Origin of the sequence: Rhizobium sp. L1K21 (assembly GCF_024055895.1) — a bacterium.
Classification (GTDB): Bacteria; Pseudomonadota; Alphaproteobacteria; order Rhizobiales; family Rhizobiaceae; genus Ensifer_A.
The window spans coordinates 288,358-402,870 of the sequence record NZ_JAMXLE010000001.1 but is presented as its reverse complement, the minus strand read 5'-3'; the positions used below and the strand labels follow the sequence as shown (position 1 = coordinate 402,870).

Below are 114,513 nucleotides of genomic sequence, written 5' to 3'. Positions count from 1 at the left end.
TCTTCGAAGGCTGCAGCCGTAATGGCCAGGCCAAAGCCGATATAGGCCTGACGGGCCGCATGTTCGTAATTGGTCTGCGCATCGCGTGGCGGATAAAGACCGAGCAGCATCTTGCGATAATTTTCCCAGCCTTCATTGGTAAAGCCACGCTCTTCGTTCACCAGATCGAACATGGAGTTGATCCGCTCGGGCGTATAATTGTCCCAGGCGGCGAAGACGAGAAGATGAGACCCTTCGGTGATCTGTGCCTGACCATTGGCAGCTTCTTGAATGCGTGCACGGATATCGGGATTCGTCACGACGATGATTTCATAGGGCTGAAGACCGCTCGAGGTCGGCGCCAGTCGGGCTGCTTCCAGAATGCGTTCCACCTTGTCTTCAGGAACGGTTTTTGAAGAATCCATCTTCTTGGTAGCATAGCGCCAGTTGAGTTTGTCGATCAGCATTGGTTTTGTCCTCTATATGCCTTGTTCAATGAAAACCCTCGCCCTTGCCGGTGATTGAACAGCCAGTGAAAGGGTGGTAACAATTCGTAACCATGCTTAAATAGGGAACTTGAAAAATCGTGCAAGAAGGCACATTTTTGTAACCAGGTTCAAAGAAGGTAACTTCCAATGTGCAGCGCCTATGATCACAACAAGTGTACAACCGTCAGCGAAATTCTGGCGCGCCTGGGTGACAAGTGGACAATCCTCATCATCATGCAGCTGGGGGAAAGCCCGCTGCGCTTCAGTGAGTTGAAACGCGCCGTCGTGGGCATATCGCAACGCATGTTGACCCTTACATTGCGCGCGCTGGAACGGGACGGCATTGTCAAACGCACCGTTTACCCGACAGTACCTCCGCGGGTGGAGTATTCGTTGACCGAGCTCGGCATTTCGTTTTCCCAACCGGTGAAGGGCATTGGCAGCTGGGTTTTCCAGAACCACGCAGAAATTCACGCCGCCCGCGCGGACTTCGATCTGCGCAACGGCGAAGTTGAAGATTCCAAACTGATCAGAATTAGCTAAGCGTCACCACCCATTGCCGCAACGCCTCGAGGGCCGTTCTGATAGACCGGCGAACCGCCGGTTCCGAAAGAATATCTTTGGTTTCCTCAGGCGATCTCCCGACCAGGGGCACACTGAACGGACTATTGGGCGCAATCTGCAAGGAAGCCGTTTTCAAAACCTCCTCCAGCGCCGCAAGCCCGTAGTGTCCGCGCCCATGAGAATAGGCATGCGCAAGCAGCACCGGCTTGCCGATCAATTCAGGACGCGACACCAGCCAATCAAGGGCATTTTTCAATCCACCGGGAATGCCATGCGCATATTCGGGCGCCGCGACAATGAGCGCGTCGGCTTTGCCGACCTCATGCGCAAATTCAAGGACGCTTTGAGGCGTGGCCTCCCCTTCACGGTCCGGATTGAAAATCGGCAGGGACTCGAGGAGATCACAAAGGACGACTTCGCAGGCATCAGGCGCATTGTCGCGAAAGGCGCGCAGCATCGCTGAATGAACCGAAACCGCACGCACACTTCCGCTGATCGCATAAAAGCGCATAGGGCCGATCAAGCCTTTGACGCGTGGTTGCCCTTCGGAAACTCTTCCGCCAGCGCCTTGTACCAATGCCCGCTTTTCTTGACCGTGCGCTTTTGCGTTTCATAATCGACATAGGTCAGACCAAACCGCATGCGGTAGCCCTCCGCCCATTCGAAATTGTCCATCAGCGACCATGCGAAATAACCGCGAAGCGGAAGGCCCTCCGCGATCATATCGGCGCAGACGGAGAGATGCGCGGCGTAATAATCAAGCCGCGGCTGATCGTCGATTTCACCGTCCGGTCCCGGCCCCATATTGTAGCACGCACCGTTTTCCGTGATGTAGAATTCCGGCAGATCGTAAGCCCCGTAAAGTTCGCGAACGACATGCATGAAGCCGGACGGATCGATTTCCCAGCCGATATCGGTCTTTTCCGGATGCAGATGCGGACCCTGGATGGTGGCCGGATATACGGCCTCTGGATCAGGATCGGCAGCCACGCGTGCGGTTGTGTAATAATTCAGCCCCCACCAGTCGAGCTTTTCTGAGATGATCGCCATGTCGCCGTCTTCGATCTTCGGCATCATGTGGCCAAGCTTCTCCACCAGCTCTTCAGGGTATGCGCCCTTGAAGACCGGACCGAAGAACATTCCATTGTGGAAATCGTTGGCGCGTTTGGCTGCAGCAACATCCTCTGCACTGCCGGTTGAAGGAATGATCGACTGCGCGTTGAAAACAATCCCGACCGGCAATTTCGGATCAATCGCGCGGATCGCCTGAACACCGAGACCATGGGCTAGATTGGTGTAATGGGCTGCATGCAGCGTCGCTTCCATGCTCTGTTCGCCGGGTGCATGGACACCGTAAAGATGGGACAGGATGACCGAACACCAGGGCTCATTGAAGGTCGCAACCGCATCCATACGGTCGCCCAGACGACGCACAACCGTTTCGACGTAACGCTGATAGGCGTAAGCCGTGGAACGCCCGGTCCATCCACCATCACCCATCAGGGTCAGCGGAAGGTCCCAATGATAGAGCGTCGCATAGGCCTTGATGCCGCGCGCCTTCAGCCCATCGAGCAGCCGATCATAAAAGTCGAGACCCTTTTCGTTGATCGGCCCCGTACCGTCGGGAATGATCCGTGGCCAGGCAATGGAAAAACGATAGGCCCCGACACCGAATTCCTTGATGAGATCGAGATCCTCTTCCCACCGGTGATAGTGGTCGCAGGCAATATCGCCGTTATGGCGCTGATAAACCCGGCCGGGCATGTTGCAGAATGCATCCCAGATCGAGGCCTTGCGTCCGTCTTCCTTTGTCGCGCCCTCGATTTGAAACGAGGCCGTTGCCACGCCAAACAGGAAGTCGCCGGGAAAACGCCCGGCCAGTTCTTTCGCATCCATCATCTTAGATCTCTTTCTGGTACTCTAACCGCCTCGACCGGGAATAAAGATGTCCTGACCGAAACACGCAAGGGTTTTATGACAATCTCTCACATAACATGCGAGAGAGTCTCCGATTCTTCTTTCTGAGCACCATTGCGTGTCACAATTTGGATTTCAACACGGTCAGACTTTGACCCATGCACCATTGCGCTTGGACGAGTTGACGCAGGCACTGACAAATTCAACACCCTTCAGCCCGTCATGAACGGTTGGATAGAGAACAGCCGAGTCGAGCGCCGTGCCGGATTGCCGCGCACGGATGGCCCGCGCCGCCTCGGTGTAAATTGTCGCAAAGCCCTCAAGATAGCCCTCCGGATGACCGCCGGGAATGCGGCTCACGCGCGCTGCTGCATCAATTGCACCGGCACCGGCGCGCGTGATCAGCTGCTTGCAGCCACCAAGCGGGGTGAACCAGAGATAGTTCGGATCGGCCTGAACCCATTCCAGCCCGCCCTTGGTGCCATAAACGCGAACCTTAAGGCCATTCTCGTTTCCAACCGCCACCTGGCTGCACCAAAGCATGCCCTTGGCACCCCCTTTAAACCGCATCATCACATGCGCATTGTCGTCCACCTGACGGCCGTCAACGAAGGAGTCGATATCGGCGGCGAGCTCATCGAGTTCCAGCCCGGAGATAAAGCACCCGAGATGATAGGCATGCGTTCCAATATCGCCTGTGGAACCGCCCACCCCGCTTTTGGTGGGATCGGTGCGCCAGGCGGCCTGCTTGTTTTCACCGCTCTGCTCAACAGGTTCGGCAAGCCAATCCTGCGGATACTCCATCTGCACCAGTCGAATGTCGCCCAGATCGCCGCGCGCCACCATCTCGCGCGCCTGACGCACCATCGGATAACCGGAATAATTGTGGGTCAGAATAAAAAGCGCATCGGATTTTTCAGCTGCGGCCACCAGCTTCTTGGCATCGGCAAGCGTTGAGGTCAGCGGCTTGTCGCAGATCACGTGAATGCCGCGCTTCAAGAATTCCACCGCTGCAGGATAGTGCATGTGGTTCGGCGTCACGATGGCCACCGCATCGATCCCGTCTTTCAACCGGGCCTCACGGATCGCCATCGACTTGAAATCATCATAGACGCGCGATGGATCAAGACCGAGTTCCGCACCGGATTGGCGCGCCTTTTCAGGCGTTGAAGACAAGGCACCGGCCACCAGTTCATATTCATCGTCAAGACGCGCGGCAATGCGGTGTACCGCGCCGATAAACGCGCCGGAACCACCGCCGACCATGCCAAGCCTGATGCGCCGCTCGCGTTTTTCTGTCTTACCCTCGATAGCCATATCCATACCTCCGCTTGTGTTTTGGGCTTTCATTCTCCAGCCCGCCTGTTATTCTTCCTCTGCAGCAAGGAGACCCTGCCAATGAACAGGTAAGACCAGCCCTTGAAGGGGCCATTCCGGAAACGCCGCGCCAGTCGCGTGTTTGTATCGTTCACCCGATTCCGAGAGGTCTGACCATGCATTTGCTCAACCCCGATGCCGTTCATCCCATCATGCTGCCGGATGGCAGCGTCTTCACCGAAACCGTCCAGCTGAAAAACGCCATTGACCATCCCTGCATGGAAATCGGTGCCTTCAGCTATTTCACCCATTCGGGAAAGGTGGAGGAAACGGCCTCCATCCTTGCGCCCTATCTTTACCCATTCAGTCGCGACACGATCAAAATCGGCAAATTCGTCCAGATCGCCCGCGGCAGCTTCTTCATCACCAGTTCCGCCAATCATCCGATGGCGGGATTTTCCACCTATCCGTTCCGCAGTTTCAACCTGGCCGAAACCGGCGGCTATCCTGACCTGCCCTTCAAGGACACCATCATCGGCAACGACGTCTGGCTCGGCCACAATGTGACCGTCATGCCGGGCGTCACCATCGGCGATGGCGCCATCATTGCCGCCGGGTCGGTCGTCACCCGCGACATTGCCCCCTATGCCATTGCCGGTGGCAACCCCGCGGGCGTCATTCGCATGCGCTTCGAACCCAATATCGTCAGCCGGCTCCTTGAAATCGCCTGGTGGAACTGGCCCGCGGAAGAGATCGAACAGCATTTCGAAATCCTCGAACGCGCCGATCTTTCCGAGTTGGAGCAACTGGCTTAGAGCATTTCCAGCCAAAGCGTGTTCGCTTTGGCGTCGGACAATGCGGCAACAACAAATAGATAGAACGTTTCGGGTGATACAGTTTTCACCCGAAACGTTCTAGATGCCCAGCATGCGGCGGTTTGCGGCTTCGTCCGCACCGCCGCCTGCAAAGTCGTCAAAGGCTTTTTCCGTGACCCGGATAATGTGGTCCTTCACGAATTGTGAGCCTTCGCGCGCGCCATCTTCAGGGTGCTTCAGGCAGCATTCCCATTCCACAACAGCCCAGCCGTCAAAGTCGTAAGCTGTCAGTTTTGAGAAAATCGCGCCGAAATCCACCTGCCCGTCGCCCAGCGAGCGGAACCGTCCGGCCCGGTCAACCCAGGACTGGAACCCACCGTAAACGCCCTGCCGACCCGTCGGGTTGAACTCGGCGTCCTTGACGTGGAACATCTTGATGCGCTCGTGATAGATATCGATGTGATCGATATAATCGAGGCACTGCAGCACATAGTGCGAGGGATCATAGAGCATGTTGGCGCGCGGATGGTTTTTCACCCGCTCAAGGAACATCTCGAATGTCACCCCGTCATGCAGGTCTTCGCCCGGATGGATTTCGTAGCAGACGTCCACACCGCAGGAATCCGCGTGATTGAGAATGGGCGTCCAGCGACGCGCCAACTCGTCGAACGCCGTTTCGGCAAGACCCTGCGGGCGCTGCGGCCACGGATAGAGGAACGGCCAGCAAAGCGCACCGGAAAAGCTCGCCATTTCCGTGAGACCGAGGTTCTTCGATGCCGTCAGCGCCTTTTTGACCTGATCGACCGCCCATTCCTGACGCGCCTTCGGGTTGCCGCGCACCTGTTCGGCGGCAAAGCCGTCAAACGGTTCGTCATAGGCCGGATGCACAGCCACCAGCTGCCCCTGCAAATGGGTGGAAAGCTCAGTAATGACAACACCGTTGGCCTTGGCCACGCCGGCGATCTCATCGCAATAATCTTTCGAGGATGCGGCCTTTTCCAGATCGAACAGGCGACCGTCCCAGGTGGGTATCTGCACGCCTGCATAACCGCAGTCGGCTGCCCATTTGGTGATCGAATCCCACGAATTGAATGGCGCATCATCGCCTGCAAACTGTGCCAGAAAAATGCCCGGCCCTTTAATGGTCCGCATCGTGTTTCCTCCAAAATTTGTTTTTGAAAGTCTGCCCGGCAGGCGGGCAGACTGTTTTTTCAAGAACCTGAATCGGATCAGAACGGAGAATCGGGGAAGTAGTAGTTTTCCGCGTTCTCAGGCGTGACCAGCGTCGCATCGAGCGTATAGGTGCCAGCAACCGGAACCTGCGAGTAGAGTGCAGCAGCCGTCAGCTGCATGGCCGTGCCAACCATTGCCGGTGGATAAAGAACATCAACCGGGATCATCTTGTCGCCGTCCATGACGCGCTTGATCATGTCCTTCGAACCGGCACCGCCGATGACATATTTGATATCCGTGCGGCCAGATTGTTCAATCGCCTGCAGCACTCCAACAGCCATGTCGTCATCCTGGCACCAGACAACATCGATCTGGTTATACTTCGTCAGGAAGTCCTGCATGACCTTGAAAGCGTCGTCGCGGTTCCAGTTGCCATACTGGCGGTCCAGCACTTCGATGTTGGAGCCTTCAATACCCTTGTCAAAACCGTCCTGGCGCTGCTGGTCGATCGGGATCGGCAGACCGCGGATCACGACAACCTTGGCATCGGGCGTATTGGCCTTGATATATTCGCCTGCCACTTCGCCAAGCGCCGGATTGTTGCCGGCCACATAGAGATCGCGCACGGAATCGTCGTTCACGCTCGGCGCGCGGTCAACGATGGTCACGAACGTTCCCTTGTCCTTCACCTGCTTGATGGCGTTGACCAGCGGATCCGGATCGGTCGGCAAAATCACCAGCGCATCGAGCCCCTGCACGGCCAGATCCTGAATGGCATTGGCCTGGCTTGCCGGATCCGGTGAAGTTTTCACAATCACATTGGCGTCCGGATATTCAGCCTTGATGAGGCCTGCCACGCGCTCGGCGTGATAGACGACACCGGCAGTCCAGCCATGGTCGGCAGCCGGAATGGAGACGCCGATGGTCTTGGCCTCCTGGGCATAAGCGCCGCCCGCGACACCGACAGCAACCACGGCCGTCGTCAAGAGTTTCTTGATCATAGTTCACTCCCTGAATTTAAGAGGCTTCCTCCAGTAACCGGGGCCCCTTTTACCCGGCATTCGCTCACGATTTGCGCGTCAGCGTCCGCTGTACGAGCATCGCAATGATGATGATCGACCCCTGAATGGTGGCGATCAGATATTCGCTGATGAAGTTGGAAAGCAGCATGATATTGCCGACGAGCTCGAGGATGAACGCGCCGCAGATCGTACCCCACACCCGGCCAGCACCGCCTTTCAGCGCCGTGCCACCAACAACCACGGCGGTAATCGCCTGCAGCTCCCAGAGAATACCGGTCGTGGCCGATGTGGAACCGAGACGCGGCACGTAAAGCAGCACCGCAATCGCCACACACAGGCCCTGCGCCATGAAGGCAATGGTGCGCACCTTGTCGACGTTAATGCCCGAATAGCGCGCCACATCGCGGTTCGAGCCAACCGCCACCACATGCCGACCATAGCGCGTGCGATAGAGAACAAAGGCGGCAACCAGCGTAACGGCCAGGATGCAGACGATTGGAACCGGCACGCCGAGAATGCTGCCGAAATAGACCGGCCCGTAAATCTCCTGGATATCCGGAGACCGCAGCGTAATGGCGCCACCTTCGGCCAGCCAGATCGTCAGGCCGCGATAAATTCCCATCGTGCCGAGCGTTGCAATGAACGGCTCAATCTTGCCGACAGTCGTAATAAGCCCGTTGAACAATCCGCAAAGCGTGCCCGCCACCGTCGCAAACAGAACCGCTGCCAGAAGCATCAAAAGCGGATCGGCAATCACCCCGGAATTCATGAACAGGATCATGAGACTTGCAACAAAGGCGAGCATGGAGCCCACCGAAAGATCGAGATCACCCGATGAGATGACAAAGGTCGCGCCCACCGCGATGATCGCAATGAAAGCGCTGCGTGTCGCCACGTTCGAAAGGTTGGTGATGCTGATGAAGTTCGGATTTGCGAGCGCTCCGACAATCAAAAGCAAAAGAAGCGCAATGAACGGCGCAACCGCGCGCATATCGATGTCGCTCCAGAACGAGCGGGACGCTGTCGTCTCCTGTTCCATTTTTTCTGAACCCATGTCCAAGGCCAATCCCCCTATTGATCTCCAGCCCGCGTTTCTTCAAGGAACGCGTGGCCGGTCAGCTCGCCATCTGTTTCAGGCCCGCCGAATAACGCATGATTTCCTGTTCGTTGATCTCTTCGCCCTCGAGCCAGCCCACGATGCGGCCCTCGCGCATCACGCCAACGCGCGAGCAGAGACCGATCACTTCGGGAAGCTCCGACGAGACCACGATGATGGACTTGCCGCCGCGGGCAAGTGCCGAAATGAAATGATAAATCTGCTGCTTGGTGCCGACATCGATGCCGCGCGTCGGCTCATCGATGATGATGATCTGCGGTTCGGTTTCCATCACCTTGGCCAGCAGCAGCTTCTGCTGGTTTCCGCCCGACATGCGACCCGCCACCACGCGGCGATCACGCACACGAATATCGAACCGCTTGCGTGCCCGCTCCAGAGCACGCTCTTCGCTGGCCACACTGAGATAGCCATAACGGCCATGCTGGTCGAGCGACTGCAAGGTCAGGTTCGTCATCATTTTGGAGTTCAAAAGCAGACCCTTGGACTTGCGATCTTTGGTCATATAGGCAAGTCCTGCCGCATTGGTCGCCTGCACATCGCCTGCGGGCATCTGCGTGCCGTGAATGCGAACCTCGCCGGAAAGCCGTGGCCGCAAGCCCGCAACGGCCTCCATCAGCTCGGTTCGCCCTGAACCCACAAGCCCCGAAAACCCGATAATCTCGCCGCGCCGCACCTCAAAGCTCGCATCGCGCACAAAGCCGGTGGTAATGCCTGCTGCAGACAGAACGACCTCTTCGTCCACATCCGGCTCCGTTTTTGCCGGATAGAGGCTGGACAGTTCACGGCCAACCATGAGCTGGGCAATGGACTCGCCGTCCAGCATGGAGGTCGGTGCGGTTTTCACCCACTGCCCGTCTCTCAAGACAGTCACGCGGTCGGTCAGTTCCAGCACTTCGTTCAGCTTGTGCGACACGAAAACAAAGCTCGTTCCCTTGTCGCGCAACCGGCGCACCTGCTCGAAGAGAACAGCCGTTTCCTCGGTCGAAAGCACCGCCGTCGGCTCGTCCATGAAGATAACGCGGGCATCCTTGGAAATCGCCTTGGCAATTTCGACCATCTGACGGTCAGCCACAGACAGTGAACTGATCGGCGCGTTTTCGTCGATTCTGGCGCCGAGCGAATCGAGCACCCGCCGCGTCTCAGACCGCATTGTCCTGCGGTCCAGAACGCCGAACCGTGTCAGCTCGCGACCGAGGAAAAGGCTTTCGGTGACGGTGAGATGTTCGGCGAGATTGAATTCCTGATGGATGATGACAATGCCGAGCGCTTCGGCTGCACCATTGGGTGGCAGTTTCACAGGCTTGCCATCCAGAAGAATTTCACCGGAGCTTGGCTGTTCAAAGCCGGACATGATCTTGACGAAGGTCGACTTGCCCGCACCGTTTTCGCCGACAAGCGCATGAATTTCGCCCGCCCGCAAATCGAAGTTCACGCTGAAAAGAACCTGCACGCCATTGAAGAACTTGCTCACCCGATTGGCAGCAAGAACCACCGGAGCCGTCCCGGCGTCGTCGAATTCCATCATTTCCTCCCTGCGGTCACCGCCGCTTATTGAGCTATGTAAACCTTTACATGAGCGATGTAAAGGTTTACATAGTCGGTTATTCAAGGATTTCACGCGCTCGACATTTGACCTGCACGAAAGACTGTGTAACGTCCTGCGAGCATGAGACCTGAGGCCCAAGAAACGTGTCGAATCCTACGCCCGCAACCATTGAAGATGTCGCACGCATTGCCGAGGTTTCCATTGCGACAGTCTCTCGGGCCATCCACACGCCGGAAAAGGTCGCCAGTTCCACACGGCTGAAAGTCAATCAGGCGATTGCGATTACCGGCTATACGACCAACGCCATGGCGCGCAGCCTGCGGCTGGGCCGGTCGAACATGATCCTCGTGGTCGCGCCCGATATCGGCGACCCGAATTTCTCCAACATCCTTGTCGGCCTTGAAAATGAGGCGCGTGCACGCGGCTACGGCATTCTGATCGGCCACACGCAAAATGATGCGCAGCGCGGTCTGGAATATTTGAAATTCCTGAATTCCAATCAGGCGGCGGGGCTGATCCTCTTCACCGGCGTGTTGCCCTTCGGTCATCAGACCATGACGGCACGCCTGCCGCCGAGCGTCGGGGTGTTCGAGCCGGTTCACAATGGCGGCATTCCCTATGTGGGTGTCGATGATATCGCAGGCGCTCGAAAAGTGGTGGACCTTCTGCTGGCGGAAGGCCACGAAAAGATCGCCTTCATCGGCGATTCCCGCACCCGCCTTGCCTATAGCCGCCGACGGGAAGGCTTCGAAGCGGGTATGAATGCGGCTGGCATACGCTCTGAAAATCGCATTGTGATGCCCGGCGACGGCACCGTGGAAAGCGGGCGTCTTGCACTCGAACAGCTCTTTATGGAAGACCGGGTTCCAACCGCCTTCATGTGCGTCAACGACCAGACGGCGATCGGCGTTTTGCTCGGGCTGAACGCGCGCGGCTACAACATTCCGCGCGATTATTCGGTCACTGGTTTTGACGATGTTCCGCTGGCGGGCTTCATGTCGCCGCCCCTGACGACCATACGCCAGCCGCGAACGGCTATCGGCAAGCGCGCCATGGCGCTGCTGTTCGACCTGCTTGCGGACGGAGAGCCGCCCGAAAGCGAAATATTGCTGGTGCCCGATCTCGTGGTGCGCAATTCGGTCGGACCGCCCAAGACATTGCGCTGAGGCGTCTGCCCCAGGGGAGCGTAGGCCGCTTTCACGGCCCACGCATTGATTGCCACCGTCAAACGTAACGGTTGACGATATTTTCCAGAAGCTCCTGCTTGCCGGAGCGCGGCTCGGGGTTGATATCTTCCTTGAGGACACGGGCTTCGATCTCCTCCAGCGTATAACCGCCTTCCAGCATCTTCTTGGCTTCGGGTTCGTCCCAGCCTGCATAGCGGGTTTCGAGTGGTGCCAGCAGCGCTTTGTCCTCCAGCATGGCGGCAGCAGCCTTCAGCCCGCGTGCGCAAACATCCATACCGCCGATATGGGCCATCAGGAGATCCTGCGGATCGAGCGACTGACGACGCAGCTTGGCATCGAAATTGGTGCCGCCGGTCTTGAACCCGCCATCGAGCAGGATCTGATAATAGGCCAGCGCCACTTCCGGCACATTGTTGGGGAACTGGTCTGTGTCCCAACCGGACTGATAGTCGTTGCGGTTCATGTCGATGGAACCGAGAATGCCGAGCGTGCGGGCAAGCGCCAGCTCATGCTCGAAGGAATGTCCGGCCAGGATCGCATGACCCTGCTCGATATTCACCTTCACGTCCTTCTCCAGACCGTATTTCTGCAGGAAGCCATAGACGGTGGCGACATCGTAATCATACTGATGCTTGGAAGGCTCCTGCGGCTTCGGCTCGATCAGCACAGTACCCTTGAAACCGATCTTGTGCTTGTACTCGACCACCATGTTGAGGAAGCGGCCCATCTGGTCCATCTCGCGGCCAAGATCAGTATTGAGCAGCGTTTCATAGCCCTCGCGACCACCCCAGAGAACATAGTTCTCGCCGCCGAGCTTCAGCGTTGCATCCATGCAGCTTTTCACGGTTGCAGCGGCATAGGCAAAAACGTCCGGGTCCGGATTGGTGGCAGCACCGGACATGAAGCGGCGGTTTGAGAACATGTTCGCTGTACCCCACAGAAGCTTGACCTTCGAGGCCGCCTGCTTCTCGGCAAAATAATCGACGATTTCTTCCAGGTTGCGCTTGCTCTCAGCAAAATTCTTGCCTTCCGGGCGCACATCCGCATCGTGGAAGCAATAATAGGGAACGCCCAGCAGATCGAAGAATTCAAAGGCCACATCGGCCTTGCTCTTGGCGGCCTGCATGCTGTCGCCAAACCAGGGGCGCTCGAACGTGTTGCCGCCGAACGGGTCGGTGCCCGGCCAGACGAATGTATGCCAATAGGCAACGGCAAAGCGCAGGTGATCTTCCATCCGCTTGCCCATCACCATTTCGTCGGGGTCATAGTGGCTGTAGGCCAGCGGATTGGTGCTCTCCGGCCCTTCATATTTGATGTTGGAAATATCGCCGAAAAATCCGGTGCTCATAGGGTGTCCTCACAGTTGTTATCAGTTTGATTTCAAGGCGTCGCGCACGGCGGGGTAAAGCGCGCGGTAACGCCGGTAAGCCTCGTCGTAAGCCGCAGTCAAAGCCATGTCGGGCTCGATCGTCTTGTCGGTTGACGGTGGTGTGCACACAGAAAGGGGATCAGCCCCCTCCGCTGCAATCAGCCCCAGCCGGGCAGCCCCGAAGGCCGCACCGAAATCACCATCGGCGGGAAGATCGACCGGCACATTCAGGGCCGTTGCCAGCGATTTCAGCCAGTAAAGCGAGCGCGAACCTCCACCGATAGCGGTCACGCGCGAAACCGTAGTCCCCGCCGCTTTCAGCGCTGCAAGACTGTCGCGAAAGGCAAAGGAAACACCTTCCATCACCGCCTGCGTCAGCACAGCCCGGTTTGACTCATGCCCAAGACCCGCAAACAGGCCGCGAATGGACGCATCATTGTGCGGCGTGCGCTCGCCGGAGAGATAGGGCAGAAACGTAACGCTCGTTGGTGTCTTCAGGCTGTCACCCACCTCGGCAGTCAGCTGCTGTGCACTTTTGCCGGTCACGTTGGAATGCCAGTTCATGGCATCGGTGGCCGAAAGGATCACGCCCATCTGGTGCCAGGTGGCTGGCAAGGCATGGCAAAACGCATGAACCGCGCTTTCCGGGTTCGGCAGATAGCTGGCATTGGCAGCAAACAGCACGCCCGATGTGCCGAGTGATGCAAAGGCCGCCCCTTCCGCCACCGTTCCCATGCCAACAGCGGAGGCCGCATTGTCACCCGCACCACCAGCGATAACAACGCCCTGCCCCATGCCCCATTCGCCAGCCAGTTCCGCCTTCAGGATGCCCGCCTGTTCGGTCCCCTCGACAAGCCCAGGCATCTGGCCCTGATCAAGATCGGTGGCGGCCAAAAGGTCCGAAGACCATTTGCGCGCGCCGGTATCGAGCCAAGCCGTTCCGGCAGAATCCGACATTTCGGAGAGATATTCGCCCGTCAGCCAGAAACGCAGATAGTCCTTTGGCAGCAGAACCTTGGCGACCTTGGCAAAAATCTCCGGTTCGTTGTTCTTCACCCAGGCAAGTTTCGGCGCGGTGAAGCCGGGAAACACGATGTTGCCGGTGATCGCCCTGAAGCGCGGATCAGCATCCAGCGCCGCGGCTTCCGCATGCGAGCGCGTATCATTCCACATGATGCAGGGCCGCAGAACCTCACCTGCAGCATCGAGAAGTGTCGCACCATGCATATGGCCGGAAAGGCCAATGCCTTTGACGCCAGCAAGCTCTTTTGCAAAGCGCGCCTTGATCGCCCCAACCGCCTCTTTCGTGGCCCGGACCCAATCGGCAGGCGCTTGCTCCGACCAGCCGGATTTGGGCCGCGAAACATCAAGCGATGCGTTGCCCGTGGCAATCACATGTTGATTGCCATCGATCAGCATGGCTTTGACACCGGAGGTGCCTAGATCAAGTCCTAAATACATCATGCATCCTCTGGAAGATTATCCTTGAGATAGATTTCAATGCGAATGCGGTCCTGCCCCTCGACGGTTTCAGTGCCGTCGACATGCGCTTTCAAGACGCGGATTGCACTTCGCACTTCGTGGCCGGGGTCTTGATGAAGAACGGCGCTGATTGTGCCGTCCCGCAATGCCGCCCGGGTCGATTGGGTCAGTTCATGCGCAACCACAGGCAGGCGACCCGCAACACCCGCCTTTTCTAGCGCCCGCACCAGCCCGCGATTTCCACCGCCTATGCTGTAGACACCGGCAAGACCGGGTTGCGCGTTCAAGAGCAAAGAAACCGCCGCTTCGGATTGCTCCGCATCGTCCTGTCCCTCGACAACGGGCAGAATTTCAATCTGTGGAAACGTCTCGCCGATGACGGCACGAAAGCCATCAAGACGGCGGCGGTGGTCGTTTGCAAGCATGGAACCCATCAGCACGCCCACTTTGCCGACATCTGGGGTCACAAAGCGCCCCAGCAGGCTGGCCGCCGTGCGACCGGCGGCAAAATTGTTGATCCCGCAAAACTGGATACGCGCTGCATTCTGCACATCCGAAACAAGCGTCACCACCGGCACGCCATCTCCGTTCAACGCGTCAATCGCCGCGGCAACATCGCTCGAATCCACCCCCACGATAGCGACACCCGCGCTACCCGTCGCGGCGGTATTTTCCATAGCCGCAATCAGAGCCTTGGCATCAAAGGCGGGAACCTCATGCAGGCGAATGCGCACCCGCTCCCGCGCGAAGGCCGATGCAGCATCCGCCACCGCAGCCCGCAGCAACTTCATGAAGGAGTTGTCGTTGTCCGGCACCAGAAAATCGAAATCGTAAAGGCGTCCCTTGGCCAGGTTGGCCGCCGCCACATCGCGCACATAGCCGATGCGGGCGATGGCCTCCTCCACCTTGGCGCGCGTCTTTTCACTCACGCCCGGCCGATTGTTCAAAACCCGGTCGACGGTCGCAAGGCCAACACCTGCATTGGCGGCGATATCATGAACGGTGGGTCGCATGGTTCCTCCGGGAGCCACCCCTAAAGGAAAATTTGAGGTACGTAAATCAAAATCTGACGGAAACGCAATTTCGGTCTTCCATCACCGCCCCGTGCAAGGTCTGTCCGAAGACCTGCAGAGGTGTCTTGCTTCCCAGCCTACCCGCTTCCAGTGACATTTTGAATTCGGAGCCGATTGCCTTTGCCAAAGCGATGGAGCGCAAATTATCGGGATGAATAATGTGAACGGCCTCGCGCCATCCCAAGCTTTGCCAGGCCCAGGCCATGCTCGCTTGCGCTGCTTCCTTGGCAAATCCGCGCCCCCAGACCTCGCGCAGAAAGGCCCAGCCTATCTCTCGTCCCGGCCAACCCGGCGGAGACCATGGCCCTGCCCTGCCGATCCAGCGGCCCGTGGCCTTTTCGATGACCGAGAAATTGCTGAAGCCTTCAATATCCCAGGCACCGCGCATCAGGCAAAGATTGGCCCAGGCGCCGGTGCGGTCCATCGGTCCGCCGATGAAGAGGGAAGCCGCCTCATCGGCCATCAGCCTCGACCAGCCGTCAAGGTCGTCTGCTTGCGGCAGACGGAGGATCAAACGTTCGGTTTCCAGAATAGGTTGAGGCATCGGGAATCATCGCATTTGAAAATTTTCCCGATCATAAGACTTCAGTCCGGTCGATCAATGCCCGCCGCCGGCTCCCGCAGCCTGCGGTTTTGGCTTGCGCAGCGCAAGCGCTGCTACCACGAGCGCAGCAAAAAGCACAGTCAGCAGCAGGAAAACATCGATGAAGGACATCACATAGGCCTGCTGACGCACCAGACCAGAGAGCTGGCTGATCGCCAAGGTCGCACCGTCAAGGCCAAGCGCGCTGAACTTGTTGCTGAGGCTCTGATAAAAGTCCAGAGCCTCCGGGTTGGCCCATTGCACATGCTCGGCCAATTGCTGGTAATGCGCCGTCGTTTGCCGGGTCAACAGCGTATTGATGATGGCCAGCCCCACTGCACCGCCGAGGTTACGGGTGAGGTTATAAAGGCTCGATGCGCCCTTGATACGATCCGGCGGCAGGGTGCCGAGCGCAACGTTGTTGATCGGCACCATGGCTATCATCATCGACATGCCACGCAGGACCTGCGGAATGATCAGCTCGTAATAATCCCAATCGGCCGTCATATGCGTCATCCACCATGTGCCGGTGGCAAATCCGGCAAACCCGATCATCATCATGAAACGCGGGTCCATGAACCGCGACATGACGCCGGAAAGCGGCGCTGAAATGAACATCGCAATACCGGAAATCATCATCGCCTCGCCGATCATGAGCGAATCGTAACCGCGGATCGCCGACAGATAGACGGGATAAATATAGGTCAGGCCGTAAAGTCCGATACCCATCACGAAGGAGAATAACGACCCGAAGGCAAAGTTGCGGTCCTTGAAGGCGGTAAGATCGGCAATGGGAAATTTGGCCGTAAAGGAGCGGTAAAAGAAAACCACCGCACCGCAGACGACAAAAATCGTCCCGATCACAATCTTGTCGTCAGAAAACCAGCCCTTCCCATTTCCCTCCTCCAGAACATATTCGAGTGAGCCGAGGAAAATCGCCATACTGAAGAGGCCCCACCAGTCGAAATTCTTCGCCAGTTCCGGCTCCGGTTTGTCGAAGTCGATGAAATTCCAGGAAACAAGCGTCACAAGAATGCCCGGGATGACATTGACCAGGAACAGCCAATGCCATGAAAATGCGTGTGACAGATACCCGCCGACAGTCGGGCCGATCGTCGGTGCGAGCGTTGCGACCAGGCCGATCGCGGGTGAAACGATATGACGCTTGGAGGGCGGGAAAATGGTGAAGGCGGCGGCAAAGACCGACGGAATGAGCCCGCCGCCGATAAAGCCCTGCAGCGCGCGATAGATGATCATCTCGTCGATATTCGTCGCCGTTGCCGCCAGCACGGATGCCATGGTGAAACCGGCAGCCGAAATCGTAAAGAACACGCGCGTGGAAAGAATGCGCGCGGCACTTGCCGACAGCGGAATCATGATCACTTCGGCAATCAGGTAGGATGTTTGAACCCATGCCGCTTCATCCGTGCTCGCACCCAGCCCGGCGCTGATTTCTGAAAGCGACGCCGACACGATCTGGATATCGATGATGGCCATGAACATGCCAAAGACCATGCCGAAAAAGGCGATGATCCTGCGCAGCGGAATAGGCTCGTCCGCAACGCCCTGTGCCAATGCTGTGTCAGCCATTTTCTGGTCCGCCTTCAGAGCAAAATTCGATCGGCGTGATACGGGGATCGATACGATTAGACTTTAAAATAGGTTTGCAGCGCACCGGCCCGCCCCTGGCAGGCCGGAAGCGGGCTTCAGTTCGCCACGGCAACCTTGCTGACATCGTTGCCCGTGCGGGTGTCGACATCCACCACCACGGAAAGACCGGCCTTCAGGCGGCCCGTGGCCAGAACATCAGCCGGAAGCGCAATACGCACCGGCAGGCGCTGGGTGATCTTGGTGAAGTTGCCAGTGGCATTTTCAGCCGGCAGCAACGAGAAGACAGAGCCGGAGGCCGGGGAAATGGACTCCACCGTACCTTCAAACTCCTGATCAGGCAGCGCATCAACCGAAATATGGACCGTCTCGCCGGCATGAAGTTCGGCAATCTGGGTCTCCTTGAAGTTTGCGTCTATATAGAGGTCGGAGGTCGGAACGACTGCCATAAGGCGCAAGCCAGGAGACACCAGATTGCCTTCTTGAACAGCGAAGTTACCAACGACGCCGTCAAAAGGAGCTTTCAAAACTGTAAATTCGAGATCGCGGGCAGCCTTGTCGCGCGCCAGATGCAGCGACTTCAGGGTGCTTTCCGCCTGAGCACGTTGAGCGTGAATGGCTGAAATGTTGGCCGTGGCCGACTGAATTGCAGCATCGGCGCTGGAGATCTGCGCCTGCGCCTGCTCGAACGCGGTATTGGCGCTGTCGAGCGCCGAGGTGCTGGCAAAATTCTGGTCCTGCAGCTTGTTGGTTCGGTCAAGCGTCAACTGGGCGCTATGCAGGGCAGCCGTCGCCGACTGCTTCTGCGCCTTGGCCTGCGCCAGAGACGCCTCGGCAACCTTTTCCTGCGCGTCGATGGTCTTGACGGCAAATTCCTGCGTGGCCAGTTGGGCTTCGGCCTGCTCCAGAGCAATCTGATAATCGCCCTGATCCAGCGTCACCAGCGTATCGCCAGCCTTGACCTTCTGGTTTGCGGTCACATTGACCTTTTCGACATAGCCGGTCACCTTCGGAGAGACATAGGCAATATCTCCGCCGATATAGGCGTCGTCGGTCGAGACCATGAAGCGGCCATTCGTCCACCACTGATATCCTTCATAACCGCCGGCGCCAATGACCACTGCAGCCAGAGCCAGAAAAATGAACTTGCGTCTGCCGCCACGCTTGGGATTAGTGGTTTGAGAACGGCTTGCAACTTCGGTCACTTCGGCCACGTTATCTCTGGCCTGCGTATCAGCACGAACCTCGCCCGCCCCCTCAAGAAGCTGAACTTTATTGGAATTTTGCTTTTGTGCTGCACTGGACATAATAAATACCTGAAATCTTCATATCGAACTGAACGGTTCGGTCATTTTCTTGACATAGTGCATATTTTCCCGCATAGCAATAGCAATCGAACCAAACGGTTCGATTTAGTTAAGATGCGATGAACAATGATGAACGACCAGGAAACTTTGGAAAACTGTTCAAACCGCCGCAAGGCGGCGGGCGAAAACCCGGCCAAACGCGACCAGATTCTGGACGGGGCCAAGCGGGTTTTCATGGAAAAAGGCTTTGACGGCGCCAGCATAAACGACATCACGCGTGCCGCCGGCGTTTCCAAAGGAACGATCTACGTCTATTTCGAAAGCAAGCACGACCTGTTCGGGGCATTGGTGGAGCGCGAGCGCAGACGCATTTCGGAAAATGTCAGAACCGTGCTGGACGACGCTTTTCCAATCAGGGAAACGCTCTTCAATTTCGGGACTTTGATCGCCGCGCACCTCTCATCACCCTCCAACGTGCGCGGTATGCGCATGGCGCTTGGCGTGGTCGACACAATGCCTGATACCGCACACTGTTTTCTGCGTGAAGGCCTGGGCAGCGGCCCGCAAATCCTGAAAGCCTATCTGGACCGGCAGGTGGCCGCAGGCCTTTTGCAAATCGACGATACCATGCTCGCCGCACGGCAATTTTCCGATCTCTGCGTTTCGGGTCTTTTCAAGCCGGCTCTGTTCGGTGAAATGCGCAAATCGCCGCCCCGCCCGATCATCGAGGGCGTGGTAAAATCAGCCATCGAAATGTTCATGGCCCGCTACGGCAAATAAACCAAAAACCGCCCGCAAAACGCCCTGCTTCTTGACGCAAAGCCTGAGATATGGCCTAAGGCGGCACGAAATCGTATTGACGAAACCAAGCTGCACGATCCTCTGATAAAGACTGGCCTGATCGGCGGCTTCTCATATTTATCCGGATGGGATTTTGATGTCTGAAACTGGTGTTCGCGTCCGTATCGCGCCATCGCCGACCGGCGAGCCTCATGTCGGCACCGCCTATATCGCGCTGTTCAACTACCTCTTTGCCAAGAAGCATAACGGCACCTTCATTCTCAGAATTGAAGACACCGATGCAACGCGCTCCACGCCGGAGTTTGAGCAGAAGGTGCTGGACGCGCTGAAATGGTGCGGCCTTGAATGGGCTGAAGGCCCGGACGTCGGCGGCCCCTATGGTCCCTATCGCCAGTCGGACCGCAAGCATATCTACGGCGAATATGTCGAAAAGATCGTTGCGGCCGGTCATGGCTTCCGTTGCTTCTGCACACCTGAGCGCCTGGAAGAAATGCGCGCCGGCCAGCGCGCCTCCGGCAAACAGCCGAAATATGACGGCAAGTGCCTCAACCTGAAAGCCGAAGAGGTCAAGGCCCGCATGGATGCGGGCGAGCCCTCTGTCGTGCGCATGAAAATCCCCGCAGAAGGGGCATGCGAATTCCATGACGGCGTCTATGGCGATGTTTCCATTCCGTGGGAAAGCGTCGACATGCAGGTTCTGCTGAAAGCTGATGGCATGCCGACCTACCACATGGCCAATGTGGTCGACGACCACCTGATGAAGATCACCCATGTGGCCCGCGGCGAAGAGTGGCTGGCCTCGGTGCCAAAGCACATTCTGCTCTACCAATATCTCGGCCTCGAGCCACCGAAATTCATGCATCTGTCGCTGATGCGCAATGCGGACAAGTCCAAACTGTCCAAACGCCGCAACCCGACCTCCATTTCCTATTATTCCGCGCTCGGCTATCTGCCGGAAGCGCTGATGAACTTCCTCGGCCTCTTCTTCATCCAGATCGCCGAGGGCGAGGAAATGATGTCGATGGAACAGCTGAAGGAAAAATTCGATCCTGAAAGTCTCAACAAGGCGGGCGCCATTTTCGACATCCAGAAGCTTGACTGGCTGAACGGGCGCTGGTTGCGCGAAGGCATTTCCGAAGGCGAGTTCGTCGCCCGCGTTCTCAATTGGGCACAGGAAAACGACCGCTTCATGGAAGGCATGAAACTGGCCCAATCCCGTATCGAGCGTCTGTCAGATCTCCCCGATCTCGCAGGCTTCCTGCTCAAGGGTGACCTCGGCCTGACTGCCGACAATTTCCGCCGGATCAAGAAGACATCGCTCGAAGATGTTCTGGCCGTGCTGCAAACCTCCCACGACGATCTAGAAAAGATCTTCGAATGGAACACGGCAAGCATTGAGGAAGAACTGCGCGCAATCTCCGAACGCATGGAAAAGAAGCTGCGCGACGTTGTTGCTCCGCTCTTTATCGCTGTGTCCGGTTCTTCCCGCTCGCTGCCGCTTTTCGATTCCATGGCAATCCTCGGCCGCTCGGTCGTTCGCCAGCGTCTCAAACAGGCGATCACCGCGGTGAAGCTCGGCCTGGAAGAAGATAAGAAGAACAACGGTTGATCTATGTGGCGAGGGAGCGGCAAGCTCCCGCCTTCTCCCCTGGGGGAGAAGTGCCGAGTAAAACGAGGCGATGAGGGGTTCCCCGCGAGACCTTGAGAACCCCTCATCCGCCCTTCGGGCACCTTCTCCCCAAGGGGAGAAGAACCAAACAACGGATAAGATGATGAACGAGAAAACAGCAGAAACCGGCCTTTCCTCTGACGTGACAGAGGTTCGCGCGCAGAAACTGAAAATGCTGCGCGAGCAGATCGGCGAGGTTTATCCGGCCCATTTCCACCGCACGATCACCAACGCGGAACTGGCCGAGAAATATGCCGGTATCGAACCCGACACCGAAACCGGCGATATCGTCACCATTGCCGGTCGTGTCTATTCATCCCGCAATTCCGGCATGTTCATGGATGTGCGCGATGCTTCCGGCAAGGTGCAGGTTTTCTCCCACAAGGATACCACCCCGGAAGAGGCCCGCGCGCTGCTGCCGATGATCGATCTCGGCGACATTATCGGCGTGACCGGCGAAGTGCGCCGCACCAAGCGCGGCGAGCTGACGGTGAATGCGCATGAAATCACCATGCTCACCAAGGCACTTCTACCGATGCCGGAAAAATGGCATGGCGTTTCCGACGTCGAGACCCGCTATCGCAAGCGCCATCTCGACATCCTGACCAACGAAGATTCCAAGCTCCGCTTCCGCCAGCGTTCAAAAATCATCTCCGGTATTCGCCGTTTCATGGAAGACGAAAACTTCATGGAAGTCGAAACGCCGATGTTGCATTCCGTCTATGGCGGCGCAACGGCTGAGCCTTTCAAGACCCACCACAACACGCTGAAGCTGGACATGTATCTGCGCATCGCGCCGGAACTGTTCCTGAAGCGCACCCTGGTTTCGGGGCTCACCGACAAGGTGTTCGAAATCAACCGCAACTTCCGCAATGAAGGCGTGTCCACCCGGCACAATCCTGAATTCACCATGATGGAATGTTACTGGGCCTATGCCGACTATGAAGACATCATGGGTCTCGTAGAGCGCCTCTTCGCCCACCTTTCCATGAGCATCCATGGTTCAACGGAATTCAAGTTCGGCGACACCGAAATTTCCTTCAAGGGCCCCTTCAAGCGCGTACCCATGCCGGATGCGGTGAAGGACGTGACCGGCATCGATTTCCTCGCCATGAAGACCGATGAAGAAGCCCGCGCGGCTGCCAAGGCTGCCGGGTTCGAGATCGAGGATGACTGGACCTGGGGCGAATGCCTGGCCTTTATCTTTGAGGAAAAGGTGGAAGGGACGCTGATCCAGCCATCACACGTCACCCATTTCCCGAAGGACATTTCGCCCTTCGCCAAGGAAGTGCCGGGCGAGCCGCGTCTGGTGGAACGTTTCGAGACCTATTGCAACGCCTGGGAAATCGGCAACGCCTTCTCTGAGCTCAATGATCCGGAAGAGCAGCGCCGCCGCATGGTGGAACAGCTCGAGCAGGCCCATGCCCGCGGCGAACACGAAAAGCAGCTTGATGAAGAGTTTCTGGATGCAATCGATCAGGGCATGCCGCCTGCAGGCGGTCTTGGCATAGGGGTCGATCGCCTCATCATGCTGTTGACGGACTCACCCTCGATCCGCGACATCATCCTCTTCCCGGCACGCCGCCAGAAGGCGGATTGATCGACAGCATTTCCAGCCGATGCGTGTTCGCTTCGGCCTCGGATAATGTGGTAAAAACAAAGAGATAGCGCATTTGAGGTGACTTGGCTTTCACTGAAGCGCTTCGGTTCTCAGTGAAAGGCAGCGTCCGCATTGCCTTTCACCGCCGAAACCGGGGCCGGATCAATCTCCTGCTCAACGACGCTTTTCACCAGGCCATGCGGTGGTTTCTCAGCCGCAGCCGGGTCGCTTTCAGCGGGCGCATCAAGCGTATCATCTTCCCAGCCCAGCATTAACGCATCGCTCGGGCCGTCCGTGACGACGACTTGACCATCCGGGCTACCCTCCCAAGCGTTGTCCAGCGCACCGTCTTCCACTTCCGTATGGTTCTCAGCCGCATGCGCATTCGGGTTGCTGTCGTCTTCCGCCACGGCCGCATGTTCAACGGCGCTCCCTTCATCGGCATGCGCAGCACTCTCGGCAGGCTTTGCCTCTTCCATCTGAGCGCCATGCCCTTCGCCGACGCCATCAGAGACCGCACCATGCTCTTCTTGATCTGCGGCATGCGTTTTCTGATCCGGGGCCGGTGCGTCAACGCCACCATGACCTGACGCTGCACCATCATTTTGCGAATGCGCTTCCGGCCCGCCAGGCTCCACCTGATGGCCCACATCCTCGGCGTCACCCGCACTGTGTGCACCTGCCTCCGGCGCGCCTGCACCTGCATGCGGCTCCGCCTCTGCATGAGGCGGCTGTTCAGTATCTTCCGATCCCAGGCCAACCATATTTTTCATCTTGTCGAAGAACGACAGCGCACTTTCCGGCTCTCCACCATGCTCGCTTGCCGCTGTCGCGGATTCCGATGCACCTTCGTGCCCTTCAGCGGCCGCACCATGACCGCCATTGTCCGACGTCTCGCCGTCGGCGCCACCATGCGCTTTTTCTGCCGCGCCCCCGTGCTCGCCGGCTGCGCCACCTTCCGGCGCGGCGGCGTGACCTTCTTCGCTCGGCTCTGAGGAACCAAGCCCGACAAAGCTCAACATCTTGCCGAACATGCCCGGCTCTTCAGCCGCCGCATGGCCATCGCTTTCCTCGCCGTGGCCCTCACCGGCTGCAGCGCCATGCCCGCCCTCAGCCGCCGGTTCAGCCGCGCCATGACCACTTGAGGCTTCCGCCTCACCACTGCCACCATGACCGGTCGTCTCGCCGGCAACAGCGGCAGCATCTTCCGGCGGTTTGCAGTCGGTCATATATTCATGATCGGTCATGGCAGACGTCAGGTCTTCCAGCGCATGTGCACTCAAAGCATGTTTGTTGCCATAGAAAATGCCATCATCGGCAGCCGAGCCTTCGTAATAATAGCCCTGATACTCTTCCGTCTCGCCGGGAATTTTCGTCGGGTCGGGAAAGATGAAAACCTCCGCCCCGAAAGCGCGACCGCGCATCTGCGCACGCACCGTCGGACCATCCTCAGCCAGAACCGCAACATGGATCAGCTCGGCAGGCAGCGTCTCCTCCATATGCTTGGCAACGCGCAGCGCCGTCTTCAGCCGTGTTTCAGCATCCCCGCCGGACACCCGGATATATTTGCGCAGCCAGGGAATATCGCGCCCGCGCACATCGGCAATGCGCACCACATCCTGGCATTCAAGCCCGTAGATGCTTTCCTTTGAAGGACCAAGAATGGCATCGCGCCCGAGGTAAAGCGCGGCAGCACCGCTCGCGCCGAACAGCACCGTTGCTGCCGACAGGATAATTACGACCTTCCGTGAAACCCGGATTTTGATCTTCATACCCATTACGCGATACGCGGACCCCAAGAACTAAACACTTGCGGCCAAATTCTTTTTCGACCGCCAAGCACTATTCTCGCAAATCCAGATTGATGAAGGATTAACCTATTGGGCAGCAATCGCCTCCGCCCATTATCACATGGACGCGCCAAAAAAGCAGACAGTCGCCACCAATAAAAAACTTGGCGAAGCATCCACTCTTTTGTATGACTTCCGCTCAGTGGTCCCGTAGCTCAGCAGGATAGAGCATCAGATTCCTAATCTGAGGGTCACGCGTTCGAATCGCGTCGGGATCACCATCATGACGTTGAAATCATTCGCGTTTATTCTAGGTTCTCCGTGGCGTACATTGAAAACAACGGAACGAAAGAGAACAGAAGTGCCGGCTTTGGAGCGGAAAGTGCCGGAAAAATCCGGAATCAGTGAGCGAGAAAAACGAGCTTCGATCTTACGGAATGACTTCGTCCGAAGAATTCTACGGCACGCAGTCCGCCATCGCAGCCACCCCCGTGGCCCGCGATAACCGATAGGCGGAGATCGCGGCGCGCACGACGGGTAATTCAAGGGCGCGACCCCTCTGCGAGCATCTGCGTGCTCACGTCTCTGATCACAAATCCTCTGCAGTGCTCTCCATCCATGCGCGATGGCGCAGCTCATCCTGATGGGCCTTTTCGAAGAATGCTTTCGATTGCGGGACTGCATCCTCATGGCGCGCTGCCCGTTCGTAGGCGATCACGGTGTCATCTTCGTTCGTTTTCATCGCCTTCAGGATTGAGGCATCACCCATGAGGTCGGCCATCGCGACCTTCCCTGTCGTCAGCATCTCCTTCATATCGCCTTCCTTGGGTGCCTCGATGCCGAGTTCACCCGCCATTTCAGTCAAAACTTCAACATGCTGCAAATGGTCCTGCTTGAACTCCGAAATCTTTGCGCTGAACGACTTGTTCTCAAGCCGCTCGATGCAAGAGCCATATGCGGCGATTGCGTCATGCTCGAGATAGAGCAGATTTTCGACCAGTTCTGCGATCTTGTCTTCTTTGCCAACCATAGTGACCATAAGTGCTTCTCCTTTTTGTAATCGGTGGCGCTTAACAACAGGTCACGCAGAAGGTTCCGACATCACCTGCGCGACAAAGAGCACTGCCGGTGGCTGTAGTCTTGCACCGTATCGTCGCCCAAGGCGGCAGATATTGGCCCTGTTCGAGCCGCGATCATGCGCTGAGATTGCCGCTTCCCATCCCCAGAATTAACCATTGGCGCGCGGCCGTGAATGACGGGTTTGTCAGCTTTTGGTAAGCATGATTGATGTATATCAATTCCGATGCAGATACCGGGTGTTACAGGGGGAACACGCCGATCGCGGGACTGAAGCTATGCAATTTGTCGCATATCTTAGTTTTTCAAGATATCGGGGGTTGACGGCATGTGCGCCAGACCTGAAAAGGTTTCGGCAAGTAAGTTGGAGAATACGGAATGGACTTCGAAGCATTTTTCAAGGGACAGCTTGAGGGACTTCACGAAGAAGGCCGCTATCGCGTTTTTGCTGATATCGAGCGGCAGCAGGGCAATTTCCCCAAGGCAACCCGCCACACGGAAAATGGCGTCCAGGACGTGACCGTATGGTGTTCCAACGACTATCTCGGCATGGGCCAGCATCCGAAAGTGATTGCGGCCATGAAGGAAGCCATCGACAAATGCGGGGCGGGTGCCGGCGGCACACGCAACATTTCCGGCACCAACCACTATCACGTTCTTCTGGAGAAGGAACTTGCCGACCTGCATGGCAAGGAAGCCGCACTGTTGTTCAACTCCGGCTACATGTCCAACTGGGCGTCGCTGACGACACTGGCGTCGCGCATTCCGGGCATGATCGTCTTTTCCGATTCGCTGAACCACGCCTCCATGATTGAGGGCATCCGCCATTCCAAGGCCGAGCGTGTTCTGTGGAAGCACAATGACATCGCCGATCTGGAAGCCAAGCTGCAGGCTGCTGATCCGGCAGCACCGAAGATGATTGCGTTCGAATCGGTCTATTCCATGGATGGCGATATCGCGCCGATCAAGGAAATCTGTGATCTCGCCGACAAATACGGCGCCATGACCTATCTCGATGAAGTGCACGCCGTTGGCCTTTACGGCCCGCGTGGTGGCGGCATTGCCGAGCGCGAAGGCCTGATGCACCGGGTGACCGTGATTGAAGGCACACTCGGCAAGGCATTCGGCGTTATGGGCGGTTACATTACCGGCTCTCACGCGCTGATCGACTTTGTGCGCTCCTTTGCTTCGGGCTTTATCTTCACCACCTCGCTGCCGCCGGCGCTGGCCGCTGGTGCGCTGGCGTCGATCCGGCATCTGAAAGAAAGTCAAGTGGAACGGCTCTGTCATCAGGAGCGGGTGCGCACCCTGCGCTCGCTCCTCAACGCAAAGGGCATCCCACACCTCGACAATCCAAGCCATATCGTGCCGGTGATTGTGGGTGACGCTGCCAAGTGCAAGTGGATTTCCGATATCCTTCTCGACAGCTACGGCGTCTATGTGCAGCCGATCAACTATCCGACTGTGCCGAAAAAGACCGAGCGTCTGCGCATCACACCGAGCCCGGTTCACAGCGATGATGACCTGCGCCATCTCGTCGGCGCGCTTCACGGCCTCTGGTCACAATGCGCGCTTGCCCGTGCGGTCGCTTGACCTGACAGGCCAGAAAGTCTTCTTTAGAACGGCGGATCATGACACCATGGTTCGCCGTTTTTGTTTGGGAGAACTGGGATGAAAGAGCGTATTGACGCGGCAATTGACAAGGCGATGGGCGAAAAGCGCATCACCGGCACGGCCATCATCGTCAAAAAAGATGGCGAAACCGTTTTCGAGCGTTTCGATGGCTTCGCCGACCGCGAAAGCGGTAAGCCGGTCGAACCCGACACGATTTTCCGCCTGGCATCCGTCACCAAGCCGCTGGTCGCTGCAACAGCACTCGCCATGATCGACAAAGGCAAGCTCTCGCTCGACACGCTGGTGCGCGAGCCCCTGCCCTATTTCACCCCGAAGGAACGGGACGGCACGCTGCCCGACATCACGGTGCGGCATCTGCTCACCCACACCGCCGGTTTTTCTTATGGGATCAACGCCTATGGCAAACCCGCCAGCGGTCAGGAGGTGGACGAAGGCCTTGTCAACTCAGACCTCAGCTTTGAGGAGAATTTCAGACGCATGGCAGCCATCCCGCTCCTCTACAAGCCGGGTAAACTGTGGCGTTATTCCACCGCAATCGATGTTCTGGGGGCTGTTATCGCAGCCGTTGAAGGAACGAGCCTTGATGAAGCGTTGCGCAAATATGTCACCGGCCCGCTTGGCATGTCCGACACCGGCTTTGTGCTGAGCGACAAGGACCGGCTGGCCACGCCCTATGCCGATGCCAAGCCGGAACCGGTGGTCATGCAGGATCCGCACACCGTCCCCGATCGCGAAGGCAATCCGCTGACCTTCTCGCCCAATCGCATATTCAACCCAAAGGCCTACCAGTCGGGCGGTGCAGGTGCCGTCGGCACGGCGCCGGATATCATCGCATTCCTGGAAGCCATCCGTCAGGGCGGCGCGCCCATTCTCAGCAAGGACATTACCGCTCAGGCCATGGCCAACCAGATTGGCACGACGCCGCGCCCCGACACCGAGGCCGGTATCCGCTTCGGTTTCATCGGTGCGGTGATCGAGGACGAGGCGGTCTCACGCGTGAAGCTGCCGAAGGGAACTGTCAACTGGGGCGGCGTCTACGGCCATTCATGGTTCATAGACCCGGTAAATGGCATTTCGACAATCATCATGACCAACAATGCCGTCGAAGGTTGCATGGGTGCTTACCCAGGCGAAATCATGAAGGCTATCTACGGATAGTCTCAGGCAGCACTCTTGCGATTGATCAGCGCCGTAGCACGGCGGCGCGCTTCGGCATCCACGGCGAAGATGGCGTCTATGTCGGTGGCGTCCTGCCACGCGAGCATGTCCTCCATCACAGCTTCAGCGATCTCTGCCATGTCGAGAAAGCCGATCCGGTCTTCCACGAAGGCCTCGAACGCCGTTTCCTCGGCAGCGTTCATGATCGCGGCCTGACAGCCGCCGCGAGTCAGTGCGGTGCGAGCAAGGCGCAGCGCCGGAAATCTGTCTTCATCCGGGGCCTCGAAATCAAGCCTTGAAAGCTTGGCAAAATCCAGCCGATCGACATTAAGATTGGGCCGTCCCGGATAGCAGATCGCATGGCCAATGGCCGTGCGCATATCGGGCGCGCCAAGCTGGGCCAGCACCGAGCCGTCCGTATAGCCCACCATCGAATGGACGATGGATTGCGGATGCACGATCACTTCAATCTGCTCCGGGCGCACGTCAAAGAGATGCTTGGCCTCGATCATCTCCAGCGCCTTGTTGAACATGGAGGCGCTGCCGACCGAAATCTTCAGACCCATCGACCAGTTCGGGTGAACGCGCGCAACGGATGCTGTAACCCCCGCCATCTTCTCCCTGCTCCAGGTGCGGAACGGACCCCCGGATGCGGTGATGACAATACGCTCCAGCGCATCGCGGTTGTGTGTTTCCAGAACCTGAAAAATGGCGCTGTGTTCGCTGTCCACCGGCAGCAGCTTGCCACCACCTGCGGCGACCGCCTGGACGAACAATTCGCCTGCTGTGACGAGACACTCCTTGTTGGCAAGGGCAATATCAGCCCCGCGCCGCGCCGCGGCAAGCGTTGGCGCAAGGCCCGCGGTCCCGACAATGGCCGCCATCACAATGCCGGCATCCATCTCTGCGGCTTCCATCAGCCCTGCCTTGCCGGCTGCAACGCTGATGCCGGTGCCGGAAAGCGCTGATTTCAGCTCGGAATAATGCTCTTCATTGGCCGTTACCGCCAGTTGCGCGCCCGTGGCAATTGCCTGTTCGGCCAGCAGCGCGATATTACCGTTGCCGGTCAGCGCACCAACCTGGAATGCATCGCGTCCACCCATCTGGGACATCACATCCAACGTGCTCACGCCGATAGAACCGGTCGATCCCAGAACCGAAATTGTACGCATTTCAAGCCTCTTCTTGCCCACGATGCAGGCAGCCCATTTCGCGACGGCTATACCATCCTCCGACGCTCAGGTCACGCCTGCCGAGGAAAAGCTCAACTGTTCAAAGGCTCTTTTCCAGCGAGGTCGTCAAGGATCGGGCAATCGGGACGATGATCGCCGTGACAGCAACGCACCAGATTACCAAGTGTCGTCTTGAGACCGTTCAACTGGGCAATCTTTTCTTCGATCTCGTCAATCTTCTGCTGCGCCAGCGATTTCACATCGCCACTTGCTCGGTGCTTGTCATCATAAAGCGAAAGCAGCATGCGGCATTCCTCGATGGAAAAGCCGAGACTGCGCGACCGCTGCAGAAATTTCAGCCGATGCCCGTCAACATCGGAATAGTCGCGATAGCCGTTTTCGCTTCTGTCCGGCACCACCAGCCCGATTTCCTCATAGTAACGGATTGTCTTGGGTGGAAGCCCGGAAATCTCCGCCGCTTTTCCGATATTCATCGTCTGTCTCCAACAAAAATGGGATACGCCACCGAAGGCGTACCCCTTTTTAAAGCTTCCAGCGTCTGGAAGGTCAAGCCTGCTCAGCCAGCAGCGGCCACGGCCCGCTTGGCCATGACCTTCACCAGATGCGCCCGGTATTCGGATGTTCCGTGCAGATCGGAAAGCATGTCTTCCGCATCCACATGAATCCCGGCCACGGCATCTGCAGACCAGTGAGACGCCAATGCCTGCTCCATGCCGGCATGGCGGAACACACCGTCTGACCCCGCGCCGGTGACGGCAACACGCACATCCCCGCCGTTCTTGGCCACGAAGACACCCGCCATGGCATAACGCGACGCCGGGTTGGCGAATTTGGCATAGGCCGCTTTCTCCGGTGCTTCAAACGAAAAAGCCGTGATGATTTCGTCTTCTTCAAGCGCCGTTTCAAAAAGGCCCTTGAAGAAATCATCGGCGGCGATTTCCCGCTTGTTGGTGATCACCGTCATATTCAGCGCCAGCACGGCTGACGGATAGTCGGCAGCCGGATCGTTATTGGCCACAGAGCCGCCGATCGTGCCCATGTGACGCACATGGGGATCACCGATATGGCTGGCCAGGTCGCAAAGCGCAGGGCAAACGGCCCTGAGCTCCGCTGAGCTTGCCACATCGTAGTGACAGGTTCCCGCACCGATGCGAACGGAACGGCCATTGACCGAAATCCCCTTCATGGCATCGATATGGCGCAGATCCACGAGATCGGACGGTGCGGCAAGGCGCTGCTTCATGGTTGCAATCAGCGTCATGCCCCCGGCCAGAAATTTGCCATCCTCGGCCTTCCCCAGAAGGCTGACGGCTTCATCAACCGAAGATGCGCGATGATAAGTTGTCTCATACATGTCTTCTTCCCTTCGATCAGATGCGGTTGACCGCTTCCCACACCTTCTGCGGGGTCGCGGGCATGGTCAAGTTGTTGTTGCCAATGGCGTCCGTGACGGCATTCATGAAGGCCGGTGGTGAACCGATCGCTCCAGCCTCACCGCAGCCTTTCAGACCCAGCGGATTGCCGGGGCACGGCGTATTCTGATGCGACACTTCAAAGGATGGCAGCACATCGGCGCGCGGCATGGCGTAATCCATGTAGCTTGCAGTGATCAACTGTCCCGTATCCGGGTCATAGTGAACGCCTTCCAGCATGGCCTGGCCAATGCCCTGGGCGATACCGCCATGCACCTGCCCCTCAACAATCATCGGATTGATGATATTGCCGAAGTCGTCGGCAGCCACGAACTGCACGATGTCGGTCACACCGGTTTCGGGATCGACTTCCACTTCACAGATGTAGCAGCCCGCCGGAAAGGTGAAGTTCGACGGATCGTAGAACGCACCTTCCTTCAGGCCGGGCTCCATGCCTTCCGGCAGGTTGTGCGCGGTATAGGCTGCCAGCGTCAGCTCAAACCACTGCAGCGCCTTGTCCGTGCCGGCAACCTTCACCTGGCCGTCCTCGATCACGATATCGCTTTCGTCGGCTTCCAGAAGATGCGCGGCCAGTTTCTTGGCCTTCGCTTCCACCTTGTCGAGCGCCTTCACAATGGCCGACATGCCGACCGCACCGGAACGGGAGCCATAGGTCCCCATGCCCATCTGCACCTTGTCGGTATCGCCATGCACGATGTTGACATTCGAAATCGGCATGCCGAGACGCTCGGAAACCAGCTGTGCGAAGGTGGTTTCATGGCCCTGGCCGTGGCTGTGCGACCCGGTCAGGATTTCCACCGTCCCGACAGCATTGACCCGCACTTCCGCCGATTCCCACAGACCCACACCGGCACCCAGCGAACCCACCGCAGCCGACGGCGCAATCCCACAGGCTTCAATGTAGCAGCTCATGCCGATACCGCGCTTCTTGCCACGCGATGCGGCTTCCGCCCGGCGAGCCTCAAACCCGTTCCAGTCAGCCGCTTCCATCGCCGCATTCAGCGAGGCTTCGTAGTCGCCAGTATCGTAGTTCATGATGACCGGCGTCTGATGCGGAAACTCGCGGATGAAGTTGATCCGGCGAAGCTCCGCCGGCGACATGCCAAGCTCGCGCGCCGCCGTTTCCACCGTGCGCTCCAGAAGGTAGGTTGCTTCCGGGCGTCCAGCCCCGCGATAGGCATCCACCGGCACCGTATTGGTGTAAACCGCCTTCACCTCGGCATGGATGGCCGGAATGTTGTATTGGCCGGAAAGCAGCGTCGCATAGAGATAGGTCGGAACCGCCGAGGAGAACAGCGACATATAGGCGCCGAAATTCGCGGTGGTCTCCACCTTCAGCGCGGTAATGCGGTTGTTGGCGTCAAACGCCATCTTCACCTGGGACACATGATCGCGACCATGCGCATCGGTGAGAAACGCTTCCGTGCGGTCGGAATTCCATTTCACCGGAACGCCGGTTTTGCGCGATGCCCAAAGACAGGTTATTTCTTCCGGGTAGATATAGATCTTCGATCCGAACCCGCCGCCGACATCGGGCGCAATCACCCGCAGCTTGTTTTCCGGTGCCACATTGTAAAACGCGCTCATCACCAGACGCGCCGCATGCGGGTTCTGGCTGGTCGTGTAGCACGTGTAATGATCTTCCGCCGTGTCGTAGATGCCCAGCGCAGCACGCGGTTCCATCGGGTTTGGCGAAAGGCGGTTATTGGTGATCTCGATTTCGGTAATGTGGGCAGCCGTTGCCAGCGCGGCCTCCGTCGCCGCCTGATCACCGATCTCCCAATCATAGATCAGATTGTTTTTCGCCTCGGGGTGGATTTGCGGCTGGCCATCCTGCAGTGCCGTCAAAGCCTCGGTCACATGCGGCAAGGGCTCGTAGTCCACCACGACGGCTTCCGCCGCATCGCGTGCTTCAGCCTGGCTGTCGGCCACAACGATGGCCACCGCATCGCCAACATAGCGAACCGTGTCGTAAGCCAGCGGACGCCACGCACCCATGTTCATCGGCGACCCGTCCTTGGAGTGGATCATCCATCCGCAAATGAGGTTGCCGATGCCGTCTTCCTGCATCGCCTTGCCTTCCAGAACGTCGATGACGCCCGGCATGTCTTTCGCCGCTGAAAGGTCAATGCTCTTGATTTTGGCATGCGCATGCGGGCTGCGGACAAAGGCCGCAAATTTCATTCCCGGCACCACCATGTCATCCACATACCGGCCCTTGCCGGTGAGGAAGCGCTTGTCTTCCTTGCGCGTTACGCGCGCTCCAATACCTTCAACACCCATATCTCTCTCCTCCCGAGAATTCGATTGAGTTCAAATCCAGAAATGAAAATGCCTATTCAGCGGCCTGCTTTGCGCCATACATCTCCGCATTGGCGGCCAGAACGGCTTTGACGATGTTGTGGTAGCCGGTGCAACGACAGAGATTGCCCTCAAGCTCCGCACGCACAGTCTTTTCATCCAGGTTGCCGCCGTGGCGACGGATGATATCGGTCGCTGCCATCACCATGCCCGGCGTACAGAAACCGCATTGCAGCCCGTGATGCTCCTTGAACGCCGCCTGCACCGGATGCAGTTCATCGCCTTTGGACAGACCTTCAATAGTGGTGATTTCCGAGCCATTTGCCTGGGCCGCAAGAATTGTGCAGCTCTTCACGGACTTTCCGTCCATATGCACGACGCAAACGCCGCATTGGGTCGTGTCGCAACCGACATGAGTACCCGTCAGACCAAGATTTTCGCGGATGAACGTGCTGAGAAGTGTGCGGTCTGCACACTCGCCGCTCATCTTGCGGCCATTCACAGTCAATGTCACTTTAGTCATCAATTCCTCCCTCGCACATCTTATGAATATGCGTATCCTATCATTTGACTTTTTTGAGGCGGGATCAATGGGCAACGCGGATCAAAATGAACGATTTTGCCATCACGCGCAAAACCCCGTCCCGCTAACCTTAAAGTTGGATCACATTTGCGACAGTCTTGCGAACTGATTGGCTTTGGAGCATCCTTTATTTCGCGTCGGGAAGAGGAAGGGTCCTTAATTGGAACTTTTTTCGCGCCTAGACATTGAATATCCTAACGTCATTGGACGTTAGGCAAAGGGTTTATGAAAAGCCACGGTCGCGTCGCACCGTCTGCTTAGGGAGACTAGTATGAAGAAGGTAATTGCTCTTGTTTTCGTTGCTCTGACCGCTGTGAGTTGCTCACAGACTGAAAAAGGCGCAGCAACAGGTGCCGCTGCAGGCGCAATCGTAGGCGGCATTGTGGGCGGCAACGTCCAGGGCGCAGCAATCGGTGCAGCCATTGGCGGTGTTGGTGGCGCGCTTTTGGGTGCCGCAAACGAGCCTGGCCGTTGCTACTATCGGGATCGTTATGGGCGCGAGTATGTTGACGCCTGCCCGGCCGGCTATCGCTAGTAGAATTGACTAGCTAGAATTAGCTAGAAGACAGGCTAAAAATGAAACCGGCGCGCAATCGCCGGTTTTTTGCTTTTTGCTCCATTTTGCAACACAATACTTATTACACGAGTTCGATTTCCTTGTTTTCGTAAATATAATCATTAAAATACAACCTAATGTATACGATGGGCAGAATCGCCATCCCTGGCATTATTTTCCGATCAAGTATTTGTTTTATATGATGAAAATAGATATATACAAAAAATTATGTGTCAAAGGCGAGCAGAAGACACCCTCGAGACTTTATTAAATTATTTCTTAATGAATCTAGAGATAGGCTTCCATTATTGTTTGCAGGCGTTTCCATGTGCCCGAGCCGGACACACGGAAAACCCAGTGGGGACCGGGGCAAGGCTGCAAAACATCTAGCGGAAGGAAAAACCAAATGTTCAGCTTTAGCTCTGACGCAAATGCAATAATAGAAGCCCTAAGCAAGTCTCAGGCGATCATTGAATTCGACATGACAGGCAAAATTCTCAAAGCCAATGAGAACTTTTGCAAGGCACTCGGCTACTCGGCGGACGAAATCGTCGGCAAGCATCACTCCATGTTTGTCGACCCCACTTATGCGGCCTCTTCGGACTATCAGGAGTTTTGGGCTCGTTTGAACCGCGGTGAGTTCGACAACCGTCAATACAAGCGCATTGGCAAGGGCGGCCGAGAAGTTTGGATCGAAGCCAGCTATAACCCCGTCTTCAAGGGAAGCAAGCCAGTGAAGGTGGTAAAATTCGCCACTGACATCACCGCCACAAGAATCAAATCGATGGAAGACGCCGGCAAGCTGAGCGCGCTTTCCCGCTCGCAGGCCGTTATCGAATTCACACCGAAGGGCGAAATCATCACCGCCAATGAAAATTTCTGCAACACCCTCGGCTATCAGCTTTCGGAGATACAGGGCAGAGCCCATTCCATGTTCTGCGAGCCGGCTTATGTCAGCTCTGAAGCCTACAGCCGCTTCTGGGCGGACCTGAACCGGGGCGAGTTTCAGTCCGACGAATTCAGACGGATCGGCAAAGGCGGCAAGGAAGTCTGGATTCAGGCAAGCTACAATCCAATTGTGGATGAGCAAGGCCGGGTGTTCAAGGTCGTGAAATTCGCAACCGACATTACCGATCGCGTACATGCTGTTGAAACGCTGGGGACGGCGCTGCAGGATTTGGCTGACGGCGATCTGGAACAGCGCATCACGATTGCCTTCCCGCCAAACATTGCCAAACTGCGCGAAGACTTCAACGAATCGGTCGCGCGTCTTGAGGCTGCCCTTGGCTCCATCGGCAACAATGCCGCTGCCATCGCAGCCGGTGCAGCGGAAGTCCGCACCAGCGCCGACGATCTGGCACGCAGAACAGAGCAGCAAGCCGCTTCCGTTGAAGAGACGGCTGCCGCACTGGAACAGATCACCACAACGGTCAACGACTCGTCACAGCGCGCCAACGAGGCTGGTCAGCTGGTTGCCAAAACCCGCGAAAACGCCGAACATTCCGGACAGGTCGTCCGCCAGGCAGTCACTGCCATGGACGAAATCCAGAGTTCGTCAAACGAGATCAGCAATATTATCGGCGTCATCGATGATATCGCCTTCCAGACCAACCTTCTGGCACTCAACGCCGGGGTGGAAGCCGCCCGCGCCGGCGAAGCCGGCAAGGGGTTTGCAGTTGTCGCCCAGGAAGTGCGCGAGCTGGCTCAGCGCTCTGCCAATGCCGCAAAGGAGATCAAGGATCTGATCACCCGTTCCGGCGACAAGGTCAAACACGGCGTTTCGCTGGTCGACAGAACCGGCAAGGCGCTGGAAGAGATCGTAATTCAAGTACAGCAAATTAACACAAATGTAACGGCTATCGTGGAAGCTTCCCGTGAACAGGCTGTCGGCCTGAAGGAAATCAACACGGCGGTCAACACGATGGACCAGGGTACTCAGCAGAACGCAGCGATGGTGGAGGAATCAAACGCCGCCAGCCATTCGCTTGCCAATGAGGCCCGCTCGCTCAGCGAGATGCTTGCGCAGTTCAAGACTGGCACTGCCGCTGCAGGCCGACCAGCCCAGACAGCACGAGCACCGGCTCCGGCAAAACCTTCGGTCGCGCCTGCCCGCTCCAATGCAAGACCTATTCAATCTCCGGCACGTCAAATGGCGCAAAAAGTGGCCAGCGCATTCTCTGCCGGTGGAGCAGCAACAGCGGCCGCTACGGACAACTGGGAAGAATTTTGAACATGACCCAAGCAACCAACATGACCAAGTTCGCAGGTGAAACCCTCGAAATCATCGCATTCCGCCTGCATGATCAGGAGTTCTGCGTGAAAACGACGACCATCCGCGAAATCCGCGGCTGGGCACCCTGCACACCCATCCCGCACTCTCCGCCGGAAGTCATCGGCGTGATGAACCTGCGCGGCTCGGTGATCCCGATCATCGACCTGTCCTACAAGCTCGGCATGAAGAGCACGGAAGCCAACGAGCGCTCTGCCATCGTGGTTGCGGAAGTCCACAATATGGTCATCGGCATGCTGGTTGACCGCGTTTCTGACATTCTGACCGTTGCCGGCAACGACATTCAGCCGGTTCCGGAAATCTCCTCCTCCTTCGACCGCAGCTTCGCCGAAGGCATTATCGCCAACGAAAACGGCATGATCTGCTTCCTGAACCTCGCCAAGATGTTCAAGGAAAACGAAGTGGACGAACTGGCAGCCGCCTGACCCCCGTCGTCGTTCAATTGAATTTAAAAGGCTGTACTGGCAACGGTGCAGCCTTTTCGTTTGTTCAGCAGATCAATGAATGCCCAGGACATCGAGAAGTCCGATGCTGATCGCGGCAAGCGCCATCAGCGACAGAAGTCCGGCAAACAGCACCCGCCCGCCCGATTGCACGATGGTGCGCAAATCCGCAGACAGGCCAAGTGCCGCCATGGAGATGACTGTCAGAATGTTGGCCCCGCTGGAGATGGGCGATTGAAGCGCCTGTGGAATAAGCTCCAGAGAGCGCAGCCCCATCATCAATGCAAAGCCGACAATGAACCAGGGAACCATGTTCCCGAGCCTGACCACGCCCCTTGCCGCTGCCTCGCCCTTACTGCGGTGGAGTAATCCGACCATGAAGATCACCGGGGCCAGCATGATCACCCGCACAAGCTTGACCAGCGTCCCGGTCTGCATGCTCACCAGACCAATCGGCGCGGTTGCCGCCAGCACCTGCGGAACGGCATAGACCGTCATGCCGGACAGGATACCGTAACGCTGCGCGCTCATGCCACTGAAATGCTGGGCAAGCGGCAGAAGAAGCACCACGAGAATTCCCAAAGCAGCTGTAAAGGCGATGGATGCCGTCACATCGTCGGCCTCCGCATCGATAACCGGTGCAACCGAAACAATGGCGGAATTCCCGCAGATCGAATTCCCGCAGGCAACCAGAAGCGCAAGCCGGTGTTCCAGTTTCAGCATGCGCCCGATGAGGTAGCTGATCATGATCGCGCCCATAACCGATCCGGCAATGCCGACAATCAACGGCAGCCCGGCGCTGCTGATGGCTGAGAGGCTAATGGAGGCGCCAAGCAGCACGATGGCAACTTCCAGCAAGAACTTCGCGGAAAAATGAATCCCGGCATGAAAGCGCGGATGCAGGCCGAATACCGTTCTGATGGCCGCGCCGATGAGAATGGCAAGCACCAGGCTCTCCAGCCACGCATTGCCAAAGAAAGCCTTTTCCCCCAGCTCCGCACCGTAGCCTGCCAAAGCCACTGCGACTGAAAGCGCGACACCTGCCCCAACACCTGCCAGCCTGTTTTGCACCAACATCTCACGAACTCCTTTCCCGAGATGATTGGCACGGAAAAACGTTTTTAAAAATCGAATAATACTATATAAATCATTCGAACAAATCGAATGAATATCATGACCTTTGAACAGCTAGCCATCTTTGTTGCCGTTGCAGAACGCGAACATCTGACCAAGGCCGCCGAAGCCTTACGGCTGACGCCCTCGGCTGTCAGCGCCTCAATCAAGACGCTGGAAGCTTTCTACAATGTTCAGCTGTTCCACCGCGTCGGTCGCCGCATTGAATTGACCGATACCGGCCGCGCGTTTGTGAGCGAAGCCAAGGCGGTTCTGGCAAGAGCCCGTGCAGCAGAATTGATGCTGGCGGAAATGGGCGATCTGAAGCGCGGAACGCTCAACATCTTCGCCAGCCAGACCGTGGCCACCTATTGGCTGCCGGAGCGCCTGATGCAGTTTCATGACCGCTATCCAGGCATCGACCTCTCCCTGACGGTGGGCAACACCAAAGCGGCCTGCGCCGCAGTCATGGAAGGTGCGGCGGAAGTGGGTTTTGTCGAAGGCGAGATCAATGAACCGGCTTTGGCCACGCAGCCCGTCGCCGAAGACGAACTGATAATCGTGGTCGCTCCCGATCATCCATTTGCAGCGCTGGATAAAATCACACCGGAAGAGATCGCCGCAGACACAGTCTGGGTTCTGCGCGAGGAAGGCTCAGGCACACGTTCGGAATTCGAAGCTGCCCTGCGCGCATTCGGTATCAATCCATACTCCCGGGAAATCGCGCTGATCGTCCCCTCAAACGAGGCCATGCTGTCGGCAGTGCAGGGCTCGAAAGCCGCCTGCGCCGTCTCCCGGCTTGCGGCTGCCCCTCTGTTGAACCAGGGCCTCGTGCGCGCTGTGAATTTTCCGCTGCCCAAGCGCACTTTGCGAATGGTCCGCCATAAGGAACGCCACACGAGCGGCGCCAGCAAGGCGCTCCAGCAGCTCTGCATCGGGCAAAGCTGATGTCAGGCCGTTTCGGGCCGGTTAACCAGTTCTGCAGCCTTCACCACCAGCGGGTCGAAGGCCGCACCGGCTTCGAGCTTTTCGAAAAACTGCCGGCGCATGCGTGGCTCCCAGAACTTGTTGATATGCGTGGCCACCCCCTCGGCGCGTTGCGCTTCCGGCTGCGAATTGAAAAACGCGGCGATCTGGTTGGCCATATAAACGATCTTGTCATGCGACATGGACCGCAACTCCTCCATCTGTCCCGGCGGATACCCGCTCGGGATATGTAAACACTTCAAATTCCGTTCCACGCGCAACCGCAATGAGGCAGATGCCAGCCGCTCTTGCTGTTTCAATGGCAAGAGCGGTCGGCGCAGAAACGGCAACAAGATAGCCACAGCCTGCCCGCGCCGCCTTCTGCACGAGTTCCACCGAAACCCGGCTGGTCATAACAATCACGCCCGATGACGCTTTTTCGCCGCTCCGCGCCAAAGCCCCGCAAAGCTTATCCAGCGCATTGTGCCGCCCGACATCCTCACGCACGGCAAGAACGCCCCGCCCCGGCACATAAAAGGCTGCCGCATGCACCGCCCGCGTCAAGCCGAAAAGCGGCTGTTCCTCCGACATCGCCCCAATCGCTGAAGCAATCTCTGAAGCATCAAGCTGGAACGCTGGCGCATCAAGGGCCGTGACCGGCTTCACCGCCTCATCGATGGATTCGACACCGCACAGTCCGCAGCCGACTGGCCCCGCCATGGCGCGGCGGCGCATTTCTACCTGCGAAAGCCGTTCCGCCAGAAGGCTGACCTGCACATCAATGCCCTTCTCGGCCTCAACGATTTCAATACCTTGAATCTCGTCTGCGGAGGAGACAACACCCTCGGCGAGCGAAAAGCCGACGGCAAAATCCTCAAGATCCGCCGGTGTGGCCATCATCACCGCATGGCTGGAGCCACCATAGGAGAAGGCAATCGGCACTTCGGTTGCCACCTGGCGGCTCGCCTCAACGAAGCGACCCGCCCGGAATGCCCACCCACCAGCGCTGATAGAAGAGCGCCGCGCCATATTTACTCCGCCGGCTCCACATGCACGATGCGGCGGGACTGGCGGGCCTGCGCCTCATATTCCTCCTGCCATTCGGATGGACCGTTGGAGGGCGAAACCTGCACCGCCGTCACCTTGTATTCCGGGCAATTGGTCGCCCAGTCAGAAAAGTCGGTGGTGATCACGTTCGCCTGCGTCACGGGATGGTGGAATGTGGTGTAAACCACGCCCGGCGACATGCGCTCCGACACCTGGGCGCGCAGCGTGGTCTCGCCGGAGCGGCTTGCAAGCCGCACCCAGTCGCCATCCTTTAGACCGCGATTTTCAGCATCATGCGGATGGATTTCCAGAACATCTTCCGGGTGCCAAGCCGTGTTGCCGGTACGCCGCGTCTGTGCGCCCACATTGTATTGCGAGAGAATGCGGCCGGTGGTCAGCAACAGCGGGAAGCGTGGGCCGGTCTTTTCATCCGTCGCCACATATTCGGTGCGGATGAACTTGCCCTTGCCACGCACGAAACCGTCCACATGCATGATCGGCGAACCATTCGGATGCGCGTCATTGCACGGCCACTGAACCGAGCCCTTTTCGCGCAGGAATTCATAGCTCACATTGGCAAAGCTCGGCGTGGTCGCCGCAATCTCCGCCATGATTTCGGACGGATGCGTGTAGTTCCAGTTAAGCCCCATGGCCTGGGCAAGCAGCTGGGTCACTTCCCAGTCCGCATAGCCGTTCTTCGGCGTCATCACCCTGCTGACCATATTGATGCGGCGTTCCGCGTTGGTGAACGTGCCGTCCTTTTCAAGGAAGGTCGAACCGGGCAGGAAGACATGCGCATAATTGGCCGTCTCGTTGAGGAAGAGATCCTGCACGACCACGCACTCCATGGCCGCCAAACCAGCGGCAACATGTTTTGTATCCGGGTCAGACTGCAGAATATCCTCACCCTGGATATAGATACCCTTGAACGTGCCTTCGACGGCAGCATCCAGCATGTTGGGAATGCGAAGGCCCGGCTCCGGGTTCAACTGCACGCCCCAAAGGTCTTCAAAGATCGAACGCGTATTTGCATCCGAAATATGCCGGTAACCGGGAAGCTCATGCGGGAACGAGCCCATGTCGCAGGAGCCCTGCACGTTGTTCTGGCCGCGCAGCGGGTTCACGCCAACGCCCTCGCGACCGATATTGCCGGTTGCCATGGCAAGGTTGGCAATTGCGATCACGGTGGTCGAGCCCTGGCTGTGCTCGGTCACGCCGAGACCGTAATAGATCGAACCATTGCCGCCCTTGGCATAAAGGCGCGCTGCCCCGCGGATCAGGTCGGCCGGAACGCCGGAAACCTTCTCCACCTCTTCCGGGCTGTGACGGGCTTCGGATACGAACTCCGCCCAATCCTCAAATTCATCCCAGTCGCAGCGTTCGCGAATGAAAGCCTCATCATAAAGCTTCTCGGTCACGATCACATGCGCCAGCGACGTCACCACGGCCACATTGGTGCCGGGACGCAGCGGCAGATGATAATCCGCCTTGATGTGAGCCGTATCAACCAGCTCGATCTTGCGCGGATCAAGCACGATCAGCTTTGCACCCTGGCGCAGACGCTTTTTCAGGCGTGAGCCAAACACCGGGTGCGCATCGGTCGGGTTCGCCCCAATGATCATCACAACGTCAGTCTGCTCGACACTGTCGAAATTCTGCGTGCCGGCAGAGGTCCCAAATGTCTGGCCAAGACCATAACCGGTCGGCGAGTGACAAACACGCGCGCAGGTGTCGACATTGTTATTGCCGAAGCCAGCACGGATCAACTTCTGCACAAGGAAGGTTTCCTCGTTCGTGCAGCGCGAAGACGTAATCCCGCCCACGGAATCACGGCCATATTTGTCCTGAATGGACTTGAACTTGTTGGCGGTAAACGTGAGCGCCTCATCCCAGCTTACTTCGCGCCACGGCTCGGAAACCGTTTCGCGGATCATCGGGCTCAAGATACGGTCTTCGTGGTTGGCATAACCCCAGGCAAAACGCCCCTTCACACAGGAATGGCCGCGATTGGCCTGACCATCCTTGTAAGGCACCATGCGCACCAGTTCCTCGCCACGCATTTCCGCCTTGAACGAGCAACCCACACCACAATAGGCGCATGTGGTGATTTCCGAATGCTCCGGCTGGCCGATTTCAATCACCGACTTCTCCGTCAGCGTCGCCGTCGGGCAGGCCTGCACGCAAGCGCCACAGGAAACGCATTCGGAACTCAGGAAGTCCTCATGCATGCCAGGCGATACACGGCTGTCAAAGCCACGACCCTCAATCGTCAGCGCAAACGTCCCCTGCACCTCTTCACACGCCCGCACGCAGCGTGAGCAGACAATGCACTTGGAAGGATCATAAGTGAAATAGGGGTTCGACTCATCCTTCGGCATCCACATCGCGTTGATATCGCCAGACGTATCCCGTGCCTTCACATGGTTGCCGCCCTCATAGCCATAGCGCACATCGCGCAGGCCCACAGCGCCCGCCATATCCTGAAGCTCGCAATCGCCATTGGCAGCACAGGTCAGACAGTCCAGCGGGTGGTCGGAGATATAAAGCTCCATCACACCCTTGCGGATATCCTTCAGCCGCTGCGTTTGCGTTTTCACCTTGATCCCGTCAGCCACCGGCGTGGTGCAGGAAGACGGTGTACCGTTGCGGCCTTCGATTTCCACGAGACAGAGACGGCAGGAGCCGAATGCATCCACCATATCAGTGGCGCAAAGCTTCGGCACTTCAATGCCCGCTTCCATGGCCGCACGCATAATGGACGTGCCTTCCGGCACCGTGATGTCGCGACCATCAATCGTCAGCGTAACAGTCTTGTCCGACTTCGATGCCGGGGTTCCATAATCGATTTCTTGGATCAGGGTCATCAACGTCACTCCGCCGCTTCGAGAACGGGCTTGGGTTCAAAATCTTCCGGGAAATGCGTCAGCGCGCTCATCACCGGATAAGGCGTGAAACCGCCGAGCGCACAGAGCGAACCGAACTTCATCGTGTTGCAAAGATCGGCAACCAGTTCCTTGTTCTTCTCCGGCTCGATGCCCTTGGCGATCTTGTCGATTGTTTCAACACCGCGCATGGAGCCGATGCGACAGGGCGTGCACTTTCCGCAGCTTTCAATCGCACAGAATTCCATCGCAAAACGCGCCTGGTTCAACATATCCGCCGTATCGTCAAATACGGTAATCCCCGCATGACCGATCAGGCCGTTTTTCGCGGCAAAGGCTTCATAGTCAAACGGCGTGTCGAAAAGCGCTGGCGGGAAATAGGCCCCAAGCGGGCCACCCACCTGCACCGCCTTCACCGGACGGCCAGACGCCGTGCCGCCGCCAATCGTCTCGACGATTTCGCCAAGAGACAGACCAAACGGGGTTTCATAGAGCCCTGCATATTTCACATTCCCGGCAATCTGAATGGCCATCGTGCCGCGAGAACGGCCGATACCGTAATCTCGGTAGAACTCGGCACCTTCATCCAGAATGATGGGAACAGAGGTGAGTGAAATCACATTGTTCACCACAGTCGGCTTGCCGAACAGACCTTCAATCGCAGGCAACGGCGGCTTGGCTCGCACGATCCCGCGCTTGCCTTCGAGGGAATTGAGGAGCGAGGTCTCCTCCCCGCACACATAGGCACCAGCACCCACGCGCACTTCCATGTCGAAGTCGTGATGCGGTGAACCGAGAATGGACTTGCCGAGCAGGCCCCTCTCGCGCGCAACGACAATTGCGCGCCGCATGATATCGATGGCAACAGGATATTCGGAGCGAATATAGACATAACCCTTCGTCGCACCGACCGCGAAACCGGCAATCGCCATGCCTTCGATCAGACAGAAGGGATCGCCTTCCATGATCATACGGTCGGCAAACGTCCCGCTATCACCTTCATCGGCATTGCAGACGATATATTTCTGGTCAGCAGGCGCATGATGCACCGTGTTCCACTTGATACCGGTCGGAAAACCAGCGCCGCCGCGGCCGCGAAGCCCGCTGTCGGTTACTTCCTTCACGATATCCGCCGCATGCATCGCAATCGCCGAGCGAATGCCCTTCAGGCCGCCATGCGCTTCATAGTCATCCAGCGACAGCGGATCGATCACGCCGCAACGCGCAAAGGTGAGCCGCGTCTGGTTTTTCAGGAACGGGATCTCTTCCGTCGGCCCAAGACAGAGTGCATGTGCTGCGCCCTCAGTGAGACCCGCATCTAGAAGACCGGCAACATCGGACGGTTTCACCGGCCCATAGGCAATGCGCCCTGCCCCGGCTTCAACCTCCACCAGAGGCTCCAGCCAATGCATGCCGCGCGACCCGTTGCGCACGATCTGCACATCCAGCCCGCGTGCGGACACTTCTTTTTCCAATGCGGCTGCAACCCGGTTGGCACCAAGCGCAACAGCAGCCGAATCCAGCGGAACAAAAATCTTCACGCTCATCGCCCCGCCTCCGCAAGCTCTTCCCTGATCACATCAAGATCAACACGCCCGATCAGCGTTTCATCGAGCATCGCAGCCGGCGCGCACGAACAGAGCCCGAGACAGTAAACCGGCTCAAGCGTTACATTCCCATCTTTGCTGGTTTCATGCCAATCAACACCCAATGCCTGCTTCACCTGCTCGGCAACGGCATCGCAGCCCATCGACTGACAGGCTTCGGCGCGACAGAGCCGCAACACATGCCGACCAGCGGGATTGCGCCGATATTCATGGTAGAAAGTCACAACGCCATGAACCTCGGCCCGCGAAAGATTGAGCGCCTTGGCAATCGGCGGCAGGGCCTCTTCCGGCACATAACCGAACTCTTCCTGCACAGCGTGCAGAATAGGCAAAAGCGGCCCTTCCATCCCCAGCATGGAACGCGCAATTTCGCCTGCGCGCTCCGCAACGCCAGCGCCTGGCACATGCAAATTCATCAATCAGCCTCCCGACAGAACAAACGCAGCCACAGCCAATCGCTGCTGGGCGAGTTTCATTGCAGACAAGGATGATACTGAATGAAAGTGGGGTCAATAAGCCGGAACCGTCAGACGATAGATAAAATCTATCAATCGTCATCATTTGAGCCGATTTGACCTATGGAGCGCGCCGTCGCAAGAAGCGCCGAGACCAATGGTGTCGCGGGATCCAGCACACGCGTCACCAATCCCAGCTTCTGTCGGCCCACCGGCTCAGTCAGCGCAATGGTTTCAAAAGCGCCCCCGGAGCGGAACGGATCAAGCAGCGATCCTGGCATAATGCTGGACCAGCGCCCTGTCATGACATGGGAAAGAAGCGCAATCACTGAATTGGACTCAAGCGCCGAACGCACCGTCACACCTGCGTCTGCCAGATAGCGGTCCACGATACGCCGGTTCTGCATGTCGCGGGTCAAAAGACATAGCTCCAGCGACCCGGCCTCTTTCCACGTGACCGATTTGCGTCCCGCAAACGGTCCGTTACGCGCCGAAACAAGATAATACCGCTCTTCGGCAAGCGATATCGCCTGTATGCGGCCAAGCGGCTCGGCTTCAAGATAGGTAATGCCCGCATCCAACTCGAAATTTTCCAGTTTCGCCAGGATTTCTTCCGAGGTTGCAGACCGTATGGTGAAAGAAACATCCGGATGACGCTCGCAAAACGGCACCGTCAGCCGTTGCACGACGGCAAGTGCTGTTGGAATAACACCAATGCGGATATGTCCGGAAAGCCCGTCGCGCGCCGTGCGCATTTCCTCTTTCATGGCTCGCGCGTCCGCAACAATGCGTCGCGCCCATTCGAGCACGCGTTCACCCTCCGGTGTCAGCCCCTGAAAGCGCGAACCCCGTTTAACGAGCAAAACGCCCAACTGCTCTTCAAGTTGCCGGATTGCCGCTGAAAAGGTCGGCTGTGTGACGCCGCATTCTTCAGCAGCGCGGCCAAAGTGCCGAAAACGAGCTAGTGCAATGAAATATTCAAGCTTGCCGATCATGAAGCGACCGGCTGTATGACGCGATAGGGCCCGCCCTTACTTGATCGCTTCACCGGGGTTGCACACGCCGGCGGTCTGACAGAACATGGAGTAGAGTGCATTGATAATACCGTGGATATCGGGGTTGGCGATGCGGTAATAAATCTGCCGCCCTTCACGGCGCGTTTCGACCACATCCTCCTGGCGCAGCCGTGCAAGCTGCTGCGACACGACGGCCTGCTGAAGACCGAGAATGGACTCAATCTCGGTCACGCTCTTTTCGCCTTCAGCGAGAATGCACAGGATCATCAGCCGTGCCTCGTGCGAAATCGCCTTCAGGAAGGCGCTCGCCCGCCCGGCGCTCTCGGCAAACGTTTCAAGTTCGTCGCTCGACGAGCCGCTCTTGAACTGTACAGAGACCATGCTCCATTCTCCTCGCTTTCCAAGTCTATGCGGAAAATGCAAAACGTCTAATGAATTATAGTATTTTCGAAGTCAATTAAAACCGGTGTGTAAAAGTCATAATTCAATTCTTGCGCAAGCACCAATCCGCATTTGTGAATTATCACGAATCCTGCCTATAAATACCATCTGTCTAAACTGCGGCGAAACACAAGAATGTATCTCACACCACGCCAGAACCGTATCATGGAAATCGCCAAGGCGGATGGCCGTGTGCTGGTGGATGATCTCGCCTCTGCCTTTTCCGTCACACCACAGACCATCCGCAAGGATTTGAATGACCTGTGTGAAGGCCGGCTTCTGTCGCGCATCCACGGTGGCGCCATCTTTCCCCGCGGCAATGAGAATATGGAATATGAATCCAGACGCTCAATCGCCGCATCGGAGAAGGCGGAAATCGGCCGGCGGACAGCAAGCCTCATTCCCGAAAATGCCTCGCTCTTCATCAATATCGGCACCACGACGGAAGCAGTCGGCGACGCGCTCGTCGATCATCGCGACCTCATGGTGATCACCAATAATATCAATGTGGCAAACCGGCTGCGGGTCTTTCCCGGCATTGAGGTGGTGATTGCCGGCGGCGTGGTGCGCGGCACGGATGGTGGCGTCGTTGGCGAGGCCACGGTCGATTTCATACGCCAATTCAAGGTGGACTACGCCATCATCGGCGCTTCCGCCATTGACGCGGACGGCGCGCTACTCGACTACGACCTGCGTGAAGTCAAGGTCGCACAGGCCATCATCGCCAATGCACGCCATGTCATCCTTGTGGCCGATTCAACCAAGTTCGAACGCGCAGCACCCGTGCGCATTGCCCACCTCTCCCAGGTGCAGACCTTCGTGACCGACGTCTGCAAACCGCAGTCTTTGCGCGATATTTGCAGGGAATACGAAGTCCGCCTGATCGAAACAGGCCAGTTCGAAGATGTAATCGCCCTGGAACCGGAAAACGAAAACGCCCCGTAAACGGGGCGCTCGAAAATCAAAAACCTGGTCCGGTCTTATTCGACCACAGCGTCTTTCAGCGACGTCATGTGATAAATGAATTCTTCCAGCTTGGACTGATGCTCGTGATGCTGGGCATCCTTGAGCTCATTGCGGGCAGCCTCAATGCGGCTGTCCAGCTCGTCCTTGCTGATATCGTCCACATGCACGGCCGATTCGGCCAGCAGCGTGCAACCCGCAGGCAGAATATCTGCAAAGCCGCCAAACACGACATACTGATCTTTTTTGCCGTCAACACCGTTTACGGTCACGATGCCGGGCTTGATCGTCGTCATCACCGGTGAATGCTGTGCCATCACAGTCATTTCACCTTCCGTCGCCGGAATGCTGACCGACACGACTTCGGATGAAACCAGAAGACGTTCCGGAGAAACAAGTTCGAAATTGAAGCTGTCAGCCATGGCGTTTCACTTTTCTAGAATGTTCACTTGAAGCTCAATGAGGGGCGCGGATCGTCTCCGCGCCGGTCATTGCATCAAGCAGCTTCTGCAGCAAGCTTCTTGGCTTTTTCGACAGCTTCTTCGATACCGCCGACCATGTAGAAGGCTGCTTCCGGAAGATGGTCGTATTCGCCTTCAACCAGACCCTTGAAGCTCTTGATCGTGTCTTCCAAAGCAACCAGTTTGCCGGGTGTACCGGTGAACACTTCAGCAACGTGGAACGGCTGCGACAGGAAGCGTTCGATCTTACGGGCGCGGGCAACCGTCATCTTGTCGTCTTCAGACAGTTCGTCCATGCCGAGGATGGCGATGATGTCCTGAAGCGACTTGTAGCGCTGCAGCGTACCCTGAACCTTACGGGCCACATCGTAGTGCTCCTGACCGACGATCATCGGGTCAAGCATGCGCGAGGTGGAGTCGAGCGGGTCAACAGCCGGGTAGATACCCTTTTCAGCGATCGAACGGTTCAGCGTGGTCGTTGCATCAAGGTGAGCAAACGAGGTTGCCGGTGCCGGGTCGGTCAAGTCGTCGGCGGGAACGTAAATGGCCTGAACCGAGGTGATCGAGCCCTTGGTGGTCGAGGTAATGCGTTCCTGCAGAGCGCCCATGTCGGTCGCCAGCGTCGGCTGATAGCCCACAGCCGAAGGAATACGGCCGAGCAGAGCCGACACTTCCGAACCAGCCTGGGTAAAGCGGAAGATGTTGTCCACGAAGAACAGAACGTCCTGGCCCTGATCGCGGAAGTGCTCGGCAATCGTCAGACCGGTCAGAGCAACGCGGGCACGCGCACCCGGAGGCTCGTTCATCTGGCCATAAACCAGTGCGCATTTGGAACCTTCGGTCGAACCACCGTTTTTGGACGGATCGACGTTCACGTTGGATTCGATCATTTCATGGTAAAGGTCGTTACCTTCGCGGGTACGCTCGCCCACACCGGCAAATACCGAGTAACCACCATGCGCCTTGGCGATGTTGTTGATGAGTTCCTGAATGAGAACCGTCTTGCCAACGCCGGCACCGCCGAACAGACCGATCTTGCCGCCCTTTGCGTAAGGCGCGAGAAGGTCAACAACCTTGATGCCCGTGACCAGGATTTCAGCTTCGGTCGACTGCTCGACATAAGCCGGTGCTTCCTGGTGGATGGCGCGACGTGCCTTGGTCTTGACCGGGCCCACTTCGTCAACCGGCTCACCGATCACGTTGATAATGCGGCCGAGTGTTTCGTCGCCAACCGGAACCGAGATCGGGCTGCCGGTATCAACCACTTCCTGGCCGCGAACCAGACCTTCGGTCGAGTCCATGGCGATGGTGCGAACCGCGTTTTCACCGAGGTGCTGCGCCACTTCCAGAACGAGGCGAAGACCGTTGTTTTCGGTTTCCAGCGCGTTCAGGATCGGCGGCAGAGCGCCTTCCGGGAAGGACACGTCAACAACAGCGCCGATGACCTGCGTGACCTTGCCGGCTGCGCCAGCAGAAGCAGTCTTCTTCGGAGCGGCGGATCTGGTCGCTGCGGGTTTCGCCGCAGCTGTCCTGGCGGCGGGTTTCTTAGCCGGCGCTTTCGCTGCCGCTGTCGTCTTAGGGGTCGCTGCCTTAGCCATTGATCTTCCCTCTTTCTCTCAAACCTTAGAGCGCTTCGGCGCCCGAAATAATCTCAATCAGTTCCTTGGTGATCTGCGCCTGGCGCTGACGGTTGTAGTTGAGCGTCAGCTTGTTGATCATATCACCGGCATTGCGTGTCGCATTGTCCATCGCGCTCATCTTTGCGCCCATTTCACCGGCCACATTTTCCAGCAATGCGCGGAAAATCTGCACTGAAATATTGCGCGGAATGAGGTCCGCCAGAATAGCGCCCGCATCAGGCTCATATTCGTAGATCGCGGAGCTGGATACATCTTCCGAGGTCTCAACTGAGGCCGGGATGAGCTGCTGCGCGGTCGGAACCTGCGAAATCACCGATACGAACTCGGAATAGAAGAGCGTGCAAACATCAAATTCGCCCTCTTCGAACATCGAAATCACCTTGCGGCCAATTTCGTCAGCATGTTCAAAACCGATTTTCTTGACGTCGCGCAGTTCCTTGCGCTCGACGATCAGCGATGCAAATTCGCGTCGAAGGCTGTCGTAGCCTTTTTTGCCGACGCAGAAGATCTTGACCGTCTTGCCTTCAGCCAGCAGCTTGCGGGCATGTTCGCGGGCAGCCTTGGAAATCTGCGCGTTGAAACCGCCACACAGACCACGATCAGCCGTGCAGACGACCAGAAGGTGCGTTTGGTCCTTGCCCGTTCCCGTCATCAGCGTCGGTGCATCACCGTCAGAGCCGGCAGCCGCTGCGATATTCGCAAGAACTGCGCTCATGCGCTGCGAGTATGGCCGGGCGGCCTCGGCCGCCTCCTGGGCACGCCGAAGCTTCGCCGCGGCGACCATCTGCATCGCCTTGGTGATCTTCTGCGTCGCCTTGACGGAGGCGATCCGGTTTTTCAGATCCTTTAGTGAAGGCATCCGTTTTCCGTCCTGTTTTCAGAGCCCGAGATTAAGAGAAGGATTTCGCAAAGGTGTCGATTGCACCCTTGAGCTTTTCCTTCGTCTCGTCGCTGATCGCCTTTTCGGTGCGAATGGTGTCAAGGATCTCCTTGCCATCGTTGCGCAGGTAAGAAAGCAGACCCTGCTCGAAAGCGCCAACCTTGGCAACCGGGATCTTGTCGAGGTAGCCGTTCACGCCAGCGAAGATTACCGAAACCTGCTCTTCCGTCTTCAGCGGCGAGAACTGCGGCTGCTTCAGGAGTTCCGTCAGGCGTGCACCACGGTTCAGAAGGCGCTGCGTTGCAGCGTCAAGGTCCGAACCGAACTGCGCAAAGGCAGCCATTTCGCGGTACTGAGCGAGCTCACCCTTAATGGAGCCGGCAACCTGCTTCATGGCCTTGATCTGAGCGGACGAACCCACGCGGGAAACCGACAGACCGACGTTCACGGCCGGGCGGATACCCTGGTAGAACAGGTCCGTTTCAAGGAAGATCTGACCATCGGTGATCGAGATAACGTTGGTCGGAATAAAGGCCGACACGTCGTTACCCTGGGTTTCGATAACCGGCAGAGCCGTCAGCGAACCAGCACCATTTGCGTCGGAGAGCTTTGCAGCGCGCTCGAGCAGACGGGAGTGCAGGTAGAAAACGTCGCCCGGATAAGCTTCGCGGCCCGGCGGGCGGCGCAGCAGCAGCGACATCTGACGATAGGCAACAGCCTGTTTGGAAAGGTCGTCGTAACCGATCAGCGCATGCTGACCATTGTCACGGAAGTACTCACCCATGGCGCAACCAGCAAACGGTGCGAGGTACTGCATCGGAGCCGGATCGGAGGCGGTCGCAGCAATCACGATGGAGTACTGCAGAGCGCCGCGCTCTTCGAGAACCTTCACGAACTGGGCAACCGTCGAGCGCTTCTGACCGATAGCAACATAGACGCAGAACAGCTTGTCGGCGTCCGGGCCATTGTCATGGATCGGCTTCTGGTTGAGGAACGTGTCGAGAATGATAGCGGTCTTGCCGGTCTGGCGGTCGCCAATGACAAGCTCGCGCTGGCCGCGGCCAACCGGGATCAGAGCGTCGATCGCCTTCAGACCCGTGGACATCGGCTCATGAACCGACTTGCGCGGAATAATACCGGGCGCCTTGACGTCAACGCGGGCGCGCTTCTTGGCCTTGATGGGCCCCTTGCCGTCAATCGGGTTGCCGAGCGCGTCAACAACGCGGCCGAGCAGTTCCGGACCAACCGGAACGTCCACGATTGCGCCGGTGCGCTTGACAGTGTCGCCTTCCTTGATGTCGCGGTCGGCACCGAAAATAACCACACCGACGTTGTCAGCTTCAAGGTTCAGAGCCATACCCCGGATGCCACCGGGAAACTCCACCATTTCACCAGCCTGAACGTTGTCCAGACCGTAAACGCGGGCAATACCGTCACCGACGGAAAGAACCTGGCCGACTTCGGAGACTTCCGCCTCTTTGCCGAAATTTTTGATTTGATCTTTAAGAATTGCGGAAATTTCCGCGGCGCGGATATCCATCAGCCAACCTCTTTCAGTGCAAGCTTAAGGGTAGAAAGTTTGGTGCGAAGCGACGTATCGATCTGTCGCGAACCGATCTTTACAATCAGCCCACCAAGGATAGATGCATCAACCGTGACATTGAGTGTCACGTCTTTTCCGGTGACGCCCTTGAGCGCCGCCTTCAATTCTCTTTCCTGCACAGCCGTCAGAGCATGCGCGGAGGTAACATCGGCAGAAACTTCGCCGCGATGCTGCGCGGCAATCTCGCTGAACGCCTTGATCATGCCGGGAACGGCAAACAGGCGGCGGTTCTGCGCGGCCACTTTAATGAAGTTTGCAGCCAGACCCGACATATTCGCTTTTGCAAGAACGGCGCTGATAGCGCGCAACTGATCTTCGGCGGAAAACACCGGGCTTTCGACGAGACGCTTCAGATCTTCGCTCGATCCGATCAGGGCCTGGAATGCGGCCAGATCGTCCTCAACTTGCTTGACGCTGTTGGATTCCAGCGCAAGCTCGAAAAGCGATGATGCGTATCGTTCTGCAACTCCGGAAACAAGCTCAGATGTGTCTGCCACGGGCGATAGCTTCTCTTCGTTTTTCTCAGCGCTTGACACTCATCACAAGGTGATCGTCAACACACTGATTTTGCTGCCAATTACTTCAGATTTTACAGGCTGTGCGCCCGCGTCCCCCTGAAATTTGCGGTTCTCCTAGCATAGGATGTGCGCACGCGCAACACGTCGCGGCACCATGAATCGCACTGGTTTTAAGTTCTTCTTCAGTTTTTGTCCGTGATCGGCGCACAAGGCTGACAAAACCAGCACAAAAGCCTTCTTTTCCGGCTTAGAAATAACCGAATACATGGCCCAGATAGATGGCACACAAGAGGGCCTGAAATATGGCAGCCGTGCCGTTGAAATAGGGTCGTCCACGGTCAAACACCGCAGCAACAATTCGCCCGGCCAGGGAGAAAAGGTAGGCCGTGCCCATGGCGAGTTCGGCAAGCGGGTTCGAGATGAGAAGCGCGACAATGCCCGCCCCCATCAGAAAGCCGCCCGTGGAGCGCACGGCGGCCAGCACCCGGGTCTTGCCTTCCTGCGCCGCCAGCCCGCTCACCATCATGGCAATCCAGGGCGCAAAAAGGACAACGAAGCCAACAGCTGCGGTAAGCACATTGGCGGTAAAAACAATCATACCGGCCTGATCGTCCGGCATGGCAAAGGATGATTCCGCCGTCCACACGTCGAACAGCCATGTCAGCGCCGCCGCTGAAAGTGCGGCCTGCAGGAGAAACAGAAGAAAATTGATGAACCCGCTTGGTCCATCGGAGGCTGACATCATGGAGAGCAACCGCCCGAAAGCGGCAAATCCAAGCGCACTGCCAAGGATCACATAGATAAATGGCTGGTCGAACAGATAGGCGGCAATGCCGAGACCGGCCATGAAACCGCCGGCAACCCGCAATTCGCCCACAGCGCCCGTTCGCCCGTCACGTTCGTCAAATCCCCAACGCGCCGCCAGCGGACGTGCCGTTGCCAGAAAGATCAGGCCAAGAACGAGTGTGACGAGTGCCGAAACCTGCGCGACTTGTGCGCCAAGTGTGGCGGGCCATTGCGGCAATGCCAGTTCCATCGAATTCCCCTAAAATTTCGCGCCACTTCTATAGTGCATTTTCTCGCACAGGCGAACCGCCCCTGCCCCCACGAGCCATCAAAAGCCGCAGCCCATGGCAAAAAGATCACAAGGCGGTCAGACCCCGCAATCGCCCTTGAAGGAGACCGACGCAGAAGCGCCATCGCGGCGAACCGTGATGGTGCCTGCAAATGCCTGCGATTCGTAGCCCTTTTCACCCTTCTCTGCCTCCAGAACCACCTCATAGGGCTTGTCGCCATAGGTGGTGTAAACAATCTTCAGCTTTCCATCCGCCTCGCTTGCCGTCTTGATCGCCATTTCGTGAAAGCCGTGATCGATCATCATGAAGGCCGGTTCGAAACTGTTGAACTTGGCCTTGGCCAGCTCTTCTGCCGTTGCAGGCGGATTGTCGAAATCGGCAAAAGGCAGATTGGACATGAAGACGTAACGCCACGTCTTCGGATCATCGAAATTGAACGTCCGATCCGGTCGATGAAAATGGCAATAGCCATCATTCTGGTACCAGTTGAAATCGCTGATAACGATATCACTGGCAAAACTGTTGCCGGCAAACAGGAAAGCTGCCGCGGCAATGATACGAATTTTCATTTTTCTCCTCATTGAATTGTGCCGTCTTCCATCATCGCGGATGCGAAAGACGGCATCAACCGCAGTCTCCTCAAAGGAAGCTCTGCGGATCGATATCCAGTTGCACCTGCACCGAGCCACGCTGTTTCGGCCCTGCCGCCAGCATGGCCCGCAAAAACGCCTGCAGATCGGAATTGCGCCGCCCGTGAATGAGCAGCCGGAAACGATAGCGCCCGCGCACCAGCGCAAGCGGTGCTTCTGCAGGCCCCAGCACGGAAATCCCGTCTGCATTGGGTGCCGATCGTCTGAGCCCGCGCGCATGGCCCTCTGCCTCTGCCCGGTCTGCAGCAGAAACGATCACCGATGCCAGCCGCCCGAAGGGCGGCAACAGCGCCTTCTCCCGCTCGTGGATTTCGCGGTCGTAAAAAGCCTCCGCATCACCAGACACGATCGCCTGCATCACCGGATGGCCCGGCTGATAGGTCTGGATCAGGCCATGGCTCTTCAAGCCGGTCCGCCCGGCGCGCCCCGTCACCTGGCTCAAAAGCTGAAAGGTACGTTCTGCCGCCCGCGGATCGCCATTGGCCAGGCCAAGATCAGCATCCACAATGCCGACCAGCGTCATCAGCGGAAAATTATGCCCCTTGGCCACCAGCTGGGTGCCGATAATGATATCGGCCTCGCCCTTGGCAATCGCTTCCAGCTCCAGCCGCAGACGCTTCACCCCACCGGCCATGTCGGAGGAAAGCACAATGGTGCGCGCATCGGGAAAATGGCTGTCCACCTCCTCAGCAATGCGCTCCACACCGGGACCGCAGGCAACCAGGTGATCCAGCGTTCCGCATTCCGGGCAGGCGTCCGGCGTCGGCTCGGAATGTCCGCAATGGTGGCATTGGATTTGCCCGCGAAACCGGTGTTCCACCAGCCAGCTCGAACAATCCGGGCATTGGAAACGGTGGCCGCAAACCCGGCACAGCGTCAGCGGCGCATAGCCTCTGCGGTTGAGAAAGAGCAGCGACTGCTCGCCCTTTTCCAGCGTCTTGGCAATGCCCTTCAGCATCACACGCGACAGGAACCCGCCCCGCGCCGGCGGATGTTTGCGCATATCAATCAGCTTCAGATCCGGCATGGCCGCCTCGCCGAAACGCGTCGGCAGATGGATCATCTCATAGCGCCCCTGCAGCGCATTGACCTGGCTTTCCACCGACGGCGTCGCCGAAACCAGCACGACCGGAAAATCACCAATGCGTCCGCGCACCACGGCCATATCGCGCGCGTTGTAAAATACGCGATCTTCCTGCTTGAAGGCCGGATCGTGCTCTTCATCCACGATGATCAGCCCAAGCTCGCTAAATGGCAGGAAAAGGGCTGAGCGCGCACCGGCCACCACCCGCACTTCGCCGGTCACCACCTGTCGCCACACCTTTTCGCGCGTTTTGGGCGCAAGATCGGAATGCCATTCAGCAGGCTTGGAGCCGAACCGATCCTGAAAGCGGTCCAGGAAACTCGCCGTCAGCGCGATTTCCGGCAGCAGAATCAGCACCTGCTTGCCCTGCCGCAGCGTCTCGGCAATGGCCTCAAAGTAGACTTCGGTCTTGCCCGACCCCGTCACGCCGTCGATCAGCGAAACCCCGAACGTCGCCTTGCCCACCGATTTTACCAGCACCTTCCCGGCAGCCTTTTGCGGCCCTTCCAGGCGCGGTTCGGCATAGTCCGGGTCGGGGGCCGCCACAATGGGCGGCGGTGGCAGGAAAACGGTTTCGAAAACCCCTTGCGTCACCAACCCGTCAACGACACTGGCCGAAACGCCTGCCGCATGAACAAGCCCCAGCCGCGTCCACGAAAATCCATCCGATGCGAGTTCCAGAACCCGTTCACGCGCCGGTGTCATCCGCGACACATCTTTCGAAACGAGCCGCAGCGCTTCCACCATCGGTTCAGGGTCAAACGCGGTGGGTGCTCTGAGCGCCATGCGCGCCACCAGCCCCGGCGGCGAGATCGTGTAAGCTGCAACCCAATCGAGAAAAACCCGCATGTCTTTTGCAAGCGGCGGACAATCAAAGACGTGCTCGATGGCCCTCAGTTTTTTCGCATCCACCTTGTCGCCAGAAGCCTCGTCATCCCAAACCACACCCGTCACAATCCGTGGACCAAGCGGCACCTGCACAATGGAGCCCGGCTCCACATGCATATGTTCCGGCACTTTGTAGGAATAAGGCACAGGAGCCGGCATCGGCACCAGAACCGGCACCGTGCGCACAGCCGCACTTTCCCCGAACAGATTGAGCGAATCTTTTGTCATTGTCCGTGACATTGCCCGCCCGCCACAAAAATGCAAATCGAATGCCCGATCACCCATCATCGCCGTCGTCAAACGTGCCGGTAAGACGCATGCCTTCAATCCAGGTCGCGCCATCGCGGCGAATAACACGACGCGCCTCAATGCCGCAGCGTTTCACCAGTGCTTCAGCCAGAATTTCAGAATGCGTCACCACCCAGATCTGGCTTCGCAGCGACGCTTGCGCGATCAAATCCGCAAGCGGGTCAAGCATCGAGGGGTGAAGACTGGCCTCAGGTTCGTTCAGCGCAACAAGTGGCGGAAGTCGATAGGACATCAGTGCCGCTGTGAGCGCCAGAAAGCGCAATTGACCGTCGGAAAATTCGCGCGCATCAAAAACACGATGTGGAAATTCCGGCAGGCTGAGCCGCAAAAATGCCTCCCCTTCCGGCTCTTGTACAACCAGCGCGGCGCCATCCAGTGCTTCGGCAACAATGGCATCAATCTCCGGCATCTCGCCCCGATTGACCGCGACTGTGGCAAAAACGGCGGCCAGATTGCCCCCGTCTTCATCCAGAAGCGGTGAGGTAACCGCCAGGCAAGGACGGCGCAGCGGTGAATCCGCATCGGTGCGAAATCCGTGAAAGAAGCGCCATTGACTGACAAAGCGGCAGAAAGCGCCAACCTCCGGTGCCGATGCCTCATGCGCAAGCAGGGAGATTGCCGTTTCAGAAACGAGAGCCTTCTCCCCAAAGGCGCGCATTCGGCCACGTTCATCGCGCACGAATATGCCTGGCCCCTTGCGCTCCATCACCACAACAGGCCCCCGCCCTGTATCAACAGACAGCGTTTCTTCCTTCACCTGAGGCTCAAATACAAATCCGGCTGCATCGATCGGCGGGCGCAACCCGGCGGCGATGCGGTATTCAAAGCTCATGCCGGTCGTCTCGTCTTCGACCTCCGCCGCAAATGCGACACGCGCGGCCTCGTGCTTGCGGCGCGGCCCGGCCCAAAGGGTCTGCGCCATCCCGCCTTCAGCCGCGATTTCAAAAGCGAAATTTCCCTGAACTGCCGCCTGGACCAGTTGCAGCGCCCGGTAAAGATTGGTCTTGCCAACACCGTTGGCCCCGATAAACACATTAACATCGTCCAGCTCCATGCGGATCGACCGCAACGAGCGGTACTGAGAAGCGGACATGGATTTAAGCAACATCTGCTGCCTCCAAAATGTGTTTCATCATGCAACCAAACCGAACGGATCGTCCAACATATTGGCTTGCGTGAATCGTCGAAACAACGTCTCCTAACCCGATTGTCGAAAGGGCGTAAGCATGTCAGACCAACTTAAAGGCATAATATTGATGGCGCTGGGCTGCCTCAGCATTCCCGCCGTTGACAGTTTTGCCAAGGTGCTGTCTGCGGATTTTTCACCGGTTTTCGTCAGCTTCCTGCGTTATCTGACTGCCGCCGCCATCGTCACGCCATTCGCCTTTGCCGTCAGCGGCAAGAAGATCATTCCGGCGAAGAACCGCCTCATTCCGCATATCATGCGAACGGTCTTCATCATCGGCGCAATGACCAGCTATTATGTGGCAATCTCCACCATCGAACTGGCAACCGCGGTCGCCTGCTTCTTCATCGGCCCGATCATCGCAACCATCCTGTCCGCCTTCATCTTGAAGGAACGCTTGACCTGGATAAAGATCGTTTCCCTTGTCGTCGGCTTTGCCGGCGCGCTTGTCGTTGCCCGCCCCAGCGGCGCTGTCGAGCCGGGCATTCTCTTTGCGCTTTTAACCGGTCTGCTCTTCGGCTTTTATCTGGTGGCAACGCGCATGGCATCGGGTGAAACCCCGCCGCTCCAGTCGCTCACCTTTCAGAACCTCTTCGGCGCCGCCTTGCTTGTCGTGCCGGGCATTCTCTTCTTTTCCATGCCGTCGTCAGACCATCTGCTGTTGATTTTCGCCATGGGCCTCGGCTCCTGCATCAGCCATGCGCTGTCCATCACCGCCTTCCGCTATGCCGATGCATCCACGCTTTCGCCCATCGTTTATGCCGAACTCGTCGGGGCGGTCCTGTTTGGCTATGTCTTTTTCGGCGAAGTTCCATCCACGTCGGTCTGGATTGGCGCGGCACTCATCGTTTCGGCCGGTTTTCTCGTCATGTTCTCCTCTTCAAAGTCCGCCGTTAGCAAAAACCTAACCGTGCTGAAGCAAGATCAGCCCTGAACGTAATTCAGGGACCCCCAATGGGCGACATTCTGATTTTTGCCGACGACCGGCTGATGGCGCTGCGTCAGGATTGGCTGAAGGCCATTGCCGAAGAGCGCCGGCTGGCGGAAAAGACCGTTGAGGCCTACGAGCGCGACACACGCCAGTTTCTGCAGTTCTTCGCCAAGCATGGCGGCGGCCCCGCTTCCTTGCGCGACATCCGCGAACTGCGTCCCGCCGATTTGCGTGCCTATCTCGCCAGCCGCCGCAAGGACGGCATCGGCGCGCGCACGCTTGGCCGCGATCTTGCCGGCATTCGCTCTTTCCTGCGCTATCTGGAGAGGAAGGGGCTCGCCAATGCCGCCGGTGCCGGGGCCATCCGCTCGCCCAAGCAGCCGAAATCCCTGCCCAAGCCGCTTTCGGCCAGTCAGGCCTTGCGCGTCGTCAGCAGCGACGATCAGCTGGCGGAAGAGCCCTGGATTGCCGCCCGCAATGCTGCGGTTCTGGCGCTCCTTTATGGCAGCGGCTTGCGTATTTCCGAAGCACTCGGCCTCACACCGGCGCAGTTTTCGGCAAGCACCACGGCCCTGCGTATCACCGGCAAGGGCAACAAGACGCGCCTTACCCCGCTCATTCCCGCAGCCCGCGAAGCCGTTGAAGCCTATCAGAAACTCTGCCCTTATCACCTGTCAGAAGACGAACCGCTGTTTCGCGGTGCGCGCGGCGGCCCTCTTCAGGCCGCCATCATCCAGCGCGAAATGCAGAAACTGCGCTCCGCCCTCAACCTGCCAGAGACGGCAACACCGCATGCGTTGCGCCACTCTTTCGCAACCCACCTTCTGGCCGGAGGCGGCGATCTGCGCACCATCCAGGAGCTTCTGGGTCACGCGAGCCTTTCAACCACGCAAATCTATACCGGCGTTGATTCCACCCGCCTGCTCGACATCTACGACCGCGCCCATCCACGCGCATAAATCGCCCGAATTAACCATAACGCTTAACCGGACGTGAGCGCTTGAGCGTCATATTGCCCTCCAAATGACAATGGCAAGGCAGCGATGAGCCAGTTTTTGAAATCCACGATGAAACGACATTTGCGCCAGAGCGATTTGGTGCTCTGGACCGGCGCGGTCATCCACACGCTCGCAGCACTTTCTCTGCTGTTCATTCTGGTGTTCGCCCTCCCCGCACGAGCGCAGGAAGACATTTCCTGCGGCGGCCATGATCTTCTCGCAGGTCTTCAGGAAAAAGATCCTGAAGCCTATGCCAGGATTGCCAGACAGGCCGCCGACATTCCCAACAGCGAAAGCATCTTCTGGAAGGTCGAAAAGGACGGCGTGCCTGCCTCCTATCTCTTCGGCACAATGCATCTCTCCGACCCTCGTGTCGTGGATATGCCGGAAGGCGCGCATGAGGCCTTTGAAGCCGCAGACACGCTGATCGTCGAATCGGATGAAATCCTTGATCAACAGAAAGCATCAGCCGCGCTTCTGTCACAGCCGCAGCTGACAACATTTACCGATGGGAAGTCGATTACCGACTACCTGACGCCGGAAGAAAGAAAGCTTCTCGAAGCCGATCTGAAAGGCCGCGGCGTGCCGCTTTTTGCGGTTTCGAAAATGAAACCGTGGCTCTTGTCTTCCTTCGTTTCGATGCCGGTTTGTGAAGCCGCGCGCAAAGCCTCGGGCAGACCCTTTCTTGATCAGAAACTGGTGATGGAAGCGGCTGCAAGCGGCAAAAAGATCGTCGGCCTGGAAACGCTCGCCGAACAACTGGAGATCATGGCCTCGCTGCCGATGGACATGCATATCAAGGGCCTGATGAGCGCCATCAAAGACCCGCAGCTGACCAGGGACGGCATGGAAACCCTGATCACCCTTTACGATCAGGGCAAGGCTGCATGGCTGGAGCCGGTGAGCAAATATCTCTACCCGGAAGACGATGACGGGTTTTCCATGGCCGAATTCGAGCAGAAGATGGTGATTACCCGCAATCACCATATGGCTGAACGCGCCGCCGACACCCTGGCAAAAGGCAATGCCTTCATGGCCGTTGGCGCACTGCACCTTTCCGGAAAGGAGGGTCTGGTGCAGCTTTTGCGCGACGAAGGCTTTACGCTCACGCCGCTATAACGAGATTGCTGAGCAGCCGCTTCACGATCATTTTGTGAAACGGCGTAATCAGAAAAATATAGACGTAACCGATCCAGTGCTTGCGCTTCACAAGCGTGGCCGTCTGAACTTCGGTTGCTTCACCCTTATTTCTGGTCTCGACCACGATGCGGAAGTCGAGATGCCAATCGTCGAAACCCAGCACGACACAATCGTCGCGCGCTTCCAGAATGGGAAAAATGCCCAGCTTTTCCTGATATTCCGAATGTCCGGCGGACTTCAGGCCAATCAATCTCCCAAGCCGGTCACGCAATGTCATGAGCGCCGTAATCCAGCCCGGCTGCTTTCGTTCAAACACCCGCTTTGCAGCCTCCGGCGCACTCAAATCGGCTTTCTCGGTCAAAACAACAAAAGCATCCGCCCAGTTCGCACCGGCCAGATGCGCACTGGGCAGACGATAGTCAGCCTCTGTGATGTAACTTGGAATCAAATGTCAGGCTTTCACACCCTTGGTCATGCGATCCAGGACATCGGTTTTCCAGTAGAATTTATGCACCAGAGCCGCAGCGATATGAAGCCCGAGCAGAAGCCAGAGTACGGTCTTGAAGACCTCGGCATGCGCTTCTCCGGCAAGTCCGACACCGAAATAGTAGGCCGCGATACCGCTGATCGGCAAGAGGAACAGCAACAGATAAAGCAGGCCGTGCACGACAGCGCTCGCCAGCTTTGCCAATTGCGGTTCATCTGCGGGAACAGCCGGTTTGCCCTGAAAGGCCAGCAACACAATACGAATAACCGCCAGAGCGAGAATGGCAATACCCACATAGGCGTGGATATTTGCGTCCGCCACCTGAGCATCTGTCGCCGCGCCTGAGCGTGCCGCCCGGTGCCAGGTTTCGATACCATCGGTGAAGATCAGATTGAAGAAGATGAGCAATGCCGTGGCCCAGTGCACAATGCGCTGAGGAACGGAGTAGGATATCGGTTTCATGATAAGCATCCGAGTTGATGATGAGGATGCCAGAAGACCAAAAAGGGCCTGCAATCGCAAGCCCTTTTAGAATGATTATAAAAACTTTACATTCGTTAATAAAGCTTCACATATGGATCGGCTTGAAGAACGTGGCAAGCGCTGCTTCCTTCACCGCCTCAGACATGGTCGGATGCGCATGGCAGGTGCGGCCAAGATCTTCCGAAGAGCCGCCAAATTCCATCAGCACCGCCGCCTCGTGGATCATTTCGCCAGCACCCAAACCAACAATGTGAACACCCAGAACCTTGTCGGTTTCCTTGTCCGCCAGCACCTTCACAAAACCATCTGTCGCCAGCATGGCGCGGGCGCGGCCATTGGCTGTGAATGGAAATTTGCCCGCCTTATAGGCAATGCCAGCAGCTTTCAGCTCTTCTTCCGTCTTGCCGACAGAGGCCACTTCCGGCTGCGTGTAGACAACACTCGGGATCACGTCGTAATTCACATGGCCGGCCTGCCCCGCGAGCATTTCCGCAAGAGCAACACCTTCGTCTTCCGCCTTGTGCGCCAGCATCGGCCCCTTGACCACGTCGCCGATGGCGTAAACGCCCTGCACCGATGTCTGGAAATGGTTGCCGATTTCGACGCGCCCGCGATCGTCCAGCACCACGCCGGCTTCGTGAAGACCAAGGCCTTCCGTAAACGGCTTGCGCCCCGTCGCCACCAGAACAACATCTGCATCCAGCACCGTGGCATCACCGCCGGCAACCGGCTCGTAAGTCACCTTCGCGCCCTTGTCGGTTTTTTCAACGCCTGTCACCTTGGCCGACAGCTGGAACTCGATACCCTGCTTGGCCAGCATGCGCTGAAACTGCTTGGAAACGTCGCCATCCATGGGGCCGAGGATCTTGTCGAGGAATTCGACAACGGTCACCTTGGCACCAAGCCGCGACCAGACCGAGCCAAGCTCAAGGCCAATCACGCCACCACCGACGACAACCATCTTTTCCGGCACCTTTTCCAGCGCAATCGCGCCGGTGGAGGACACGATCACCTTCTCGTCGATATCGATGTCGAGGCCGGGAATACCCGCCACATCGGAGCCGGTCGCAATCACCACATTCTTGGTCTGGATGATGCTCTGGTCACCCTTCTCGTCGGTAACGGCAACCTTGCCCTCGCCCAGCACCTTGCCGGTGCCGTGGAAGGTGTCGATCTTGTTCTTCTTGAACAGGAATTGCACGCCGTCGACATTGGATTTCACCGTCGCATCCTTGTGCGCCAGCATCTTCTCCAGATTGAGTTTCGGCGCAGCCACTTCAACGCCGAGTTCGTCCAAACCATGCATCGTATGTGCAAAGACTTCTGAGGCATGCAGCAGGGCTTTGGAGGGAATGCAGCCGACATTCAGGCAGGTGCCGCCGAAGGTTGCGCGCTTTTCCACAACAGCCGTTTTCAGGCCCAGCTGCGCTGCCTTGATCGCGCACACATAACCGCCAGGTCCCGAGCCGATCACAACCACATCATAAGACATCTTTTAAATCCCTTCTTTCGCAATGCCCGCCGTCCTCATTCGGGCATATCGATTTTGGCACCCTTACAAGGATGACCGTATAGTCAAACTTAACTTGCTTTCTCTGCCGCCAGTTTCAAGCCGAGCCCGATAAAAACCGCACCGCTGGCACGGTTGATCCAGGTGCTGGCCTTTTCAAACCCTACCCGCATTTTCGGCGTGGTGAGAAAAAACGACACAGCCACAAACCAGGCAATCAGGCAGCTTGCCATCACCAGTCCATAACCGAACTTCACGCCAGCCGGCGTTTCGTGGCTCACGATGGCCGAAAAGATCGACAGGAAAAAGATCACCGGCTTCGGGTTCAGCGCATTGGCCAGAAAACCGAGCGTAAAGGCCTTCAAGGCCGACTGCTCTTTACGCTGAACCGGCTCCATGGCCGCCGTATCGATCTTCACGCGTCCCGCGCGCAGCGACTGCACACCCAGATAGATCAGATAGGCAGCACCCGCCCATTTGATCACGTTGAACAGCATGATCGACTGCGAAATGATGAGGCCAAGACCAAGGATCGTGTAGGTGACATGAAACATCAGCGATGTGCCGATGCCGAAACTTGTCAGCACCGCACCTTTACGCCCATGCACGATCGCCTGGCGCATCACCATGGCTGTGTCCGCACCCGGAACGACAATGGCGAATGAAAACACCGCCATCAGCGAGGCCAGTTCCAACAGATATTGGTGCATGCTTTTCGAACCCTTCGAAAATCGGCCTGACCTCTGAGCGAGCCGCGATATGTACGACCGTCCTCTTTTGCCTGCCCATGTTAAATCGGGGCCGCATGAAACGGCCCCGCAGATCTTCCCTTAAAGGTCGAGAACCAGACGTTCCGGATCTTCCAGGCTTTCCTTGACGCGCACCAGGAAGGTCACGGCTTCCTTGCCGTCAACGATCCGGTGATCGTAGGAAAGCGCCAGATACATCATCGGACGGATCACCACCTGACCGCCGATCGCCATCGGACGCTCCTGGATCTTGTGCATGCCGAGAATGCCCGACTGCGGCGCGTTCAGGATCGGCGAAGACATCAGCGATCCGTAAACGCCACCATTGGAGATGGTGAACGTGCCGCCCTGCATGTCGGCCATGGAAAGCTGACCATCGCGCGCCGCCTTGCCGAGACGAGCGATTTCGGCCTCGACTTCGGCAATCGACATCTGGTCCGCATCGCGAACGACGGGAACCACAAGACCCTTGTCCGTGCCAACGGCAACGCCGATATGGCAATAGTTCTTGTAGATGACATCGGTGCCGTCGATTTCGGCATTCACGGCCGGCAGTTCCTTCAGCGCGTGTGTCACCGCCTTTGTGAAGAAGCCCATGAAGCCGAGCTTCACGCCGTGCTTCTTCTCGAAGAGATCCTTGTACTTCTTGCGCATCTCCATCACAGCCGTCATGTCCACCTCATTATAGGTGGTCAGCATGGCTGCGGTGTTCTGAGCATCCTTCAGACGCTTGGCAATGGTCTGGCGCAGGCGCGTCATCTTCACGCGCTCTTCACGCGCTGCATCGTCGCCGCTCGAGGGTGCGCGTGCTGCAGCCGGCGTGCTGGACGGCTGCGACGGCGCGCCCTTGCTGATGGCCGCCAGAACGTCGCCCTTCAGCACCTGACCACGCTTGCCGGAACCTTCCACCTGATCTTCAGAGACATTGTTCTCTTTCATCATCTTGGAAGCCGACGGCGAAGCAGGCATGTCGCCGGATGCTTTTTCGGATTTGCTCTCAGAAGCGGCTTCGGCCTTGGCCTCTTCCTTCTTCTCTTCTTTCTTCGGTGCCTCTGTCTTGGCAGGTGCAGCGCCCTCGCCTTCAGAGATATTGCCCAGGAGACCGCCGGGCTCGACGGTATCGCCTTCGTTGGCGGCAATTTCGCTCAAAACACCGGCAGCCGGTGCGGGAACTTCAACCGTCACCTTGTCGGTTTCCAGTTCACAGAGGATTTCATCGGCTTGAACGGCATCGCCTGCCTTTTTGAACCAGGTGCCGACAGTGGCTTCAGCAACGGATTCGCCGAGGGTAGGAACGCGGATTTCGGTGGCCATGTTTCTGTTTCCGTTTATTTTCGTTTCATTCGGATGTGTGACGTTTTGCGAGGGCGGATCAACCGCCCAGCGCATCCTCCAGGAAGGCGTCCAGCTGCGCCTTGTGCTTCGACATCAGGCCGGTTGCGGGCGAAGCCGCAGCCGGGCGGCCCGTGTAGCGCACGCGCTGATACTTGGCATCAATATGCGCCAGAACCCATTCCAGATAGGGATCGATGAACGACCACGCACCCATGTTCTTGGGCTCTTCCTGGCACCACACCATCTCCGCACCGCGGAACCGTGACAGCTCGTTGATGAGCGCCTTGGCCGGGAACGGATAAAGCTGTTCCACACGCAACAGATAGATATCGTCGATACCGCGGTTTTCACGCTCCTCCAGAAGGTCATAATAGACCTTGCCGGAACACATGACCACACGCCGGATCTTGGAATCCTTCTGCAGCTTGATCGGGCCGTCCTTCACCATTTCCGCATCATCCCACAGCAGACGGTGGAACGAGCTTTCGCCGGCCATTTCGGCAAGCGTGGAAACGGCGCGCTTGTGGCGCAGCAGAGATTTCGGCGTCATCAGGATCAGTGGCTTTCGGAAGTCACGCTTCACCTGGCGGCGCAGAATGTGGAAATAGTTGGCAGGCGTCGTGCAGTTTGCCACCTGCATATTGTCTTCCGCGCAAAGCTGGAGGAAGCGCTCCAGACGCGCTGAAGAGTGCTCCGGACCCTGGCCTTCGAAACCATGCGGCAGAAGGCACACAAGACCCGACATTCTGAGCCACTTGCGTTCACCAGACGAGATGAACTGGTCGAATACCACCTGTGCACCATTGGCAAAGTCGCCGAATTGGGCTTCCCAAAGTGTCAGCGCGTTCGGGTTGGACAGCGAATACCCATATTCGAAACCAAGCACCGCCTCTTCCGAGAGCATGGAGTTGATCACTTCATAGGTTTCCTGGCCGGTCGAAAGGTTGGACAGCGGAATGTAGCGGGCTTCCGTTTCCTGATCGTAGAGCACCGAGTGACGCTGCGAGAATGTGCCGCGTTCGCAATCCTGGCCGGAAAGACGAACCCGGTGACCTTCCGTCAGAATGGTGCCGAACGCCAGGGCTTCCGCCATCGCCCAGTCGATCCCTTCGCCGGTCTCGATCATCTTGGCGCGGTTGTCCATGAAACGCTGAATGGTCTTGTGGGCGGTAAAACCTTCGGGAACCTCGGACAGCTTCTTGCCGATTTCCTTGAGCGATTTCATCGGAACGGCGGTCTTGCCGCGGCGCTGCTCGTCGGCATTGTCAGCCACGCGCATACCGCTCCAAACGCCATCCAGCCAGTCAGCCTTATTGGGCTTGTAGGACTGTCCGGCTTCGAATTCCTGTTCCAGCGTCGCGCGCCAGTCGGCCTTCATCTTTTCAAGCTCGCCCTCGGTGATGAGGCCTTCCTTGATCAGTCGTTCGCCATAGACCTGCACCACGGTCTTGTGAGACCGGATGACCTTGTACATCTTCGGCTGCGTGAAGCTCGGCTCATCGCCTTCGTTGTGGCCGAAGCGACGGTAGCAGAACATGTCGATAACGACAGGCTTGTGGAACATCTGGCGGAATTCGGTCGCGATCTTGGCTGCGTAGACAACCGCTTCGGGATCATCGCCGTTCACATGGAAGATCGGCGCTTCAATCATCTTGGCAACGTCAGACGGATAGGGCGACGAGCGCGAGAAATGCGGGTTCGTCGTAAAGCCGATCTGGTTGTTGATGATGAAGTGAACCGTTCCGCCAACGCGGTGGCCGCGCAGGCCCGAAAGGCCGAGAATTTCAGCAACCACGCCCTGCCCTGCAAAGGCGGCATCGCCGTGCAGCAGGAGCGGCATGACCTTCACGCGTTCCTTCAGCGGAATGATTTCGCCTTCCAGTTCGCCGATCAAATCCTGCTTGGCGCGGGCTTTGCCCATCACCACCGGATTGACGATTTCCAGGTGCGACGGGTTGGCCGTCAGCGACAGGTGAACCTTGTTGCCGTCGAATTCGCGGTCCGACGAAGCACCCAGGTGATACTTCACGTCGCCGGAACCTTCCACATCGTCCGGCGTGAACGAACCGCCCTTGAACTCGTGGAAGACGGCGCGGTGCGGCTTGCCCATCACGTTGGTCAAGACGTTGAGGCGGCCGCGGTGTGCCATGCCGAGCACGATTTCCTTCAGGCCAAGATTGCCGCCGCGCTTGATGATCTGTTCCAGCGCCGGGATCAGCGATTCACCGCCATCAAGGCCGAAACGCTTGGTGCCCTTGTAGCGCACGTCAAGAAACTGCTCATAGCCTTCGGCTTCGATCAGCTTCTGCAGGATGGCCTTCTTGCCGTTCGGCGTGAACTCCACACCCTTGTCCGGGCCTTCGATACGCGCCTGAATCCAGCCTTTGATCTCCGGATCGGAAATATGCATGAACTCGACACCCAGCGTCGAGCAATAGGTGCGCTTCAGAATATCGAGCATCTGGTTGATGGTCGCGTATTCCAGGCCCAGCACGTTGTCGATGAAGATCGGACGATCATAGTCGGCAGGCGTAAAGCCGTAATTTTCCGGCGAAAGCTCGTTGAAGTCTTCAACCGGGGCTGCAATGCCGAGCGGGTCGAGCTGCGCATGCAGGTGACCGCGCATGCGGTACGCGCGGATCATCATGATGGCGCGCACGGAATCGCGCGTCGAGCGCAGAACGTCCGCAGCATCCACCGACTTGCCCTCGGCAGCGGCCTTGGCTTTCAGCTTGGTATCGATGGCTTTTTCAACCGTCGCCCAGTCGCCGTCCAGCGCGTTCACAAGCTCGCCGTTGGCGGCAATCGGCCAGTTCTTCTTTTTCCAGGAAGCACCGGCAGCTGCCTTTTTCACATCCTCCGGATTATCCTTCAGGGCGGCAAAAAAGGCCTGCCACTCTTCCGTCACCGAATTGGGGTTTTCCTCGTACTTCGCGTAAAGCTGCTCGATATAGGCTGCGTTTGCGCCATCCAGAAACGTGGTGGTCTGGAAATATTCGTTGGCTTCTTGCCTTGCCATGATCTTTTGCGGGTCCGACGCCCGCCTCCTGGTCTTTTTTCCGGCCCGTTATCACCGCCCGGACCCGGCGGAAGTCTAGAGACGGCAAACCCGGGAGAGCCATAGGCCCGCCCGGATCGCCTATTTTCAGATGTCAGCCCTTGAGGACCTCAACAAGCGTTGTGCCAAGACGTGCCGGGGAAGGCGAAACCTTGATGCCTGCTGCTTCCATGGCTGCGATCTTGGATTCTGCGTCGCCCTTGCCGCCGGCGACGACAGCACCGGCGTGGCCCATCGTACGGCCCTTCGGCGCGGTACGGCCTGCAATAAAGCCGGCCATCGGCTTCTTGCGGCCCTTCTTGGCTTCGTCGATCAGGAACTGCGCTGCATCTTCCTCAGCCGAACCGCCGATTTCGCCGATCATGATGATGGACTGGGTCTCATCGTCCGCAAGGAACATTTCCAAAACGTCGATGAATTCCGTACCCTTGACCGGGTCGCCGCCGATGCCGACAGCCGTGGTCTGTCCAAGACCTTCATTGGTGGTCTGGAACACGGCTTCATAGGTCAGCGTGCCGGAGCGCGAAACAATACCGACCGACCCCTTGCGGAAGATGGAGCCCGGCATGATGCCGATCTTGCATTCTTCCGGCGTCAGGATACCGGGGCAGTTCGGTCCGAGAAGGCGCGACTTCGACTTGTCGAGCTTTTCCTTCACGCGCACCATGTCCATCACCGGAATACCTTCGGTGATGCAGGTGATGAAGGGAATTTCAGCGTCGATGGCTTCGATGATCGCATCGGCGGCCCCTGCCGGCGGAACGTAGATCACGGATGCATCAGCGCCGGTCTTTTCTTTGGCTTCAGCCACGGAGGCAAAGATCGGCAGGCTTTCGCCCTTCGAACCGGTCCAGGTTTCGCCACCCTTCTTGGGGTGAATACCGCCGACCATCTGCGTGCCGTAATAGGCAAGCGCCTGCTCGGTGTGGAAAGTACCGGTCTTGCCGGTCAGGCCCTGTACCAGGACCTTGGTGTCTTTATTGACGATAATAGACATGTGTTCAGGTCCTCACTTTAGCCGTTGATCGCAGCAACGATCTTCTTCGCTGCGTCGTCGAGATCGTCCGCCGCCGTGATGGCAAGACCCGATTCGTTCAGGATCTTCTTGCCAAGCTCGACATTGGTGCCTTCCAGACGAACAACGAGCGGAACCTTCAGGCCAACTTCCTGCACGGCCGCAACCACGCCTTCGGCAATCACATCACACTTCATGATGCCGCCGAAGATGTTGACGAGGATACCCTCAACCTTCGGGTCAGCCGTGATGATCTTGAACGCAGCCGCAACCTTCTCCTTGCCGGCGCCACCGCCAACGTCACAGAAGTTTGCCGGCTCCTTGCCGTAAAGCTTGATGATGTCCATGGTGGCCATCGCAAGACCAGCGCCGTTGACCATGCAGCCGATGTTACCGTCGAGCGCCACGTAAGCGAGGTCCCACTTGGAGGCTTCGATTTCCTTGGAATCTTCTTCCGTCTTGTCGCGCAGTTCCATGATGTCTGGATGACGGAACAGCGCGTTGCCGTCGAAGGAAACCTTGGCGTCGAGAACGCGCAGATGACCGTTGGTCATCACGATCAGCGGGTTGATTTCCAGAAGGCTCATGTCCTTCTCGTCAAACGCCTTGTAGAGGATCGGGAAGAGCGACTTGGCGTCTTCCGCAGCAGCGCCCTTCAGTTCCAGCGCCGCAGAGATCTTGGCAACATCGTCTGCCGTCACACCCTTTTCCGGGTCGATTGCAATCGTGTGGATCTTTTCCGGTGTGTCGTGTGCAACAGCTTCAATGTCCATGCCGCCTTCAGTCGAAACGACGAAAGCAACGCGGCCAACGGAACGGTCGACCAGCAGCGAGCAGTAAAGTTCGCGCTCAATATCCGCACCGTCTTCGAGGTAGAGGCGGTTGACCTGCTTGCCGGCATCGCCCGTCTGCGCTGTCACCAGCGTATTGCCGAGCATTTCCTTGACATTGGCCAGCACCTCGTCAACCGACTTGGCAAGGCGAACACCGCCCTTGGCGTCGGGGCCGAGTTCCTTGAACTTGCCCTTGCCGCGGCCACCGGCGTGGATCTGGCTCTTGACCACATAAAGCGGCCCCGGCAGCTTCTTGGCCGCAGCCTCCGCCTCATCGGCAGAGAAAATGGCCACACCATCAGCAACCGGCGCGCCATATTCTTTCAGCAGCGCCTTAGCCTGATATTCGTGAATATTCATATTGAAGTTCCTGTCTTATTGGAAAGGAAAGGCTTATTTCAGAGCCGGAGCGATGTTGATGCAGGCCTCGCAGAGACCGGCAACCGCGCCGACAGACTTGTCGAAGGCTTCTTTTTCAGAACCGTTGAGCTCGATCTCGATCACGCGCTCGACACCGCCTTCACCGATCACAACCGGCACGCCGACATACATGTCCTTCACGCCATACTGGCCGGAAAGGTAGGCTGCGCAAGGCAGAACGCGCTTCTTGTCCTTCAGGTAGGATTCAGCCATCTCGATGGCCGAGGATGCCGGTGCGTAGAAAGCAGAGCCGGTCTTCAGAAGGCCAACGATTTCCGCGCCGCCATTGCGGGTGCGGTCGATGATTTCTTCCAGACGCTCCTTGGAGCACCAGCCCATTTTCACGAGATCGGTGAGCGGGATACCGGCAACGGTGGAGTAACGCGCCAGCGGCACCATCGTGTCGCCATGACCGCCGAGAACGAATGCCGTCACGTCTTCAACCGAAACGTTGAATTCCTGCGACAGGAAGAGGCGGAAACGAGCACTATCGAGAACGCCGGCCATGCCGACAACCTTGTTCTTCGGCAGACCGGAGAATTTCTGCAGCGCCCAGACCATGGCGTCGAGCGGGTTGGTGATGCAGATCACAAATGCGTTGGGGGCATATTTCTTGATGCCCGCGCCAACCTGTTCCATCACCTTCAGATTGATCCCCAGAAGATCGTCACGGCTCATGCCGGGCTTGCGCGCGACACCAGCGGTCACGATGCACACATCAGCGCCTTCGATGGCGGAATAATCGGATGCGCCGGAAAGATTGGCGTTGAAACCTTCAACCGGACCGGACTGGGCAATATCCAGCCCTTTGCCCTGCGGAATGCCGTCGGCGATATCGAAGAGAACAACGTCACCGAGTTCCTTCAAGCTGGCCAGATGCGCCAGCGTGCCACCAATCATACCAGAACCGATGAGTGCGATTTTTTTGCGAGCCATAAAAAGCTTCCTCCTGAGAGACAAATCTCGTTATTGAAACGGCCGGGACCCAGCTCTTTCAGGCATTGGCCTTAGCGACTGAGGGTAAAAATGGCAAATGAAAATTTTGGCATCAAGAATTTCAATCGTTTAGAATGTAAAATCCTTACGTAAACGTAAGAAATATTGACGCAAATCTGTCAACTTTCACCAAACTTCCGCGCATGTTCCGCCAGATAATCTTCACTTTGCATTTCAAACAGCCGCGACGCTGTGCGGTCGAATTCAAAGCCTTCCGTACCGCGCCGTATCACCAGCAATTCTTCAGGTTTGGCCGCCGCCGTTGCAAACAGCCTGACACCGTGATCGTAAAGCGTGTCGATCAGAATAATGAACCGCTTGGTCTCGTTGCGCTTGTCCGCATCAAGAAGCGGAATGCGCTCGACAAACACGGTATGATAGCGCTCGGCAATCGCCAGAAAGTCGGACGCACCAAGCGGTTTGTCGCAAAGATCAGCGAAGCTGAACCGCGCCACCTTGCCCGCCGCCATCGGCACGCGAACGGACCGACCTTTCATGGGAATTTCCGCAGGTGAAGCCTTGTTTCCAGCTGTCACTTCATGCCAGGCGCTTTCCATCAGCGCATCGGCGCGCTCGTCAGCCGGGGTTATGTAGACCGGCAGCTGCTTGACCTTTTCCAACCGGTAATCGGTGCGCGCATCAAGTGACATCACCTTCACATGCTCTTTCAGGATCGCGATAAAGGGCACGAAAAGCCCGCGATTGAGCCCGTCGGGATAGAGATTGTCGGGCACCACATTGGAGGTTGCCACCAACACGCAACCGCGTGCGAAAAGCTCGGTAAACAGCCGCGACAGGATCATCGCATCGGCAATATCGGTGACCGTGAATTCATCGAAACACAGAAGCTGCGCCTCATCGCGGATTTGCGCTGCCACCGGCGGCACAGGGTCGGCCTGCTTGGTCTTGCCTTCTTTCAGAAGCTGGCGATGTTTGTGAATGCGCTCATGCACATCGGCCATGAACTCATGAAAATGCGCCCGCCGCTTTGCCCTCACCGGCGCAAGCTCGAAGAACATGTCCATCAGCATGGTCTTGCCGCGCCCTACCGAGCCGTAGAGATAAATGCCCTCCGGAGCGTGGGCTTTCTTGGCGCGCTTTGCAAACAGCCACCCAAGCGCACTGGATTTGGAGGAAAGCGGCGCAGCCTTCAGCGCGCCGAGCACCGTGTCGAATGCCGCAGCCGCTTCCATCTGCGCCGGATCACTCTTCAGATTCCCCGCAGCAACGAGCGCCGACAGGCGTTCGCTCACGCTATGGGAATAATCTGCGAAAGGTTCCATAAACGCTTGGCGGCCCGTTAGCGGCTCAGGCTCACGGGCTGACCATTGGCAGTGGCGCCGTCAAACCGGTTGTCCGCTGTGCGGTAAAGGCGTGCCAGCGGGCTTCCGTTTGCATCGAAAAGCACAACCTGCTTGCCCACCACATTCCACGACCGCATGGTCGTCAACTCGCCGACACAACCGCGCGTACCGCCGCGCGAGCCGCTGCCGAATTTGGTCAGCGTCAGGAAGAGATCGCAGGTCAGACCGTTGTTCGTTGCTTTCCAGTTGCCGAGAATGGCTTCCTTGCTCACATCCTGCGCACCGGCGGCTGCCACCTGCGGATCGACCGTCGTTGCTTCGGGCTTGGCCGGAAACGCGTTCGGATCAGCCATCGTCGGGTCCGAAAGGTTGCCCGACTGCACGCCAGGCACCGGCTGCGGGGCCAAAGGCGGCGCACTGTATTGGGGAGACAGCCCGCTATAGCTCGTTCGCTGACATCCCGTCAGTGCGAGTAGAACTCCTAGGCCGGCGGCGACATATGCTGCGCGCATGAGAAAATGCTCCCGTATCATGATGCGGTCATCTTCCGCACAATCATGGCGGAATAGCGCCATTGTCTTGTAAAATTCAATCCGGACGCCGGTAAAAATCAAACAACAACAACGTTAACAACAGGTATAGGGCCGCATGGGGGGATTTCAAGTCAAGAACAACGCCATCTGACGAAAAACAAACCCCTTGGCCAGTCTACCATCTGGGCCAAGGGGCTGCACCGGGTCCGCAATACACGAAATCCCGGCTCTCGTTTAACGCCCTGACCTTGAACACCAAAACCGTTAGAGGGGGCCTTTGGAATGGATTGCTTCAGGTCAGTGATGACGATTGTGCGTCGGGACTTTAAGAAAAGGCTTAATTCGGCGCTGCAGAAATAGCACCTGAGAACTGGCGATTGCACGCCTTGGACGTGCCATAAACACGAAAAAGCCGCCCCGAAGGGCGGCTTTCCAAAATTCAACCTGCGACGACGTCAGACGCGGCGCTCGACCATCATCTTCTTGATTTCAGCAATCGCCTTGGCCGGGTTCAGACCCTTCGGGCATGCCTGCGTGCAGTTCATGATCGTGTGGCAACGATAAAGGCGGAAAGGGTCTTCCAGATTATCGAGACGCTCACCGGTCGCTTCGTCACGGCTGTCAATCAGCCAGCGATAGGCCTGCAGGAGAACGGCCGGACCAAGGTAACGGTCGCCATTCCACCAATAGGAGGGACAGGAGGTCGAGCAGCAGGCGCAGAGAATACACTCGTAAAGCCCATCAAGCTTCAGGCGATCCTCATGGCTCTGCAGCCATTCCGTTTCCGGCGGCGGCGAAACCGTCTGCAGCCAGGGTTCGATGGAGCGGTGCTGCGCATAGAACTGGTTGAGATCGGGCACCAGATCCTTCACCACCGGCATGTGCGGCAGCGGATAAACCTTCACCGCACCAGCCACTTCATCCATGCCCTTGGTGCAGGCAAGCGTGTTCGTGCCATCGATATTCATCGCGCAAGAGCCGCAAATGCCTTCGCGACAGGAACGGCGCAGCGTCAGCGTCGGATCGATATTGTTCTTGATGTACAAAAGACCATCGAGAACCATCGGCCCGCAATCATCGGCATCGATGTAATAGGTGTCCATACGCGGGTTTTCACCATCGTCCGGCGACCAGCGGTAAATCTTGTACTCGCGAACATTCTTCGCGCCTTCAGGTTTCGGCCAGACCTTGCCTTCCTTGACCTGAGAATTCTTTGGGAGAGTGAGTTCAACCATTAGGCCCGGCCCTTTCGAGACTTCGCCGCCGCAGTGCGTTCCACTGCCGGCATCAAATCATTATTCTCTTCAATACGTAGCATTCGGATGTCGCGCACCGAGGCGGAAAACCAGTCAAAAGCATCAGTGAGCTCCTGTATCGTTAGCACACAGGAAACAGCGTCCACATTTTCATCGCCGAAATAGGTGCTACCCTGTTGCCAACCGAACCCTCTATCAGCCAAAAAGCGCCTTATCTCGGCATATGCGTTGTTCCAGGATTCACCGGGATAAACGTCTTTCAAGCTGTTCGTGTCCAAGTCAAAAACGACCGCATACATCGACTTTCCACTACCTCTAGCAACTTTGCGATTATGCCCAATCATGTTCATGGTGGTGTCCTTTTGACCCCAATTTAACATGCAACGCCTTAGTAGACACGCGCCTTGGGCTCGATCTTTTTCGGATCGATACCTTCGGCAATCAGGTCGGTGTGAACAGGACGGTAATCAAGCTTGATATCGCCCTTTTCGTTCACCCAGGCCAGCGTATGCTTGCGCCAGTTGACATCGTCACGACCGCCGAACGGACCTTCTGTGTAGTCCTCGCGGGCATGCGAACCACGGCTTTCCTTGCGGGCTTCAGCGCCGTAAACGGTGGTGATCGCGCAGGCCATGAGGTTGTCGAGTTCCAGCGTTTCCACGAGATCGGAATTCCAGATCATCGAACGGTCGGTGACCTTCACGTCCGACAGCTCGCCCCAGATTTCAGAGATGCGCTTGCAACCCGATTCCAGCGCTTCCTGCGTGCGGAACACGGCAGCGTCTTCCTGCATGGCGCGCTGCATCTTGTCGCGCAGAACAGCCGTGGGCTTGGCGCCGCTGGCGTTGCGCTTGGCATCGAAACGTTCCATGATTTTGTCGCAGGCAGCCGTGTTCAGGCTCGGCACCGGCTCCTCCTTGTCGATCACCTGACCGGCGCGGATCGCAGCCGCACGGCCAAACACAACAAGGTCGATCAGAGAGTTGGAGCCAAGACGGTTGGCACCGTGAACCGAGGCCGATGCCGCTTCCCCCACAGCCATCAGGCCCGGCGCGATCGCATCCGGGTTATCGGCGGTCGGGTTCAGCACCTCGCCCCAATAGTTGGTCGGAATACCACCCATATTGTAGTGAACGGTCGGCAGAACCGGGATCGGCTCACGCGTCACATCGACACCGGCGAAAATCTTCGCACTTTCCGAAATACCCGGCAGGCGCTCATGCAGAACAGCCGGATCCAGGTGGTCGAGATGCAGGAAGATATGGTCCTTGTTCTTGCCAACCCCACGGCCTTCGCGAATTTCCATGGTCATGCAGCGGGACACAACGTCACGCGATGCGAGGTCCTTGGCGGACGGCGCATAACGCTCCATGAAGCGCTCGCCTTCGGAGTTGACGAGATAACCGCCCTCACCGCGTGCGCCTTCGGTAATCAGACAGCCCGCGCCGTAAATGCCGGTCGGGTGGAACTGCACGAATTCCATGTCCTGCAGCGGCAGGCCGGCGCGTGCAATCATGCCATTGCCGTCACCCGTGCAGGTATGGGCAGAGGTCGCCGAGAAGTAGGCGCGGCCATAACCGCCGGTCGCCAGAACCACCATCTTGGCGGCAAAACGATGGATCGTGCCGTCATCCAGATTCCAGGCGACAACGCCGGTGCAACGGCCATCGTCTTCCATGATCAGGTCGAGAGCGAAATATTCAATGAAGAACTGCGCATTGTTTTTCAGCGACTGACCATAAAGCGTGTGCAAAATAGCGTGCCCGGTACGGTCAGCAGCAGCACAGGTGCGCTGCACCGGCGGACCTTCGCCATAGTTCTGCATGTGGCCGCCGAACGGGCGCTGATAGATCTTGCCCTCTTCATTACGGGAGAACGGCACACCATAATGTTCCAGCTCATAAACCGCCTTCGGCGCTTCCATGGCCAGATATTGCATGGCGTCCACGTCGCCCAGCCAGTCGGACCCCTTCACGGTGTCGTAAAGGTGCCACTGCCAGCAGTCGGGCGTCATGTTGGTGAGTGAGGCAGCAATGCCGCCCTGGGCTGCAACCGTATGCGAGCGCGTTGGGAAAACCTTGGTGATGCAGGCCGTTTTCAGACCCTGCTCTGCCATGCCAAGCGTTGCACGCAGACCGGCGCCACCGGCGCCAACAACGATCACGTCAAACGAGTGATCGACATAAGTATATGAATTGCCATTGATATTGGCTGATGAATTCGCTGCCATGATATTTTATCCTGCAAACCCGATTCTCAGCACCGCGAAAAGACAGAGCGCGCCGATGAGTACTGTGAAGAAGGTATTGCCCATCAGACACAGAAACTTCAGGCCGTCATGATGAACATAGTCGTTGATGATTTCCTGCATGCCGATACGGCCGTGCACCAGCCCCGCAATCACCATGAGGCCGACAAGAACCGCAATGACCGGGTTGGAGAGCGACCCGACCAGCTCTTCATAGGAAGAACCGACATGGCTCAGGAGGAAGATGATAAAGAACAGGAAGAGAGGCACGAGGGCCACAGCCGTCATCCGCTGCACCCAGAAATGGTGGGTACCGTCTTTTGCGGAACCGAGGCCCCGAACCTTGCCGAGAGGTGTACGCATATCCATAGCCAAGCCTCCTAAAGCGCGAACGCGATGAGCCAGATGACAATGGTCAGGCCGACGGAAACAACCGGCAGGGCCTTGGCCATCTTGGTGGTGAACTCTTTTTCAAGCCCGCGGCCCATATCCCACATGAAATGGCGCATGCCGCCCAGAAGGTGGTGCACCAAAGCCCAGGTGTATCCAAACAGGATCAGAAGACCGAACCAGGATCCGTAAATGGCGTTGACCATATTGAAATAGTCTTCGCCGCTGGCGGCAGCGACAAGCCACCAGGCAACCAGCAGAGTGCCGACATAGAGCGCGCCGCCGGTAATACGGTGCATGATCGACATTATCATGGTCGGGATCGGCTTGTAGATTTGAAGGTGCGGCGACAAAGGCCGGTTGTTTGTCACATTCGCCATAAGACCCTCTTCGGCGTTAAGTTTCGCTGGGGGCGTAAAAAGGCATTCACTCCCCCTTGTGCAATGCGATATGCCCCCGTGTTTATTCGCCAGAAATAGAGTCTGCAAGTATAACAAAGGCCAAATTTCGTATTTTATCGATTTAGGTGACGCAGGCAGACCACTGAAATTTACCAAGAATTGCAATTTCGCCGGTTTTTTGCCTGGCCGGCCGCGCCCTCCCTTTCGCTGCCCATGAAAAGCATGCTTAGATGTTAACAAATCGTTAACAACCAGACGGGAGGCCATGATGGCCCTTCGAAAATTCGCTCTTGTTTTGTCCGCAACGGTCGCAGCCACAGCCTTTGCCGGCACGCTCTCGGCAGAGCCGGCAGGCTCATACCACTTCGGCGGCTGGCATCTGCGCGGCGGCAATTATTACTCCGCCAATCAGCTCGTGCGGTATTTTCACCACAACGGCACCTATGTCTTTTCCTCCGGATTTTCCCTGCCCGATCCCTTTGTGATCACGGCACCGGCACCGCGGGCGAAAATCATCGATGTGAAGACGCAAGCCGACCCCTGCTCCTATGAGCACGGCGTCTGCGTCATCCGCGGCATCGATTATTAAGCGCGGCACTCAAGGCGCCACCGCTTGGGAATGAAGCCGGCCCGCGCGCCGAACGCTCCATGTCATCGCAGCGTTCGGCATGTGTTCGCCCACACGCATTTGAAATAAGCGTCATCCAAACCTTATATGAGGCGCATGACGGATTCGCGTTCGGGCGAGGCTGGAAACAGACATATAAATATATATAATAAAACATATGTTATCCGGTTTCGTCGGCGAACCGCAAACGTTTTGAAACAGGAAAGGAAACCCAATGGCATTGCGCATCAACGACACTGTCCCCAATCTCACCGTGGAAACCGACCAGGGCAGCATTTCGCTGCATGACTGGATTGGCGACAGCTGGGCGATCGTCTTCTCGCACCCCAAGGATTTTACCCCCGTTTGCACCACCGAATTCGGTGCGGTGGCCACCCTTGCCGATGAGTGGGCAAAGCGCGGCACCAAGGTTCTCGGCGTCTCCGTCGATGGTGTTGAAGAGCATGTGAAGTGGAAGGAAGACATTGAAACGGTCGCCGGCGCCAAGGCAGGCTTCCCCATTGTCGCCGACAAGGATCTGGAACTTTCCAAGGCATTCGGCATGCTGCCGGCAGAAGCCTATCTTCCCGATGGCCGCACGCCAGCCCACACCGCAACTGTGCGCTCCGTCTACATCATTGCACCCAACAAGAAGGTGCAACTGATCATGACCTACCCGATGTCGGTCGGCCGCAACTTCGCCGAGGTGCTGCGCGCCCTCGACGGCCTGCAGCGCACCTACGAACAGCCGCTGGCAACCCCGGCCAACTGGGAAGTCGGCCAGGATGTCATCGTCGCCCTCTCGCTGGATGACGCAGCCGCCGAAGCCAAATACGGCGCCATCGACAAGAAACTGCCCTATCTCCGCTTCGCCAAGAACCCGGCTTAACGATTTCATGCGCCGCTTTCATAATTCGGAAGCGGCGCACGCACTTTTGGGATCGGCTGTCACGCCGGCTTCATCATTGCAGTAGAAAGAACCGCTATCTTTTGAGATGGCTGATTTTCTGATGACCGACACGACATTGGGCTTCTACGATGCAAACGCCGAAGAATATGCGGCCCACTGGAACACGCCCAACCCGCGTTTGTTCTCTTTTCTAGATCGTTGCAGACCAGGCGGCAAAATCCTGGAATTGGGCACCGGGAGCGGCGTCGATGCTGGCGTCATCATAGAACGCGGCTTTAATCTGGATGCCACCGATGGTTCACCCGAGCTCGCCGCAATTGCCTCAGGCCGCATTGGCCAACGGGTCAAAACAATGCGTTTCGAGGAGCTGAACGCAATAGAAACTTACCACGGCGTCTACGCCTGCGCTTCCCTCACCCACGTGAGGCGATCAGACCTTCGTATCGTGATTGAAAAAATTCACCGTGCAATGCGTGAAAATGCGATTGCCTGGGCTAGCTTCAAAGCGGGAGACAACGAAGGTCCCGACGCACTTGGCCGCTATTACAACTATCTCTCGCAAGATGCGTTGATGGCTGCATGGCGCGAGGCCGCACCGTGGCAGTCAATTGAAATGGAAGCATGGCTGGGCGGCACCTACGACCAAACCACAACAGAATGGCTGGCTGTAACGGCTGTGAAGTGACACCCGTGACGTTACGCCCAACCCTCAGCGTGGTAGAAACCATGATGGGCGGGCTCGCTCTTCAAGCATCCTATCGCCACCCCGATATATCCAGCCAAGGGTGCCGGAAGCGCATTCTTGGGGAAAAAAGCAAGCCCATCGCACTTGTCAGGCTCCAGAATACGTGGCGATCCCTGAAACTGCGACGTTGTGAAAAACAAATCGATGATTGTGCGATCCGTTTGACGATGCATGGCACAGACAAATCGCCAGTTTTCGGGTGCAACGATCAACGACGTTTCTTCTTGAAGCTCTCGTGATGCGGCGGTCACCGCATCTTCGCCATCCATAACGTGGCCGGACGGCAGACACCACTGCCCGTCGAGATAACCGGTATTGAAGCGGCGCTGCATCAAGATTTCATCGCCAGCCTCAATCAGGCAGTAGGCGGCCAGGTACGGACGTTGTCTGGAATCAATCATATGTCCAGCATGAATATGATTCGTGAACCTCCGATGACACATTTAAGGCGATCAAATTCACCCTTATCGTCGGAAATCCTTTCAGACAAACCGCCAAACAGTCGTCTTCTTCACTTCGCTGTCTTCCAGCGCCCGCGTCACCGGCACCTCATAGGTCGCCAAAACCTCCATCCGGTCTCTCGGGCAATAGGCCCGTCCTGGATCACCCACCAGTACGGTTTTCCCCTCAGCCGACAAGCGTTCAAACCAGGGAACCAGTGCCAGTGCGAATGACTGATCGTAAAATACATCGCCCGCCAGAATGACGCTTTCGCTCCGCTTAGAACCAACAACATCCTCACGCGTGAAAACAACGCGCACATCGTTCAGCGCCGCATTGAGCGCAATCGCTGATCCCGTCCACGGATCGATATCCGCCGCCAGCACGCTTCTTGCACCCGCTTTCATCGCTGCAATGGCCACCAGCCCGGAGCCGGACGCAAAATCGAGAACATGCTTGCCCGCCACCACTTCGCGGTGATCGAGAATATAACGCGCCAACCCCTGCCCGCCCGCCCAGGCAAACGCCCAGAACGGCGGTGGCAGGCCAATTTCCTGAAGCTCTTCCTCGGTCTTCTGCCAAAGGTCATGCGCCTCGTCAGCCATATAAAGGCTGATCTCCGGCACATGCGGCGGCTGCATGATGGCCGTATTGTCGAGGATGAACTGGCGCGGTTCGGTTTTCATAAGACTGCGGGCTTTAGGAATGGATCTCGGCACCACCTCTCCCCTTGTGGGAGAGGATAGCCTGCCCCAAGAGGCAAAGCCGATTGGCCAGGCAGGCTTGGTGAGGGGTAATATCCTATCCCCAAGACCTGCGCCATACCCCTCACCAAGCGCGTCCAGGTTTTCGGCAGAGCCTCAAACGGACTTGCTATCCTCTCCCGCAAGGGGCGAGGTGGCATCATCACCGAGGCGGATTGTCCAGCCCGCCCATGCGGCAGACTTCCAGATATTCGTCTTCCGTGACCGGCTGCACCGAAAGCCGCATGGAGGTCACCAGCGACATCTCGGCAAGCTTCGGATTGGCCTTCACATCCTTCAGGCTCACCGGCTTCGGCACGTCACAAACGGCACGGATATCCACGCATTCCCAGCGCGCATCATCCGTGGTGCTGTCGGGATGGGCCAGTGCACAGACCTCGCAGATGCCGACAACCTCCAGCCCCTCGTTCGAGTGGTAGAAAAAGCCCTTGTCGCCAATCTGCATGGCCCGCATGTTGTTGCGTGCCTGATAGTTGCGCACACCGTCCCATTCCTCGCCCTTTTCGCCCTTGGCCTTGAGCATCTCCCAGGAAAATTTGAACGGCTCGGATTTGAAAAGCCAGTAAGCCATATGCGCCCTCTTTATGCGTCGGGATTGTTGAAGACCCAGTTGAACGGGCGAATTTCAACGCTTTCGAAAAGCCCGGCCTTGGCATAGGGGTCTTGGGCCGCCAGTGCTTCAGCCGCCGCCTGGCTGTCGGCGACGAAAATCACCAGACTGCCCATCGGCTTGCCGTCGGCATCGAGAGACGGACCCGCCATTTTCATCTGGCCCTTCGCATTCAGGTCGTTCAGCCAGTCCACATGGGCCGGGCGATTGTCCATGCGCACCTGAAGATGGTCTTTCTTGTCGGTACCCCAAAATGCAAACAGCATGTCCTTCTCCTACTCCTGCTTGATCGGCCGCGACATCAGTGCCGCCAGCGCATCCTTGATTTCCACCTTGCCCTCGATAATCGCGGCCACGGCTTCGGTAATCGGCATTTCAATGCCGAGCCTTGCCGCAAGCTTGGCCGAAACGGCAGCAGTATAGGCACCTTCCACCAGATCGCCGGAACCCGCCACGTCATTCTCGCCGCTGCCAAGCGCGATGCCGAAACGCAGGTTGCGCGATTGATGGCTCGTCGCCGTCAAAACAAGATCGCCAAGCCCCGAAAGCCCGACAACCGTTTCCCCGGAACCGCCCAGCGTGGCGACAAAGCGCGACATCTCCGCAAGTCCGCGCGCAATCAGCGCCGCCCGTGCCGAATCCCCAAGACCGGCACCCTCCACAATACCGCAGGCAATCGCCAGCACGTTTTTCAACGCGCCGCCAAGCTGCACGCCAATTCTGTCCGTGGATGGATAAAGCCGGAAGCTCGCGCCCGAAAGGCTTTCGGCCAGCGCTTTTGCAAGTGCTGCCTTGGCCGCTGCAATCACCATCGCCGTCGGCAATCCTGCGGCAATGTCGGCGGCAAAACCGGGACCGGAAAGCACAGCGACATTCAGGCCGGAAAGCTCTTCCTCGAGCGCAGAGGTCAACATTTTGCCCGTCGCCTGCTCAATGCCCTTGGCGCAGATCACAACGGTCGCCCCCGGCTTGATCTCCGGCGCATAACGGCGCGCTGCATCACGCTGGGATTGTGACGGCATCGCAAAAAGCACCACATCGGCATCGCTCAGGCAGGCTGCATCGGTGGTAAACTGCAACTGATCGGGCAGGCGAATGCCAGGCAGCGCTGCTTTATGCTCGTGCGTTTCAATCAGCTCTTCAGCAAGCAGCGCGGTGCGCGCCATCAGCGTCACCTGCACCTTGCCGGTTTGGGCAATCACCGCAGCCAGCGCCGTTCCAAAAGCGCCCGAACCGACGACAACAACCTTTTTTATCTCACTCATGCCTTGGCTCCTCGTTTGCCATGCCCGATCAGCGCTTGCGCATTACTATCCAATGGCCAGCGTGAACGCGGGCTCGCATCCAACCCATCCGGCTGAAATCCCACCGCCATACGTTCCAACCCGGCCCAGGCAATCATCACCGCATTGTCTGTGCACAGCCGGTGCGGCGGCGCAATGAACGCAAAACCATTTGCCTCGCAAAGCGTGGTCAGCATCGATCGCAGCGCCGTATTCGCGGCAACCCCACCGGCCACCACAAGCGCCGGGTTTTCCACATCGCCGAACCGGTCTCTGAAGCGCTGAAGCCCGCGCCCGATCCGCTCATAGAGCGTGCGCGCGACAGCCTTTTGAAACGAGGCACAGATATCAGACACATCCTGATCGCTCACCGGCTCGATGGATTGTGCCGCCTGCCGTACTGCAGTTTTCAGCCCGGAAAAGGAAAAATCAAGCCGCGCTTCGCCAACCAGCGGGCGTGGAAAGGAAAAACGGTCCGCATCTCCGCTGGCTGCGGCCTTTTCCACTGCCGGACCACCCGGATATGGTAGACCCAAAAGCTTGGCCGTCTTGTCAAAGGCCTCACCCAGCGCATCGTCAATCGTGGTGCCCCAGCGCTCATAATCGTCAATGCCCTTGACCAGAACAAGCTGCGTATGCCCGCCGGACACCAACAGCATAAGATAAGGAAAATCAACGCCATCGGTCAGCCGCGCCGTCAGCGCATGGCCTTCCAGATGGTTGATCGCATAAAGCGGCTTTCCGCAAGCGCGCGCAATCGCCTTGCCCGTCATCAGGCCCACAATCAGCCCGCCGATCAGCCCCGGCCCGCTCGTTGCCGCAATGGCATCCACCTCGGAAAGCGTTTTGCCGGAGCGCAACAGCGCCTCTTCAATCAACGAATCAAGCGCCTCCACATGCGCGCGTGCGGCAATTTCCGGCACCACACCGCCATAGGCCGAATGTTCATCCAGCTGGCTCAGCACCACATCGGCTTCAATTTTTCCAGAACCATCGGCATGGCGCGTCACCACCGCAGCGGCGGTTTCGTCGCAGCTTGTTTCAATGCCGAGAATTGTCAGGTTTGAGACCATGCGCTTGTTTGACTGATTGCGATCCGGGACAAACCCGTTTACGAAACCTCCGGTAACAACGGATGAATGCGGATGCAAACAAAACCTTTCAAAATCGGCACACGCGGCAGCCCGCTTGCGCTGGCACAGGCCCATGAAACCCGCGACCGCCTGATGGCTGTCCATGGACTGCCGGAAGAGATGTTTGAAATCGTGATCCTCTCCACGCAGGGCGACCGCGTGCAGGATCGCGCACTCTCCGAAATCGGCGGCAAGGGCCTCTTCACCTACGAGTTGGAAGAGCAGCTCTCCGATGGACGGCTCGATTTTGCCGTCCACTCCTCAAAGGATATGCCGACTGTTCTGCCTGAAGGCCTTTACCTCTCGGCCTTCCTGCCGCGTGAAGATGTGCGCGACGCCTTTATCGGCAAGGCAGCCCCAAAACTCATGGAGATGCCGGAAGGCGCAATGGTCGGCTCTGCTTCGCTGCGCCGTCAGGCGCTCATCCGCAAGCTTCGCCCGGACCTGAATGTCAAAATCTTCCGCGGCGCGGTGGCCACCCGCCTGCGCAAGCTGGAAGAGGGCGAAGCCGACGCGACATTGCTCGCCTATGCCGGCCTTCGCCGTCTCGGCATGACCGATGTGCCGACCGAAATTCTGGACCCGGAACTGTTTCCGCCGGCCCCCGCACAGGGCGCAATCTGCATCGAAAGCCGCGTAGGCGATCCCCGTACCGATGATCTGCTCAAAGCCATCAACGACCAGCCGACCTATGACGCAGTGACCTGCGAACGCGGCTTTCTCGGCACGCTTGATGGCTCCTGCCGCACACCCATTGCCGGTCACGCAAAAATAGACGGTGGCCACATCCGCTTTTCCGGAATGATCCTCACCCCGGACGGAAAAGAGTTCCACGAAGTCGAAATCGAAGGCAAGGCAGCTGACGCCGAAAAGCTTGGCCGCATGGCGGGCGAAAAAGTCCGCGACAAGGCCGGCCCGACATTCTTCGAGGGCTGGGGCTGAGTGGACCAGATGCGCGTGCTGGTGACAAGGCCCGAAGACGCCGCCCGGCGCACCGCCAACCGGCTGAAAGACTTGGGCCACCAACCGGTCCTGATGCCACTCTTCCAAGCTGAATATCTGTCCGTCGATATGAAATCCGACAATGGCGATTGCGCACTGGTCTTCACCTCGGCCCATGCCGTCGCTGCAGTCGAACAAAGCGGCCTCACCTCCGAGGTTCAAAACGTGACTGTCTTCACCGTCGGCAAGAAAACAGCCGCCGCCGCCCGCAAGGCCGGTTTTGCAAATGTGCAATCGGCCAATGGTGGCGGCGCGGAACTCGCCGATCTCATCCACAACACGGCACCGGATAGACCACTCATCTATTATGCGGGCGAACCACGCAGCCCGGCGCTGGAAAATCAGCTCATCACCTATGGCATTCGCTTCAGCACGATCGTCTGCTATCGCATGATGCCAGTTGCCTACACCGCGACAGAATTCGAAAACCGTTTGAGCCCCGCCCCCGAGGCGATCCTGCTTTATTCGCAGGAAACAGCCAGACGCTTCTTCGACCTTGCAGCCGCCCACAATGTCGCGTTGTCGCCCAGCACACGCTTTCTCTGTCTCAGCCCCAATATCGCCGCAACTGTGCCCTTTGAACTTAAAGCACGCACATTTGCCGCAATTGAGCCGAGCGAGGATAAGCTTTTTTCTCTATTATGAACCGCCACGCAGCAAAATCGCGCAAAGGGCTTTTCCTTCTGCAAAAGGGTGATTACCTTTGCAATGCAATAAATGAAAAGAGGTTGTAATGCCGTCTGACAAAACACCACGCCACTCGAAATCAAAAGATGAGCCGGTGACCATCGAACTGACGGCAAGCGAGGTCGACGATAAGGAAAACGCGGCCTCCGAAACGACGCCGGAAACAGCCGCCGCCGCCAACACCGGGACCGACACCGAGTCCTCCGTCGATACGTCCGCAGCAGCCGACATGACAGACGACGCAACAAATACAGCCGAAACGGAAAAACCCGAGGCGCCTGAAAAGAAGCCCGAACCTGCCGCTGCGGCTGCACAAACGCCCCCGCCCGCGAGAAGCGGTTCATTGTCCGGCGCACTCGCCGCCGGCATTTTCGGTGGCCTTGTGGTTCTGGCCGGCGCAGGCGCTGCCCAATACGCCGGTTACATTCCCAATTTCGGCCCGCAGCAAACCATCACCGATTACGGCCCCGCCGTTTCCACGCTCACCGAACGCGTGGAGGCATTGGAAAACAAGGAAGTCCCCCAGGTCGACCTCTCACCGCTGCAGGATCGCATTCAGACGCTGGAAACGCAGATGAAGGACTTGCCGCTCGCAGACCTCACCGATGTGAAGGCCATGCAGGGCGCGCTGAACGAGGCAACGGACAAGGTCGCCAAGGCCGAAGACGAAATCGCCTCGCTCGCCAATCGTCTCGTCAAGCTGGAAGAGAAAGTCGGCGAACCGCGTGACGATGTCGAAGTCGCCCGCGCCATTGCCTCTGCCGGGCTGAAAGCCGCCATTGATCGCGGCGGTCCCTTCGAAACCGAACTGGCGACGCTGAAAACCGTCGCACCGGACGATCCTGCCGTTGCCGAGCTCCAGCCCTTTGCCGCCTCCGGCATCCCCACCCGTGCGACCCTGATCAAGGCGTTTCCTGACGTTGCCGACAGGATGATTGCCGCCACGCAGCCCGCTGATCAATCCCAAAGCCTCACCGACAGGCTCATGAGCAGCGCGCTTTCCGTCATCAAGGTCCGCCCCGTCGGCGACGTGCAAGGCGACAGCACCGAGGCCATCGTCGCCCGCATCGAGGAAAAGCTGCAAAACGGCGACCTGCAGGCCGCCGCAACCGAATGGAACAATCTGCCCGACGCTGCCAAGGCCGCCGGCGAAGACTTCAAGAATTCGCTCGACGCCCGCATCAAGGTGGAACAACTCGTCTCATCCACGCTTTCCAATGCAGTGACCGGTACGAAGAATTAAGGCCAGGCTAAATCGATGATCAGACTTCTCATATACATTATTATCGTCCTGGCGCTGGCTTTCGGTTTTGCATGGCTTGCCGATCGACCGGGTGAATTATCCATCGTCTGGCAGGGCCAGCTCATTGAAATGAGCACGATGGTGGCCGCCGCTCTTCTCGTCTCCATCTTTGCGGTGATCATGATCCTGTGGTGGTTTGTGCGCACGCTTTGGACCTCGCCGCAGTCGCTGCGCCGCCACTTCCGCGCCCGCAAGCGCGACCGCGGCTATCAGGCCCTGTCCACCGGCCTCATTGCCGCCGGTGCCGGCGACGCTGCCGCCGCCCGCAAGATGAATGCCCGCGCCAAGGGCCTGTTGAGCGCCGATCAGGAGCCCCTGATCCACCTTCTCGAAGCCCAGGCCTGTATCATCGAAGGCCGCAACGACGAGGCGCGGCGCAAATTCGAGCAGATGGTCGAAGACCCCGAAACCCGCGAACTCGGCCTGCGCGGCCTCTATCTCGAAGCCAAGCGTCTCGGTGCCGACGAAGCCGCCGTTCAATATGCCGAAAGGGCTGCGGAAAAATCCCCGCATCTTGCCTGGGCCGCCGATGCCACGGTGGAATACAAGACCCGTACCGGCCAGTTCGACGATGCGCTGACGCTTCTCTATCAACAGCGCTCTGCCGGTGCGATCGACAGGAAGGCCGCCGAGCGCAAGAAACTCGTGCTGCTGACCGCGCGCGCAACATCTCACCTGGATTCCGATCCCAAGGCTGCGCGCACAGACGCCATGTCGGCGCTGCGTATCGATCCGGTTTTCATTCCCGCAGGTCTCATTGCCGCCAAGGCGCTGTTCCGCGAGGATAATCTGCGCAAGGGCCTCGCCGTTCTTGAACAGGTCTGGAAAGATACGCCCCACCCGGAAGTCGCCGCCGCCTATGTGCGCGGCAAACCGGGCGCAAGTGCAGCCGAGCGCCTGAAGCGCGCCGAGCGGCTCGAACATCTCCAGCCCGAAGCCCACGAAGCGCTGGCCGCCGTTGCTGCCGCAGCCTTCGACGCGCGCGATTTCAACCTCGCCCGCCAGAAAGCCGAAGCTGCCGCCCGCATTGATGCGCGCGAAAGCATCTTCCTGCTGATGGCGGATATTGAGGAAGAAGAGACCGGCGATCAGGCCCGCGTGCGCCACTGGCTCTCGCAGGCCCGCCGCGCGCCGAAAGACCCGGCCTGGGTCGCCGATGGCCAGGTGTCGCAAATCTGGCTCCCCTTCTCGCCCATCACCGGCCGGCTCGACGCCTTCGAGTGGAAAAAGCTGGAAGCCGCCCATGGCGGCCTGATTAGCCACGAGCCCGTCGATGCCGAAGAGGCCTTCGCCTCCCTGCCGCCGATCACCCACAACACGGTGGAGGAGGAACTCACTATTCGTGAGCCCGAGCCAAAGGCCGAACCTGAAACGGTGATCGAGCAGGACAGTCCGGTCGCGGACCAGCCACCGGTGATCGACAAGATCTTCGAACCGGACGTTGACCCTGAACCAAAAAAGAAAAAGAACGAGCCCGTACCCTTCCATGGCAGCCAGCCGGATGATCCCGGTGTCAAGACCGCCGCCTCCGACGCCGAGCCGAAAACCCGGCTCAAGCTCTTCTGAGATTGCCGATGCTCGACAAGATCGTAACATTCCTGCAAAGCCTCGGCGTTGAAAACGAAAAGCAACCGAAGCTGACGAGTGACGATATTCGTGTTGCCACCATCGGCCTCTGTTTTCAGATCATGGCAGCGGACGGAGAGGTATCGGAGAGCGAGCGTGCCAAGCTGGTGGAGATCATGCGCCACCATTATGGCCTCGATGGCGCCGAGTTGAAGGCCTTCCTGACAGCCGGTGAGAGCGCTGAACATGATGCGGTCGATTATTTCCGCTTCACCTCTGTTCTGAACCGCAAGCTGGATTTCGAGCAGAAACACGTCCTCATCGGTATCCTGTGGGATATCGCGCTCGCCGACGGCATCCGCCATGAGGTGGAGGAACATGTCATCTGGCGCATTTCAGAATTGCTGGGCGTCGAAACCCGCGAACGCGTTCTCGCCCGTCAGGAAGCTGAACAGCGCCGGACCGACGACGGAGAGGAAACGCCGGGCTCCAACTGATCTGGATAAGACAACCATGCACCACGATCCCGTTATAGCGCGCCGTTCGCTCCTCTGCCTGCCCGCCTCCAACACCAAAGCCATCGCCAAACTCGCAACGCTTGGATGCGATGCGGTGATCTTCGATCTGGAGGATGCGGTCGCCCCCGATGCCAGGCCACAGGCACGTGAAAACCTGAAACAGCACTTCGCCGCAGTCCCAACAGACCCGCGCGAACGCATGATCCGCATCAATGCGCTGGACACGACCGATGGCAGCGCCGACCTCCAAACTGCGCTGGAAATCGCGCCCGACGTTATCCTGCTGCCCAAGGCGGAGGAGCCCGAGCATATCCAGACCCTTGTCGACCGGCTCGACGAAACCGGCAATACAAAGACAACCCTTTGGGCCATGATCGAAACTCCCAAGGGCGTGCTCAATGCCGCTGCCATTGCCCGCGCCGGACACACGCCAAACGGCCGGCTGCGGGGTTTCATTGTCGGGCTGAATGATCTCCGCAAGGCAACCAAAGTCCCCTATCAGCAAGACCGCAGCGTTCTCCATCCCTGGCTCATGCAGATCGTGCTGGCCGCGCGCGCCTATGGCCTCGGCGTCATTGATGCCGTTTCCAACAATTTCCGCGACGTGGAGCACTTCGCCGCAGAATGCGCCGAAGGCCGTTCCATGGGCTTTGATGGCAAGATGCTCATCCACCCGGCTCAGATTGCGCCCGCCAATGCGGCCTTCGCCCCGACCGAGGCAGAAGTCGAAGAAGCACGCGCCATCGTCGCAGCCTTTTCAACGCCCGAGGCCGCAGGCCAGGGCGCGATCAATATCGACGGACGCATGGTCGAGCGGCTGCATCTTGACGATGCGGAAAAGCTGCTCGCCTATGTCGACGCTATTCAACAGAGGAATTCACAATGAAACTCTACCGATTTCTCACCGGCCCCGATGATGCAAGCTTTTGCCACAAGGTCACTGCGGCCCTGAACAAGGGCTGGCAGCTCGAGGGCTCGCCCACTTACGCTTTCAATGCCGCCACCGGCCAGATGCAATGCGGCCAGGCCGTCACAAAAAAGGTGAAGGGCAAGGAATATCATCCGGATATCAAACTGTCCGAGCAATAAGAACGAGAAGGAGACGACACCGATGGAACTGCGCAAACTCGGAACCCACGGACCAGAGGTTGGTGCATTGGCGCTCGGCTGCATGAGCTTTGCCGGATTTTACGGCAAGACCGACAAGCAGGAAAGCTTCAACACGCTGAAGAAAGCGCTCGACCTCGGTGTCACCCATCTCGACACCGCCATCATCTATGGCGGCGGCCTGTCCGAAACGCTGATCGGCGAATTCATGAAGGAAAATCCCAACGAATTCGTCGTCGCCTCCAAATGCGGCATCATCACCAAACCGACCCGCCATTTCAGCAATAAGCGCGACTATATCCGCGAGGCTGTCGAAGGCTCGCTTCAGCGCCTCCAGACAGATCACATCCCGCTTTATTATCTGCACCGCCGCGATGACGAGGTGCCGATTGAAGACGCCATCGGCTCCATGGCCGAACTCGTCAAGGAAGGGAAAATCGGTGGGATCGGCCTGTCTGAAATCGCACCCACCACGCTGGAACGCGCCGCCACGGTTCATCATATCGCCGCCGTCCAGAACGAATATTCGCTCTGGACCCGCCTGCCGGAACTGGGCCTCATCCAGGCCTGCAAACGTCTCGGCACCGCATTCATTGCCTTTTCTCCGGTAGGCCGCGGAATTTTCGCCGACACCGCGCCCGATTTCGATCTCTTCCCGGAGACCGATTTCCGCCGCTCATGCCCGCGCTTCATCAACGGAAACTACGAACGCAACAACGCAATCATCGACCGTTTCCGCGACTATGCCCGCTCCAATGGCTGGAACACCGCAGCTCTGGCCACCGCATGGACAATGGCCCAGGGCGACCACATCATCCCCATCCCCGGCACCCGCTCCCCCGGCCACCTGGAAGAACTCGCCCAATCGCTGGATATCAAACTCGGCCCCAAGGAACTGGCCGAAATCGAAGACATCCTCCCCATCGGCTTCGCCCACGGCAACCGCTACAGCATGGCCCAAATCCCCGGCACCGAACTTTATTGCTGAACGAAACCCGCTCCCGCGCGAAATACCCGCTCCAGCCTCACCCTGAGGTGCCGGAGCAAAGCGGAGGCCTCGAAGGACGAGGCTGGCCCCCCTATCGTACAAATAACCCGCCCCCGCCCTTCGAGACGGCCTTCGGCCTCCTCAGGGTGAGGGCTCACCATTGAGGCTGCCGCAAGCACGACCCGGCTTTCCCCCCTTGGGGAGAAATGTCATGCGCAGCGTGACAATGAGGGGTTCCCTCAATCACTGTTGAGAACCTCTCCATCCGACCCACGTTTTCTTGCGCTTGCTGGAGGCATGACGCGGGTGGCCACCCTCTCCACAAGGAGAGAAGACCGAGGGACGGCACCAATTTCCCCCAGCCTCATCCTGAGGTGGGAGCGTAGCGACACTCGAAGGATCAGGCTGGCCCCATGCCAACTTAACCCGCCCTCGCCCTTCGAGACGGCCTTCGGCCTCCTCAGGGTGAGGGCTGGTCATCATGCGCCCCCGCCAAAACGGGGATAAACGCAGCCCTCAGACAAGCAAAATCAATCGCATAACTATTTTTTCATCCCCGCCCTCTCAAACCCCATCCATAATACCCCCATCCCGCACGGATACACCACAGGGCGCTGTGGCGAGCGGGGTCGGTTCCGGGTTCGGGGGCAGACGCAGGCCTCGGATATGGGCTCTTGCCGAAGAGGCCATTGGACATTCAAACGGGAATGTTCGCACCGGGGTTTTGCAAGAAGCGGTGACCCGGCGGAGACAAGGGTAAGGCAGCCCCCTCCGACGTGCAGGCCTGGCCTGCATAAGCTAAGACACGGTTTGTGCCCCTCCTTTTAAAAGGAGGCCTCGCGAATGGGAGAACCGGGCGTTGATCACCAAGTTTGCAATTCAAAAACGACTGAAGGCGGGGCGCTTTGTGCGCATCATAACTAAACTACAATGTGGCGCACAAAACGCCCCATCCGCCTTCCCAGTCAGGAGGGCACCCATCCGGGACGCCTTTTACGGCAACGCCGAGAAAGATCAGCGAGTCCCGGCAGAGAATGATGCGAGACCCGGAAGCGATCCGCTTGCCGGGGAAAAGGTGCAGGAGAATGAGAACACGATGCAAAACCGCATCGCGTTTACCCAAAGCCCTCACAAAACACCGCCCCCTCTTTCGCAAACGCAAAAAACAGGCTATGAGCCCGCCAAACACAACTGGCGCACCCTCCCGAAATGCATGACCGCGCCTCAGCCTCAGAGACAGACAAATGAAACTTCGCAATATTGCGATCATCGCGCACGTTGACCATGGCAAGACCACGCTGGTGGACGAGCTCCTCAAGCAGTCGGGCACGTTCCGCGAAAACCAGCGCGTCATGGAACGCGTGATGGATTCGAACGACATCGAAAAAGAGCGCGGCATCACCATTCTCGCCAAGGCGACCTCGATCGAGTGGAAAGACACCCGCATCAACATCGTCGACACCCCCGGCCACGCCGATTTCGGCGGCGAGGTTGAGCGTATCCTCTCCATGGTGGACGGCGCCATCGTTCTTGTTGACGCTGCTGAAGGCCCGATGCCGCAGACCAAGTTCGTGGTCGGCAAGGCACTCAAGGTCGGTCTTCGCCCCATCGTTGCGATCAACAAGATCGACCGTCCGGACGCCCGCGCCGATGAAGTCGTCAATGAAGTCTTCGACCTTTTCGCCGCGCTGGATGCCACCGACGAACAGCTCGACTTCCCGATCCTTTACGGTTCAGGCCGCGCCGGCTGGATGAACTACAATCCGGAAGGCCCCTCCGATGAAGGCCTCAAGCCGCTGCTCGACCTCGTTCTGAAGCATGTTCCCGAGCCCAAGGTTGAAGAAGGTCCGTTCAAGATGATCGGCACCATCCTGGAAGCCAACAACTTCCTCGGCCGCATCATCACCGGCCGTATCGCCGCCGGTTCGATCAAGCCCAACCAGGCTGTTAAGGTTCTCGGCCAGGACGGCAAGCTCATCGAGCAGGGCCGCATCTCCAAGATCCTCGCCTTCCGCGGCATCGAACGCACGGCCATCGATGAAGCCCATGCAGGCGACATCGTGGCGATTGCCGGTCTCTCCAAAGGCACGGTTGCCGACACGTTCTGCGACCCCGCCGTCACCGAGGCCATGACCGCGCAGCCGATCGACCCGCCGACCGTCACCATGTCCTTCATCGTCAACGATTCACCGCTTGCCGGCACCGAAGGCGACAAGGTCACCAGCCGCGTCATCCGCGACCGCCTGCTGAAGGAAGCCGAAGGCAACGTGGCGCTGAAGATCGAAGAATCCTCTGACAAGGACTCCTTCTTCGTGTCCGGCCGCGGCGAACTGCAGCTTGCCGTTCTGATTGAAAACATGCGCCGCGAGGGCTTCGAACTGGCTGTTTCCCGTCCCCGCGTTGTCATGCACAAGGATGAAAGCGGCCAGCTTCTTGAGCCTATCGAAGAAGTTGTGATCGACGTTGACGAAGAACATTCCGGCGTCGTCGTGCAGAAAATGTCCGAGCGCAAGGCCGACATGGTCGAGCTTCGCCCGTCTGGCGGCAATCGCGTTCGCCTCGTTTTCTTCGCGCCGACCCGCGGCCTGATCGGCTATCAGTCCGAACTTTTGACGGACACACGCGGCACTGCCGTGATGAACCGCCTGTTCCACGATTATCAGCCCTATAAGGGTGAAATCGCCGGTCGCGTCCAGGGCGTTCTGCTCTCCAACGAATCCGGCGAAGCCGTCGCCTATGCACTCTTCAACCTCGAAGACCGCGGCCCCATGATCATCGACGCAGGCGAGAAGGTTTATGCTGGCATGATCATCGGCATCCACACCCGCGACAACGATCTGGAAGTGAACGTTCTCAAGGGCAAGAAGCTCACCAACATCCGCGCCGCCGGCAAGGATGAGGCCGTCAAGCTCACCCCGCCGATCAAGTTCACGCTGGAGCGCGCGCTTTCGTGGATTCAGGATGACGAACTGGTGGAAGTCACGCCGAAATCCATCCGTCTGCGCAAGCTCTACCTCGACCCGCATGAGCGCAAGCGCTTCGAAAAATCGAAGACCGCAGGCGCCGCATAATCGAACTGAAAGACGAGAGCGGTTCAGCTTTTAGCTGAAGCGCTCAAGGCCACAAGCGTGGCCCGGCGCTCATGCGCCGCCCCAGTGGAGCATTGCGCAAAGCGCAATTGGCGTGAGCGAAAAAATGTAGACTGTTTCAGTCAAAAACTGAAACAGTCTAGGAATTTTGAGCAAGCCCCGGTGAAAAAAACGCCGGGGCTTTTCTTGTGTGTCTTCCCGCCACAGGCTTGCGCCGGCAGTTAAAAAAACGTTAACTCTTTTCAGATGAACCCACATTGCAACCTGTGGGCAAGGTGTGCAACCGGGCATGACGCCCTGTTTGCGCCTTACCGACCTGCTAAGAGTGCCGCGTTATGACGACGTTGACCATAGAAGTACGGCGTGCCGAGCCGAATGATGCTGCCAAAATAGCCGAGGTTCACAGGCGTTCCTGGGAGCATACCTATGCCGGGCTCATCCCGCATAAACCGCTCCTGCGCATGCTGGAACGCCGCGGCCAGAAATGGTGGGCAAATGCCGCCACGGGTCCTGCCACGCTGCTGGTTCTCGACGTTGCCGGCGAGATTGCCGGCTATGCAACAGTTGGCCTCAACCGCGCCCGCGCTCTGCCGCATGAGGGCGAAATCTACGAGCTCTACCTTCTGCCCGAATATCAGGGCGTCGGTCTCGGCGGCCGCCTCTTCCGCGAAGCAAAGGGCCTCCTCTCCTCGCTGGGCTGCGAAGGGCTGATTGCCTGGTGCCTGGAAGACAGCCAGCAGGCCGTCGAATTCTTCCGTCTTAAAGGCGGCGTGGACAGCGTCGAAGGCATGGAAGACTTCGACGACGTGAAGCTGAAAAAGCTCGGCTTTCTCTGGAATTGATCGGCGAGCCTCCGATTAAGGAGGCGCGTCCTTATTCCGATTTAAGGCTCTCAGGCAGATAGCGCATTTCCTGCCCCGCCTTTTCGCCACGCTCACCCCACCACATTGGTTCATTGTAGCCGCAAGCGAAGTCAAGCGCCTCTTCATCTGCGATCTCACGGGCGCGTTCGTTGGCATCCTTGTTTGCCAGCGCATCGACATAACCGACCACGCAGCCCAGCCCATCCTCGTCGCCCTGCGCAACGCGTGACACCACAAGAACCTGCCCGCGGAACTTCTCGTCCGAGGCACCGGTTTCAGGGTTCACGTTTTCAATGAACCAGCGCAGGATTGCCGCCACCGGCGTGCCGTCCTCATCAAGACGCCACTCCACCTTGGTATTGACGTGATTGAACGAACCGAAGGATTCAAACCCTTCGTCAATCAGCAGCGGCGACAGCTTGCCGAAAAACACCGCTTCGCGCAGATCACCCTCTTTGAAGTAGACCGGATAATCCTCGTAACCATCGCACTTCAGCTGAACGCCGTCTTCATATTCGCTCACCTTCTCGCATTGCTCGAACACAAGGTCTGTATAGACACTCGAATTGGCAAACGCCGCCCCTGCCGAAAAGAAGAACACAGCACCCAACGCTGCTAAAATGAACCTGACCATGAATACCCTCCATATGGTTGCCGCAGTTAAGCAGAAGCGGTGCATTTTTACCATCGTCAAAGAAATGCAACGGCCTTGCGGGCAAAACAATGCAAGCATGTTGCATCGCATCAAAAATCCCATTATCGAACCCCAAACGGATCGCTCAGCGAAGAGGAAGTGATATGCGTATCGATGCAATTTCCATCGGCAAGAACCCGCCGGAAGACGTCAACGTGATTGTTGAAGTGCCTGTCGGCGGCCATCCCATCAAGTATGAAATGGACAAGGATGCCGGCGCGCTCATCGTCGACCGCTTCCTCTATACGCCGATGACCTATCCGGGCAATTACGGTTTCGTGCCGCACACCCTGTCCGAAGATGGCGACCCGATCGACGTTCTGATCTGCAACACCCGTCCGCTGGTGCCAGGCTGCGTGATCAACGTGCGCCCCATTGGCGTTATGGTGATGGAAGACGATGGCGGCAAGGACGAAAAGATCATTGCTGTGCCTGCCCCCAAGCTCACCAAGCGCTACGACAAGATCAACAACTATGCCGACCTGCCGGAAATCACGCTGAAGCAGATCGAGCACTTCTTCGAGCACTACAAGGATCTGGAACCCGGCAAATGGGTGAAGATTTCCGGCTGGCAGGATGTCGATGTTGCCAAGAAGCTGATTGTGGAAGCAATCGAACGCTACAAGGCTGAAGGCTGATCAGTCGCCGAAAAGCGTCTTGAGCTTTGAAATGATATCCTCCGGGTCGCCATCGATCCGGAGGATTTTTTTGCGCGCTGTATCGCCCGAAACGATCTCGAACGACGATTTCGAAAGCTTCAATGCCTTGGAAAGAAGCGCTATGAGCGCCTTGTTGGCTTTGCCCTTTTCCGGCACGGCCGTTACCCGCGCTTTCAGATAAGCGTCGCCATCAGCCCCGGTTTCCAGACCTTCCACGCCATCACGCCCGGCATTGGGCGTGAGGCGAACGGATAAGCGGACATGGTCGTCAAAAATCTGCCAGGCCGACATGGCCGATCAGTAGCCGAGCAGCGCCGGCGCGATGGTCGTGTTTAAAAGCGACTGCAGGAAGAAGAGGATAACCAGCACAACGATCGGCGAAAGATCAAGCCCGCCAAGATCCGGCATGAAACGGCGGATCGGCCGGTACATCGGCTCGGTGAACTGAAACAGCGCCCGCCCGATCGTGTTGATGAACTGGTTGTTGGAATTGACAATGTTGAACGCATACAACCAGGAGAAAATGGCCGACGCGATGACCAGAAACCACACGATGTTGATAATGAAGTTCAGCGTTTGAATAACCGCGATCATAATAATCTCCGATTCAGAAGTTGACAGACATGTAACGATTGGCGACTAAGCGAACAAGAGTTTGACAAAGCCAATTCAGCAATATCCTTAATGGTACCGGGCTTCGCGCGTCTGCAAAGCCGACCGAAAGCAAACCTCATGCACGACAAAAGTCCCGATCACCGCTTTGCGGCCTTCCGACATCGTTCTTACAGACTGTTCTTTAGCTCCCGTTTTCTCGCATCCTTCGCCCAACAGGTCTTCACCGTCGCTGTCGGCTGGCAGATGTATGATGTGACGAACAATCCGTTTTATCTCGGCCTGATCGGTCTTTTTCAGTTTCTCCCCTCGCTTCTTCTGGTTCTGGTGACCGGCGCGGTTGCCGACCGGCACAATCGTCGTGCCATCGTTTCCATCTGCCTCGGCGTCGCCTCGCTCGGCACGCTGGCGCTGCTGATCATGACGCTGACAGACACGTTCTCGCCTTTACCGGTCTTTGCCGTGATGATTGTTTTTGGCCTTGAGCGCGCCTTCATGGCCCCGGCAACCCAATCGCTGGCACCCAACCTCGTGCCCAAGGAAGACCTTCCGAACGCGATTGCCTGGAACTCCTCCTCCTGGCAGGCGGCCACCATTCTCGGGCCCGTTGCCGGCGGTCTGCTTTATGGCCTCGGCCCCGTTGTTGCCTATTCCACGGCTCTCGCTTTTCTTCTCTTGGCCTCGGTGCTGATGGCCATCATGGAAAAGCCGCCGCAACGCATTTCCGAAAAGAAAAAACAGACCTGGGAATCCATCACCGCCGGTTTCAAATATATCCGCTCGGAAAAGATCGTTCTCGGCGCAATTTCGCTTGATCTTTTTGCCGTTCTGCTAGGCGGAGCCGTTGCGTTGATGCCGGTCTTTGCCCGCGACATACTTGTTCTGGGACCGCTCGGCCTCGGCCTGTTGCGTGCAGCACCCGGCATTGGTGCCATTGTCATGGCCATGTTGCTCGCCACCTTCCCGATCCGCCACCATGCCGGCATTCTGATGTTTATTGGCGTGGCGCTGTTTGGTGTTTCAACGGTTGTTTTCGGCATATCAGAAACAGCCTGGATATCCATTGTCGCCCTTATCGTCATGGGCGCATCCGACATGATCTCGGTTTACGTGCGCGAATCGCTGATTGCGCTGTGGACGCCGGATGAGGTGCGCGGTCGTGTGAGTGCCGTCAACATGGTGTTTATTGGCGCGTCCAACGAACTTGGCGAGTTCCGTGCCGGCACGATGGCCGCATGGATTGGAACCGTTCCCGCCGTCGTCATCGGCGGCTTTGGCACGCTTGCCGTGGCCATTATCTGGGCTTTCTCATTCCCCAAATTGCGCCGCATCGACAACTTGGACGCCCCTGAAGAACTGGAGCATTCCGCTTAACCGCGGCAAAGCGCCGCAAAAACGTATGCTCGGTCATAAAAAGGTCATCTTGGGACTTGCGAATGTGCATAAAGCAAACCACATTGCTTTTAACACAAGGAGCAAGATGATGAATGCGATCAGAACTGCAATCTTCACTGTGACCGGGCTGGCAATAGCAGCATTGGCTGCGATGTTTACAGCCTCGCTTCTGGTTGCGCTTGCCGGTATTGGCACGGTTCTTCTTGCCGCCCGCGCGATCTCGATGAAAATGCAGCCTGAGCCGGTGCGCGTGAAAGCCAATAATGGCAATATCCGCCGCGTTTGGAATGATGGCCGCGGAACCATCGTCGACATGTAAGAACGCGGAAGAGCGTGAATTGCGAGGAACCGGGCATCGCCCGGTTTTTTGTTGTCCAAAAAGCCCTTCAAATGCTGGCCCATTTGAGCTAAAGGCAAGGCAACGTCTCACCAAGACCTGAAAAGAAGGCATTGAACCCATGGAAAAGTTTGTCAAGCTGACCGGCGTCGCTGCACCCTATCCGGTGGTCAATATCGATACCGATATGATCATCCCGAAGGATTATCTGAAAACCATCAAGCGCACCGGCCTTGGCAAGGGCCTTTTCGCCGAAGCCCGTTACAATGAAGACGGCTCGGAAAACCCCGATTTCGTGCTCAACAAACCGGCCTACCGTAACGCCTCCATCCTCGTGGCCGGCGACAATTTCGGCTGCGGCTCATCGCGTGAGCACGCTCCCTGGGCGCTTCTCGATTTCGGCATCCGCTGCGTGATCTCCACGTCCTTCGCCGACATTTTCTACAACAACTGCTTCAAGAACGGCATTCTGCCGATCACCGTTTCGCCTGAGGAGCTGGAAAAGCTGCTGGACGATGCTGGTCGCGGTTCCAACGCTGTGCTGACCGTTGATCTTGAAGCACAGGAAATCACCGGGCCTGACGGCGGCAAGATTGAATTCTCCATCGACGAATTCCGCCGCCACTGCATGCTCAATGGCCTCGACGACATTGGCCTGACACTGGAAAAAGCCGCCAGCATCGACGCATTCGAAAAGTCCGACGCCGGCAAACGCCCCTGGATTTAAAATCCAACAAGCGTCGACAACAAAAAAGCGGACCGAAAGGCCCGCTTTTTGAATTTATGGGGTCTCATCCTCAAGCTTGTTCGAGCTTGAGCAGTGCACTCTCATAAGCCTTCAGCACCTTTTCCCAGCGAAACTCTTCGGCGTGACGAGCACGTGCAGCAGAGCGTGCCGCCTCGACGGCCTGATCATCTTCGAACACCTCCATCATGCGCGACGCTGCTTCTTCGGTCGAGGCGAAATAGAACTGCTTGTCGCCGGCAACCCAGCGGTTGAAGCGGTTGTCGTGGGCAATCACAGCATTGCCTGCCCCAAGCGCTTCAACCAGAGACGGATTGGTTCCGCCCACCTGATGGCCATGCAGATAGGCGCGGGCATGATAGCGAAGGCTGGAAACGATGGATTGATCGTAGATCGCGCCGGGAAAGATCACGTTCGGCCCCGCCGCCGCCTTGACCGCGCGGTGATAGGCCACATCATCAAAAAGCTTGCCGAGCACAACGCATTTTGCATCCACATTGAGCGAGGAAAAGGCCTGCACCATTTCCAGGATCGAGTTTTCCGGCTCAATACGCGCAATCGAGATCAGATATTTGCCGGGTTCCACACCCAGAGCAGCAAGAGGTTCGGACGGCGCTTCGACGATCTCGTCCGAACCGTAGGGGATCATGACGGGCGTCTTCAAGCAGCGCTTCTTAACATGCTTGGCAATTTCCGGATGGTCGGCGATCGGAACGCTGCAAAGATTGGCACCGGCAATTTCATTGAGGAAAAACCAGATCTTCGCAGGCAGGCTCCACTTGGCGCGCTTCCACTCGATGCCATCCATATTCATGGCAATCTTGCGGCCTTTGAAACGCTCGAGAATGTTGAAAACGGCGGTGTTGTAACCGAGAACCAGATCGACACCCGGACGATCAAGCACGTGCTTCACGCAGGCCAGATCAAACTCCATCGTACCCTTGGCCCCTTCACGGCGCGGGCGAAAATGTACCCGCTCGATCCCCTGCCAGGTATCAACCCAGGGCCCAGCCTCGCCGTCATCTTCCTGACAATAGACCGTGACCGTGTGACCACGCTCAACGAGCCATGGCGCAAACCGCGCCGCAAACGTCTCAAACCCACCATGAGCGGCCGGAATGCCGCGAATTCCGAGAATATTGATATGCAATATACACCTTTTGAATCGGCCTTGTCTTGGTGGCCCACTGCGAGATTCCAACGCTTTTCAGCGGATGGCAAAGTCACCACCAAGAAAACATCATTTAGGATCTTGAAGTCATTTTAAAGCGCATCTAATGCCTCTTGAACTTCGCGAAAAGGATCAATGAGATAATCTGGAAGCTCAAACTCGCCTCTTGAGGGAACCGGCTTAAGCACATTTTCTGCATAACCTAAGCAGCCCGCATCGTCCCTGAGTTCACAGAAATTCAATATCTCTCGGCAACTTTTTTGCGGCTCAGATGATAGGTCTTCATGCCGAACGTGAAAGCAGTTCGCTCCTTCTTCAGAAAGCGCCTTCAGTCCCTCCCTCATCGTAATGATCCACTCTACAGCAGCTCGCAGGCGGTGATCTTCCAGCATCCTGATGGCGTCGATATGGGGCTTTAAGTCAGGATGTTCCGGCACCAGCTGATCCACCAGCAAGAACCATTTCCTGTCGTTTTTGCCCCACCAGTCATGAACCTCTTCACCGGAAACGACACCCTTGCGGACAGACCAATCGGATATGGAAGTACAAGCATCCCATCCGTTGCGTGAGATGAATATAAACTTGGCGTCGGGATATATCGTCTTGACAAACGGCCGCCTGAAAACGATCTCCGGGTATTTGTCGACTACCCGCTTTGATCCGGTTAGCAGAGTATACTCGGTCAGTATCTTGCGTGCCCTCAGACTCATTTCATCTTTGACATCGCTTTCATCAAGCCGATACTTGGCTTCCCCATCTGTATAACTGCCGATTACATCCTCATATTTAATGAGATGGTGCCACAAGGCTTTTGGCTCATTCAGGAAACCAACATCCGGGTGGACTGACATGACCACCCCCAAAATGGTTGTGCCACTACGTCCTGCGCCGACGATAAATATCGGCTTCTCAACCCTGGGCTTCCTGATCAAAAGCTCGGCTAAACGATAGTTAAAGAAAACCAGGGGGTTAATAAATCTTCCACGCGTTGTAAGAGGACGCCCCTCAAAAAGGGCATAACTGAGAAGTCGCGCCCACAGCCTCCTAAAATGCTGCCTAGTATAAATTTTATCAACCTGAGCTACCATGCTACCTCTTCAAAACAAAAAACTCGTTGGGATCAAACCTTCAAATAAAAACGTGCTAATTCTTGCGATGTCCAGTATCCCCTTCCAACAGGGCTCTTTTAGACGCAGATAAGGCAAACAAATATTGAAGCAAAAGCGACAAAAAGACCAGCGTCACCGGAGACAAGAACACACCACCGCGCGCAAAGCCTTGGGTGAAAAGCATAATCAAGGTCGCAAAAATAGAATATGCGAAAGCAGCCTCGTCACCTGAAACCAAATCGCGTCTTACCACTTTTACCAAACTGGCGGACAGAATGAGGAAAGTCGGAATTAATCCATATACGAAGACCACGCCGAAAATTCCGATATCGGATGGGTAGAAATAACCGAGAACACTTTCGATTCCACCACTCCAGTCGTTTGCGATTTTTCCATTCCCAAAAAAGGGATTTTCCCAAATGAAGGTCTTTGCGATGTCGAATTCTGCAGCGCGGATATCTGTACCCGCATCTCCAAGCGCCGATCCCTCTGACAAGAGCAAGAAAGCATAATAAAAGTCCCTATAAATACCGCTTTCCGTGCCAGGACCTATCAACAGCAATAATAGAAAAACAAAAGCGGCAAGATACAGAATCAATATCAAAGCCAATGAAAATTTTCTCCACCCAAAAATAAAATACAAAGAAACAAAAAACGATAAAGCCAAAGAAAATATCGTTGTCACTTTCCCATTTACAGCAAATATAAAGAAAGCCATCAAAAATGCTAAAATTAAGTATGCGTATTTTTTCTTGAAGAAAATATACCACAAAGACAGGAATAATCCGATACACGCAATAGCTGGATCGAAACTGTAGACACCTTGTCCTCGCGCCACAAGCGGATACTTTTCGACAAAAATTTTGCCATCAATAAAAAGATACATCGGCAACTGAATTAAAATTACTGACAAAATCCAAAATAAAATCGATTTCTTTATGGCGTTGAGAGTGAAAAACCCCTGCTTTAACAATATCACTGTAATGATGCTGGAAATCGCCGGAAGAGTAACAACAGCCTGCGTCTGCAGACCCAACATCAAGGGCTGCCCAAAAACCATGAACGCCTTCACAGGGGAAGCCACGGTCATGACCGCGATCGTGATTGTCCAAAAAAGCTCGTGCGAATAGTCGCCGCGCTTCAATCCTTTGACCAAAAACCTGAAAATAAAAAACACGATAAACCCGACAATCAGCATGGGTTGAGCGATTGTCAAATATGGCACAGGAAGCTGCAAAATCTGGTTGAGGCTTATCCCGACAAAAATGAAAGCAAGAATATTTCGCACATTCATAAGAAAAGCTTACTTGAAAACGTCAGGAAGCGTGGCGAGGTTGCTTAACATATATTGCTCTTCCTTTGACGTTAGCTGTTTTGAAACGGCCTTTGATATGGGTGAGGAATTTTTCGCTTTCCACGGTTCGTTGCTTGTAATAAGCGATCCCGAAAATTTTTCTGGCGTCAGCATTGCCTCTTGAAACGGCAAGCCCAGGAAATGGCAAAGACGCTCGGTCTCGACTTGGGGATTGGAGGTCAAATTATCATAATTTACGAAAAAATGATTTTCCAAACCGACGTATTCAAGGCTTCGGGCAATATCGTCGTTCCAGCGCTGCACCGCATATTCGATTGAAAAGTCTTTTGCAGGCAACGACTTGAAAAACCGATATTTTTCCCACTGGGCCCTGCGTCCACGCGTCGCCAGCATAAATGAGCGGACCGCATCCGCGCCATTTCGGATGACGTGAATAAACTGCGCGGAGGGAATGACGCGCTCTATTTCATCAATATGACGCAAATGGGCAGGCGTCTTTTCGATCCAGTAAGACGCATCATATTCCTCGCATAGCGCCTCCATAGTGTGAACCAGGGGAGCCTCGTACCCACCATTTTCCAATGCAGAGTTGGCCGCATCGGCCAAGTCCATTCTGTTGATACTTTTCAGAAAGCCGTTCCAATGCGAGCGAGCCAAGCTCTTTTGGCGAAACAGAAGCCGCTTCAACCGACTTCTGGGGCGCGCGCGCATGAAATACATGGTCTCGGGAAGAGTAAATACGTTCGTATTCGCCCATAATATGGACTGGACAAGTGTTGTCCCTGACCTGGGAAATCCAACAATAAAAACTGGTTTAGGTTTCACGTCGTCCCTCTCTCAATTACGAGCGCGTCAAAAGTTGGGTGTAAACATTCCGCGTTAATATTCCCACAGCATCCCACCCATATTGGTCGCGGGCTTTTTCCAAAGCCGCCTCTCCGCATTGGCTTAAGATTTGATCCGAACCAAATGCCCGCCGAATGGCCTCTGCAAGCGATTCCACGTCCTCTGTCTTGAACAGGAAGCCGTTCTTGCCATCATCAATCATTTCAACCATGCCGGGCAAGTCGGATGCTATGACAGGCTTTCCACGGCTCATGGCTTGAAGAAGCACGCCGCTCTGGTAGATCTTCCGATAAGGCAAACAGACCATATCCGCGGCAGCAAAGAAAAGTGGTATCTCCTCATCGGGAATATAGCGTATCTCAAGACGGCAAATCTCTTCGATGCCCTGCTCCCTTATGATGGAGTGATACCTTGAAAAGTCCGTTTTCCAGGGACGCCCCGCTATAAGAAGGAATAGGTCGCTCAGTTCAGCATTGACCCTGGCCGCGGCCTCAAGAAGCAGATCAAGACCCTTTACGTCCTTTATTTGCCCAAAGAAAAGCACGACCTTCTTGTCCTGAGGAATTTTCAATTCGGCGCGCGCATCACTTTGCTCCCAGCGATCCCCAAGGACATGGAGGTAGTTTCCATGAGGGACAATATTGACCTTGCGCTCGTCTATCGACGTCGTGCTGAGAAATTCACGCTTCGAGCTTTCGTTGTGAACGATATAGGCATCAGCAATTTTGTAGAATATGCGCATAGCGCCAGACAGCTTCGTGCGAACACTGAAACTCTCGATGTCGTGAACAGTCACCAGAATGCGAAAACCTGCAATCCGGGCTGCCATCAGCATCATCGCTTCCAGCCCGCCAACGCCAAAGAAATGATAGTGTACTAATTTGCTCTTGGCCGCATGCGCATCAGCGAGTGAATAGATAAGCCCTTTTGCAAAGAGCATTAACCTCATGAATTTTGACAGGGATTTGTCGTATACCTTATCAAAATAACGAATAATCCTGTGGCCTTCATAGTCGACCGTCTGTTCACACGTATATAAAGCCGCATCAACACCAGCATTGCGCAATCCAGACAGCAAACCAAAGTCATAGTGGTCCATGCCGCCATGTCCGCCGACCGGCTCTATGATGGCAACGGGCGATTCTACGAGAATGAATTCGCCTTGAGAGCTTTTTTTCTCATCGTTCATAAGCGGAAACCCGGTTTACTAGATGCATAGTTTTAATTTCGATCAATTATAAAATCTTCAGATCAAAGAGAATGATACTATTTTATCCGGCGACCCTTACGACGGTCCTTCAGTATGATTTCCATACTACTGTAAATATCAGTTCTAAAACCAAGATTTACATAGCATAGATAGTACATGATAATCTTTCTCAAGATTGTCGTAATGAGAACAGCTGCGGCTATTCCTTCAATTCCGTACATAAGACTGAACACATAAATCAAAATCACCGCCAGCGTGGTGGTCACAACACCGACGCGCATCGTGTATTTTTCGAAACCACACATATTCAGAATGACTTCAGGTGCGCCGACAGCTGCGTTAACAAGGCTGGAGAGAACGAGCAGGCTAAGCGTTTGATAGCCTTCAGAATAAGCTGGGCCTAACAAAGACAGAATCGTTTTACCGCCCAAAAAGAGGACTGCAACAACGACCACCGTGGGCCAAAAAACGACCGCAGTCGCCCGCGCAGTCGTCGCACGGACCTCTTCTTTTTTCCCAGTATGGAAGTTGCCGGAAACTTCTGGAGCAAACACGACATTCATGCTTTGGGCAAAGAACGATGCCATTAATGCCAAACGGTTAGCACTGAAGTAAATCGCTGCTGCGTGGGGTCCGAGAAACAGCCCGACCAAAGCCGCGTCCATGCTCGTCAATGATTGTGCTGCCACCGAAGAAACCAGGAATGGTACCCGACTTTTCTTCCAGGCTGGATCAGACAACGCTTCGCGCCCAGAGATCATGCTACCTATAAAACTCGGAACACCCAGATACTTCTGCATCACGATGCCCTGCCCCACGATGAGTATCACCAGAACGGCAAACAAGGCGACCAGCGCAACCCAAAGCGGAATTGCCTCGCCAAGAACAAAGAACACCGGCACAACCAGCATCAGACTGAAAAGTCTCCACAATATATCCTTCGGCATGATCGCCAGAAATAGAGACTTGTACGAGCGTGCCAGGTGCGCCTGCATATCAATGATACCTGTCAGCGGCACAATCAGAAGGCCGAAAGCGATCAGTGAGGCATTTTCGACCTTGCCCATTTGTTGACCAATCACCACAGCCAACACCAAAATAAGGTAAACTAGAAAATTGCCGATCAGTGCCAATCGGAACGCGTTGGCGATCAGCGCCGTAGGTGGTTGTCCTGGATTTTTCTCAAGTTCAAGCGGCACAAAGCGCAAAAGCGCCATGCGCTGGCCGACACAACCGACAACGGAAAAAAACAGGCTCCCCGACATGATCGTGCCGACCACACCGAAGTCCTTAACATCCATGATGCGGGCCATGATGACGACGAAAACATAGGTCATGCCTGCCGCGGTCACACGCAGAAGGAAGCTTTTTCCCGCCAATTTTCCGATACCGCCACCCTTGGCCATGTCAGTTATCCAATACGCTTTCGCGCCCATGAAAGAAGGTTTTTCACGCGCCTCAGATTCAGTGCCAGTGCAAGTGCCATCTTGAGCGGCAGGAGCCCCCACCAGAGCAAGATGCCGAATGGATTGCTCTTCAGTCCGGATTTTTCATAGCCGTGCGCCTCAAGGAGTGCGCCGGCTTCTTTCTCGCAGATGGCGATTTCGGCAGCGCTCAAGCCGCCCGCTGCCCAGGTGCCGACGCGAGAGGCATCGACGCCGGAGGCACCGGTTTCGTCCTTGCGGTCCGATGAACCAACGCGGGCGACATTGAGCATCTCCGGCTCAAAGGCAACACCGGTATGCGTGCAAAGCCTTTGCACCACACCTTGCGGATCAGCCGTGATATCCTCGAAGCGGATGACGAGGACACGCGGATCGCTGGCTGCCGCGTCACCGGCGCGCACGGCCTGACGCCAGATGCGCGTGGTGACAACGGGATGATAATTGGCCCAGGATCGAATGGCCTCGAAGATCGGAATATTCGCACCCAGAAAGCGCCTGCGCCATTTACCCTTTTGCGAAAGGCACACATCGCGCGGATCGCGCACCATGCAGACGATTTTGGCATCTGCGTAGGCCGCCAGAATATCGGTAATGTAAAAGACATTGCGTGGCGTCTGATCAATCGGAATGTCTTTGCCGGCACGCTTTGCCTCGGCAAACCGGACCGCTTCGAAAAGCTGCGCTGCCGTAACGGAGGGCCAGTCTTCAACGCTAGACAGGGCAGCCTCCGCATCGGCGCGGTAGGCCTCGCCGGCGGTCCCGTAGAAATACCCGTCGCGGATGACGGAGATAAGCCGTGCGGCAAGCTCGAGAGCCCGTTCCCTGGCAAGCGCCTGTCCGGAGGAAAATTCCTCACCGCTGATCATCTGCTCAATGAAATGAAGCTCCCTGAGATCCTGAACCCGGCTGTTGCGGCCCAGAATGCGGGCCACCATGGTGGTTCCGCTGCGGCTGTTGCCGACGACAAAGATTTGTCCGCTCATGTGCTCTGCACCGTCATTCTTCATCGCGCGAGTGAACGAAGATAGACGCCGTAATCGCCCTTGCCGGCGTTTGCAGCGATCTTGGCGAATTCATCCTTCGAGATAAAGCCTCTGGACAGCGCAATCTCTTCCGGGCAGGCAAGCTTGAAACCCTGGCGCTTTTCCAGCGTGCGCACGAACTCGCCTGCTTCCAGCAGGCTTTCGGGCGTTCCCGTGTCCAGCCAGGCATAACCGCGGCCCATGACGGAAACCTTCAATCGGCCGCGATCGAGATAGTGCTGGTTCACGTCGGTGATTTCATACTCGCCACGGCCGGAGGGTTTGAGATCAGCGACGATGTTGACGACCTCTTCATCGTAGAAATAAAGACCGGTCACAGCCCAGTTGGATTTCGGCTTGGCGGGCTTTTCCTCAATCGAGATAGCCTTCATGTTGTCGTCGAAATCGACAACGCCATAACGTTCCGGGTCGGTAACGTGATAGGCGAAAACAGTGGCCCCATGCGACACATCCTGCGCATCCTGCAAAAGCTCGGGCAAACCGTGGCCGTAATAGATATTGTCGCCAAGGATGAGGCAGGAGGGCGAACCCGCCACGAAATCGGCACCGATCATATAGGCCTGGGCAAGCCCGTCCGGGCTCGGCTGCACCTCGTAGCTGAGCGAAAGTCCCCACTGCGACCCGTCGCCCAGAAGCTTCTGGAACATCGGCATGTCATGGGGCGTTGAAATGATCAGAATCTCGCGAATGCCCGCGAGCATCAGCGTCGTCAGCGGATAATAGATCATCGGCTTGTCATAAACCGGAATGATCTGCTTGCTGATTGCAATCGTCATCGGATGAAGGCGCGTGCCGCTGCCACCCGCGAGAATAATGCCCTTCATGAAATCACTCCAGCTTCTTTGAAAAGAGTCTCTACCACCTGACGCGTGGATGTGCGCCAGTCTGGCATCGTAATCCCGAATGTGTCGCGCAGCTTCGTACAATCGAGCCGCGAATTGGCCGGGCGCTTGGCCGGCGTCGGATATTGCGACGTGGCAATATCGTTCACCAGCATCGATTTTCCGGTTTTTTCTGCACGCAATTCGAAAATGTAACGCGCAAAGCCCGCCCAGCTTGTTTCGCCCGAACCCGCAAGATGGAAAATGCCGCGCAAATCCGCCGCATCGCTTTCCACCATCTGTCCGGCTGCTGCCACGAGCGCGGTTGCAATATCGTGCGCACTTGTCGGGCAACCGACCTGATCGGCCACGACATTCAGTTCATCGCGCGTGTCAGCCAGCCGCAGCATCGTTTTGACGAAATTATTGCCATAGACCGAATAGACCCAAGCGGTGCGGAAGATTGCGAAATTGGCAGTTGCCGCGGCGATCGCCTGCTCGCCCTCCAGCTTGGATTGACCGTAGACCGAGGTTGGGCCGGTCTCGTCTGTCTCGACATAAGGCGCGTCTTTGGTGCCAGCAAAAACATAGTCGGTGGAAAGATGAAGAACGGGAAGTCCAAGCTTGTTTGCTGCGGCAGCAACGGCGCCCGCACCATCCCGATTGACCGCAAAGGCCATATCGCTTTCGCTTTCGGCCTTGTCCACTGCTGTATAGGCTGCTGCGGAAATGACCGCATCGGCCTGAACATCCTGCAAAGCCAAAGCGACACTTGCCGCATCCGCAAGATCAAGCTCCGGTCTGCCGATTGCCTCAATTTGAAGATCAGGTCCCGCCAGCGCCTGCAGCGCCCGCGTCACCTGTCCGTTTTTTCCCGTTACCGCCAGACGCACGATCAAGCCTTTTTCAATATGCCGAGACGTTCACCGGAATAAACACCCTCACGCAGCGGCTTCCACCACCAGTCATTGTTCAGATACCATTCGACCGTCTTGCGAATACCGCTATCGAAGTTCTCCTGAGCCTTCCAGCCAAGCTCGGTTTCAAGCTTCGTCGCGTCGATCGCATAGCGCGCATCGTGGCCCGGACGATCCGTGACGTAATTGATCAGGCTCTCATGCGGGGCATTGGCCGGACGCAACTCATCCATGATTGCGCAGACACGTTTGACCACATCGATATTGCGCCGCTCATTGCGCCCGCCGACATTGTATTTCTCGCCAAGCCGACCTTCGCGCACGATCAGCCACAAGGCACGTGCGTGATCTTCCACATACAGCCAGTCGCGAATATTCGCGCCATTGCCGTAAACCGGCAGCGGCTTGCCATCCAGGGCATTGAGGATGACGAGCGGGATCAGCTTTTCGGGAAAATGGTAAGGGCCGTAATTGTTGGAGCAGTTGGAAATGACGGCAGGCAAACCATAGGTGCGCTGCCATGCCGAAACCAGGTGATCGCTAGCAGCCTTTGACGCCGAGTAGGGCGAAGAAGGATCATACGGTGTCGTCTCTTCAAAAAGGCCGTTCTCACCAAGCGAACCGTAAACCTCGTCGGTGGACACATGCAGCATTCGGAAGGCCATCTTGCGTGCCTCTGGCAATTCACTCCAGTAGCGCCGCGCAGCCTCCAGCATGTTGAAAGTGCCGATCACATTGGTGTTGACGAAATCGCCCGCCCCGGTGATCGACCGGTCCACATGGCTTTCAGCGGCCAGATGCATCACATAATCGGGTTGAAAGCTCGAAAACGCCTCAGACATGGCGTTCTGATCACAAATGTCCGCCTTCAAAAAACGATGGTTCGGGCTGTTTTCAATCGGCTTCAGCGAGGCAAGATTGCCTGCATAGGTCAGCTTGTCGACGTTGAGAACCTCAGCCCCGACTTCACTGACAAGATAGCGCACGAGTGCCGACCCGATAAAGCCCGCACCTCCGGTAACCAATACGCGCACTAGACTGTCTCCTGTTCCGCAAAATGGAAATATGTCGGCAGATCGCGCAAAAATGGCTGCTTCTGATCCTTGTCCGACAGCATATGATTGTCCGCTTCCGGCCAGTTGATACCGATTTCAGGATCGTTCCAGCGCAGTCCGCGATCATGTTCTGCGCTATAAGGCGCCGTCACTTTGTAGGATATGATCGTATCGGGAACAATCGTCATGAATCCATGCGCCATACCCGCCGGCAGCCAGAGCTGCATTCCGTTTTCGGCAGAAAGCTCACAGCCAAACCATTTCCCGAATGTCGGCGAACCATGCCGGATGTCGACGGCAACGTCGAAAAGCGCCCCCCGAATACAGCGCACCAGCTTGCCCTGGGCAAACGGTTCCAGTTGGAAATGAAGGCCGCGAACCGTGCCGGGCTCTACGGAAAAGGATTCATTGTCCTGGACAAAGGTGACATCAGCAACATTTTCCCGAAACCAGGCATCTTTGAAAACTTCGCTGAAATAACCCCGACTATCCACAAACCGCGTGGGCGTTATCTGCACCACACCTTCAATATCAGTCTTGACGACAGGCAACGAAGCCTCCAACGGGAGTAATATTTACTTAAAAAATCAAATGAACGTTGTGAAATCATGACAGCAGTCAAACGACTTGCCAAGCCAAACAACAAAACAAGGTTACCGCGGAAGCCGGAAAGATAAAAATGCCGCTCGCCACAGCACTCGCCAGGCAAACCGCGAAAGCTCACACCAAAGCCTTCACAGCCTCTACGATCTCGCCGCGGAACTTCTTTGAATGCGTTCTCAACAAAGGCATTCGGAAGCCGATTTTGGGGTCTTCAGTAGCGCCCTGCTCGATCCAGTATCCGTCCAGGTCGGCATACATGCGCTTGCGCGAGGATCTCTTGCGCACGTTGATCAAATGCGTCTGATTGGACACCGCGAAGATGTCCACAATACCGGTCAGGTCGGCCAGCGCCTGGACTGCTAGCAGCACCGCAAATTTAGGCCGCATACCACCCAAATTTCGCGTGGCGGCCACCATAGCATCTTTGGAGCCTTCCCGGTTCGAGCCCTGAAGGCCGCCTATGATGAGCGCCCGACGACCATCGCCCAGCCAGCTATCCGAAAGAATAAAGGTGATCGCTGACAACAGCACCCATTCTCCACTTTCTTGGTCCAGTTCAGAAAATACAAAACTGAGCGCGCCTTCATGCCTCGATATCGAGGGTATATCGAGGCTCAACCTGTACCGTCGCCCACGCGTCCCACACAGACAGAGGATTGCGACCGCGCCCTCTTTCCAAAGCTGTCGAAGCGCGGTGTCACCGAGACATTTTCTGGCAACCTCATGATGGTCTTTGAGCAAGGCAACACGTTGTGCAAGCCTCAGCCCTGGTGTCAGAAACGGTTTGAGCGGCTTGCTGGCCTCTCTCGGAAATAACCCGAACGGGAGTTGAAGCTCCCCAAGATATTTTCTCAAAAACACGATGTAATCGTAGGTGCCGCTTGGAGAAAAAAGCGATCGCAACGCGAATGACTTTATTTCACTGGGCAGCAGACTCTTTGAAACAGAATTCAAATGCGCCCATAGACTGCGGTATAGGTGAATCTTTCCGTAAAAGTAATTCATTCTGCTGCACACAAAGAACGGATGAAGCTCGCCGATCATGCAAGCCTTTGCCCAATACTGAGTTTACCGAAAAAATCAACCGCCTCAGGCCATTGTTTTCAAGAAGTTTTTTTGTCAACTTAAAGCGGGGGCCCAAACAGGAGCCAATCAAATCGGGCGAAAGTACCTGCGCTTGTGGGCATCCATACAGGTCAGTTCTGGTCGGAATACAAGGCTTCGTCCCAACGCCAAGAATATCCAGTGGTTGGGACTTGGAAATCAAGGCGCAGCAGGCCACCCATGGTATTCGTCTCCGCACCCAAAGCCTCGCCAGGCAGTGTGTCTATAAAGACTTTTCGAGCCAGACCCCTACGACGCCGCCTGCTCATTGGGTTGGCGCAAAAGCTCGCCGATCTGCTGCTTTGCCTGTGGGCGTGCGAAAACGAAGCCCTGGAGCGCATCGCATCCGAGCTTTTGCAGCAGAGCCGCTTGCTCCATTGTCTCCACACCCTCTGCAATGACTTCGATGTTGAGGGTCTTGCCGATTTCGATGATGGATTCGACCAGCTTGGTATTTTCCTTGGAGCGCAACATCGGATAGATAAACTGCCGGTCGATCTTGAGCCGCTTCGGGCTGAGCTTCAAGAGGCTGACGATGGAAGCATGTCCGGTTCCGAAGTCGTCAATTTCGATATCGATGCCCATATCCTTGATCTGCCGGATATTGTCTTCGAGGTTGGCATCCGTCTCGTCGAGGAAGATCGATTCCACCAATTCGAACGTGATGAGCCCCTTGGGCAGGTTCATGGCCAAGAGACTTTCAATGAGCTCGTTATCGGAAATACGTTTTGCAGATACGTTGACCGAGATTTTTGGCACCGTCAAACCGGCACGTTTCCACGCTTCAATATCTGCCACAGCGCAATCCAGCACGGCCATGTCGATGAGGTCGACAGCACCCAGCTCCTCCGCCACCGGCAGGAATTCGCCGGGTCCAATCACGCCTTGAACCGGGTGGCTCCAGCGCACCAGAGCCTCGAGCCCGATAATTTTCCGAGTCCTGGCATCGAACTGAGGTTGATAATAGGCAATGAATTCCTTGTTTTCGATCCCCCTGAGAAGATCCTCCGACAAACGCGTCCGTGCCTCCAGATAGGACCTGAGTTCCTCGTCGAAGAATTCATATCTGTTGCGACCGCGTGATTTGGCGCGGTAAAGGGCGGCATCCGAATTGATCAGGAGGTTTTCGGCACGAGCCGACTCGGCGCCTTCCACAACGATCCCCACACACGCTCCGAAGCGGCACAATTTTCCGTCGTAGGGAACAGGTTGGCAAATATCCTCGATCAAGGTTGCTGCGAAAGCCGAGAGGCTTTCCACGTCATTGTCGATCGTACGGACAATGATGAATTCGTCCCCGCCCACGCGCGCAACAAAATCGTCCGAGTTGGCGCTGTCGACCAAGAGCTTTGCCACATGCATGAGCATCGCGTCGCCCGCCACATGCCCCATGCTGTCATTGATCTGCTTGAAAAGGTCGAGGTCAATATGGAGAACGGCAATGGAACCGCCGTTTTCGCCAAGATTGGAGCAGTATTGAGCCAGAATGTCGTCGAGATAGCGGCGATTTGGAAGACCCGTCAACCAGTCATGCAGGGCGCTCACCTCCAGTCGGCTCTTGGCCTCCAGCAGTTCGGCATTGCGGGCCTCGGCCAACTCTTTCGCACCTTCAGCCTCATCCTTTGCCGCAACCAGCTGGTGCAACGTTTCCTTGTGCCTGCTGACTTCGCGCATCAGCTCAGATTGGTTGTCGACAATTTCCGAATAATAACTCGCCATCAGAAAGGCGTAGGTGGTCGAACAAAACGCCGATAGGAGTCCGGCGATCGTCATATCCTGCATCGGAATATGCTGCGGAAGATTGTCTCCGTTGAGCAGCGAAGCCAGACTGAAGCTTCCCAGTCCGAGAACGATCTGTGCGAAAACCT

The 114,513-nt window shown here is 57.1% G+C and carries 110 protein-coding genes and 1 tRNA gene (2 of these 111 cut by a window edge); 35 read left to right on the top strand and 76 right to left on the bottom strand.

What is annotated here, in order from left to right; genetic code table 11:
• Nucleotides 1-446: the 5' portion of an NAD(P)H-dependent oxidoreductase gene (locus NHF56_RS01835; RefSeq protein ID WP_252801040.1), read on the bottom strand. It extends 187 nt beyond the left edge of the window; only the first 446 of its 633 coding nucleotides appear in the window; its start codon is at nt 444-446; its stop codon lies off the left edge, out of view.
• A 168-nt stretch (nt 447-614) separates the two neighbouring features.
• On the opposite strand from NHF56_RS01835, the gene NHF56_RS01830 reads away from it, so the two are divergent.
• Complete coding sequence (locus NHF56_RS01830; protein WP_252801037.1) at nt 615-1,010, top strand: helix-turn-helix domain-containing protein; 396 nt, start codon at nt 615-617, stop codon at nt 1,008-1,010.
• Here the strand turns inward: NHF56_RS01830 and NHF56_RS01825 are convergent.
• The 3 genes from NHF56_RS01825 to NHF56_RS01815 form a co-directional block, all read right to left on the bottom strand.
• On the bottom strand, nt 1,003-1,542 hold the full coding sequence (locus NHF56_RS01825) for an NADPH-dependent FMN reductase (protein ID WP_252801036.1): 540 nt from the start codon (nt 1,540-1,542) through the stop codon (nt 1,003-1,005). The genes NHF56_RS01830 and NHF56_RS01825 overlap by 8 nt on opposite strands.
• A gap of 8 nt (nt 1,543-1,550) precedes the next feature.
• On the bottom strand, nt 1,551-2,930 hold the full coding sequence (locus NHF56_RS01820; RefSeq protein WP_252801034.1) for a GH1 family beta-glucosidase: 1,380 nt from the start codon (nt 2,928-2,930) through the stop codon (nt 1,551-1,553).
• Nucleotides 2,931-3,092: 162 nt separating this feature from the next.
• Complete coding sequence (locus NHF56_RS01815) at nt 3,093-4,265, bottom strand: Gfo/Idh/MocA family protein (protein WP_252801031.1); 1,173 nt, start codon at nt 4,263-4,265, stop codon at nt 3,093-3,095.
• A 176-nt stretch (nt 4,266-4,441) separates the two neighbouring features.
• Here NHF56_RS01815 and NHF56_RS01810 point away from each other — a divergent pair, with 176 nt between their 5' ends.
• Complete coding sequence (locus tag NHF56_RS01810; protein WP_252801029.1) at nt 4,442-5,080, top strand: CatB-related O-acetyltransferase; 639 nt, start codon at nt 4,442-4,444, stop codon at nt 5,078-5,080.
• A 99-nt stretch (nt 5,081-5,179) separates the two neighbouring features.
• Here the strand turns inward: NHF56_RS01810 and NHF56_RS01805 are convergent, their stop codons facing one another.
• The 4 genes from NHF56_RS01805 to NHF56_RS01790 form a co-directional block, all read right to left on the bottom strand.
• Nucleotides 5,180-6,232, bottom strand: a complete 1,053-nt coding sequence (locus tag NHF56_RS01805) for a sugar phosphate isomerase/epimerase (protein ID WP_252801027.1) — start codon at nt 6,230-6,232, stop codon at nt 5,180-5,182.
• 77 nt (nt 6,233-6,309) lie between these two features.
• A complete protein-coding gene (locus tag NHF56_RS01800; protein WP_252801026.1) occupies nt 6,310-7,254 on the bottom strand; it encodes a substrate-binding domain-containing protein in 945 nt (314 codons plus the stop codon).
• A gap of 64 nt (nt 7,255-7,318) precedes the next feature.
• Nucleotides 7,319-8,314: an ABC transporter permease gene (locus NHF56_RS01795; protein WP_252804799.1), complete on the bottom strand. Its 996-nt coding sequence runs from the start codon at nt 8,312-8,314 to the stop codon at nt 7,319-7,321.
• A 76-nt stretch (nt 8,315-8,390) separates the two neighbouring features.
• The gene (locus tag NHF56_RS01790; protein WP_252801023.1) at nt 8,391-9,914 is read right to left on the bottom strand and encodes a sugar ABC transporter ATP-binding protein; all 1,524 of its coding nucleotides are present in this window, start codon (nt 9,912-9,914) and stop codon (nt 8,391-8,393) included.
• Between the two features lie 167 nt (nt 9,915-10,081).
• Between NHF56_RS01790 and NHF56_RS01785 the strand changes: the two genes are divergently transcribed.
• Nucleotides 10,082-11,104 (top strand): substrate-binding domain-containing protein, encoded by a 1,023-nt coding sequence (locus tag NHF56_RS01785; RefSeq protein WP_252801020.1) that lies wholly within the window; start codon nt 10,082-10,084, stop codon nt 11,102-11,104.
• A 58-nt stretch (nt 11,105-11,162) separates the two neighbouring features.
• Here NHF56_RS01785 and xylA read toward each other — a convergent pair whose 3' ends face one another.
• The 6 genes from xylA to NHF56_RS01755 form a co-directional block, all read right to left on the bottom strand.
• Nucleotides 11,163-12,473, bottom strand: a complete 1,311-nt coding sequence (gene xylA / locus NHF56_RS01780) for a xylose isomerase (protein WP_252801018.1) — start codon at nt 12,471-12,473, stop codon at nt 11,163-11,165.
• Between the two features lie 21 nt (nt 12,474-12,494).
• The gene (gene xylB, locus NHF56_RS01775; RefSeq protein WP_252804797.1) at nt 12,495-13,955 is read right to left on the bottom strand and encodes a xylulokinase; all 1,461 of its coding nucleotides are present in this window, start codon (nt 13,953-13,955) and stop codon (nt 12,495-12,497) included.
• Entirely contained in the window at nt 13,955-14,989 is a 1,035-nt protein-coding gene (locus tag NHF56_RS01770) for a LacI family DNA-binding transcriptional regulator (protein WP_252801016.1), read from the bottom strand. Before NHF56_RS01770 ends, xylB begins: the two co-directional genes overlap by 1 nt.
• 46 nt (nt 14,990-15,035) lie before the next feature.
• A complete protein-coding gene (locus NHF56_RS01765) occupies nt 15,036-15,593 on the bottom strand; it encodes a GNAT family N-acetyltransferase (protein WP_252801013.1) in 558 nt (185 codons plus the stop codon).
• Nucleotides 15,594-15,647: 54 nt separating this feature from the next.
• Nucleotides 15,648-17,222, bottom strand: coding sequence for a DHA2 family efflux MFS transporter permease subunit (locus tag NHF56_RS01760; RefSeq protein ID WP_252801012.1), 1,575 nt, complete (start codon nt 17,220-17,222; stop codon nt 15,648-15,650).
• Nucleotides 17,223-17,338: 116 nt separating this feature from the next.
• Nucleotides 17,339-18,547, bottom strand: a complete 1,209-nt coding sequence (locus tag NHF56_RS01755) for an HlyD family secretion protein (protein ID WP_252801010.1) — start codon at nt 18,545-18,547, stop codon at nt 17,339-17,341.
• A gap of 126 nt (nt 18,548-18,673) precedes the next feature.
• Here NHF56_RS01755 and NHF56_RS01750 point away from each other — a divergent pair, with 126 nt between their 5' ends.
• From NHF56_RS01750 to lysS, 3 genes are all read left to right on the top strand, one after another.
• Nucleotides 18,674-19,327: a TetR/AcrR family transcriptional regulator gene (locus tag NHF56_RS01750; protein WP_252801008.1), complete on the top strand. Its 654-nt coding sequence runs from the start codon at nt 18,674-18,676 to the stop codon at nt 19,325-19,327.
• Nucleotides 19,328-19,484: 157 nt separating this feature from the next.
• A complete protein-coding gene (gltX, locus tag NHF56_RS01745; protein ID WP_252801006.1) occupies nt 19,485-20,957 on the top strand; it encodes a glutamate--tRNA ligase in 1,473 nt (490 codons plus the stop codon).
• Nucleotides 20,958-21,120: 163 nt separating this feature from the next.
• Nucleotides 21,121-22,617 (top strand): lysine--tRNA ligase, encoded by a 1,497-nt coding sequence (lysS, locus tag NHF56_RS01740; protein WP_373456236.1) that lies wholly within the window; start codon nt 21,121-21,123, stop codon nt 22,615-22,617.
• 110 nt (nt 22,618-22,727) lie between these two features.
• Here lysS and NHF56_RS01735 read toward each other — a convergent pair whose 3' ends face one another.
• Nucleotides 22,728-24,389, bottom strand: coding sequence for a hypothetical protein (locus tag NHF56_RS01735; RefSeq protein WP_252801001.1), 1,662 nt, complete (start codon nt 24,387-24,389; stop codon nt 22,728-22,730).
• A 222-nt stretch (nt 24,390-24,611) separates the two neighbouring features.
• On the opposite strand from NHF56_RS01735, the gene NHF56_RS01730 reads away from it, so the two are divergent.
• Nucleotides 24,612-24,688, top strand: a tRNA-Arg gene (locus NHF56_RS01730).
• A gap of 308 nt (nt 24,689-24,996) precedes the next feature.
• On the opposite strand, the gene NHF56_RS01725 is transcribed toward NHF56_RS01730, so the two are convergent.
• Nucleotides 24,997-25,446 carry a DUF2383 domain-containing protein gene (locus NHF56_RS01725; RefSeq protein WP_252800999.1) on the bottom strand — a complete coding sequence of 150 codons (450 nt, stop codon included), beginning with the start codon at nt 25,444-25,446 and terminating at the stop codon, nt 24,997-24,999.
• Nucleotides 25,447-25,862: 416 nt separating this feature from the next.
• Between NHF56_RS01725 and hemA the strand changes: the two genes are divergently transcribed.
• Nucleotides 25,863-27,077, top strand: coding sequence for a 5-aminolevulinate synthase (gene hemA / locus NHF56_RS01720; protein WP_252800998.1), 1,215 nt, complete (start codon nt 25,863-25,865; stop codon nt 27,075-27,077).
• A gap of 78 nt (nt 27,078-27,155) precedes the next feature.
• On the top strand, nt 27,156-28,277 hold the full coding sequence (locus tag NHF56_RS01715) for a serine hydrolase (protein WP_252800997.1): 1,122 nt from the start codon (nt 27,156-27,158) through the stop codon (nt 28,275-28,277).
• A gap of 2 nt (nt 28,278-28,279) precedes the next feature.
• Here NHF56_RS01715 and dxr read toward each other — a convergent pair whose 3' ends face one another.
• The 5 genes from dxr to NHF56_RS01690 form a co-directional block, all read right to left on the bottom strand.
• Nucleotides 28,280-29,449 (bottom strand): 1-deoxy-D-xylulose-5-phosphate reductoisomerase, encoded by a 1,170-nt coding sequence (gene dxr, locus NHF56_RS01710; RefSeq protein ID WP_252800995.1) that lies wholly within the window; start codon nt 29,447-29,449, stop codon nt 28,280-28,282.
• Nucleotides 29,450-29,541: 92 nt separating this feature from the next.
• Complete coding sequence (gene cueR, locus NHF56_RS01705) at nt 29,542-29,943, bottom strand: Cu(I)-responsive transcriptional regulator (RefSeq protein ID WP_252800992.1); 402 nt, start codon at nt 29,941-29,943, stop codon at nt 29,542-29,544.
• An 83-nt stretch (nt 29,944-30,026) separates the two neighbouring features.
• Nucleotides 30,027-30,824 (bottom strand): xanthine dehydrogenase family protein subunit M, encoded by a 798-nt coding sequence (locus tag NHF56_RS01700; RefSeq protein ID WP_252800990.1) that lies wholly within the window; start codon nt 30,822-30,824, stop codon nt 30,027-30,029.
• A 16-nt stretch (nt 30,825-30,840) separates the two neighbouring features.
• Nucleotides 30,841-33,186, bottom strand: a complete 2,346-nt coding sequence (locus NHF56_RS01695; RefSeq protein ID WP_252800988.1) for a xanthine dehydrogenase family protein molybdopterin-binding subunit — start codon at nt 33,184-33,186, stop codon at nt 30,841-30,843.
• A 52-nt stretch (nt 33,187-33,238) separates the two neighbouring features.
• Nucleotides 33,239-33,727 (bottom strand): (2Fe-2S)-binding protein, encoded by a 489-nt coding sequence (locus tag NHF56_RS01690; RefSeq protein WP_252800986.1) that lies wholly within the window; start codon nt 33,725-33,727, stop codon nt 33,239-33,241.
• Nucleotides 33,728-34,058: 331 nt separating this feature from the next.
• On the opposite strand from NHF56_RS01690, the gene NHF56_RS01685 reads away from it, so the two are divergent.
• From NHF56_RS01685 to NHF56_RS01675, 3 genes are all read left to right on the top strand, one after another.
• A complete protein-coding gene (locus tag NHF56_RS01685; protein ID WP_252800984.1) occupies nt 34,059-34,322 on the top strand; it encodes a YMGG-like glycine zipper-containing protein in 264 nt (87 codons plus the stop codon).
• 427 nt (nt 34,323-34,749) lie between these two features.
• Nucleotides 34,750-36,573 carry a methyl-accepting chemotaxis protein gene (locus NHF56_RS01680; RefSeq protein WP_252800982.1) on the top strand — a complete coding sequence of 608 codons (1,824 nt, stop codon included), beginning with the start codon at nt 34,750-34,752 and terminating at the stop codon, nt 36,571-36,573.
• A gap of 2 nt (nt 36,574-36,575) precedes the next feature.
• Nucleotides 36,576-37,058: a chemotaxis protein CheW gene (locus NHF56_RS01675; protein ID WP_252800980.1), complete on the top strand. Its 483-nt coding sequence runs from the start codon at nt 36,576-36,578 to the stop codon at nt 37,056-37,058.
• Between the two features lie 72 nt (nt 37,059-37,130).
• Here NHF56_RS01675 and NHF56_RS01670 read toward each other — a convergent pair whose 3' ends face one another.
• Nucleotides 37,131-38,153, bottom strand: coding sequence for a YeiH family protein (locus NHF56_RS01670; RefSeq protein WP_252800978.1), 1,023 nt, complete (start codon nt 38,151-38,153; stop codon nt 37,131-37,133).
• A gap of 96 nt (nt 38,154-38,249) precedes the next feature.
• On the opposite strand from NHF56_RS01670, the gene NHF56_RS01665 reads away from it, so the two are divergent.
• The gene (locus NHF56_RS01665; RefSeq protein WP_252804796.1) at nt 38,250-39,137 is read left to right on the top strand and encodes a LysR substrate-binding domain-containing protein; all 888 of its coding nucleotides are present in this window, start codon (nt 38,250-38,252) and stop codon (nt 39,135-39,137) included.
• A gap of 2 nt (nt 39,138-39,139) precedes the next feature.
• Here NHF56_RS01665 and NHF56_RS01660 read toward each other — a convergent pair whose 3' ends face one another.
• From NHF56_RS01660 to NHF56_RS01630, 7 genes are all read right to left on the bottom strand, one after another.
• On the bottom strand, nt 39,140-39,358 hold the full coding sequence (locus NHF56_RS01660; RefSeq protein ID WP_252800976.1) for a formate dehydrogenase subunit delta: 219 nt from the start codon (nt 39,356-39,358) through the stop codon (nt 39,140-39,142).
• Complete coding sequence (fdhD, locus tag NHF56_RS01655) at nt 39,348-40,184, bottom strand: formate dehydrogenase accessory sulfurtransferase FdhD (RefSeq protein WP_252800974.1); 837 nt, start codon at nt 40,182-40,184, stop codon at nt 39,348-39,350. Before fdhD ends, NHF56_RS01660 begins: the two co-directional genes overlap by 11 nt.
• 2 nt (nt 40,185-40,186) lie before the next feature.
• Nucleotides 40,187-43,066 (bottom strand): formate dehydrogenase subunit alpha, encoded by a 2,880-nt coding sequence (fdhF, locus tag NHF56_RS01650; protein WP_252800972.1) that lies wholly within the window; start codon nt 43,064-43,066, stop codon nt 40,187-40,189.
• Between the two features lie 5 nt (nt 43,067-43,071).
• Complete coding sequence (locus tag NHF56_RS01645; RefSeq protein WP_252800970.1) at nt 43,072-44,631, bottom strand: NADH-quinone oxidoreductase subunit NuoF; 1,560 nt, start codon at nt 44,629-44,631, stop codon at nt 43,072-43,074.
• Entirely contained in the window at nt 44,628-45,107 is a 480-nt protein-coding gene (locus NHF56_RS01640; protein WP_252800968.1) for a formate dehydrogenase subunit gamma, read from the bottom strand. The genes NHF56_RS01645 and NHF56_RS01640 overlap by 4 nt, the downstream gene beginning before the upstream one ends.
• Nucleotides 45,108-45,238: 131 nt before the next feature.
• Nucleotides 45,239-46,141, bottom strand: coding sequence for a LysR family transcriptional regulator (locus NHF56_RS01635; RefSeq protein WP_252800965.1), 903 nt, complete (start codon nt 46,139-46,141; stop codon nt 45,239-45,241).
• A 36-nt stretch (nt 46,142-46,177) separates the two neighbouring features.
• Nucleotides 46,178-46,543, bottom strand: a complete 366-nt coding sequence (locus tag NHF56_RS01630) for a helix-turn-helix transcriptional regulator (protein WP_252800963.1) — start codon at nt 46,541-46,543, stop codon at nt 46,178-46,180.
• Between the two features lie 195 nt (nt 46,544-46,738).
• On the opposite strand from NHF56_RS01630, the gene NHF56_RS01625 reads away from it, so the two are divergent.
• Complete coding sequence (locus NHF56_RS01625) at nt 46,739-47,548, top strand: DeoR/GlpR family DNA-binding transcription regulator (RefSeq protein WP_252800961.1); 810 nt, start codon at nt 46,739-46,741, stop codon at nt 47,546-47,548.
• 35 nt (nt 47,549-47,583) lie between these two features.
• Here NHF56_RS01625 and NHF56_RS01620 read toward each other — a convergent pair whose 3' ends face one another.
• The 9 genes from NHF56_RS01620 to NHF56_RS01580 form a co-directional block, all read right to left on the bottom strand.
• On the bottom strand, nt 47,584-47,988 hold the full coding sequence (locus tag NHF56_RS01620) for a F0F1 ATP synthase subunit epsilon (protein WP_252800959.1): 405 nt from the start codon (nt 47,986-47,988) through the stop codon (nt 47,584-47,586).
• A 74-nt stretch (nt 47,989-48,062) separates the two neighbouring features.
• Nucleotides 48,063-49,625 carry a F0F1 ATP synthase subunit beta gene (gene atpD / locus NHF56_RS01615; RefSeq protein WP_252800957.1) on the bottom strand — a complete coding sequence of 521 codons (1,563 nt, stop codon included), beginning with the start codon at nt 49,623-49,625 and terminating at the stop codon, nt 48,063-48,065.
• Between the two features lie 25 nt (nt 49,626-49,650).
• A complete protein-coding gene (locus NHF56_RS01610) occupies nt 49,651-50,526 on the bottom strand; it encodes a F0F1 ATP synthase subunit gamma (RefSeq protein WP_252800955.1) in 876 nt (291 codons plus the stop codon).
• Nucleotides 50,527-50,557: 31 nt separating this feature from the next.
• Nucleotides 50,558-52,087 carry a F0F1 ATP synthase subunit alpha gene (gene atpA, locus NHF56_RS01605; protein ID WP_252800953.1) on the bottom strand — a complete coding sequence of 510 codons (1,530 nt, stop codon included), beginning with the start codon at nt 52,085-52,087 and terminating at the stop codon, nt 50,558-50,560.
• A complete protein-coding gene (locus NHF56_RS01600; protein WP_252800951.1) occupies nt 52,087-52,647 on the bottom strand; it encodes a F0F1 ATP synthase subunit delta in 561 nt (186 codons plus the stop codon). Before NHF56_RS01600 ends, atpA begins: the two co-directional genes overlap by 1 nt.
• 268 nt (nt 52,648-52,915) lie before the next feature.
• Nucleotides 52,916-53,704: a hypothetical protein gene (locus NHF56_RS01595; protein ID WP_252800949.1), complete on the bottom strand. Its 789-nt coding sequence runs from the start codon at nt 53,702-53,704 to the stop codon at nt 52,916-52,918.
• A 117-nt stretch (nt 53,705-53,821) separates the two neighbouring features.
• Entirely contained in the window at nt 53,822-54,313 is a 492-nt protein-coding gene (locus tag NHF56_RS01590) for a hypothetical protein (RefSeq protein WP_252800947.1), read from the bottom strand.
• Nucleotides 54,314-54,383: 70 nt separating this feature from the next.
• Entirely contained in the window at nt 54,384-56,594 is a 2,211-nt protein-coding gene (locus NHF56_RS01585) for a primosomal protein N' (RefSeq protein WP_252800945.1), read from the bottom strand.
• A 49-nt stretch (nt 56,595-56,643) separates the two neighbouring features.
• On the bottom strand, nt 56,644-57,783 hold the full coding sequence (locus NHF56_RS01580; protein ID WP_252800943.1) for an AAA family ATPase: 1,140 nt from the start codon (nt 57,781-57,783) through the stop codon (nt 56,644-56,646).
• 118 nt (nt 57,784-57,901) lie between these two features.
• On the opposite strand from NHF56_RS01580, the gene NHF56_RS01575 reads away from it, so the two are divergent.
• The 3 genes from NHF56_RS01575 to NHF56_RS01565 all read left to right on the top strand — a co-directional run bounded on the left by NHF56_RS01575 (nt 57,902) and on the right by NHF56_RS01565 (nt 60,909).
• Nucleotides 57,902-58,795: a DMT family transporter gene (locus NHF56_RS01575; RefSeq protein ID WP_252800941.1), complete on the top strand. Its 894-nt coding sequence runs from the start codon at nt 57,902-57,904 to the stop codon at nt 58,793-58,795.
• 20 nt (nt 58,796-58,815) lie between these two features.
• On the top strand, nt 58,816-59,751 hold the full coding sequence (locus tag NHF56_RS01570) for a tyrosine recombinase XerC (protein ID WP_252800939.1): 936 nt from the start codon (nt 58,816-58,818) through the stop codon (nt 59,749-59,751).
• Between the two features lie 108 nt (nt 59,752-59,859).
• The gene (locus NHF56_RS01565) at nt 59,860-60,909 is read left to right on the top strand and encodes a TraB/GumN family protein (RefSeq protein WP_252800938.1); all 1,050 of its coding nucleotides are present in this window, start codon (nt 59,860-59,862) and stop codon (nt 60,907-60,909) included.
• Here the strand turns inward: NHF56_RS01565 and NHF56_RS01560 are convergent.
• The 16 genes from NHF56_RS01560 to sdhC all read right to left on the bottom strand — a co-directional run bounded on the left by NHF56_RS01560 (nt 60,896) and on the right by sdhC (nt 77,927).
• Nucleotides 60,896-61,378 (bottom strand): DUF2867 domain-containing protein, encoded by a 483-nt coding sequence (locus tag NHF56_RS01560; RefSeq protein WP_252800936.1) that lies wholly within the window; start codon nt 61,376-61,378, stop codon nt 60,896-60,898. The two genes, NHF56_RS01565 and NHF56_RS01560, sit on opposite strands and share 14 nt — an antisense overlap.
• A 3-nt stretch (nt 61,379-61,381) precedes the next feature.
• Entirely contained in the window at nt 61,382-61,888 is a 507-nt protein-coding gene (locus NHF56_RS01555) for a cytochrome b (RefSeq protein WP_373456235.1), read from the bottom strand.
• Between the two features lie 97 nt (nt 61,889-61,985).
• On the bottom strand, nt 61,986-63,392 hold the full coding sequence (lpdA, locus tag NHF56_RS01550; RefSeq protein WP_252800933.1) for a dihydrolipoyl dehydrogenase: 1,407 nt from the start codon (nt 63,390-63,392) through the stop codon (nt 61,986-61,988).
• An 89-nt stretch (nt 63,393-63,481) separates the two neighbouring features.
• Entirely contained in the window at nt 63,482-64,120 is a 639-nt protein-coding gene (locus NHF56_RS01545) for a LysE family transporter (RefSeq protein WP_252800931.1), read from the bottom strand.
• A gap of 120 nt (nt 64,121-64,240) precedes the next feature.
• Nucleotides 64,241-65,473 (bottom strand): 2-oxoglutarate dehydrogenase complex dihydrolipoyllysine-residue succinyltransferase, encoded by a 1,233-nt coding sequence (odhB, locus tag NHF56_RS01540; RefSeq protein ID WP_252800930.1) that lies wholly within the window; start codon nt 65,471-65,473, stop codon nt 64,241-64,243.
• Between the two features lie 58 nt (nt 65,474-65,531).
• On the bottom strand, nt 65,532-68,513 hold the full coding sequence (locus tag NHF56_RS01535) for a 2-oxoglutarate dehydrogenase E1 component (protein ID WP_252800929.1): 2,982 nt from the start codon (nt 68,511-68,513) through the stop codon (nt 65,532-65,534).
• A 133-nt stretch (nt 68,514-68,646) separates the two neighbouring features.
• Nucleotides 68,647-69,549 (bottom strand): succinate--CoA ligase subunit alpha, encoded by a 903-nt coding sequence (gene sucD, locus NHF56_RS01530; protein ID WP_252800928.1) that lies wholly within the window; start codon nt 69,547-69,549, stop codon nt 68,647-68,649.
• A 17-nt stretch (nt 69,550-69,566) separates the two neighbouring features.
• Entirely contained in the window at nt 69,567-70,760 is a 1,194-nt protein-coding gene (gene sucC / locus NHF56_RS01525) for an ADP-forming succinate--CoA ligase subunit beta (RefSeq protein WP_252800927.1), read from the bottom strand.
• Nucleotides 70,761-70,793: 33 nt separating this feature from the next.
• Entirely contained in the window at nt 70,794-71,756 is a 963-nt protein-coding gene (mdh, locus tag NHF56_RS01520; RefSeq protein WP_252800926.1) for a malate dehydrogenase, read from the bottom strand.
• 179 nt (nt 71,757-71,935) lie between these two features.
• Nucleotides 71,936-73,099 carry a cell division protein ZapE gene (gene zapE / locus NHF56_RS01515; protein ID WP_252800924.1) on the bottom strand — a complete coding sequence of 388 codons (1,164 nt, stop codon included), beginning with the start codon at nt 73,097-73,099 and terminating at the stop codon, nt 71,936-71,938.
• Between the two features lie 17 nt (nt 73,100-73,116).
• A complete protein-coding gene (locus NHF56_RS01510; RefSeq protein WP_252800923.1) occupies nt 73,117-73,632 on the bottom strand; it encodes a protease inhibitor Inh/omp19 family protein in 516 nt (171 codons plus the stop codon).
• A 476-nt stretch (nt 73,633-74,108) separates the two neighbouring features.
• Nucleotides 74,109-74,888: a succinate dehydrogenase iron-sulfur subunit gene (locus NHF56_RS01505; protein ID WP_252800920.1), complete on the bottom strand. Its 780-nt coding sequence runs from the start codon at nt 74,886-74,888 to the stop codon at nt 74,109-74,111.
• Nucleotides 74,888-75,259, bottom strand: coding sequence for a virulence factor (locus NHF56_RS01500; RefSeq protein WP_252800918.1), 372 nt, complete (start codon nt 75,257-75,259; stop codon nt 74,888-74,890). Before NHF56_RS01500 ends, NHF56_RS01505 begins: the two co-directional genes overlap by 1 nt.
• A 38-nt stretch (nt 75,260-75,297) precedes the next feature.
• The gene (sdhA, locus tag NHF56_RS01495; protein ID WP_252800916.1) at nt 75,298-77,139 is read right to left on the bottom strand and encodes a succinate dehydrogenase flavoprotein subunit; all 1,842 of its coding nucleotides are present in this window, start codon (nt 77,137-77,139) and stop codon (nt 75,298-75,300) included.
• A gap of 6 nt (nt 77,140-77,145) precedes the next feature.
• Entirely contained in the window at nt 77,146-77,526 is a 381-nt protein-coding gene (gene sdhD, locus NHF56_RS01490; protein ID WP_252800914.1) for a succinate dehydrogenase, hydrophobic membrane anchor protein, read from the bottom strand.
• Between the two features lie 11 nt (nt 77,527-77,537).
• Nucleotides 77,538-77,927 carry a succinate dehydrogenase, cytochrome b556 subunit gene (gene sdhC, locus NHF56_RS01485; protein WP_252800912.1) on the bottom strand — a complete coding sequence of 130 codons (390 nt, stop codon included), beginning with the start codon at nt 77,925-77,927 and terminating at the stop codon, nt 77,538-77,540.
• 289 nt (nt 77,928-78,216) lie between these two features.
• Here sdhC and NHF56_RS01480 point away from each other — a divergent pair, with 289 nt between their 5' ends.
• The 3 genes from NHF56_RS01480 (at nt 78,217) to NHF56_RS01470 (ending at nt 80,150) form a co-directional block, all read left to right on the top strand.
• The gene (locus NHF56_RS01480) at nt 78,217-78,537 is read left to right on the top strand and encodes a hypothetical protein (RefSeq protein WP_252800910.1); all 321 of its coding nucleotides are present in this window, start codon (nt 78,217-78,219) and stop codon (nt 78,535-78,537) included.
• Between the two features lie 253 nt (nt 78,538-78,790).
• Nucleotides 78,791-79,444 carry a peroxiredoxin gene (locus tag NHF56_RS01475; RefSeq protein WP_252800909.1) on the top strand — a complete coding sequence of 218 codons (654 nt, stop codon included), beginning with the start codon at nt 78,791-78,793 and terminating at the stop codon, nt 79,442-79,444.
• A 121-nt stretch (nt 79,445-79,565) separates the two neighbouring features.
• On the top strand, nt 79,566-80,150 hold the full coding sequence (locus NHF56_RS01470) for a bifunctional 2-polyprenyl-6-hydroxyphenol methylase/3-demethylubiquinol 3-O-methyltransferase UbiG (RefSeq protein WP_252800908.1): 585 nt from the start codon (nt 79,566-79,568) through the stop codon (nt 80,148-80,150).
• An 11-nt stretch (nt 80,151-80,161) separates the two neighbouring features.
• Here the strand turns inward: NHF56_RS01470 and NHF56_RS01465 are convergent, their stop codons facing one another.
• The 6 genes from NHF56_RS01465 to tsaD form a co-directional block, all read right to left on the bottom strand.
• A complete protein-coding gene (locus NHF56_RS01465; protein WP_252800907.1) occupies nt 80,162-80,611 on the bottom strand; it encodes an NUDIX domain-containing protein in 450 nt (149 codons plus the stop codon).
• An 81-nt stretch (nt 80,612-80,692) separates the two neighbouring features.
• Complete coding sequence (locus NHF56_RS01460) at nt 80,693-81,337, bottom strand: methyltransferase (RefSeq protein ID WP_252804794.1); 645 nt, start codon at nt 81,335-81,337, stop codon at nt 80,693-80,695.
• Between the two features lie 220 nt (nt 81,338-81,557).
• Nucleotides 81,558-81,986, bottom strand: coding sequence for an EVE domain-containing protein (locus tag NHF56_RS01455; RefSeq protein ID WP_252800906.1), 429 nt, complete (start codon nt 81,984-81,986; stop codon nt 81,558-81,560).
• 11 nt (nt 81,987-81,997) lie between these two features.
• Complete coding sequence (locus NHF56_RS01450; RefSeq protein WP_252800905.1) at nt 81,998-82,291, bottom strand: YciI-like protein; 294 nt, start codon at nt 82,289-82,291, stop codon at nt 81,998-82,000.
• 9 nt (nt 82,292-82,300) lie between these two features.
• On the bottom strand, nt 82,301-83,290 hold the full coding sequence (locus tag NHF56_RS01445) for an NAD(P)H-dependent glycerol-3-phosphate dehydrogenase (protein ID WP_252800904.1): 990 nt from the start codon (nt 83,288-83,290) through the stop codon (nt 82,301-82,303).
• On the bottom strand, nt 83,287-84,381 hold the full coding sequence (gene tsaD / locus NHF56_RS01440; protein ID WP_252800903.1) for a tRNA (adenosine(37)-N6)-threonylcarbamoyltransferase complex transferase subunit TsaD: 1,095 nt from the start codon (nt 84,379-84,381) through the stop codon (nt 83,287-83,289). Before tsaD ends, NHF56_RS01445 begins: the two co-directional genes overlap by 4 nt.
• Before the next feature lie 72 nt (nt 84,382-84,453).
• On the opposite strand from tsaD, the gene hemC reads away from it, so the two are divergent.
• From hemC to NHF56_RS01385, 11 genes are all read left to right on the top strand, one after another.
• Nucleotides 84,454-85,383: a hydroxymethylbilane synthase gene (hemC, locus tag NHF56_RS01435; RefSeq protein ID WP_252800901.1), complete on the top strand. Its 930-nt coding sequence runs from the start codon at nt 84,454-84,456 to the stop codon at nt 85,381-85,383.
• Between the two features lie 9 nt (nt 85,384-85,392).
• Complete coding sequence (locus NHF56_RS01430) at nt 85,393-86,088, top strand: uroporphyrinogen-III synthase (protein ID WP_252804791.1); 696 nt, start codon at nt 85,393-85,395, stop codon at nt 86,086-86,088.
• A gap of 88 nt (nt 86,089-86,176) precedes the next feature.
• A complete protein-coding gene (locus tag NHF56_RS01425) occupies nt 86,177-87,373 on the top strand; it encodes a COG4223 family protein (RefSeq protein ID WP_252800899.1) in 1,197 nt (398 codons plus the stop codon).
• Between the two features lie 15 nt (nt 87,374-87,388).
• Entirely contained in the window at nt 87,389-88,999 is a 1,611-nt protein-coding gene (locus tag NHF56_RS01420; protein ID WP_252800897.1) for a heme biosynthesis protein HemY, read from the top strand.
• An 8-nt stretch (nt 89,000-89,007) separates the two neighbouring features.
• The gene (locus NHF56_RS01415) at nt 89,008-89,496 is read left to right on the top strand and encodes a TerB family tellurite resistance protein (RefSeq protein WP_252800896.1); all 489 of its coding nucleotides are present in this window, start codon (nt 89,008-89,010) and stop codon (nt 89,494-89,496) included.
• A 16-nt stretch (nt 89,497-89,512) separates the two neighbouring features.
• Nucleotides 89,513-90,403, top strand: a complete 891-nt coding sequence (locus tag NHF56_RS01410) for a CoA ester lyase (protein ID WP_252800895.1) — start codon at nt 89,513-89,515, stop codon at nt 90,401-90,403.
• Nucleotides 90,400-90,606 (top strand): DUF1737 domain-containing protein, encoded by a 207-nt coding sequence (locus NHF56_RS01405; protein ID WP_252800894.1) that lies wholly within the window; start codon nt 90,400-90,402, stop codon nt 90,604-90,606. Before NHF56_RS01410 ends, NHF56_RS01405 begins: the two co-directional genes overlap by 4 nt.
• A 22-nt stretch (nt 90,607-90,628) precedes the next feature.
• Entirely contained in the window at nt 90,629-91,612 is a 984-nt protein-coding gene (locus NHF56_RS01400; RefSeq protein ID WP_252800893.1) for an aldo/keto reductase, read from the top strand.
• A gap of 859 nt (nt 91,613-92,471) precedes the next feature.
• Nucleotides 92,472-92,894 (top strand): hypothetical protein, encoded by a 423-nt coding sequence (locus tag NHF56_RS01395; protein WP_252800892.1) that lies wholly within the window; start codon nt 92,472-92,474, stop codon nt 92,892-92,894.
• Nucleotides 92,857-94,683 carry a translational GTPase TypA gene (gene typA / locus NHF56_RS01390; protein WP_252800890.1) on the top strand — a complete coding sequence of 609 codons (1,827 nt, stop codon included), beginning with the start codon at nt 92,857-92,859 and terminating at the stop codon, nt 94,681-94,683. Before NHF56_RS01395 ends, typA begins: the two co-directional genes overlap by 38 nt.
• 353 nt (nt 94,684-95,036) lie before the next feature.
• Complete coding sequence (locus NHF56_RS01385) at nt 95,037-95,543, top strand: GNAT family N-acetyltransferase (RefSeq protein WP_252800887.1); 507 nt, start codon at nt 95,037-95,039, stop codon at nt 95,541-95,543.
• A gap of 31 nt (nt 95,544-95,574) precedes the next feature.
• Here NHF56_RS01385 and NHF56_RS01380 read toward each other — a convergent pair whose 3' ends face one another.
• Entirely contained in the window at nt 95,575-96,198 is a 624-nt protein-coding gene (locus NHF56_RS01380) for a hypothetical protein (protein WP_252800885.1), read from the bottom strand.
• Between the two features lie 164 nt (nt 96,199-96,362).
• On the opposite strand from NHF56_RS01380, the gene ppa reads away from it, so the two are divergent.
• Complete coding sequence (gene ppa / locus NHF56_RS01375) at nt 96,363-96,896, top strand: inorganic diphosphatase (protein WP_252800883.1); 534 nt, start codon at nt 96,363-96,365, stop codon at nt 96,894-96,896.
• Here the strand turns inward: ppa and NHF56_RS01370 are convergent, their stop codons facing one another.
• Both NHF56_RS01370 and NHF56_RS01365 read right to left on the bottom strand, forming a co-directional pair.
• Nucleotides 96,897-97,208 carry a DUF167 domain-containing protein gene (locus NHF56_RS01370; RefSeq protein WP_252800881.1) on the bottom strand — a complete coding sequence of 104 codons (312 nt, stop codon included), beginning with the start codon at nt 97,206-97,208 and terminating at the stop codon, nt 96,897-96,899.
• A gap of 6 nt (nt 97,209-97,214) precedes the next feature.
• Nucleotides 97,215-97,511 carry a YggT family protein gene (locus NHF56_RS01365; protein ID WP_252800879.1) on the bottom strand — a complete coding sequence of 99 codons (297 nt, stop codon included), beginning with the start codon at nt 97,509-97,511 and terminating at the stop codon, nt 97,215-97,217.
• Nucleotides 97,512-97,649: 138 nt separating this feature from the next.
• Here NHF56_RS01365 and NHF56_RS01360 point away from each other — a divergent pair, with 138 nt between their 5' ends.
• From NHF56_RS01360 to leuD, 3 genes are all read left to right on the top strand, one after another.
• The gene (locus NHF56_RS01360) at nt 97,650-98,903 is read left to right on the top strand and encodes an MFS transporter (protein WP_252800877.1); all 1,254 of its coding nucleotides are present in this window, start codon (nt 97,650-97,652) and stop codon (nt 98,901-98,903) included.
• 109 nt (nt 98,904-99,012) lie between these two features.
• Nucleotides 99,013-99,243 (top strand): hypothetical protein, encoded by a 231-nt coding sequence (locus NHF56_RS01355; RefSeq protein ID WP_252800876.1) that lies wholly within the window; start codon nt 99,013-99,015, stop codon nt 99,241-99,243.
• Nucleotides 99,244-99,382: 139 nt separating this feature from the next.
• A complete protein-coding gene (leuD, locus tag NHF56_RS01350; RefSeq protein ID WP_252800874.1) occupies nt 99,383-99,988 on the top strand; it encodes a 3-isopropylmalate dehydratase small subunit in 606 nt (201 codons plus the stop codon).
• 70 nt (nt 99,989-100,058) lie between these two features.
• On the opposite strand, the gene NHF56_RS01345 is transcribed toward leuD, so the two are convergent.
• The 13 genes from NHF56_RS01345 to NHF56_RS01285 all read right to left on the bottom strand — a co-directional run.
• Complete coding sequence (locus NHF56_RS01345; protein ID WP_252800872.1) at nt 100,059-101,156, bottom strand: DUF1972 domain-containing protein; 1,098 nt, start codon at nt 101,154-101,156, stop codon at nt 100,059-100,061.
• 113 nt (nt 101,157-101,269) lie between these two features.
• A complete protein-coding gene (locus NHF56_RS01340; protein ID WP_252800870.1) occupies nt 101,270-102,265 on the bottom strand; it encodes a sulfotransferase in 996 nt (331 codons plus the stop codon).
• A gap of 55 nt (nt 102,266-102,320) precedes the next feature.
• Nucleotides 102,321-103,580, bottom strand: coding sequence for a hypothetical protein (locus tag NHF56_RS01335; protein WP_252800868.1), 1,260 nt, complete (start codon nt 103,578-103,580; stop codon nt 102,321-102,323).
• A gap of 9 nt (nt 103,581-103,589) precedes the next feature.
• Nucleotides 103,590-104,426: a sulfotransferase gene (locus NHF56_RS01330; RefSeq protein WP_252800867.1), complete on the bottom strand. Its 837-nt coding sequence runs from the start codon at nt 104,424-104,426 to the stop codon at nt 103,590-103,592.
• Nucleotides 104,427-104,442: 16 nt separating this feature from the next.
• Entirely contained in the window at nt 104,443-105,636 is a 1,194-nt protein-coding gene (locus NHF56_RS01325; protein ID WP_252800866.1) for a glycosyltransferase family 4 protein, read from the bottom strand.
• A 77-nt stretch (nt 105,637-105,713) separates the two neighbouring features.
• Entirely contained in the window at nt 105,714-107,063 is a 1,350-nt protein-coding gene (locus NHF56_RS01320) for a lipopolysaccharide biosynthesis protein (RefSeq protein WP_252800865.1), read from the bottom strand.
• Nucleotides 107,064-107,068: 5 nt separating this feature from the next.
• Nucleotides 107,069-108,085, bottom strand: a complete 1,017-nt coding sequence (locus NHF56_RS01315) for a sulfotransferase (protein WP_252800864.1) — start codon at nt 108,083-108,085, stop codon at nt 107,069-107,071.
• A 20-nt stretch (nt 108,086-108,105) separates the two neighbouring features.
• Entirely contained in the window at nt 108,106-108,969 is an 864-nt protein-coding gene (gene rfbA, locus NHF56_RS01310) for a glucose-1-phosphate thymidylyltransferase RfbA (RefSeq protein ID WP_252800863.1), read from the bottom strand.
• Nucleotides 108,966-109,859: a dTDP-4-dehydrorhamnose reductase gene (gene rfbD / locus NHF56_RS01305; protein WP_252804789.1), complete on the bottom strand. Its 894-nt coding sequence runs from the start codon at nt 109,857-109,859 to the stop codon at nt 108,966-108,968. The genes rfbA and rfbD overlap by 4 nt, the downstream gene beginning before the upstream one ends.
• Nucleotides 109,860-109,861: 2 nt before the next feature.
• Nucleotides 109,862-110,917 carry a dTDP-glucose 4,6-dehydratase gene (gene rfbB, locus NHF56_RS01300; protein WP_252800862.1) on the bottom strand — a complete coding sequence of 352 codons (1,056 nt, stop codon included), beginning with the start codon at nt 110,915-110,917 and terminating at the stop codon, nt 109,862-109,864.
• Entirely contained in the window at nt 110,917-111,489 is a 573-nt protein-coding gene (gene rfbC, locus NHF56_RS01295; protein ID WP_252800861.1) for a dTDP-4-dehydrorhamnose 3,5-epimerase, read from the bottom strand. The genes rfbB and rfbC overlap by 1 nt, the downstream gene beginning before the upstream one ends.
• Before the next feature lie 169 nt (nt 111,490-111,658).
• On the bottom strand, nt 111,659-112,585 hold the full coding sequence (locus tag NHF56_RS01290; protein ID WP_252800859.1) for a DUF535 family protein: 927 nt from the start codon (nt 112,583-112,585) through the stop codon (nt 111,659-111,661).
• A gap of 309 nt (nt 112,586-112,894) precedes the next feature.
• A protein-coding gene (locus NHF56_RS01285) for a bifunctional diguanylate cyclase/phosphodiesterase (protein ID WP_252800857.1) crosses the window boundary here: on the bottom strand, nt 112,895-114,513 show its 3' portion. Its footprint extends 445 nt past the window's final position; the window shows 1,619 of its 2,064 coding nt (coding positions 446-2,064); the start codon falls outside the window, past its right edge — the gene reads right to left on this strand; it ends in the stop codon at nt 112,895-112,897.

What these genes read in the sequence shown, in the direction of transcription:
- NHF56_RS01620 (WP_252800959.1), bottom strand. Translation starts at nt 47,988, where the DNA reads ATGGCTGACAGCTTCAATTTCGAACTTGTTTCTCCGGAACGTCTTCTG.
- NHF56_RS01385 (WP_252800887.1), top strand. Translation starts at nt 95,037, where the DNA reads ATGACGACGTTGACCATAGAAGTACGGCGTGCCGAGCCGAATGATGCT.
- xylA (WP_252801018.1), bottom strand. Translation starts at nt 12,473, where the DNA reads ATGAGCACCGGATTTTTCGGCGATATTTCCAACATCAAATATGAAGGG.
- zapE (WP_252800924.1), bottom strand. Translation starts at nt 73,099, where the DNA reads ATGGAACCTTTCGCAGATTATTCCCATAGCGTGAGCGAACGCCTGTCG.
- NHF56_RS01725 (WP_252800999.1), bottom strand. Translation starts at nt 25,446, where the DNA reads ATGGTCACTATGGTTGGCAAAGAAGACAAGATCGCAGAACTGGTCGAA.
- typA (WP_252800890.1), top strand. Translation starts at nt 92,857, where the DNA reads ATGAAACTTCGCAATATTGCGATCATCGCGCACGTTGACCATGGCAAG.
- NHF56_RS01810 (WP_252801029.1), top strand. Translation starts at nt 4,442, where the DNA reads ATGCATTTGCTCAACCCCGATGCCGTTCATCCCATCATGCTGCCGGAT.
- NHF56_RS01685 (WP_252800984.1), top strand. Translation starts at nt 34,059, where the DNA reads ATGAAGAAGGTAATTGCTCTTGTTTTCGTTGCTCTGACCGCTGTGAGT.
- NHF56_RS01795 (WP_252804799.1), bottom strand. Translation starts at nt 8,314, where the DNA reads ATGGAACAGGAGACGACAGCGTCCCGCTCGTTCTGGAGCGACATCGAT.
- NHF56_RS01830 (WP_252801037.1), top strand. Translation starts at nt 615, where the DNA reads ATGTGCAGCGCCTATGATCACAACAAGTGTACAACCGTCAGCGAAATT.
- NHF56_RS01665 (WP_252804796.1), top strand. Translation starts at nt 38,250, where the DNA reads ATGACCTTTGAACAGCTAGCCATCTTTGTTGCCGTTGCAGAACGCGAA.
- fdhD (WP_252800974.1), bottom strand. Translation starts at nt 40,184, where the DNA reads ATGGCGCGGCGCTCTTCTATCAGCGCTGGTGGGTGGGCATTCCGGGCG.
- mdh (WP_252800926.1), bottom strand. Translation starts at nt 71,756, where the DNA reads ATGGCTCGCAAAAAAATCGCACTCATCGGTTCTGGTATGATTGGTGGC.
- NHF56_RS01475 (WP_252800909.1), top strand. Translation starts at nt 78,791, where the DNA reads ATGGCATTGCGCATCAACGACACTGTCCCCAATCTCACCGTGGAAACC.
- NHF56_RS01770 (WP_252801016.1), bottom strand. Translation starts at nt 14,989, where the DNA reads ATGCGACCCACCGTTCATGATATCGCCGCCAATGCAGGTGTTGGCCTT.
- NHF56_RS01400 (WP_252800893.1), top strand. Translation starts at nt 90,629, where the DNA reads ATGGAACTGCGCAAACTCGGAACCCACGGACCAGAGGTTGGTGCATTG.
- NHF56_RS01800 (WP_252801026.1), bottom strand. Translation starts at nt 7,254, where the DNA reads ATGATCAAGAAACTCTTGACGACGGCCGTGGTTGCTGTCGGTGTCGCG.
- NHF56_RS01340 (WP_252800870.1), bottom strand. Translation starts at nt 102,265, where the DNA reads ATGGTAGCTCAGGTTGATAAAATTTATACTAGGCAGCATTTTAGGAGG.
- NHF56_RS01480 (WP_252800910.1), top strand. Translation starts at nt 78,217, where the DNA reads ATGGCCCTTCGAAAATTCGCTCTTGTTTTGTCCGCAACGGTCGCAGCC.
- NHF56_RS01410 (WP_252800895.1), top strand. Translation starts at nt 89,513, where the DNA reads ATGCACCACGATCCCGTTATAGCGCGCCGTTCGCTCCTCTGCCTGCCC.
- NHF56_RS01815 (WP_252801031.1), bottom strand. Translation starts at nt 4,265, where the DNA reads ATGGCTATCGAGGGTAAGACAGAAAAACGCGAGCGGCGCATCAGGCTT.
- NHF56_RS01425 (WP_252800899.1), top strand. Translation starts at nt 86,177, where the DNA reads ATGCCGTCTGACAAAACACCACGCCACTCGAAATCAAAAGATGAGCCG.
- cueR (WP_252800992.1), bottom strand. Translation starts at nt 29,943, where the DNA reads ATGAATATCGGAAAAGCGGCGGAGATTTCCGGGCTTCCACCCAAGACA.
- sucC (WP_252800927.1), bottom strand. Translation starts at nt 70,760, where the DNA reads ATGAATATTCACGAATATCAGGCTAAGGCGCTGCTGAAAGAATATGGC.
- sdhA (WP_252800916.1), bottom strand. Translation starts at nt 77,139, where the DNA reads ATGGCAGCGAATTCATCAGCCAATATCAATGGCAATTCATATACTTAT.
- NHF56_RS01535 (WP_252800929.1), bottom strand. Translation starts at nt 68,513, where the DNA reads ATGGCAAGGCAAGAAGCCAACGAATATTTCCAGACCACCACGTTTCTG.
- NHF56_RS01445 (WP_252800904.1), bottom strand. Translation starts at nt 83,290, where the DNA reads ATGAGTGAGATAAAAAAGGTTGTTGTCGTCGGTTCGGGCGCTTTTGGA.
- NHF56_RS01765 (WP_252801013.1), bottom strand. Translation starts at nt 15,593, where the DNA reads ATGCCTCAACCTATTCTGGAAACCGAACGTTTGATCCTCCGTCTGCCG.
- NHF56_RS01470 (WP_252800908.1), top strand. Translation starts at nt 79,566, where the DNA reads ATGACCGACACGACATTGGGCTTCTACGATGCAAACGCCGAAGAATAT.
- NHF56_RS01565 (WP_252800938.1), top strand. Translation starts at nt 59,860, where the DNA reads ATGAAACGACATTTGCGCCAGAGCGATTTGGTGCTCTGGACCGGCGCG.
- odhB (WP_252800930.1), bottom strand. Translation starts at nt 65,473, where the DNA reads ATGGCCACCGAAATCCGCGTTCCTACCCTCGGCGAATCCGTTGCTGAA.
- sdhC (WP_252800912.1), bottom strand. Translation starts at nt 77,927, where the DNA reads ATGGCGAATGTGACAAACAACCGGCCTTTGTCGCCGCACCTTCAAATC.
- xylB (WP_252804797.1), bottom strand. Translation starts at nt 13,955, where the DNA reads ATGTATTTAGGACTTGATCTAGGCACCTCCGGTGTCAAAGCCATGCTG.
- NHF56_RS01355 (WP_252800876.1), top strand. Translation starts at nt 99,013, where the DNA reads ATGAATGCGATCAGAACTGCAATCTTCACTGTGACCGGGCTGGCAATA.
- lpdA (WP_252800933.1), bottom strand. Translation starts at nt 63,392, where the DNA reads ATGTCTTATGATGTGGTTGTGATCGGCTCGGGACCTGGCGGTTATGTG.
- NHF56_RS01640 (WP_252800968.1), bottom strand. Translation starts at nt 45,107, where the DNA reads ATGAATTTGCATGTGCCAGGCGCTGGCGTTGCGGAGCGCGCAGGCGAA.
- atpD (WP_252800957.1), bottom strand. Translation starts at nt 49,625, where the DNA reads ATGGCTAAGGCAGCGACCCCTAAGACGACAGCGGCAGCGAAAGCGCCG.
- NHF56_RS01735 (WP_252801001.1), bottom strand. Translation starts at nt 24,389, where the DNA reads ATGAAGATCAAAATCCGGGTTTCACGGAAGGTCGTAATTATCCTGTCG.
- NHF56_RS01680 (WP_252800982.1), top strand. Translation starts at nt 34,750, where the DNA reads ATGTTCAGCTTTAGCTCTGACGCAAATGCAATAATAGAAGCCCTAAGC.
- NHF56_RS01555 (WP_373456235.1), bottom strand. Translation starts at nt 61,888, where the DNA reads ATGCTTATCATGAAACCGATATCCTACTCCGTTCCTCAGCGCATTGTG.
- leuD (WP_252800874.1), top strand. Translation starts at nt 99,383, where the DNA reads ATGGAAAAGTTTGTCAAGCTGACCGGCGTCGCTGCACCCTATCCGGTG.
- gltX (WP_252801006.1), top strand. Translation starts at nt 19,485, where the DNA reads ATGTCTGAAACTGGTGTTCGCGTCCGTATCGCGCCATCGCCGACCGGC.
- NHF56_RS01595 (WP_252800949.1), bottom strand. Translation starts at nt 53,704, where the DNA reads ATGGAACTGGCATTGCCGCAATGGCCCGCCACACTTGGCGCACAAGTC.
- NHF56_RS01645 (WP_252800970.1), bottom strand. Translation starts at nt 44,631, where the DNA reads ATGAGCGTGAAGATTTTTGTTCCGCTGGATTCGGCTGCTGTTGCGCTT.
- NHF56_RS01290 (WP_252800859.1), bottom strand. Translation starts at nt 112,585, where the DNA reads ATGATCGGCGAGCTTCATCCGTTCTTTGTGTGCAGCAGAATGAATTAC.
- NHF56_RS01450 (WP_252800905.1), bottom strand. Translation starts at nt 82,291, where the DNA reads ATGCTGTTTGCATTTTGGGGTACCGACAAGAAAGACCATCTTCAGGTG.
- NHF56_RS01510 (WP_252800923.1), bottom strand. Translation starts at nt 73,632, where the DNA reads ATGCGCGCAGCATATGTCGCCGCCGGCCTAGGAGTTCTACTCGCACTG.
- atpA (WP_252800953.1), bottom strand. Translation starts at nt 52,087, where the DNA reads ATGGATATCCGCGCCGCGGAAATTTCCGCAATTCTTAAAGATCAAATC.
- NHF56_RS01505 (WP_252800920.1), bottom strand. Translation starts at nt 74,888, where the DNA reads ATGGTTGAACTCACTCTCCCAAAGAATTCTCAGGTCAAGGAAGGCAAG.
- fdhF (WP_252800972.1), bottom strand. Translation starts at nt 43,066, where the DNA reads ATGACCCTGATCCAAGAAATCGATTATGGAACCCCGGCATCGAAGTCG.
- NHF56_RS01415 (WP_252800896.1), top strand. Translation starts at nt 89,008, where the DNA reads ATGCTCGACAAGATCGTAACATTCCTGCAAAGCCTCGGCGTTGAAAAC.
- NHF56_RS01760 (WP_252801012.1), bottom strand. Translation starts at nt 17,222, where the DNA reads ATGGCTGACACAGCATTGGCACAGGGCGTTGCGGACGAGCCTATTCCG.
- NHF56_RS01420 (WP_252800897.1), top strand. Translation starts at nt 87,389, where the DNA reads ATGATCAGACTTCTCATATACATTATTATCGTCCTGGCGCTGGCTTTC.
- NHF56_RS01790 (WP_252801023.1), bottom strand. Translation starts at nt 9,914, where the DNA reads ATGGAATTCGACGACGCCGGGACGGCTCCGGTGGTTCTTGCTGCCAAT.
- NHF56_RS01690 (WP_252800986.1), bottom strand. Translation starts at nt 33,727, where the DNA reads ATGACTAAAGTGACATTGACTGTGAATGGCCGCAAGATGAGCGGCGAG.
- tsaD (WP_252800903.1), bottom strand. Translation starts at nt 84,381, where the DNA reads ATGGTCTCAAACCTGACAATTCTCGGCATTGAAACAAGCTGCGACGAA.
- NHF56_RS01590 (WP_252800947.1), bottom strand. Translation starts at nt 54,313, where the DNA reads ATGAAAATTCGTATCATTGCCGCGGCAGCTTTCCTGTTTGCCGGCAAC.
- NHF56_RS01750 (WP_252801008.1), top strand. Translation starts at nt 18,674, where the DNA reads ATGATGAACGACCAGGAAACTTTGGAAAACTGTTCAAACCGCCGCAAG.
- NHF56_RS01610 (WP_252800955.1), bottom strand. Translation starts at nt 50,526, where the DNA reads ATGCCTTCACTAAAGGATCTGAAAAACCGGATCGCCTCCGTCAAGGCG.
- NHF56_RS01675 (WP_252800980.1), top strand. Translation starts at nt 36,576, where the DNA reads ATGACCCAAGCAACCAACATGACCAAGTTCGCAGGTGAAACCCTCGAA.
- NHF56_RS01455 (WP_252800906.1), bottom strand. Translation starts at nt 81,986, where the DNA reads ATGGCTTACTGGCTTTTCAAATCCGAGCCGTTCAAATTTTCCTGGGAG.
- NHF56_RS01430 (WP_252804791.1), top strand. Translation starts at nt 85,393, where the DNA reads ATGCGCGTGCTGGTGACAAGGCCCGAAGACGCCGCCCGGCGCACCGCC.
- NHF56_RS01625 (WP_252800961.1), top strand. Translation starts at nt 46,739, where the DNA reads ATGTATCTCACACCACGCCAGAACCGTATCATGGAAATCGCCAAGGCG.
- NHF56_RS01630 (WP_252800963.1), bottom strand. Translation starts at nt 46,543, where the DNA reads ATGGTCTCTGTACAGTTCAAGAGCGGCTCGTCGAGCGACGAACTTGAA.
- NHF56_RS01660 (WP_252800976.1), bottom strand. Translation starts at nt 39,358, where the DNA reads ATGTCGCATGACAAGATCGTTTATATGGCCAACCAGATCGCCGCGTTT.
- NHF56_RS01570 (WP_252800939.1), top strand. Translation starts at nt 58,816, where the DNA reads ATGGGCGACATTCTGATTTTTGCCGACGACCGGCTGATGGCGCTGCGT.
- NHF56_RS01670 (WP_252800978.1), bottom strand. Translation starts at nt 38,153, where the DNA reads ATGTTGGTGCAAAACAGGCTGGCAGGTGTTGGGGCAGGTGTCGCGCTT.
- NHF56_RS01695 (WP_252800988.1), bottom strand. Translation starts at nt 33,186, where the DNA reads ATGGGTGTTGAAGGTATTGGAGCGCGCGTAACGCGCAAGGAAGACAAG.
- NHF56_RS01575 (WP_252800941.1), top strand. Translation starts at nt 57,902, where the DNA reads ATGTCAGACCAACTTAAAGGCATAATATTGATGGCGCTGGGCTGCCTC.
- NHF56_RS01580 (WP_252800943.1), bottom strand. Translation starts at nt 57,783, where the DNA reads ATGTTGCTTAAATCCATGTCCGCTTCTCAGTACCGCTCGTTGCGGTCG.
- NHF56_RS01700 (WP_252800990.1), bottom strand. Translation starts at nt 30,824, where the DNA reads ATGTATGAGACAACTTATCATCGCGCATCTTCGGTTGATGAAGCCGTC.
- NHF56_RS01465 (WP_252800907.1), bottom strand. Translation starts at nt 80,611, where the DNA reads ATGATTGATTCCAGACAACGTCCGTACCTGGCCGCCTACTGCCTGATT.
- NHF56_RS01755 (WP_252801010.1), bottom strand. Translation starts at nt 18,547, where the DNA reads ATGTCCAGTGCAGCACAAAAGCAAAATTCCAATAAAGTTCAGCTTCTT.
- NHF56_RS01315 (WP_252800864.1), bottom strand. Translation starts at nt 108,085, where the DNA reads ATGAGCGGACAAATCTTTGTCGTCGGCAACAGCCGCAGCGGAACCACC.
- NHF56_RS01325 (WP_252800866.1), bottom strand. Translation starts at nt 105,636, where the DNA reads ATGAACGATGAGAAAAAAAGCTCTCAAGGCGAATTCATTCTCGTAGAA.
- sdhD (WP_252800914.1), bottom strand. Translation starts at nt 77,526, where the DNA reads ATGGATATGCGTACACCTCTCGGCAAGGTTCGGGGCCTCGGTTCCGCA.
- NHF56_RS01500 (WP_252800918.1), bottom strand. Translation starts at nt 75,259, where the DNA reads ATGAACATGATTGGGCATAATCGCAAAGTTGCTAGAGGTAGTGGAAAG.
- NHF56_RS01365 (WP_252800879.1), bottom strand. Translation starts at nt 97,511, where the DNA reads ATGATCGCGGTTATTCAAACGCTGAACTTCATTATCAACATCGTGTGG.
- NHF56_RS01360 (WP_252800877.1), top strand. Translation starts at nt 97,650, where the DNA reads ATGCACGACAAAAGTCCCGATCACCGCTTTGCGGCCTTCCGACATCGT.
- ppa (WP_252800883.1), top strand. Translation starts at nt 96,363, where the DNA reads ATGCGTATCGATGCAATTTCCATCGGCAAGAACCCGCCGGAAGACGTC.
- lysS (WP_373456236.1), top strand. Translation starts at nt 21,121, where the DNA reads ATGAACGAGAAAACAGCAGAAACCGGCCTTTCCTCTGACGTGACAGAG.
- rfbA (WP_252800863.1), bottom strand. Translation starts at nt 108,969, where the DNA reads ATGAAGGGCATTATTCTCGCGGGTGGCAGCGGCACGCGCCTTCATCCG.
- NHF56_RS01370 (WP_252800881.1), bottom strand. Translation starts at nt 97,208, where the DNA reads ATGTCGGCCTGGCAGATTTTTGACGACCATGTCCGCTTATCCGTTCGC.
- NHF56_RS01825 (WP_252801036.1), bottom strand. Translation starts at nt 1,542, where the DNA reads ATGCGCTTTTATGCGATCAGCGGAAGTGTGCGTGCGGTTTCGGTTCAT.
- NHF56_RS01585 (WP_252800945.1), bottom strand. Translation starts at nt 56,594, where the DNA reads ATGACAAAAGATTCGCTCAATCTGTTCGGGGAAAGTGCGGCTGTGCGC.
- NHF56_RS01335 (WP_252800868.1), bottom strand. Translation starts at nt 103,580, where the DNA reads ATGAATGTGCGAAATATTCTTGCTTTCATTTTTGTCGGGATAAGCCTC.
- NHF56_RS01320 (WP_252800865.1), bottom strand. Translation starts at nt 107,063, where the DNA reads ATGGCCAAGGGTGGCGGTATCGGAAAATTGGCGGGAAAAAGCTTCCTT.
- hemA (WP_252800998.1), top strand. Translation starts at nt 25,863, where the DNA reads ATGGACTTCGAAGCATTTTTCAAGGGACAGCTTGAGGGACTTCACGAA.
- NHF56_RS01805 (WP_252801027.1), bottom strand. Translation starts at nt 6,232, where the DNA reads ATGCGGACCATTAAAGGGCCGGGCATTTTTCTGGCACAGTTTGCAGGC.
- NHF56_RS01820 (WP_252801034.1), bottom strand. Translation starts at nt 2,930, where the DNA reads ATGATGGATGCGAAAGAACTGGCCGGGCGTTTTCCCGGCGACTTCCTG.
- NHF56_RS01545 (WP_252800931.1), bottom strand. Translation starts at nt 64,120, where the DNA reads ATGCACCAATATCTGTTGGAACTGGCCTCGCTGATGGCGGTGTTTTCA.
- sucD (WP_252800928.1), bottom strand. Translation starts at nt 69,549, where the DNA reads ATGTCTATTATCGTCAATAAAGACACCAAGGTCCTGGTACAGGGCCTG.
- NHF56_RS01380 (WP_252800885.1), bottom strand. Translation starts at nt 96,198, where the DNA reads ATGGTCAGGTTCATTTTAGCAGCGTTGGGTGCTGTGTTCTTCTTTTCG.
- hemC (WP_252800901.1), top strand. Translation starts at nt 84,454, where the DNA reads ATGCAAACAAAACCTTTCAAAATCGGCACACGCGGCAGCCCGCTTGCG.
- NHF56_RS01460 (WP_252804794.1), bottom strand. Translation starts at nt 81,337, where the DNA reads ATGAAAACCGAACCGCGCCAGTTCATCCTCGACAATACGGCCATCATG.
- NHF56_RS01405 (WP_252800894.1), top strand. Translation starts at nt 90,400, where the DNA reads ATGAAACTCTACCGATTTCTCACCGGCCCCGATGATGCAAGCTTTTGC.
- NHF56_RS01715 (WP_252800997.1), top strand. Translation starts at nt 27,156, where the DNA reads ATGAAAGAGCGTATTGACGCGGCAATTGACAAGGCGATGGGCGAAAAG.
- dxr (WP_252800995.1), bottom strand. Translation starts at nt 29,449, where the DNA reads ATGCGTACAATTTCGGTTCTGGGATCGACCGGTTCTATCGGCGTGAGC.
- NHF56_RS01635 (WP_252800965.1), bottom strand. Translation starts at nt 46,141, where the DNA reads ATGATCGGCAAGCTTGAATATTTCATTGCACTAGCTCGTTTTCGGCAC.